Consider the following 115,343-nt stretch of genomic DNA (forward strand, 5'->3'; position numbering starts at 1 on the left):
ACCCAAACACAGTGTCCACATACTGATCAAATTGCACCGCGCCAGGTGTCTCGTCCACCGATTGACCGGGCAGCAGCACATCGAGGCTGCCATCGAGCAGCGGATACATCGCCCCGCAAACCGCACCGGCCAGCAGGTGTGTATACTGCTCAGGATAGCGCCCTTTAAACAAATCGCCCAATGCCTGCTGCGCCATCGTCTGCAGCCGGTGGAACGCACTTAGAATATACGGTTCCAGCGTCGGGTACTCTTTGGAGAGCGCCACCAGCGTGCGCAACTTCCGCAGATACTCCGCGGTGAGCCGCATTTTCATCAACTGGTACAACACATCCAGCGGCGAAGAATGCTCCGGCAGCTCGTCGAGCAACGCCAGCACTTCATCGTCGTCATGAGTGGTCTCCACGGCCATCACCACCGCTTCCTCCTTGCAGGAGTAGTGGTTCGCAAACGTCCGCCGCGAGTATCCGGCGCGCTGCACCACATCCTCCACGACAAAACCGTCCAACCCCCGCTCCAACGCCAGCTCAAATGCCGCACTCGCCAACGCCTGCGCGGTCGCTTCCCGTTTGATGATCCGCAAACTGTTTTTGTTCATCGTCCAACGCAACCGCCTTTCTTGCTCTACAGTACCATTTCGTTGCCCATTGTGCAATTATGCCCTTTGGGAAAAAAGATGAGCATTCTATGTCTTTTGACAATACAAATAAATATTAATATAATAAAACCAACCCATAGAGAGGAGGCCGACCCAAAATGGCAAACGATTTCTTCGATCTCGACGTTCAAGTTCACGCAGCAACAGCGCAGGAAGCGAACTCCTTGCAGATCCTGACCCAGACCTGCACCCTCAAGCTGACCGCTTGTGGAGAATGCAACTAAAGCAACCGAAAAAGCCAACTTCCCCCTGCAGAGGAAGTTGGCTTTTTTCATATAACTGTTTTTTTCACAATCGGAATCCAAGCCTCACAGCGGTAGTCTTCCGCCTGCGCATCTCCCGGCAGGTACACTTCGAGCTCAGGCAACCCGGCGTGCTCAAATTCGGTAGCCGGAAACCAGAGCTTGTAGATGTTGCGCAATCCATTCTGAATCGCCTCCGGAATCGGCCCCGCGCACGGAAAGACCGCCCACGTGGAAGCGGGTATCGTCTGCAAAAACAATACATCTGCCAAAGCAGCAGCATCTGCCTCCCTGGCGATCATGTATGTGAATTCTTCCTCGAAGTTCATCGTAATGCCCAGCAAAGGCGTATCGGTCTCCAAAGCGCTCAACTTGGCAAACGTGCCGTCCCCCCGGCTTGCTCCCCAGAACCACTGTCGGGTACGTCCCTCACTGCCGCACGAGAGCTGGGCAGATGTTCCGACGACGGTGAAGGCGTCTCTTTCCACGATGCGATACTCCACTTCCCCGTCGCCAAGCGTGTGCGGCTCAAACGATACACGCGGGAACGCTTTGATCGCAACGCCCGGTTTCCGGGCTTCCGACGGAGACACGCCGTGGAGCTTACGGAACGCCTTACAAAAAGCTTCCGGAGATTCATAGCCATATTTGAACGCGACATCGACCACTTTCACGGAGGAACCGGCCAATTCTTGCGCAGCTAACGTCAATTTTCGCTTCCGCACATATTCCCCCAGCGTGATCCCGGACCAGATATGAAACATCCGCTGAAAATGAAAGGGCGAAGAATACACCGCCTTCGCGATCGTCTCCACAGGAAGCGATGCTTCCAGATTGCTTTCGATAAACTCCAGCGCGTCCTCCAGCCGTTTTTGCCAATCCATGCCGCATCACCTCACTGTCATTGTACAACAAAGCAGGAAAAGACAGGATCGCTTCCTTCCCCGTTGCTACAATGTGATCACACAGAAGCAATCACAGACGAGAGGTGACGGGGATGAAAAAATGGCTGTTATCAGTCGGGATTTTGTGCGTGGCTGCTGCACTCCTTGCAGGATGTCAGAACAGCGCCGAAACCCCTGGGGCAGAGAAAAAACTGATCGAACCGACCAGCCCGGAGTGGCTCTACACGCATGGCCCTTGGAAAAAAGTCAACGAGCCAGGCTGGGGCGACGTGATGAAAGGCTGGCTGACCAGCACCGACCGTGCGCAAGTTGGCAGACGCGCCAAGATCGAAACGGACAGTCCTTTCGCCATTCTCAAACAGCGTGCGATCGGAGGCACCGTCACCATTTTCGTCGACGGCAAGCCGGTCGTCGAACAAGTCATGAGCAGCGAGACCGAAGAAATCCCGATCTACAGCGACCAGACCGGATGGCACCAGCTGGAATTTGTTTTCTCCAACCATAGCGAAATCGACGGTCTCTACATCAGCCAAGATGCCAAGGTTCGTCAGCCTGAGCAGAACAAAAAGAAACTGGCCGTGATCGGTCACAGCTACATCGATGGAACCGGCTCCAGCAATCGAGGCCTAACGTCGCTGGCACCCGTTTTGGGAGATCTCCTCGGCGTGGAGAGCATCAATCAAGGAATCGGCCGAACGGACGTCGACGTGTCCGTCCCGCCCAGCGCCAAAAACAGCGGGCTGGATCGGGTACAAACGGATATCATTCAACTGAAGCCCGACTATGTTCTTTCCGTCTACGGTTTTAACGCCCGGGGCATGACGCCCGAACAATTTCAGAACGACTATGTTACTTTTTTGAAAACGATCCAAGATGCGCTGCCATCTACCCCTGTTTTTGCAAGCGGCCTGATCTCTGTGCCCGCCTTATCCGCAGAATCGGAGGCGACATTCAATGCAGCGATCAAGCATGCATGCACCAGCGTTTCCACTTGCACATTCATTGACCTGTCAGGCAAATGGAACCAGAATAACTACAGCCAATACCTGTCCAGCGACGGCGTTCACCCAAATGATGCGGGGTATCGTTTCCTCGCAGAAGAGTACGCAAACGTGATGTCCGGGATGATCAAACAGTAAGCTCCGCAAAAAAGCTGAACCTCAATCCTGAGGTTCAGCTTTTTTTAGATCACCTTATTCGCCAAAGAGATCATCGAGATCGATCTCCTCCGACTCAAACAATTGCACTTGTGACAAGCGCAGGTCCGGGTCGGCCGCCATCTGGCTCAACACATGCTGCACTTGCTGCAAGAACTGCTGCACCGTCTCCGCCCGGAAGCGCAGCGGATGATATTGCGTACTGAACGTCAACACCCCATTGCGCTCGATCATCTCAATGTGCAGATCGAACTGCACGGTCGGATCGTCTGCCATGCCGGCAAACAAGTCTTGTTGGTCGGCCAGCAGTTTCTCCAGCGGATACACGCGCACTTGGATGCCAGCGTCCAGTTCCCAGACGCCGCTGTGTGCGTTCTGCCCGACAAAGACCACCGAGTACGGCATGACATTGCCGCCGCGCAAAGTTCGCAGCTCATTGAGGACATAATCGAACGGATAGTCCTGGTTCGCGTACGCGCCAAGCGCCGATTTTGTCACGCGTTCCAACGCCTGCGCCAGACTCGGATTGTCGGTCAGGTCGGTCCGCATCACCACCGGGTTGACCAACAGCCCCATCAGCCCGTCGAGATCGGGGTGCGTTCGGGCCGACAAAGGGGCGCAGAGCGTGATGTCCGTCTCGCCGGAGACCAGCGCCATCCAAATCTTCACACCGGTCATCACCGTCAAATACAGCGTGTTGCCCTGTGCGCGTGACAGCTCCTTCAAGCGTTCCGTTAACGCCGCATCGAGCTGCAGGTGCACGAAGGAAGCAGCTTCAGGTTCAGCCGGCGGTGTCGCGAAGTCGGCCGGCAATTGCGGCGCCGAGACGTCACCCGCCAACTGCTGAAGCCAGTACTCTTTTTGCGCATCGAGTTCACCGGAAGCCAGGCGTTTGTTCTGCCAGTCCGCGTAGTCGACATATTGCAGAGCCGGCGGCAATTGCGGCAGGTCTGCCCCTTGCGACAACGCCTGATAATAAGTGCGCAAGTCATTCATAAACACGCCGGCGGTCCACCCGTCATACGCGATCTGATAGACGCTGAAGATCATCATGTGCTGCTGTTCTGCGAGCGCAAACAAGTTCATGCGGAACAACGGCCCCGCGCTCAGATCATACGGCGTCTGCGTATCCGCCGCTGCAAACTCAGCCAGCGCCGCCCACTGCGCCTGCTCGCTGCGACCGGTCAGATCATGGAACTTGCAAGGAATCGCCATGTCTTCGTGCACGATCTGATACGGAACACCGTTGCGCTCCTCATACGTCGTGCGCATGACGCCATGCCGCGCGACCACAGCGGCAAACGCAGCGGCGAACGATTGGCGGCACAACGGCCCTTCGATCAGATAAGGCAACGAAAAACCATACGCGTGCTTGGTGTCAAACTGATACTGGAACCACAACCGCTGCTGTGCGTTCGACAACTCATACGCCTCTTGCTGCGGCAGACGCGGAATGCCCTGTTCGACACCTTTGTCCGCTTGGCTCTGCTCCTGTTCGACGCGCTTCGCCAGCCCGCCGATCGTCGGCTCCTCGAAGAACACGCGCAACGGCAACCGCGTTTCAAACTCGCGGTTGATGCGCGAGATGATGCGGGTCGCATGGAGCGAGTGCCCGCCGAGATGGAAGAAACTATCGCCCGCGCCGACTTTTTCAATACCCAAGATCTCCTGCCAGACCACGGCGATCTGCTGCTCAACCGCAGTCGACGGCTCGATAAAGTCGGTTTGCAGATCCGGCCGGTCATCACCCGGGTCGGGCAACTGCTTGCGGTCGATCTTGCCGCTGATCGTGGTCGGCATGTTTTCCAGCTCAAGGAAGCGCCACGGCACCATGTATTCAGGCAAACGCTCGCCAAGATACGCACGCAGCGCTTCTGCTGTCGTCCGCTCCCCGTCGCGCAGCACATAATAGGCGGCCAGACGATAGCCGTCCGGACGCTTAAACGCGACCACCGCACAGATCTGCAGCACGGAGTGTGTCGCCAAGACCGCTTCAATCTCCGCCAGTTCCACACGCTGTCCCCGCACCTTGACCTGATCATCGCGGCGTCCGAGGAACATGATGCAGCCGTCCTTGCGCAAATACCCGCGATCCCCCGTCTTATACATCCGCTCCCCTGGGAAAAACGGGTCGGGCACAAAAGCTTCCTTCGTGCGCTCCGGATTGTTCAGATAATCACGCGCCAAACCAATCCCAGCCAGATAGAGGTCTCCGGCCACACCGACCGGCACCGGCTGCAGATGCTCGTCCAGCACGTAGCAGCGGTTGTTATCGATCGGCCGTCCCACCGATACGATCTCCGCCTCGTACGCATCCTCCTCCGTGCAGGTATGGATCGTCGAGTCGATCGACACCTCGGTCGCGCCCCACGTGTTGTGCAAGTTGCAGCCAATACGCGCTTGGAAATTGCGCACCAAGTCGGAACGCAACGCTTCACCGCTCGAGCCGACATGGCGCAGGCACTGCAACCGTTCGCGATCCTCCGGCGTCACCGCGTCGACGAACAAAGCCAGCATGCTCGGCACAAACGTGATAAAAGCGACTTGGTAGTGAATCGCCGCATCGAGAATCGCCCGCGGGTCTTTGTGCAGACCCGGCTCCAGCAACGCGATGCGCGCCCCCACCATCAGCGGCCAATAAAACTCGCACGCCGCATCGTCAAACGTCAGCGTGGTCTTCTGCAGCACCGTTTCATGCGCTTCCAACTGGTAGGCGCGCTGCATCCAGATCATGCGGTTGACCCAGCCCTGATGCGTGCTCGACACACCTTTCGGCTTGCCGGTCGAGCCGGACGTATAGTAGATCGACACCAGATGGTCGGGCGTCACATCCACGAACGGGGCTGTCGTCGGCCACGCTGCGAGCTGCTCCGCATCGCGGTCCATCAGCACATACGAGACGATCCCTTCCGGCAGCCTCGCAAGCAGGCTGCTATGCGCGACACAGACAGGAGCTTGTGCATCCTCCAGCACTTGGCCCAACCGTGCTGTCGGCGCATCCGTATCGAGCGGCAAATAAGCGCCGCCCGCTTTCAAGATCCCGATCAACGCCACCACCATGTCGAGCGAACGATCCAAACAGAGCCCCACCGGCACATCCGGCCCGACACCAAGCGCACGCAGTTGATGCGCCAATTGGTTCGCCCGCGCTTCCAACTGCGCGTACGTCATCTCCTCTTCGCCATATACTGCCGCCACCCGCTCGGGCGTTCGCGCCGCCTGCTCTTCAAACAACTGGTGCAAACAAACGGGAGGCACCTCAATCGCCGTGTCGTTCCACTCGAACACCACCTGCTGGTGCTCCGCTTCGCTCAACAGCGGCAAAGTGGCAATCGACCGCTCCGGATTGGCGACCGCAGCAGACAGCAGATTTTCAAAATGTTGAGCCATCCGTACAATGGTTGATTCGTCAAACAGATCGGTATTGTACTCAAACTTCGCAACCAACCCGCGCTCCTCATGGGAGATCCAGAGCGTCAGGTCGGTCTTCGCCGTCTTGTTGTCGATCACATACTGAGACAGTTCCAGCCCTGGCATTTCCCGTCCCTTTGTAAAATCCCGCTCCGAGAGAAACATCACCTGAAACACCGGCGAGTAACTGGGGTCGCGATCCTGCAGCACTTCCTCCACCAATTTATCAAAAGGCAACTCGCCGTTCGCATAAGAAGGGCGGGCGCTGTGATCGACATGCGCCAACAAGTCCCGGAACGACATCTCTCCCGACAATTGCGTCCGCAGCGCCACCGTGTTCACAAAACAGCCGATCACGCCATGCGTGTCCTCATGGTTGCGCCCGGCCACCGGTGAGCCGACCACAATGTCTTGCTGACCGGTATAGCGGTACAGCAAAACGTTATACGCAGCAAGCAGCGCAGTGTTCATCGTCACGCCCGCTTCTTCACGCAAAGACTTCACACGCTCGACCAGCTCAGCAGGCAACACATGCGAATAGCGCACCCCGTCAAACGTCTGCACCGCCGGGCGCGGCCGGTCGGTCGGCAATTTCAAGAACGGCGGAGCACCTTCGAGATGCTGTTTCCAAAAATCCAGCTGTTCCTTGATGACATCGCCTTCCAGCAACTCATTGTGCCACACAGCATAGTCGGGATATTGAATCGGCAGTTCTGCCAGCTGCGGCTCCTGCCCGGTTGCAAATGCGGAATAGAGCGCACACAGCTCCTTGCAAAACACGTTCAAAGACCAGCCGTCAAAGATGATGTGATGAATAATCGAGGCCAGTACATGATCCTGGTCTGCCACCTTAAACAGAGTAAAAGAAAACAGCGGGCCTGCGCTAAGATCGAACGGCCGACGCGCGACCTCGGTCGCCAGCTTCTCAAGCTGTAACTCGCGCTCCGCTTCCGGCACAGCACTCAGGTCGACGATCGACAGCTCTGGCCGAAGTTCAGGAGCGATCACCTGCACAGGCACCCCTTCCACCGACTGATACGTGGCACGCAACATGTCGTGACGCTGTACGATCACCTCGAGGCTCTGCTGAAGCGCCGCAAGATCCAACTCCCCCCGAAAACGCATCGAACGAAACGTGTTATACATCGGATGGCCCGGTTGTAACTGGTCAATAAACCACATGCGGTGCTGGATCGAAGACAACGTGCTAGTATCGCGATCTTCCCTCTGTCGAATGCTCTGTTCCTTCTGCAACTGGCTCATTGGTTACCTCCCATGCTGTGCTCTTCAAGTTGTGTATTATTTGTATTCGTTTATCGCTGCGCGAATTATTTCACCGTAACGTCTATGCATTTATAATTTGACACCCGGTTCTTGTTTCCTGTTCAAGCAATCACAAAAAAGCCGCCCAATTCCTCACAGGGAATTCAAGCGGCTACGAACCTACAACCAATGCTAACACCTGACATATTTGCGTTTGAAACCAATCCTTCCCCGATCTAGATCCTTTTGAATTTGCTCAGCAGGGAGCAAGATCATGCTTTTCTTCTTGCCCCGCTTGACTTCAACCTGGCCGACTGCCTTTGCGGTTTCCACCGCCTGATCATGGAGCGGCACATAAGAAATCCCGACTGTGTAGATAAAATTACTCATTGAGGCCTTCGCTCGTTCCGGAGCATCGTGAATCATCCGTTCCGCCTGATGAAGTAAACCGGCCAACTTGCTTACGCTAAATTCAGCATCCGGGCGATTGCCCAACAGCCAGCAATAGCAGCTCCAGCCCGCCGACATTCTAAGCTCTTCACCGCTGGCAATCCATTTATCAGCAACATCTTGCGCAATATCAGTTTCAGCCAAAGTGACTGCCACTACAAAATCGGACAGCATATAAAAATAAGCCGCATCCATCCAACGCTCAAAATCCGCCTCCGTCATTGCCATCGGGTCGGCAATGACGCCGGCAAAATACATCGCATCATAGTTCCCGGTGGCGTAAAGCTGTTCGGCCAAAGGTTGATTTTTCTTGATTTTCTTAGCAAGCGGCTTCATCTCGCCAGTAGCCACGCCAAAAAGCGGCTCATGTGCACCATTGCCCAAATACATCTTTTTCAATCGTTCCTTGCCGAGCGCTTCCAGTTCCTGCATCACCGTTTCAAAATCCATCGTTCTGCACCCCCTTTCTTTATCATCATACCCAATTCTCCTAAGCCGTGTACTGTCTAGGAAGAGGCGCCTGCGCCGTCCACCGATTTTGCGGACAGTCCGGATCGCCACCTCTCTCCCTAGAGAATCGTAACTTTTGACAAATCAGCCCCGAGACCTTTGAGCGCAGCATAGGTCAACTTATCCATCATCGCTCCGTCAAAGCAGATCGTTTTGATGATGCGATAATATCTCCCGGTCAAGGTAAACGTCGCACGGAAAGATACATTTTTGAGAATCGCGCCCCGAAAACTAACATCATTCAGTGCCGCATTGTCAAAATTGACTCCGATAAAGGTCTGCCCGTCAAAACATTGGCCTCCCAGGTCGGATTTCTTGAAATCAACACCGTTAAAGATACACCTTTCAAAAGTTGTTTTGCGCAGATCGGTCATAGTCAGATTCACGTCGGTCAGTTTTGCATCGATGAATTTCGCCCCGGCAAGTGCGGACATGCTGAAGTTGGTGCGAACCAGGATGGATTTCGTAAAGCTCGCATTGGCAAGGTCATTGGTGGACAGAATGCAGTCGGTCAGGTTGGTGCCGTCGAAACAGGCATCCCGCACGTCACTGGCAGCAAACGTGCTGCCGGTCAGGTCTGCATTCGTGAAGTCGGAGCCTCGCAACGCGCTTGCTTTAAATTTCCCATTGTGCGCGATAACGCCCACAAAGTCGCTCTTCGGCAGGTTGCTCGCGCTTAAGTTGACCCCGACTTGCCGTTCCAGCGAGCGGGAGAGGTTTGCCACCTCTTGAATCGTTTGCTCAATGTCGCCGATGCTGTCCACGGTCATCGCAAAAGCGGTTGCCTCGTCCTTGCCCTCCGCTTGGAGTTCGCGGAACCGCTCCTGCAAATCGGAGTGCAGGTCGGTCTTTAACTCGTCGACGCTTTTCAACCCATCGTATGGTGCGAAAACGCCGTTCAGATAGTTCGTCAGTTTCTCACTCATCGGATCAAGTCCCCTTTATAGTAAGTTTTCAAGCACGCGCTTTGCGTACTCCCAGTTGCTGATGTTGCGGACGTACGTAGCCTTGCCCTTCTCGGTAATCCGAAAGTACTTGCGCCGTCCGCCCTGAGATTCGTCGCCCCAATACCACTCGATATCGCCGTCCGCTTCAAGCCGTCGGACACTGGAGTACATCGTGGCTTCTTTTAATTCATAGTCACCACCCGAGCGCTCGGCAATCAGCTTGACGATCTCATAGCCGTAACGGTCTGCTTCGGACAAAAGCCGTAATATCATCGTATCCGTATGTCCCCGCAGCAGGTCGGATGTGATTTTGTTATCGTTCATAGGATCACCTTCACCTCCATAATGCCATTGTACGTCACACTACCATGACAGTCAAGGTAGTGTTTTCAGTATGATACTTTGTTTGAAATTGAAGAGAGGTTGGATTCGTAAGAATCCAACCTCTTTTCCTTTCTTTAGGAACCAATGGGGCACCTCTTTTCAAGAAAGTGGTTCGAAGCAGTTTTCCTGCAAGAGCAAAATTACCACTCGATTCGTTCTCCATCTCGGAAGAATCCTCCGTTCGGCCCTTCCGGCCCAATCGTCACCAGCCAAAGGATCGACTCGGCCGCTTCCTTGGGCATTCTCGGAGCAGAGGGTCCTCCCATCTCTGTACGAACCCATCCCGGGTCGACCGCGTTGATTTTGATATCTCCCCTGACTTCTGCGGCGGCCAATTGCGTCAATCCGTTCAAAGCAAGTTTTGACACCTTATAGGCACCTGCGCCCCGCTCCGACATTTCGCGCATCGATCCCCATTCCGAAGAGATATTGATCACGCGCCCATAGCCGTGCTTTTCCATGAGCGGAACCACGGAACGCAGCACGTGATACGGGCCGAAGAAGTTCGTTGCCATCGTTCTCTCCACAAGTGCGGGCTCCATCGTCAAAAGTGTTTCCTGTTCATCCAAATAAACCCCGGCATTATTGATCAACACGTCAACTCTTCCAAACCGCTCCTCGACTGTCCTCACGGCTTGACGAATGCTCTCCGGATCGTTGACGTCCATCCCCACAACCTCAACTTCTAGACCGGACTCCTTCAGTTTTTGCGCAGCTTCCTGACCCTTCGCCACGTCCCGACTGGTCAAGATGACTTGAAAGCCCTCCACAGCCAATTGTTTGACCAGCTCATATCCAATTCCCCGATTCCCGCCGGTGACCAGCGCAACTCGTTTTTCCTGTGTCATGTGTATCCTCCGTTACTTGCCGCGTCATGGCAATGGTTATTGTAATCTTACAAGTTGGAGTCTACTCCAAGTCAACTATAACAAAGCCACGCATAGCTAACAAAAAAGCATCAACTCAGGAGAGTTAATGCTTAAAAACATGCAAAAGGGCCAGGAATATTTCACCTGGCCATACATGTTTGCCATATGGCATTCGCCCGACGGGCTAAATCATTTCTTGAACTTAGCTTAGCACGCTTCAGAAGTCCTCGTCAATTACTGCGAATGGTGGTCATACTTCAATGAAATCGCTTAAATCTGTGCAATCTCCACTGCGCCAGTCCCCACATGGATGCCCCCAGAACTAGACATTGAATCACAACATTCTGCAACTCCGTCACAGGTACGATGGTTTTATTAAAAAGGAACACATTAAACAGCTGAGTCAATGATCCTCCCGTCAAAACTTGACTGCTAGTATAGACGCCCACGGCCGCGAGCGACCAACTTGAATTCGCAAATAGGACCATGGCCAAGAAGCCAAACCCAACGAAAAAAAGGACTGTACACCATGTTGTACCGCCAGCGGCCAAAGAAGTTCTTCTTCCGATGCCTGATCCAGCACCGACAGGATTATGATCACTGTTACCAAGTACACCAGAAGGAAACAACCCAGACGGAGAATCCCTATCTCCCATTTTCCCAAAGGAAAACTGAACAACGTCTCACTCTAAGCGCGGTACTCAAAAACACTTCGTTCCCCCTGGGTTCACGCTTCCCAAGAAATATTACCGTACCGTCAAAACTCCAAGCCGGGATGCGTACTCATAGGCTTGGCGTATTTTAGTTCTGAGATTTTATTTCAGTCCAAATGATCTTGTCTGCCCCAGATTCAGATGACATGTAAGAAATTGACGTTCCTTTCAGTTGGGCCAGAGGTTCATCAACTGAAATAAAGGTTCTAATACAAATGTTGTGGTGAGGCGCGCGAGGCAATATCTAGGTCTGTGAGTCAGGAAATTTACCCTAACGAAAGTGGACACAAGTTGGGTGGACTGTATAGGATTGTATGATTCATAATTTGCGGTACGTTAATTGAACGAGAATAACATTTTGCAACACTTGTATGCATTTATCTATTTTGTTATTATTGTTATTAGATCTATTCAATGATATTCAGGAGGTGATAAGAAGATGGCAGTTAAACATACTCCAACGGGAATTGTACATAGTGGAGCAAAAGGTGGCACTACTGGCTGTGGGTTTAATACCAATGAGCACCCAAGCCACTGGGTTGAAAGTTACTCCCAGATTACCTGTGACAAAAACGGTTGCAAAAACTAGCCATTACTTAGCAAGATCCTGTTCACTCACTATGGGGACAGGATCTTGTCATTTGAGCCGTGAAAACGCTTGCCTGACTTTCAGTCTTAGAAAGGCTCTTCGCAAAATCAACTAGATCTTGACCGCGCAAAACTGGTGATGCCTCGATCGGTTTTGCCATCATATTCCCTCTCCAAATACTCCTTCCGTCCACTGCGTCCCCCTTCCAAACAAGTGGTAAAAACCAGAAAAAGTTTAACGCAACGGCTAGTCTTTGTATAGAATCAATTGTTCGTGTGTTTTGTCACCAATGTATGTGACAATCTTCTTCTTAAAATTGACTTTACAGGTACCAGTAGAACCGACAAGAGTCGCCTCTGCTGGTTTATTTTATTTTTAAGAACTCCCTGTAACCCCATCGTCACGAGGTGAAAATTCATGTTCCAAAAGTCCGAAGAAGAGGCTGACTAACAGATGAAGAAAGTGCCGGCATTTACACCGCGTATCGTCCAAGTTGCTTTTGAAAACTCAGCAGCGGAAGATCCCTATACGTTTTTCGAAGAAGGGCTGCTCTACCATCCACATCTGGTGATCACCCGATATGAAAAGCAGTTGCAAACAGATACCGTCACCTTCATGATTTGGCGTGTTGTCCAATGCCCCGCATCAGAGTACTTCACGCGTGAGAAGACGTTTTCTCAAGACATGCTGTTTAAGGATTCAGAGGATTTACTCTTGGATATGGTTCACCTCACCGTCGCTGATTTTCTGAACAAGTACCTCGTTCAAACGAAAATGACCTGAATTCGGATATACCCGAGCTCAGGTCATTGTCTCGATCGCGTGACAATCTTCTTCTCAATATTGACTTTACAGGCACCCGCAGAACTGACAGAAAGCACCCCTAGTATCAATACTAGGGGTGCAAGCTTCACAATGGCTACTTATTTTTCCAGCCAAGGACAGCCACCGAGAAGTACGATTTTCCAAGGAGCGCCTTCCTTCTCTTGAATCAGATGAACAGCATAGCGGTTCAATCCGTTTCGCATGTCGGTACTTTCCGGTGACAATGTGCCGCGCAGCTGAAAATTCATTTCTAAGTAAATCACTTTTCTCGCAAAGGCACCGTCTGTTTCTCCTTCAACAGGAGCGATCTCGGTGATGTCTGCTGCTCGTACGAATTCGCTGGCGATTACCTCTACTAGCACGTTGCGAGTTGGCTCATTTTTATACTTTGGATAGATATAGCCGCTCAACAGTTCGACCGCTTCATCGTACTTCTGCTCACCGCGTAACTTGAAAAATCGCCAAGCTACTTCTTCGGGGCCGCTGTCGGGCGGCGTTGTGAGGATTTGCAGGCCGTTTTTTGACAGATACAATTGGCCGTCCGTTCCCATTTTCATACCGGCAGGCGCTGATGTGGGCGGCGTGGTGGGGGAAGATGGATTGGAAGGTGGAGCAGGGACTGCTTCTGGTTGCTCTTGTTGTCCTTCAGCCGGAGAAAACTCGCCAGCTTCTCCACAACCAGTTATCAGAATGATGACGAGAGCAAGAACGAAGAAACGACCGGCAGCAGCACTGACCTTGCGAAAAAATAGAGTCATCATCAGAAGCCCCTTAAAAAGTAATGGAAATTTTAATTCTGAATGAAAATTTGGGTCGCAGCTTGACGACCTCCATATGAAGAGTACCATTTCTTGATGATATCACCATACCACATTCCGTTCAGGGCATCCTGATAGGTTCCGTTTTGCGACATCAAACTGCCGGGAGAGTTATTTGAAATAACTAAAACACCGATCCATTTATAACACGTAAAAATACCATTCGTCAACAAAGGTAAAACTGGATCGTATTGTTATTTGATGCGAAACTAAAGTGGGACGAAACTGTCCATTGTCAATCATCGTTCAAACGAAAGTGACCTGATTCGGATACACCCGAGCTCAGGTCATTGTTTGTTCGTGAATCTAAAACATATACAATCGAATAAAAGTAATCTATAATTATTAAAACGGTTACTTCCCATCATGCTAACAGCATTCATAGACAAACTACAGACGGAGGTAGGTCTGATGTCTACACTTGAAAATACAGCGGTCACCGATGCAGGAAAAATCCCATTGGGCAGACGCATTGGAGAACTCATCAATGAACAAGGCGATGCCAACTCCATCCGCAAATTCGCCGATCAAATCGGCCTCAATCGCGAAACCCTTCGCAAGATGGTCACCGAAGGCCGCCATATCGCCCCTTCCGAATTGAGACAGATCGCCGAAGGGCTGCAGATGCCGGTTGAGCGGATCAAACAGATTGATACGGAGAAGACAGAGCGCGAGTTGAAGTCACTGTTCCATGCGAAGAAAAGAACAAAAGTGATGCTCATGCGTACGCTTGAGTTGGCACGCTACTTGGTCAGCGTTGCAAAAGGTGTGACGGAGCGATGCCAGAGTATCAACTACCTCGGCCAGGCTCAGTACTTGCTGGAACAATACGACGAAGCTCACGAAAACTGGTTGCGCGCTCTCGATCTCGCGAAAGAAATTCTAATGGAATACGGAGAAACCAGTCTGCTGCACCATGTGACCAAGAACTTAATGGCTACATACACTCTCCGTCGAGAGTACAGCAACATTGAGGAACTGTTGCAAGTTGTGGAAAGTGTATTTTCAACCAACCCGAGCGCCATGGGCTTGGCTTGCTATACCCGGATGAAGATGCATGAGGTGCGAGGGAATCATGAGCGGGCAAAGAAGTATGCCTACGCAGCTCTCGAATACTACAAACAAACTTACGACAACGAGCAGATCGGTCGTGCAATTGTCAACGTTGCACATTTTGAGTTTGCCTCAAAGAATTATGAGGAGGCAGACAAATTGTTACGTGACTCTCTACCACTATTAGAGCCGTTCGACTACTCCTTTATTTTTGCTGTCAATGAACTTGTAAAAGTAATGATAAAACGCGGGAAACACTCTGCTGCCAAAGCGATGATTGAAGAGCATTTTGAGTTGGCAAAACAATATCACGATTTTTATGGTCGTCTCCAAATATCAAACACTGTAGCAACAAGGAATCCCCACTTTGCAGAAAAGACGCTGAACGACACAACAGTAAGTGCATCAGTTCGACAACTTGCTTGCAAGTGTTTGATCAGCTATTACAGCTCAATTGATGACGCAGAATCAGTGTTAAGATATTATAAGATGGAGCGCATCTACTCAAATAGAGACAGCGAATATTTTAACTGGGAGGCGTAGTGATTGAAAAAGCAATTGGCAACAGGATTATTAGTTGTGGCGGTAGGATTTGCTTTCTTGTTCACAGCGGTCGAGAAAAATCAAACAATCGTTGCGGATACAATCCCCCCAATCCCGTTTAGTGTCGTCAACGGTCTGTAATGAACATTTTCCCTCGCCATTTATGGCGAGGCTTTTTTTTCCAAAAGAATGTAACCATCTTCTTCTCAACATTGACCGTACAGAAACCAGCAGAACCGACAAGAATCGGCTCTGCTGGTTTATTTTATTTTCAGGAGATTCCTATCGTCCTATCGTTACGAGGTGAAAGTCCATGCCTTCGCCATTCGGGACTTGCACCTTATAGACAGAACACATGAATAACCCCATGACATCATCATGGGGTCTTACAGCGTGCTGCCCGACTTGCCCAAAAGCTTAAACATATTGCGTTTTGACATCTCGACACCAGGCTGGTCAAACGGATTCACCCCTAGCAGGTATCCACTCAGTGCGCACGCTTTTTCAAAAAAATAGAACAGGTGTCCAACATGTTGTGCATCCAGTCTCGGAATTCGGAGCACCAGATTGGGCACATCGCCTTCAGTATGAGCTTGTAAGGCACCAAAAAACGCTTGTTCATTCACAAAGTTAAGCGTTTTCCCGGCCAAATAATTGAGTTCATCCGGATCGCCAGCCAACTCCGGCAATTCCACGTTACAGTGTGCATCCTCCACCCAAAGTATCGTCTCAAACAAATGACGCGGACCTTGCTGAACGTATTGACCTATCGAATGCAGATCGGTCGTAAACTGCACAGAGGCGGGAAAAATCCCCTTCCCATCCTTTCCTTCACTTTCCCCAAACAACTGCTTCCACCATTCTGCAAACAGCGCCATGCCCGGTTCATACGATACCAAAATCTCGATTAGTTTGCCTTGGTTTAGCAATTTGTTGCGAGCGACCGCATACTGATAGCAAATGTTTTGAGTTAGATCGCAGGTACTGTATTGATCACGTGCATCCCTGGCGCCACGCAACATGCTTTGAATATCAATTCCTGCCACCGCCATCGGCAACAGCCCGACAGGCGTGAGTACAGAGTAGCGTCCGGCGACATCTTCCGGTATGTCAAATGTCCGATAATCACCCGCCTCGGAGATCCGGCGCAAATTTCCTTTAGACCGGTCTGTCGTTGCAATGATTCGGCGTGCTGTTTCCTTTGCACCATACTTGTTGTGCATCCAACCCAGTACGATACGAAAGGCGATCGCCGTCTCAGTTGTCGTCCCTGACTTGGAAATCACATTGACGATGACGTCCCTGTCTTCTAGAATCGACAAAAGGCCCTTTATATAGGAAGCGGACAGATTTTGACCCAAAAAATATATCTCTGGACCGTTTCTTTGCTCAGGTGGCAATTGGTTGCGAAACGGGTGAGTAAGCATCTCAATCCCCGCTCGTCCCCCCGCATAAGACCCTCCAATACCAATGACGAGCAGTACGTCTGCCTTTCCTCGGATGTATGCAGCCGCCCCAAGCAGTTCTTCTGCCAGTTCGCCGCTCTCTGCAGGAGGATCGATCCACCCGAGAAACCCATGTCCCGCACTGCCACCGTTTTGATGAAGATAATCGTGTGCTTGTTGAACCTGCTCCAGAATACTTTCATCGAATCGCAAATCGATTGCCGTTGCTTCAAGTCTAATTTTTGACACCGACCCCTCTTTTGAAACCTTATGCTGCTGGTTTTACAATACAACTACCTCTTCTATACCAAGACGATTCCGAAGTTCTTGATCAAATTCTTTCGAACGGAAGGTTTCGACTAACAACTCCATCGCTCTGCTGCGCTCTTGGGCTGGAAACACCTCGAACACACAACGGCCATGTCCTCCCAACACCGATTCGATCTGTCGAACTGCATGCGGCGTCCCGGTATAAAGGTACATCAACCGCGAAAAAATATCCGCTGTAAATTGACAGACGTGTCCATGCCGGGCACTGTGTTCATCGTGCTTCAGGTGCATCATTGAACAGAAGCAGGTGCCTTCCTGCGGAATGAAATGATAGTGACCGTTCTGCAGTTCCTTCACCTCAATTGGGTATTGGTACGCTGTTTCCCCCAACAGCCGTAAAAGATTGTCATACGTCCTTGGCATCTCATCCGACACACGCAGCACTGCAGGCCAGTAGCTCGCAACAAGGCAAGAGGACCAGAGATCGTAGATATCGGTTCGGGTGAACAGGTCAGATTCCACAGGGAAATTAAATTCATCGTACCAACCGTAATCGGTTGTCGAGTCTACGACACCGTCGTCCACACAGGTCTGAAACAAAGGCGCCCCCGGTGTTGGATAAAATGGGTTCGGAGTGCCGAAATGCATATCCGCTTTAATCAAGCTCACGATATCGTAGACCATTTCCTCGAGGGTTTCATCCGGAAAGCCGATAATGAGCGAAGTCCCCATCTTCAAACCATGGCTCTTAAACCAATCCAATGCGTTTTTGACACTCTTGATCGAAGTGAACGTCTTGCCCAAGAGCTTGAGACGGTTTGGATTCGTCGTCTCCAAACCGAAGAACAAGTCCTTGACCCCGGCTTTTGCCATTTTATCCACAATATTCTGATTCATCTTGATAATTGTCATTCCATTAGGCAAACGGAACTCAATATCCAGATTCCGCTCGATGATCAGATCACAGATACGCTCCGCACGGGACATATCGAATGAGAAGTTATCGTCCTCGAAGTGAAAGCTTCGGACGTTATGTTCCCTAATGTACCATTCAATTTCGTCCAGTACACATTCCGGATTTCGAGCACGGTGCTTTTTGCCAACCGTAGCGTGCACGGTACAAAATGAACAAGAGAACGGGCATCCTCGGGAAGTCAAAATTATCGTTCGACCATTATATTTGGAAAAATCGAGCAAATCAGCTGCCGGCCGCGGGAGGGAATCGAGGTCGGTCACCCACTGAGGTCTTAGGTCACAGTACAGCGGATATTCTCCACCGCGCGTCGAATAACCGGTAAGATGAGCGGCCGCTTCTTCCTCCGTCATGCGAAACGCCACACCTTGCATCCCCAGCGGTCTCTGACCGGCCTCCAGATGACGCAGCAGCTCTGCAAATGATCTCTCCCCTTCTCCCAGAACCACATAATCTACTGCCGGTTCTGCCAGCACATGATCGTAGGCAATCGTCGCATGAGACCCACCGACCACAACTTTCACGTTGGGATCGATCCGTTTCGCAAGCCGCGCCATCTCATAGCTCGTTTCATAAAACGGAGTGTGCATATTTGCAATCCCAATCACATCGGGATTGACCCGGCGAATCTCTGCTTCAATCCGCTCCCAAGTCGCTCCCCAGTGAATGACATGGCGCCAGGAAGGATGGCGATCCACTTTTTCGCGCTGAATCGGCGATAAGTCCTCATATGGGATGACATGATTGTCCTCGTAATAGGAAAGTGAATCAAAGAGGCTGACTTGGTGTCCCGCCTCACGCGCTGATGAGGCCAAATAGGCAAGACCAATCGGAATATGTCTTCCGATTTCATGATAAAATGCCCAATTCGGGGGTTTTATCAATAATATGTTGAGACCCATCTACCATTCCCCCTCATAAGATCGATGTCGGCAGTCTTCTGTCTGTCGTTTGCGCCGTCCCTGTGTTTGCTAATCGGTACAACTGCACATGTTTTTCCACGATGGACTCGATTTCGTATTCTTCTAATACTTCAAGAGCTTTGCGGCTCATCGCTTCTGCTTGTTCAGGGTGTTGTAAAATCCAATTCGCACCTTCCACCAGCCCGTCGAGGTCTCCATATTCGACAAGCCAACCGGATTTCCGGTGTTCAATAATGTTGGGAATACCGCCGACCGCAAATGCCAGCACCGGAACTTGCATCGAGACCGATTCCAATACGGTACCGCCCAATTCTTCGTGCAGGGACGGAACGACTACCATCTTGGCCATTTTCATAGCCACTGGAATTTTTTCATGCGAGATAAATCCCGTTATCGAGAAGGAATTCTCCAATCCCGCATCCTGTACGCGCTTTCGTAATTTCTTGCTGTGGTTGCCATCACCGCAAATTAGAAAATGAAACTCCCCTTCGCCTTGTTCCTGCAGACGCTTCGCCAAATCAACGAAGTGAAACCAGCCTTTTTCATGGGCCACTCGCCCTACGAACAAAATGATATTTTTGTCAAGCGGCACCTTGTATTGTTCATGAAACTCTTCGATCGCTTTGGAAGTGACAAAAGATTGCAAAGTTTTTGGGTCCACTGCGTCACTAATTACCGAAATCCGGGAAGGCGGGAGCACATTCTCCTGCAAATAAGCTGTCCGGACTCTTGGGGTCAAGGTGATCACATGCTGGGCTCGTCTCAGACATACTTTTTCCAATTTAATAATCAGCGGATGTAACCATCCGTCCAATCGGCTCATCGGATGGTAGGTGGCCAAGCGGCTGCAATGGATGGTGAACACCAAAGGTACTCGCAATAGTTTCGAAGCCACCACGCCAACAACCAGCGGGGTCAGGACACCACTGCAATGAGAGTGTAAAAGATCCCATTTCCGTTGACCGGTGGTGTACAATTTTATTATTTTCAGAATTGTACCAATTCCCCAGTATTGATTAAGACCCACCGTCCCGCGAATCTCAGACTTGATCGGCAACATCGGAAGCCCAGCTCCAAATACCTCCAGCCTGTCATGATACCTCCAGTGTTTTGGCACGTTTGGCAATCCCAAGGTCATCACCGTTTGCTCCACCGGATGCGACAACATCGATTCTGAAAGCTGGGAAATCTGAACTTGCATCCCGCCGATTGGGTCGAAACGAATCGGCCATCCTTCATCAGCCAATTGAGGATAGTAGTAATGAGGGGTTAGCCTCAAGACACGAAACGAAGATTCGTGTCTTGAGGATTTCACCACGCTTTTTTTGGATCCGAACATTTTATTCCATATTGTAGTTAACATTGGGACCTCTCCTCATTCGTCTAGTACAAGTTCGTTATCCGGGAACCGGTAACGGCAGTCGAACGCCCTCGCTTGTTTCACGCGCTGCAGGAGCGGTAACACCACATTGGCATGTTGCGGCTCATGTTCCTGACGCTTCAATCGCTGCAGTACCTCCGGATGTAGGCGCATCCGGTTCTCAATCATGTCGGCCACCGGAGTCCCCCACGGTGTTTCGCTTACATACTCTTTCACCCATTGATCCAAGCGATAGGCAATCGCGCACTTGCGCAGGATGTACGATTCTGGAGATTTCGTTCGCAAGTGATTGTGAAGGCGCTCCTGCAGCCACTGCTGATGCTGCGCTTGTTCCATAACCAGGTACGGCTGAGTCTTCTCTAAAAGCGTGAGCATTTCCGGGTATCGTCTGAGATTGCTGTCCTGCAGAAGCAGCGCTGCATAATCACGACGCGCCAGAAGATGCCGTGCCAATGCACGTTCCCAAGCTGTGAAGGAACCGTCGCGCATCAACAGATCTTGGAACACTTCCTCAGGATGACGCAGTACGAGAATCAAAGCATCCAATTCCTTTTTCCAAAAAGCATCATTTGCAACACGGTGGCGAAGCTTCTGCTCCATCTCGCGATACGAAGCATTCCACACCTCGCAGATCGGCATCATAAAGTCATGCTGCAAGCTTAACGCCGTGATCACAATCGTCATCCGGTTCGAGAGCAAGGGCAAGTAGAACTCATGCTGGTCGATTTGCTTTCGGTATTCCACCAACAACGGGAAAATCTCCTGGTACATCGGTTCGTTCGCCATGTCATGCTCCAGATGAGATAGGCGTGCATTATCGACCTTGGAAAATTCATAGGTGCTGTCCATAAGGGTTTGCACAATACGGAAAGCATCAAAGCATTCCGCTTGGTCAAACAATTGACCTTCTTGCGGGTAAACGAAGATCTTGATGCCGAAATCGCCGACAAACTCATATATCTCGGAAGTAAAACGGAATTTTGGATACCATTTATTGCATCCTTGCAGCAACTGCTGCATCGAGATCAGACGGGCGATATGGAACTTGTCGTGCCCTTTTTCCTCACCGCGCGGCGCTTCCGTAAAGTAGAACTGGCAACCTGTCACCGATAGGAGCGCAGCCGATTTATGAATGGTCAATCCCAACTCCATCTGCAGGAAATTATGACGGAGTTTGAAGATCGGATTCAACTGCTCACAGAAACTGTTCGTCGCCGCAAAGACCTGCATCGGGTAGCCTTCAACAAAGAATGGATACAACTTCGTCTTGAAGAAGATCGAGCCTTGATGAATCGTATTGTGCAACTGGTGAATGTTAATCGACTTGTCCGGGAAGTTGTTGATCCTGTTGAACCAGATGCCGTCATACCCATACCCCAAGAACATTCCCCTGTTTTCTTCAGCATAGAGATTCTCCATATGCCGATTCACGTATCGTTCATAACGTCGGTAGAACTCGGTCTTCATTTCCGCAGTAAACTCGAGCATCGCTTCATACCATCTCCGCAACGTGTCCATATACGCCAGGTAGAAATCACCTTTATTTGCGGCCAATGCCTTGGCGTACACTTTTGCGATGAGGTCGAACAAGTCGATAAAATCATCGAGCAGGTTCGCAAATACATTATGCAGTGATTTTCGGACAAAATCCGGTAAGTTGGATCGTTTCGTCTGGTTAAAGAGGAAACGCAGCCCCTGATGAATGCGATCGGCCTGCAACTTCGCTTCACGAGCCGTCTGCAAATCTCCGCTGGAAGAGAGCTTCTCGATCATATCATGATCGATCTCCGACAGCTTGAGCTCCATTAATATTTGATACAGGGGAGTCAACAACGTTCGCAATGCGTCATCTTGCTTCAAAAAGTTCGGCAAGAAATCTGCCCCACCATATTGACACAATGCCTTCAAAAAGCACGCTTCTTCCAGCGAACCTCCGCTCCCCAGTGCATAAATATACTGGCGGTATTTGTGGAGCAGAGTCGGGTCTGTGAACTGACTTTCCTTTAGCAAGTCATCCACTTCTTTGTAGACTTCTCCCCCCCGCAATGCAGTCCCCAAATAGAGGAAAACTGTATCCGGATCGAGTGATGTTTGGGAGCGATAGCCAAACGTTTCATAAAACGCCCACGGTCGATCGTTGACGAGTTTTCTCTGCTTATAATCGTGGCAGAAGGTGAAATACCCGCTCCTAATGTAACAAACTAGCGAAGAATAGCGTTTCAGCGAATGACTCTCTTCCAAATGCCGCACTCCATCGTGATCCAGCAGAATGCGTTCCCAAAGAAGCTCGCTAATTTCCTTGCGCAATTGCTCGGCATACGCAGTTTTCTGCTCCTCAAGTCGTGCAGCCAGTTCAAGTCCAAGCCGCTCCCCAAGGTTGTCCGCTTCCCGAAGGCCCTGTACATATCCTCTCAATACCCAGCCAAGAGCTGAGCCTGCGACCATGGTTGAGCCGTCCGATGAGACTTCGATTTCAGCCTCTTGTTGGAGGTGGAACAAAAGCGTGCGCAGCAGTTGTACACGAAATTTCGTTTCAATTTCCGAATAGCAGTGCGTACTGATGTACCGACAGATCGTACGCGGGAGAACGAAGTACGGCTCCTGTTTCACAAGATCCGCCAAACGCTCTACTTGTTCGCCAAGTAGTTGAACCAGATCCTGGTAAGCATGCTCGCCAAGTTCCGGCCTGTATGTCTCCAGTTGCTCTAGCAGCCCCGCCACTCCATTTCTGCCATACAGCACATCGCTCGCTTGCATGATGTTGCTGTACCTTGAAGTTTGGTTGGCTTGGATAGACACCTTCTCCTCCAAGACGACACTTGAACGACGGAACAAAGGAGGGTACGTTATCCGCCCTTCACACAGCACCAGTTTCTTTAACTGTGCTGCTTCCTGATGATGCAACAGCATTCCTTTTTGCAGGTCGGACACGAATTTTGGTTGCAGCGAGTTTGCTTTGACGATTCTGTCATACACCTCACGGCTCACCTGCAGGACAGGAACGCCTACGCGGGTGAACATTATGGCCGCATGATCGAGACCGGTTCCGCTTTTCACGACCACACAAGCCAATTCCTGCTTTTCCGCTTGCGTCAATTTGGTAAACTGCTCCCACGCTTCATCTAAGGAAGGGGACATGTGCAAATATCCATGCGATGCAGCGTAGCCTTCAATTAGTACATTGCCTTCAAAGACGGTCAGCGGCAACAGAAGTCCCTCGTCGACACCCACATAGGAGAGCGGCTTCGTCAGAGTAGTGTCCACCAACGGGCGAGCTTGGACGATTTTCAAAGCATCGCTTGTTCCCCGAACATCGACCGTTTTTTCACTCGTGTTAACTAAAATCACCTTGTCGTCGACAACCATGTACGTGCTAGAAGCGAACTCTTCCCCGGAAACCGCGTTGCCGACACCTAACACACAGGTCACTACCGGATAGTCGGCACCCCCTTGGCGCTCTTTGGAGAATCCTACAATCGATACGGGATATTCGCCATCAAACACCCATTCGGTGTCCATCGGCCGACCATAAGATTCCTCGACGACTTTGATTTTCTTGACCATGTATTTCAACACATCAACTGGAAGCAACGGAGCGTATATACGAGCTTTTTGATCCATGATTTGTTTGTCTACACGTTGGCCGATCATCTCTTGAATCAAAATGGACACGAACGCCTCATCAGGCCGTTTCGGTATCCACTCCCACCGTTCATAGATTCTAAAACTCTGCAAGTCCGAATCGCTCGTCCGGACCATGACGCTTTCTTCCTTTTTCTCGAGGAGCTCCACTTCATTCGAGTGCAAATCTAAGTTCCGATCGGTTTTGTAAAACCTTACGCCAGCCTGAACATAGAACTGTGCAAGGCCCTCCTCTACTGCGAGCGCAAACGTTTCATCCTGGAAGCGGTAGAACGCTGCCACTCCTTTCGCTGCGCGTGCGTCGAGTTTCTCATGTTCAATCATCAACTGCTTGTACGACTTGACTGCGAAGAAACTCGCTGCCACTTTTGCCATCGCATCCAACGTTTCCGCCGGATGTACAGCAACCAAGCTTTCATACCCGCCTGCATTGGAGTACTCGTCGGAGTCTTCGTTGCCGGAACTTCTAACCACTAACAGCCGTTCGCCAAACTGTTGTTGAATCGTATCAATCAGTTCAGACCGGTGCTGAAGTAACCATCTGTGAAACTCGGTTTGAACTGTTTTTTGCAGATAGTTTCGTACCTTGACATCAAAATGAAGCAACAGATTTCCTTCGACCACTTCATAGCGCAAGTCTGTTAAAAAGGTCTGGATTTTTTCCCAGACTGCGGGTTGAGCGGACAAATATTCTTGAAACAAAGTCGACGGTACAAAATAACTTTTCGGAACATGTGCGTTTAGCCCGGGAATCGTACTCATGAGGATTGTGTTATTGATCTTGTTGCCATAGATTCGTTCGTCAATTGCCACGAGTAGAACTCCTTTCCAAGTCAAAGATCTGATTTTGACAAAGGTCCACATGATGGATCAGCGTTTCGATCTGGTCTTGAAGGTCTTTTGCAGGCGGAACATCCTCTTCATCGAGACCCGTACAGTTGATAAACGCAAGCACTAGATTCATGCTCAACAGATACGGCAATGCCGCAAGTTCTGCGTCCTGCAGCGGAGCGATCTCTTCATATCCTCGGACGATCTTTTTGATTTTCTCTACGTTCAATTCGTTTGCGATTCGCGGTTGAGAATGCTCCGTATCCCACATAATACCAGATGAAATGGAACAAGCCCATGCGAGGTCTGTCAAGCGATATCCCCAGCGAGCATCATCCAGATCTACGATCAGGACGCGGCCATCCGGCAGCCGCACGCAATTGTTCACATGTGCGTCTCCATGCAGAAATTGTTGGGGCAGTTTTTCCCATTCGACTGTCGAGTCCGCTCTTTCCAAACGGTCCACGATTTTCTCGATCCACTTCTCCCCATCCAGCCCCAGACCGGCATACCCTTTTCTCAAAAAAGGCACAGAAAAGCGTTTGATCATATTGAGGCGTTCTGCATGGTAGACATTTCGGCTTTCCGGAAACGACCAATTCCCGCGGTTCACGTCGAACCGTTTTGCCGCTTCCCCAAACTGTGCGATCACCTTGCCCAGGTCATACAAGTCGGTCCAGTCATTTGGCGACAGATGGGTGCCGTTATGCCAGTCCTGCACCTCAAAGTCCCGTCCGGCCGCATTGTTGAAGCTGTACGACTCGTCTTGTGTAAGATGAAGTTTGGTAACCGGCCCGCCTTGTGTAAATACATGGTGGTGAAGGGCCCGATGGAACGGTGCCTCTGCATGACTTTGATAATACGGTCGTTCTTTCAAGAAGATCAACCGTTCATCGTCCGTTTCTAGAACCCAGCGGTAGGAAGACCCCCAACGCCCCAACGCCTGCACGAACCGCTTCGGGGTGAGGTCATAAAACGTAGCAATCTGCTCACAAATCAGCTTCTGATCGACCTCTTCCTGATTCTTCATCTTCCACCATTCTGCACGATCTCTTCCATAAAATATAGTGCCCGATGGAACATCGCGATTGAGTTTAAGCACCCATTCGATCCACTCAGCGACTTCCTCAGGAGTTTGAGGAGCATCAGGTCCCCCCATCTCCGTTTTCATCCAGCCAGGGTCGATTCCATACACACGGATTGCGGTGTCCTGCAATTCAGCACCTAAATTGACGGTTAGCGCGTTAACCGCAACTTTCGTCATTCTATAGACGGTGAAAAGCCCGTCCATCGTGTTGCAGTCTGTAAGATCGCTTGTCAGATTGAGGATGCGGCCAGCTTGCGAACGCCGTAACAACGGCAACAAATACTGGGTGATTCGAACCAAACCGATCTGGTTCGTTTGCACCATGACCTGCAGTATATCTTCGGTGATCTCTTCAAACTTGCCGTCGTCCGAATGACTAAAGACCCCGGCATTATTCACCAAAATATCTAAACGTCCGTATTGCTCTTCGATTATCTTGGCAACCTCTGCTGCATCCTCACGCTTTGTGAGATCAAGACGAAGAACGGTGGCCTTGGCGCCTTGTTCCTCGATATGTTTTTTTAGTTGAGCTGCCAATTCGGGGTTACGGCAGGCCAACAGGATGACTGCCGCTTCTTTTGCAAGACGAAGAGAAAGCATTCTGCCCAATCCGCGATTGGCCCCTGTGATCAAAACAATTTTACCTTGAAGCATGGAGCGGCCCCCTCATACATATTGACAGGCCCATTGTTCGGCCTTGATCAGAAATTGTTCTTGCCGCTTTCCGAATTCTTCTGGAGTGCTATGTGCCCGCGCAGAAATAATCTCCTTGAGTTCTTCTCCCAACTCGTACGTTTGCAACATCGTTTCTTCCGATAAATAATCGGTCTTCATTACAACTGAATATCCGGAGAAGTCGTTCCAGTCGCGCAAGATCCAATTCTTCTCTACCCCTTCAAAATAAAGCGGCGTTCCCAGATAGGGAGTGATGAACGAAAGGTTGTACTCGTCTTCCTTAAGTTCCATGTCGAGAATCAGCTTCAACGTCTTGAAAATTGACATTGGGGTCTCGACGGGAAGACCGATCAAGAACAGATAGGCTACATGCAAGTCGAGCTCTCTGGTCCACGCCTGGAACTCCATCAACTTTTCCAGATTAAGTCCTCGTTTGGCCTGCTTAGCCATCACTTCCTCATCACCGGATTCAACTCCGACTTCCAGCCCCACGCACCCCGACTTCTTCATCAGTTCCAGCAGCTCGAAGCTCAGACGGTCTATCCGGGTTTCGCACCACCAATCGATCACGAGATCTTCGGCGATCAAAGCTTCGCAGAATTCACGAATGCGATTCTGATCATATGTGAACAGCGGATCCCGGAAAATGACGCCTGTAATCCCCAACCGTTTGATTTGCCACATCTCTTGGATCATTCGCGCAACGGAGTGCATGCGGACTTTTTTGCCCTCGGCCAACGGATACGGGCAATAGTACCCGCACGGATGCGGGCATCCGTAACTGGAATGGAACGTGGCAATGTTTCGGATCGGGGTCTTTCGGAACAGCGGGAAGCAATAATGTTTCGCATCGATCAGGTCACGAGCCGGAATCGGCAATGTGTCGACTTCTTGAATCCGCTCCGTTTCCGTCATCGTCAATTCATCCGCTTCATTAAGATAGGCCACATTTCGCAAACGCTCCCCCTGCACAATCTGGAAGAAATCCAGAATTGAATCCGGGAAGATCACCGCATCTGCTCCGGATTTACGCAACGCATCCTCGACGACATCAGGATAGGTGATGTTCGAACGAATGAATACTTTCATCGCAGGCCGCACTTCTTTGCCGATCGATGCAAGACGGCAATCGCTCTCCAAGGTCGGGAGCGAAATCACTTGCAGGAACGCGTCGCCGGAACTATTTTCTACCCATTCCCGAAACGAAGCTTCCTCATACGGAATCACCTGATAATCGCGCACTTCCACATCATGCCCCGACTCCCGTATCAGACTCGCAAAAGCGAGCAGTTCAATCGGAGGAAACTGGATCAATTCCCCGCTGTCTTGTTCCACCTTGAACAAGTCCCCATACCCTCCCGAATAGGAGCGCATGACATGATAGCCTTGTGGGGAAGGCGGATTGCATAAAAGAAACTTCATATTCTCTCCCACCTTTCCTTATTTTACAAATTGGAGTTTCATGCCTTTTCGATATTCCATCGTACCGCCGATCTCGTATTCCAAACGCTCAGCGAGAGTCTTTTGACTCAGGTTCGGCTTGTCCCCGGTATAGAAGGAATTCGGGAAACGTTCTTTCAATGCATAAAACGCCTCAGTGACTCGTTCGATCGCAAAATCGATATCCGCTTTGGTGTGGCTGTAGCTGATCAATTGGTAGTCATAACGAGAGAGTACGACACCTCGCTTAAGCGATTCCAGAATCCAAGCATCGTACAACTCAGTGTCATCGAAAATGATATGGAAGATCGTGGGATACTTCATCATTTCAAACACAACACCAGCTTCGTTGAACAGGTCATGCAACTGATCATAGAAATACTGACCGACTTCCCACATCTGCTTGAGTGCATCTTGCTTTTCAAACACTTCAATCGTTTTCAGCGCGGCAACCATCGGGCCGATTTCCGCATCAAACGTACTCCAGAAGTGATTTTTGCGCGCTCCATCCACCATGATCTCCTTAGGGCCGCAGACCGCGGAGATCGCGTAACCGTTGGCAAGGCCTTTAGAAAAAGTCGCCATGTCAGGGATGACACCGGAGAACTTTTGGAAGCCGCCAAGTTCGTAGCGGAACCCACTGGCCACTTCATCAAAGATCAACAAGATGCCGTGTTTCTTTGTGATTTCACGCAGTTCATGGAAGTATTCCATCGGGAAGAAACTCGGTTCCGGCGTGATAAAAACGCAGGCTACATTGTCTTTGTGCTTTTCGATCAATTCTTCCAATTTGTCCAAGCTGTATTCAAAATTTAGGTGATGCTCATCCGGAATTCGAAAATCCGGGAACATGCTGAGCTGCCAATCATGCCAGCCATGGTATCCGCAAGTCAGAACGATTTCGCGGTTCGTATGGGTTTTTGCCAAGCGCATCGCCACCGTTGTTGCACAAGAGCCGGTCTTGTGGAAGCTTACATGTTCAGCACACGGTACATGCTCAACCAACTTGCGGGCCAATTCCACTCGCGGCTTCGAGAACTTAGTGATAAACACGTTCCCGTTTTCAGACAAGTACTCGGCTACAGCCTTATCTACCTCATCGTAGCAATAGCCCAAGATGATCGCACCGGTTGCGCCTGTGAAATCAAGATACTTGTTTCCCTCCATGTCCCATACGTAGGCCCCTTTTCCCTTTTCAAAAAGAACCGGATACAGGGAGTCAAGGTCCTTACGCATCGTCCCGGTATATTGAGCTCCGTATTCCAAAAACTTTTCAGATTTACTCGTCATGCTCGATCACTCCATTTGGTTTAATAGTTGCGCAGAACCACTTTCATATCACGACAAAACAGGTTACGGAAACGCTTTCCATGTAGCTCTTCGACCTTGGCCTGAATCACATCCTTTGTTAATCCTTCCAGCAAAGGATGGCGATAGGCGGGAAACTCCTCCGGATAATCTACCTCGTTGGTCACAGCCAGATATTCAAGTGTCAATCCGGACTGTTCAAACGCTCTCAGATAATCTTCATAATGGCGCCGGTTGATCCAGTCACTGAGGTATACATGCTGAATGATCGCTTGAACTAATTCCGGTTCCAAGGCTGATTCCAAAATTTCCGACAATTCCTCTGGCGAAAAAATCAAATGATACCAGTGCGGGAGGATCGTCTTCTCCCAGAAGTTATAGCTGCAATCATTGTGCACGATGTCCAGATGATGACCGTCCGGCGCCGACCAGATCGGTCCAAAGTGGCTGAAAATCACACCGTTCGGCTTGAGCAGCCGCTTGAGTTCAGCCAACGTTTCTTCCAGATCTGAAATGTGCTCGAAAGCGTTGCAGGAAAACACGTAATCAAACGAGTTGTTCGGGTATGGCACGCTGGAGGCAATCCCCTGAATCCCTTGATAAATCCCCTGATCGATCGCTTCATTAACCGGGTCCACCATCACCCAGAGCGCAGGTTTTTCTTGCGCAACCCGTTCCCACGGGATGGAGCCCCCGACCTCCAAAACGTTCCGTCCCGCTACGGGAAAGGTATCGACGAACTCTTGAAATACAGTGAGTTCATCCACTGCTACTGCCGAAAACATAAATGTACCTCCTTATGATTTAACAGGTTGACGCGGGTATACCAGACGTTGTGTCCAATCAATTCGTGCTTGTACTGACAAACAATCACTGGCACCATCCATCTGGCCCCACGCGGTCAGAAATCGACGTTCTGGGGAAACTTCCATGCCGATCAGGCCGGCAAAGCGCTCGATCAAAATGGACAGCACCCGATCTAAGCTGGTTTGCACCTCCTGATACACCGCCTCCGTAAACGCCAGCGACGGTGTCTGGTTATCCCCCGCATAGAAGATAATTCCTTCCCAGACGGCCGCTTCGTAAAACGCAGTCGACAGTTCATCGCTGCCGAATACGAATTGAAACAGGTTGCCCATTCCGTTGACTTCAATCGGCAGTCCACTTTCGGCCAAACGGCCTCTCAAGCCTTGCAAAAACTTGTCACCGCGCTCCCGAATTATTTGATACCCCTCCTTTGCCTTGAGTTTGTCCAAAGTAGCCAAAGCAGCGACGACGGAGGAAGATTCATAGTACGTGGTATACGTGAAGCCTTCAGCCGCTCTCATCAATGAGCGGTCGCCGACGACACACGATACGCGTCTGCCGTTGGACAAGCCTTTTGAGTACACATACAAATCGGCGTTCAGTCCAAACTGTTGAACGGATGGCCCGATCCCGTATCGATAGCCCTGTTTCACATCATCGACGACGATCAGGAGCCCGTGTTGACGGCACAAGTCAAACAGCACGATATACGTCTCTTTTTGCAAATACACATAATCCGGGGACAGGATCAGCCCGCCGAGCTTCTCCCCGTAACGTGCGATGCACGTCTCCAGCAATTCTGGGGTGAAGAAAACATCGATAACACCGTGTTCATTCGGTTCCAAAAGTCCGTTGGACGGTTGCCACATCGGGTCCCAACCGTGATATCCACTGCTGGCAAGCAGCTGTTTGGAAGTTGCCTGCTTCACAATCGAGGCAGCTGCCCGAACAGCATCCGTTCCTGTCGAAAAGAAAGCCACCTGATTTTCTGGTCCCGGGGACTCTGCTGCGATCCGCTCCGCCAACTCCACGATCTTCTCGCTCGGGCCAGTCAGCACGTTTTGGTTTGACTCTGCAAAAGACTGCAAAGCCGAGTTGACATCTGCGTCGTTGTGCCCCAGCAGAACAGACCCTTTTCCGTTATTAAAATCAACGTATCTCGTCCCATCCACATCGTAGAGGTATGCGCCTTCCGCAGAGGCAAAAATAATGTTGTCCGCTGCTGCCGGGATCAGCGGGCACCAGACACGACTGGCTATCGATTTCGACAAACGCTGATTCAAATCTAGGGAACGTTGAAATCTCATCACTTACACCTCTCAAGAAACTCTGTATATTCCGCATTTCCAATCGTAATCGACCCAATGTGTCCATTCCTTGACCCACCGATTAACGGAAGCCGCAGCTCATCATCTGCAACCCGAATCAGTTGATCCAATTCCTGCAACGATCTGGCTGCATCAAAGGCAACCACCCCGTCTAATCCACACCGCTTCAATTCGCGTAACAATGGTGCTGTCTCTTCCCGCCAAGGCGTATATCCCAGAGCGCACAAACCAGCATCGGTATGAGCTGCTTTCAGGAGTACCTGAGGGTCACGGCTCTGTTCGGCAACCAGACCCGCAGAAATTTGACCGTCCGGAAAGTACACAAGGAGCGGATAAGCGCTTCCCTGCCAATCAAATTCCATTTCCAAAGCTGGAAGTACGGTCAGCCCTCCCCCGCTATCTTTTGCGATGAGCGGCCAGAGCGCAGGTGCTTTTTCCTTCGCCATCACACAGTATGCCCAGCGCAAATTGCCTCGCTCTTGCAATGTGCGCATTTCAATCTTTTTTTGCTTTATCGATTCTTCCGTCAGCTTCACGTAAAGATCTGCAATCCCCATGCAATACTCAAATTCATCCTCCGGAAAAAAGAATCTTGATTGCATGGCGAACTCATTCCCAACGTCACAACTGTGAATTAAATTTTTCATAATTCCGCGTTCTTCGCATGCATAGGCAGCACGAATTTCTTGTTTCAAGAAATACAATGCTTCACTCGCACGGAAGCCTCTAAGCAGATACGCATTGACCGGGCCAGATGTCATGTACATAAAGTACTGTGGAGAATTTTTGGCAAATACAGCCTCGACATCTCGCTGCGATAACCTGCTTTGCTTTGAGGAACAGACGGTCAGCCCATATTTCTCAAGCAAACTTTCAAATTGCAACTCGACTTGCAGTTCCATTCCATCCGGCTTGATAACAGCGACCGTGTACTCGATTTCCACCATATCCAACACTTCCCAATTAGGTATGTGTAAAGTATTATACTGAACCGAAGTAATACACGCAACGATATTTTAGAAATTTCATTAAACTATCCTAATCAACAATATTGATTTATGTCCAATTATTCGGAAAACACTTATTGACAATTATTAACTGCCTGATATATAACTGTATACGTAAACTACACACCTTACCCGAGAGGAGGTGCAACAACGATGGCATTGGAAATGATGGTAAACAAAAAGGTAGTAAAGAAGAAATAATGCAATCGTTTGTTCCAAATTGCCCCGGGGAGATTTTCTCCAGGGGCAATCTTCATTTTCAGAGTACATTTGATGAGGAGGAGCCAACATGGACACCATTCGGGAATTCATCCTGCACAGTTGTAAAATCACTTACACAAAACATGACGTAGAGCAAGCCTGCAACTTGCTCCCGAATATTTCATTTGATGATCTCTTCCCACGACTTCGCAAGATTAAGACGATTTATGTATTCTATAAATTCCTTCAGGAAATGCGTAAAACGGCCCCCGCTGCTCTACATGATAAGATCGATGAATTCCTTAACGCTCTTGATGAGAAACACCGTGGGGAACAAGCAGTCCTTGCGAAAAAGCAACTGATGGAGAGCAGTTTCCGCGAGGTGGTTGCACTCGCAACTTCCTTGGGTGTCCCCGTGCTTGCCGTCAAAGGTTGCTGCATGCCGTTCTTGCTCCCCGACTATCGTTTGCGTGAACAAAACGACATCGACATCGTCGTTCCGGACTTGCCGCACATGTGGAAGCTGGCTGCAGGCCTCTCCAGTCTTGGGCATAGAGTCGCAGAAGACGAGAGCCCTTGGTTGCAGTTCTTCGAACACGAGGGGTCAACCGTCATCGGTGCACACTTAACCTTGATCAGAGAAATTGACATCGATATTCATACTCACAGCATGACGTTTGCACAAGCGGAAATTTTACAGACTCCAATCTGGCAGCGGGCACGCTTGGTTGAACTTGAGGATGCCGGCCATTTCTATTTGCCGACACCTGAAGATACTTTCTTATTTGCCTTGGCACATACGTATAACCACGGATATTTCACAATCAAAGACCTTAACGATGCCTATATGCTGTTGTCACAATACCAAAACGAATTCGATTGGGACTATGTCCTGGAGCAGGCACAACGAAACTGCCTTGAAAAAGGGCTGGCCGATCTCGCCCGTTATTTATCGGATTATTATCAGTACCAAATCGGTGTCGCTCTCTCGACTCAACCTCAAGGACTTCAATTGATCGCCTTAGACGAAGTTGACGACTACTTTTTCTATCATCACGAGCTCGATCTCGCCAAGCAGCGCAATGACCTGCAACGCGGCTTGCTGATGATTGCGAAACGTCAAGAGATTTTAAACAGAATGCTCGTTTTGGCCGACGAATCTAAAGAAGCAGAACATGAATTGTTACAGGAACAACTGGAAGGTCGACATCTCTGCGAAGGGTTACAATTGGGCGACCCGATCTTGTTTACCGAAGTTGGCAAGTTTGAAGGTGCCAACGAATCCGCCCCCCAACCTTTCCCTGCGTATGACTGGTGGAAGCAATTTGATCAGCATATTCTCCAAATCGCAGAAGACACATACGTATTGCCCACCCAAGCGAACGGTGAACTGTTGATTACACCGAGCGGTTATTATTCAACGAGCAAGACAATGATTTTCACAGAAGTACAATTTGAGGCTTTGGAAGCTAAAGTTTTGGAGATTCATGCGGCCCTTTTGACTCATCAGTCCACAGGAGAGGATGTGTAGAATGAAATGAACGTTCGATGCTATCCAAATCCTGGTTCCAAGACGGTCAATCTCCTGCTCTGGCTCCCTGTTGGAGCCTTTCAAGACCCCTCTGACATGCGCGGGCTCTCCCATGTAGCCGAGCACTTATTTTTCACACGCCAAGTGGAACTGGCCGGGCAGACCATCGTTCCGATGACGGCTGTGGAGGGCGTAGGTGGACAAGTCGATGCAGCTACTTACAGAGAAATGACTCGCTATCAAATGCGCGTACATCATGGCACATGGAAGCAGGATCTGAAATTACTCCTTCAACTGTTCCGTAATTCCCACGTCGATCCCCATTGTGTGGAAGTGGAGAAGCAGAGCATCCGCAGTGAATTGCTTGAATACAGCGAGTACCCGGATGTCTGGGCGAACGTCCTGTCTGAGCAAGGGCTCTTCGGCGCAAACAATCCCTACTCCGCATTTATCGGCGGAGAACCGGATGACTTGGAAGCGATCACAGCGTCCGCCGTCTCTCAGTTCTGGAACACGATCGACCCGGATCGATTGCTGCTGCAAGTGATGGGCGACGTTACGCGAGAAGAAGTACTTGCCGTCATTCAAGAGGTGTTGCAGGATTCTGCATTTGCAGAGTCCAACCTTTATGTGCCAATCGTGATCGATCCGCCTGTTTGTCAGTTTGGAATCGTACACCAGCCTTCTGAAAATGAATTGACCACCTTGGGTCTTAGCATTCCGATGCCCGGAACGTTCGATCCTGACTTCCCGGTGGCCAAGGTATTGAAGGAACTCCTCGCCGGTACCAGTACCTCCCGTCTCTACGCTTCCTTACGCCAACGCCATCGCATGATCTATGTAATCGAAGGCTCCTATGAGCCGACGACAGGATACGGAGTGCTGAACTTGGTAACCACTTTCGAAGAGAAAAACACATCGAAGGTGCTGGAACTGGTCTTTTCTGAGTTAAATCAGATTCTGCACGATGGCTTCACAGCACAAGAACTCCAAGGGATCAAAAAGTATCTGGAGTTAAAACATCACCTGATGTTAGACTCTGCCAACGATTATATGAAGTGGCTTGGGCGCATGATCATGCAAGGGAAGGATGTAGCAGTTGAAGCCTTTCTGGAGCAAATTTCGGCGGTAACCTTGGATCAAGTAAACGAACTGTATAGAACTTGCTACGGGTCCTGTCATTTGGGAATCGGGCTTATTGGCGGAAATGACGATCACCGTGATGAAATCGAGCGCCTGTATCAAGTTCTGAATCAAACTCCATAGAAAAGAGCCGTGGGTTGAGTTGACACAACCACGGCTCTTTTTTTGAATTCAGCTCTAGGGAATGCTGACCATTTCGTTCTGGTTATTCATCACTTGTGCGGTAAACAGTCGTTTGTATACGGTGTTTCCCTTCATTAATTCATCATGGGTGCCCTGCTCAACGACACGTCCATTTTCCATGACATAGATGATGTCTGCATTGACGATGGTGGACAGTCGATGTGCGATCATGATGGTCGTACGCCCGGCGCGGTGCAAGTCCAGCATCTTTTGGATAAAGTACTCCGTTTCTGTATCCAGCGCCGAAGTCGCTTCATCCAAGATGAGGATCTCCGGGTCTTTCAACAGCGCTCTGGCAATGGCCAGCCGTTGCCTCTGACCTCCGGACAGCGTCATCCCTCGCTCGCCGATCACCGTATCCAAACCGTTGGGCAGGTCGCGGATTAAGTCATCGACCCGCGTCATCTCCAAAACTTTTTGCAAATGGTGATCCGACACCTCGCTCAGTCCTAATATCAAGTTGGTTCGAATCGTCTCGGGGAAGAAGTATGGCTCTTGCGGTACAACAGACAATCGGTTCAACCATTCGGATCGCTTGATACTGTCCAGTTCCACTTGGTTGACGCGGATCGTTCCTTCATCAGGGACTTGCAAGCGCAACATCAATTGAGCAATTGTCGATTTACCGCTGCCACTGGAGCCCACGAGGGCAACCTTGCGACCGCGGGGAATCCTTAGATTCACCTGTCGCAATACCGGTTTGGTATCCTCTTCATACGTGAATGTGACTTGCTCAAAGCACACCTCATCGATCGGGACTGGCAACGCCTCCTGCCCTTCCGCCTCAGGTTCCAAATCCAAAACTTCACGCACGCGTTCGAAAAGCGCTTTGCGATTGTAGAGTTGGATTACGATATCAAACAACTGCTGGTAATTGGTGACCAACTGGAACGAAAATTGATACATGATGACAAAGACCCCCAACGAGATCTGTTCATGCATCGCTGCGTAAGCACCGTATCCGATCACCGCAATATTCGTGCCCCATTTGAGAGGTTCACTGATAAAAGAAATCTTGTTTTGAAGTTTCCCTTCTTGCATCACGACCTTGAAATACTTTTCAAACAGGCCGTTATAGATAGCGCTTTCCCATGACCTTCTGTGGTAAGCGACCACTTCCCGGGTCGAAGCGATCCCCTCTTCTATGTGCACCAGCAACTCTGTCTTGCGATCTTGTACCTCACGGGAGATCACCTTCGTTTTTAGCCCCATCTTCTTGCTTGCCACATAATAAGAAATGCTGAGCCAAAGCACTATCACCAGCAACACCGGACTGATATACCCAATGATCAGAGTCAGACTTACAGCGGTTACCAGCGATTGTATTGCTTTGGGGATTTGGGCTGCCAGCACATCTGCGATCAGCAACGCGTCATTGTTAAAATAGTGGACGTACTTGGTCGTTTGTTTTTTACGATATTCTGAAAACGGTATGCTTTGCAGCGTATACAATAATTTTTCCTGAATTCGAGCAATTAGAATTAGTTCGTTGCGCTGCATGACATAGGGAGAAAGCGTGTACAGAACCGCGTAACTAATAAATGCGGCCGCAAATAAACTTACCACCTTGAACAGTTGATCATATTGACCTTTTATTAACACATCGTCGATCAGCCACTTTTGCAACCCGGTCGTAGCTAAATTGGTTCCGGCCTCTAACATCAGCAATAAGAACGACAACAGGAAGGCGCCTTTCATATTCTTGATCAAATTCAGAATCCAAGCTGATGTTTTCAAGCGATCACCTCTGCATCTTCATGAATGCCGGATACCATTTGATAAAAATGACCTTGCTGTTCCATCAGGTCCTCAAAATTCCCCATCTCCAAGTTCTTCCCTTGGCCGACAAAGACGATGTTGTCATAGTCGCGGATCGTGGAAAGCCGATGGGCGATGGCAATGACAGTTCTTCCTGCAAACAATCGATCAAGAGCTTCCTTGACCTTGCTTTCACTGATATTATCAAGAGCGGAAGTCGCTTCATCGAGTACGACGATGGACGGATTTTTGATAAACAGGCGCGCAATTGAGATCCGTTGTTTCTGACCGCCCGACAGTTTGAAGCCTCGTTCACCGATGTGTGTGTCATAGCCATGTTCCAACTTCATAATAAATTCATGGCAGTTGGCTGCTTTCGCCGCTTCAATCACTTCTTCCTCCGTAGCTTCCGGGTTGCCAAAGCGAATGTTTTCCTTAATGCTTGTGTTGAACAGATAGGTCTCTTGGAACACAAATCCGATCGCGTTGCGCAACTGAGCAAACGACAATTTCTGAAGCGGCACCCCGTCCAGATACACTTCGCCGGCCGTCGGATCATAAAAACGCCCGATCAGCTTCAGCAACGTCGTTTTCCCCTCACCGCTTTTCCCAACCAAAGCTACACGCTCGCCAACGCGAATCCGCATATCGAACCCTTTCAAGATCGGTTGGCGGTCAGAATAGCCGAAATGAACGTTCGAGAATATAATTTCACCTCGAATGCTTTCGAGTTCGATCGGAACAATCGGCTCGACCACTTCCGGTTTTTGATAAATAAACTGATGCAGCGGCTCAATTTGGTAAATCAGCAGTTGCTGCTCCGTAACTGCTGTTACAATTGCGGTTAAGATATGCATCCCCGCGAAGTAATACAAGATAAAGGCAACGAACTCACCGGTGCTTAAATCGTTATGCTGCACAAGATAAGCGCCATACAGGAAGATTCCGATCGCACCCAGATAATAGGAAAGACGCCGAAATGTACCTCTCAGCCAAGCGAACAACACGTACTTCATGTAGGTGCTCCGGAAGAAGCGGTGCGCTGCATGCAGACGCTCCATTTCCCACTGTTCGCTGGCAAACGCACGAATTTCAGGCATCGCGGCCAAACTCTCATAAATTTTTTGGTTTAACTCTCGCAAACCCTGACTTGAGTTTCTCCCAAACGTTGCTGCTTTGCGTTCAAACCACGGCCCAAACAGATAGTAAATAAGAAAACAAGGAATGACAAATAAAGTGAGTTTTAAGCTAATCTGCATCATGAAAATAAAAGAAACCACAGCGAACACCGTTTGCTCAATCATCACCGGCAAATATTGGCGATAGATTTGCTGAACAGCCGTCATCTGCGTATTCATAAAGGACAAAATCTCTCCAACTGCGTTTCTTTCGAAGTAGGAGACCCCTAAGTTACGCAGATGTTGAAAGGTCAAATGTTGCGAATCGCTGGAGGCCCGTTCGATCACTTGCCGCTGCAAGAGATTGCGGACCGCTTTGACCGCAACGATCACCACGACCAACCCGGCAATTATAAACAGAATTTCCCACAGGCCCGCAAAGTCGCGTTCAATTAATACAACATCGATGATATGCTGAATGAACTTTGGAATCGCCAACTCGCTCAATGTTGCGATCAACCCGAAGGCGATGACCCCGAACAACTTCCGTTTGTACGGCATTAGAAACGAAATCGTCCACCAATACACCTTCCAAAACCTCAGAATGGATTCTTTCCCTTTCACCAAATATCAACCCCAATCATACTTCGCTCATGCCGTAACTATTCTTCCAGTGTGTGTAAATTCCTACTTACGATTCCGATCTATTTCTAAGAATCGTTTGCATTCGTGCACAGATGATAACCCCTCTAGAGGATGCTTCGTACTCCATAGAGGGGCTATGGTTGTTTCCGTTCCCATATTAAATTGCAGATCTGCCGCTTTCCACTTCCTGCGCAACTTTGTGGAATGCCGAGACAATCAGATCGATATGATCACGGCTGGACAACAAGACAGCATGGTGGAAAATGATGCATTCCAACTCAGCACTTTGCGATACCGGAAGTTCCAGAGAGCGCCAGTACGATTCATCTTTGGCAATTGCCGGGTCAAACCGTTTCAATGTCCACGGGCAGAACAATTTGCTTTTGTGAATCGGCGGGTATGGCGGATGCAAGGAGAAGTTCCCCATCATCAACTCATTCCGAAGTTTTTCACAGAACACCTCGGCCTCGATGTCGTTGTAGTACGCACGATCGAATCTAACGGCGTACCCATAGTACGTTTGTTTCTCGACCAGTTCATAGCGCTTCATGATTTTGAGACCCGGTATTTTGGCTAACTGCTTATCCAAATATCGGGCATTCGCTTCACGCAAGGCATTTTGGGAGTCGAGCAGCTCCAGTTGTCCAAGCAGGATAGCGGCGTGGAACTCGGACATGCAGAAGTTTTTGCCTTGCACTTCGCCTTTTGCGACAAGTTGCATATCCCCATAGTGCAGGTTGTGACCGCTCACTATCATCCGGGAATCAGCCCGCAATTGCTCCATGCGTGCAAAGAGAACAGGGTCATTGGTAATCGCAGCACCGCCTTCTCCCGAAGTGAGCACTTTACCTTGTTGCATGCTGAAGCAGCCGATATGGCCGATCGCACCGGCCTTCTTTCCATTCCAGACGGAACCATGACTTTGGGCGCTGTCTTCAATTACGTACAAGTTGTACTTTTCTGCGATTCGCATGATCTCATCCATGTTGGCCATACAGCCGTATAGATGTACAGGGATGATCGCCTTCGTTTTATCCGTTATCGCCGCTTCGATCTTGATCGGGTCGATACAGTAGGTGTCCGGCTCCACATCAACCAACACGGGTAACGCGTTGACATTAAGCACTGAAGTAGCCGTTGCTAACCAAGTGAGGGCCGGCACGATCACTTCATCACCGTGACCGACGCCGCACGCTTCGAGTGCGATTACGAGAGCGGCCGATCCTCCTGTTGTCGGGACACAATATTTGACCTGGTTATATTCGGCAAATGCTTGCGCAAACTTCTGCTCCATCGACTCCTGACCGGTCCAATACCCGCTGATTGCCCAGCGCTTGTTCTCAAACACCTGCAGCAGATTAGTAATTGCTGACTGTTCGAATTGTGGCCATTCCGGCCACTTCAGTTCATTTTTTACTGCTGATTTCATAAGTCCCCCCCTGTCTATTGTAATAACCAACATCCCAAAACCGTTCAAGAAAGCGGTCCTGCTCAAAATCTGCAATAATCAGGCTATACCGATGCAGCATAGCATGAATGTTTTCTTCGTGTTGAAACAACGCCGCAATTTGGCTCTTATACTGGCAGACTGCCTCGATTTTAGCGTTCAGAAACTCAGTGATGTCCACCCGCTGTCCTGACAGCCCAATGGAAAGGTCTGCAATCCGTTTCGATACTTGTGCAGGGTTCACACAGTATGGAAACTCCTCATAATACCGTACACGATATCCTTGTAGCCGCAAGCGTTCACCTGCCAGAAACGCAATTTGGTGGTCCACATGATTGCCGACACCCAATGGGAAGAAGAACAGCGTTTCACGGTCACCAAACATAGGTATGCGATCGCAAATTGCCCCCACCAACTGTTGATCATCCGGATGCACGTCTGCAAACAGCGCCGTTTCCACAGAATAATAAGCAGGCGTACCACGGAAAATGGCATCCAAATAATCGAGATTCTGGTGATCTACACCCAAAGCCCCCAACGCTGCAATGTCTTCAGCCAGTCTTGTCTCATACCATCGAACCGGATCACACAAAGACACGGTGTCAACTCCTAAGTCCTCCTGGAGATACTGTGCAGCCACCGCACTTAGTTCCTTGATCTCCTCAGGCTTCCCAGCAAATAAATTTAATACTAAACAGGACATCTGTTGTTGTACTAACGAACAGATCGTTCCGGCCAGAGACAATACTGCATCGTCTAGATGTGGAGAAATGATAATAACTTGATAACGGGTGGTCATGAATGCCGCCTCCCGTGCTTAGATTAAAATTCCTTGAAGCTGCTCTTTGAGTACATCAAAAATGATCTCATCGTCAACCAACGTGATGTAAGAATTGCTTTCAATGTTTACATGACCTAAACCGTTGAGCAATACGAAACCGCTCTTGTCTGGATGTGAGGACCGGTAGCCTTTTTTATTGTCGTTCTTGATATAATATTTGATTGTTTCAAATAATTCCGGATCCGGATTGATGCGGACGCCGATCCGTTCGAGTAGTTCGATATGTACATCGACTTCCTCTTGCGTTAACAAACCTAAGCGCTGGCTGATCTTTGCCGCAGAGCTCATCCCAAAGGCCACACATTCACCATGTCGGTACTCGCCTTTACAAGCCAGTTCCAGCGCATGGCCGATCGTATGACCATATTCCAAAGCCAGTCCTTCATGACGTTCATACGGGTCGTTGCACATGACGCTTGTTTTAGCTTCTATACAGAAATCAATGAATTCTTCATACTGCTCTGTCGTATAAACGTTGTCCTCACGCAAGATCTTAATAAATCGTCCGATTTGATCCGGCTTGATTGCAAGTAAGTTTTTGACCAATTCGCACAACCCGGATTGAATATCGCGAATCGGCAGCGATTTAAGATATTTAATTTCGGAATAGACAAACAGAGGTTCGTAAAATTGCCCCATCAGGTTTTTGCCGCGATTCATGTTCACTGCTTGTTTGAGTGAGAGCACCGAATCAGAAGCGGCCATGAGCGTGGTCGGAATGTGAATCAGTGGCAACCCGCGGAACAGCAGACAAGCAACCATCCCCGCTACGTTCCCGGTCAAACCGCCGCCCACGGCAATGATGCCCGTCTTGCGGTTAGCCCCGGATTCAATCACATCATCAGCAAGTTTCGCTACAGTCGTCAAATCTTTGTGTTTTTCACCGGCAGGAAAACGTAAGACATGCGTATTAAAAGCCGATCGCAAACTGTTTTCTACATCACATACGATGCTCTCCGGCACTTGGTCATCTGCGATGATCACAAGTTGCTCCAATCTCGCTAAGGATGGGATACTTACGATATCTTGCAGTATATGTTCCCCGTAGTAAAAGTCATACTTATATTCGCCAAATTGCACTTCTGATACTCTCATCTTTTATTCCCTCCAGATATGATGGCGTTGATCTTCAATCACTCAATAACCAAAATTACAAATAATAGTATATCTATTATGTCTCTTCCTTTAGATTCTTGCAAATATGATTTAGGCAGACTCCAGTATTCTCCCATAAATAACCCAGCACTTCTCATCCTCATCCAAATTTCCTCTATTTTATATTTCGATTTTCCTCAATTTATGTTCTGGGTAATCGTTCTTTAAATTCTCCGCTTTTTAAGCGAACACTGGAATCTCTTATCGAATCTCCGTCACAACGCAATCTTACAACTTAGAGTTGACTCAGACTCTAAGTCAACCGTTAAGCCCCTATTGATGTTCATCCAACTCTCCGAGACTTTCCTCGCCGCTTGGTGGATGCCTTCCGGATCGTCGACGTCCATCTGCACTACCGAAACTTCGAGTTCCAATTCACTCTTTACAAATTCGTGCAAAGGTACTTGCAGTTTTCTAGCAATATGATGAAGGAACTCAATGGAAGCGGTAATTTTATTCCGTTCCCTTTTCGATGCGCAGACTTCGATTAATTCGGAGTGAAAAAACCCTTGGAGTGAAATTGACTTCGAAGATGGTACAACAGTTAGACCGATCCGCTTTAAATAAAGCGACTGTCCCTAATGTTGCTGGATAAAAAAGTTCTTTCGTCAACAAACCTGCGCGAGTGAACAAACGCAATATTCCGACAAAAAAATTATGAATTTCATTCTCATTTACAATTCCCAATCTACCGATTGACTTACCCAGAAAGCCCTCTCAATCTCGAATTTCTCAATCGTTCGGGAAACGTTCAACTCCTCAGAAGCCTTCACAGTACGTGCAAGATGCACGACCTGCTTCCACACCGAACTGACACAAGGAAATCGGTTGTATGACGATCAGAGTTTGAGTGGAGTTGTCCATCTGGTGCCAGATGTTCTTCTCTTCCGCTATGTTCACCGTTGCCTCTCTATGTAAAAGGTACTGTTCCCGGATGTCAATCACTTCATCTGCCCATTCTAGCAGATAGAAGTAGTCTCGCTCCTAGTCGGAAAGCAACTCATAGATACGACCTGTCTTATTACTTTGACCCGTTGCACGCGTCCAATCGAAGGCACGCCTGAATGGTAAGCCAAGGCTAATAATGAACTCCCTCTCCTTAACCTCTATCTTCCTTTATGTACCGGGCGATTTTATCTTCGGTCCAACCTTGAGATCGCTTCGAAAAGAAGCCGCCCTCCTAATAAAGACTGTATATCAAGATTATTACATGCTACACAGTTAAAATTTTTGTCACTAGGAATCTGTCATTTTGATTTACGTTAATAATTCAAGACTCATAATGTTAACTTTTTTATTAGTGGAGTTGGTTTTATATGGCAAGATAAACTCATTCAATTTTTGTTTCGCATATTCGAAAATGATCACTACGGGTAATTCGTTATAATAATAGTTGTATTTAGAAGGAACCTTATGTGCCAGAACTTTTCAGTCGGTAAGCCCCCGACTAATGAGCAGTTAAAAAATGCTGCAAGTAACAGAATCAGTTGGAATACTCGCCTTGACGCAGTTGAAGAATCAGGAAAATGGAAATGTCGTCAATCAATATTTATTTTGTGGCGTCGTATGATGAGTGATCATGTGTACAAAGTTAAACATAGGGCATTTCTCAAACTTCAAGCTTTTGGAGAGCAGGTCAAGTTACCCAAAAAGAAAAAAGGTAACTTGATCTCAGGGATCAACCAAAAGCTGGATGCAATCAAGAATTCATTCCCCAGTGGACATTCATTTAAAGATTTTAAAACTGAATACCAGAAGAAGAGATCTGTTCGAGTATGATACTTACGAGGGGAAAAAGGAGCTAAAATTCGACAATTGGTTAGAAAATGTGTGGAAGACTATTCCTTCCAAATGAAAAAACGAGGGCTCATCAAGAGTCTTCGTTTTTCATTTGACAGTGTCGGTATTTTCCGATTGCTCCTGATTCATTTCGAAATCTTACTATGCAATATATATCAACGATCCATAGACAAAAAAAGACTGCGCACCGATATATCAAACAGCACACAGTCAAAATGAAAGAACATTTTTGTCACTATACATTTGTAGCCTAGCTGTGTGTTTTTCCTACTCCACCGTCACCGACTTTGCCAGATTCCGCGGATTATCCACATCATTCCCGCGTACCACCGACGCATAATACGCCAGCAACTGCAACGGAATAACCGAAATCACCGGCGACAGGAACGGGTTCACGCGCGGGATGGCGATCACCTGATCGACCGACTTCTTGATCTCCTCATCGCCCTCGAATGCCACTGCCAGCACGAACGCATCGCGTGCTTTCACTTCCTTAATGTTCGACAGGGTCTTATCATACAACTGCTCTTGCGTCACAACCGCGATCACCGGAATATCCTCCACGATCAACGCCAGGGTACCGTGCTTCAGTTCGCCTGCAGCATAAGCTTCCGCATGCATGTAGGAGATCTCTTTCAGCTTCAACGACCCTTCCATCGAAACGGCATAGTCCATGCCGCGGCCAATGAAGAACGCGTGCTCTTTCTCCGCCCAGTTCTTCGCAAACGCCTCAATCGACGGCGCGGTCTGCAGCGCCATATCAGCCAGCTCCGGGAGCTGCTTCAGGCCGCTCAAGATGTTCGGGATCTCCGAAACGTGCGCTGCGTTGCGCTCTTGCGCAAGCCATGCTGCGAAGAGGTACAGGGAGATGAGCTGGGTGGTGTACGCTTTGGTCGAGGCGACGGAGATTTCCGGGCCAGCCCAGGTGAAGATGACATCGTCCGCTTCACGCGCAGCAGACGAACCTACGACGTTAGTGATCGCCAGCACGCGCACGCCTTGCTCTTTCGCTTCACGCAGCGCTGCCATCGTGTCAGCCGTTTCGCCGGACTGGGTGATGACGATGATCAACGTATTCTCCGACACGATCGGCTCACGGTAGCGGTATTCAGACGCGACTTCGCAGTCAACCGGAATGCGGGTCAGGCGCTCGATCGCCTGCTTACCCACCATACCTGCGTGCCAGGACGTACCGCACGCGACGATGTGGATGCGGTCGATCTTCTCTGCATAACCAGCCGGCCATGCGATCTCATCAAATACAACTTTCTGCCCGTCTTCGGAAATACGGCCGGTCAGGGTGTCGCGGATTGCGCGCGGCTGCTCATGGATTTCTTTCAGCATGAAGTGCTCGTAACCGCCTTTTTCAGCGGCGCTTGCCGACCAGGTCACTTCGTAGACTTCTTTGGTCGTCGGGTTGCCTTCGAGGTCGAAGGTTTCCACTTTATCGGCAGTCAGAACGGCCATTTCGCCGTCATCCAAAATGTAAACGTTGCGGGTGTACTCGAGAATTGCCGGGATGTCGGACGCGATGAAGTTCTCGCCTTCGCCAAGACCTACGATCAGCGGGGACTGTTTGCGAACTGCGATCAGTTTGCCCGGCTCGTGCTTGGTCATGATGCCCAGCGCGTACGCACCGTGGATGCGCTTCGCAACAGCCAGAACAGTGTCAAAAAGGTCACCCGTCCACATATCGTCGAGCAGGTGAGCAACTACTTCTGTATCCGTCTCAGACAGGAACGTATGGCCTTTCGCGGTCAATTCGTCGCGTAGCTGCATGTAGTTCTCGATGATGCCGTTGTGCACGATGGTGAAGTTGCCTTGGTTGTCCTGATGCGGATGCGCGTTGGCATCAGACGGACGGCCGTGTGTCGCCCAACGGGTGTGGCCGATGCCTTGGGAGCCGTGGATGCGGTCCGGGCCGTCGACCAGTTCTGCGAGGTTGGCCAGACGGCCAACCGACTTTTTCAGTTCAACGCCGCCGTTGTCAAAAATCGCGATGCCCGCGGAGTCATAACCGCGATATTCCAGCTTCGAAAGGCCGTGCAACAGTACGTCTTGCGCTTGCTTATTCCCGATATAACCAACGATTCCACACATGTATGAAAATCCTCCTCAGTTGTGGGACAGATCACTGTTTGCAGCAGATTGCAGCCGAATGCAGTTTAAAAACAATAGGAAATCAGGCTTATGAAAACGGTTCATAAGCGTCAGATTGCACGATAAATACAACTACAAACAGTTTGTCCTGTTTTTTGTAAAACTCTCAGTTGTAGCCAAAGCGTCTCTTGTCCCGTCAGTCACCTGCCGGATTTCGAAAAACGCTCTTTCGGTGCGGCTATACACCGGGAGGCATCCGCCGATGTTCGATACTCCTCCACCTCGTCAACTGGATCGCTGTTTCCGTCCGTGCGTCCAGTTCAGGCGCTTTTGAAAAAACTGTTTTTGAAAAAGTGAATCCGGTCTTGCCGTAAAACTCAACTCTCATCTCTCGCCGCGCATCACCTCCTATAAAGAATTATATGCACGAACCCGCAAAAGGGTGGTTAGGTGTGCACCTGAAGATGGTACACACCCTGCCCTTTTTACAACCGTTCTATTTCTCGCCTTGTTCCTGGCGCACGACATCTGCAATTTCGTTCACATAGCGGCGCAGGGACTCCTCTTCCGGACCTTCCGCCATCACGCGGATCAGCGGTTCTGTACCGGACGGACGCACCAGCACGCGGCCGTCAGCGCCGAGGATCTCTTCGACGCGCTGGATCGCCGCTGCGATGTTCGCATTGTCTTTCCAGCCGTCTTTCGTCGCCACGCGCACGTTGACCATGATCTGCGGGAAGCTCTGCATGATCGAACGCAGTTCGCTCATCGGCTTCTGCGCTTCGACCATGATGTCGGTCAGGTGCAGCGCCGTAAGCAACCCGTCGCCGGTCGTGTTGTGCTGGAGCATGATGATGTGGCCGGACTGCTCGCCGCCGAGGACGTAGCCGTCTGCCTTCATCGCTTCCATCACGTAGCGGTCGCCGACAGCAGTCTTGACCACGTTGATGTCCTGTTCGCGCATCGCCTTCAGGAAGCCGATGTTCGACATCACCGTCGCTACCACCGTGTTGCCGGCCAGCTCGCCGCGATCTTTCAGCGCTTTAGCAAGAACCGCCATCACGTAGTCGCCGTCGACGATGTTGCCGAGCTCATCGACTGCGATCAGGCGGTCAGCATCGCCGTCAAAGGACAGGCCAATCGCCGCCTTGTGCTCCAGCACCGCCTCGCGCACCACTTCCGGATGCGTCGAGCCGCAGCCAACGTTGATGTTGGTGCCGGTCGGCTCGGAGAAGATCGCAACGACCTCCGCACCAAGCGAACGGAACACGCCGGCCGCTACGAAGGACGCTGCGCCGTTGCCGCAGTCCAGCACGACCTTCACGCCGTCAAAACGGTTGCGGATCGAGGACTTCTGGTATTCGGTGAATAAAACGCCCGCATCTACTTCTTCGTAGACCCGGCCAACTTTTTCGCCCGTCGGACGGGGCAGTTCATCGACAGCCGCATCGAGCAGGCGCTCAAATTCCGCCTCCTGCGCGTCGGTCAGCTTGTAACCGTCGCCGCCGAAGAATTTGATGCCGTTGTCCGGCACCGGGTTGTGCGATGCGGAGATCATCACGCCTGCATCCGCTTCCAACGAGCGGGTCAGGTACGCCACGCCAGGCGTGGGGATGATGCCAAGGCGCACGACATCGACGCCGACCGAGGTGATGCCTGCGATCAGCGCTGCTTCTAACATATCGCCCGAGATGCGGGTGTCTTTGCCCACCGCGATCTTGGCGCGTTCTTTATCAATGCCTTGTGTCAGGACGTGCGCTCCGGCACGGCCGAGCTTATATGCCAATTCAGGGGTCAGTTCGAGGTTGGCTACACCGCGAACTCCGTCAGTTCCAAAATATTGCGCCACGAAATAATAGCTCCTTCACTGAGAAAATGGTACTCACTCTCAATCCATTTATTTTCACACAGAACGGCGTTCTGCACAATACCTATCTTTTGCCTGTTCCTAGTGTCTCTGAATGTATGAACTTTCAACCTCTTATATGACGAACGAGCCTATGGTTTGGTTGCACCTTCTCCGAAAAAAAGCGCCGGAAGGACCAATAAAGGCTCCGGCGCTTGCACTATTTTTGAATCTCCAGCTTCATCGTCGCCGGGGTCACTTCCAGCGTCTTGACGAAATTCGGCGTGTTGACCTGCACCCGCATCTCGCTTTCGCCGCCCGGCTGGTTGGTCAGGTCGAGGAAAGCGTTGATGTCCTGCGCCGTCAGCGCGTCGAGCTTGTTCTTTGCCCCTTCGACGGTGACAGAGACGCGGTTGGAGGTGCCGAGGATGTTGTAGCTCTCCCCTTCTTTCAAGCCGGTCACTTTGACTTCGATATCGTCAAACGTCCGCTTGGCGGCAGCGACCACCACCACTTCGACTTGCACTTCGGCCGGCTGCACATCGGTCACACCTTCGACCTCGGCCAGCTTGAGCGTCAGTTTTGTCGTCTTGTTCATCCCGGCCAAATCGATCACCGGCGCCGGATAGGAGTCGATCTCGGCCAGCGCGTCCGCCGTTCCGAAAATCGTCACCGTGCCCGACTGTTTGACCTCCTGCACCGCAAAGCCCGGCGCGAGGTCGCCTTTAAACTGCAAGCGCAATGGCACCGACTTGGACGGCTTGACGATCGGGATGTTCACTTCCGCCCGGTCGCGGGAGAGGCGCACGCCTTCCACCGGGTCGCCATCCTTGTTCACCGCCTTCAAAGGCACCGAGGTCTGAATCGCTTCTTTCGCTTCATCCAGCGAGATCGTGGCGATCACCTGATCGACGCTGTTCAAGGCCGACTTGGCCCCGGTGACGATCACCGTCTTCGGCGAGAGCAGCGCTTCGCCTGCCACCATGCCTTCGCCTGGCTTGCCTTCCATCCGCAGCTCGACCGGGAACTCGCGGTTCTCCACCGCCTCCAGCTCGATCTGCACCGAAGCGCTTTCGATCGACACGCCCGCCGGCGCCCCGTGCACATAGACGGGCACCTCGTGCACGCCAACGCCCAGCTTCGAAGCATCGGCGACCGCCTTGATCGCGTCGCCTTGCGCCACAGCGTTCATGATGTCGAGGTAGGAGCCCCGCAAGGTCAAAGTGACTTTCGGAGTTTTGACCAGGTAATAATTTTGCTCGTCGTACAGCACAACCACATTTTTCTCCAACTGCTGCTGCGGCTGTGCGGTCAGACCGGACTGGGTGCCGGTGTCCTCCGACTGATGCACGATCATCCAGAGCAGGATCGCCAGCACCGCCGACAGAATCTTGACCACTGTGTTGTTGCGCAAAAACCGATCCATCATCTACGACCCCGCCTTTCTGCCAAACAGCGAAAAGCCGCTTTGCTTCGCCGGCGCCAGATGGGTGGTCAAAAGCTCGCGGAACGACTGCTCATCGAGGTTGCGCGTGATCTCACCGTGCACGGCGACCGACACCGTGCCGGTCTCCTCCGACACGATCACCACCAAGGCGTCCGATACCTCGGTGATCCCGATCCCTGCGCGGTGGCGCGTGCCCAGTTCCTTGGAGATCCGCGTCGAGTCGGACAGAGGCAGGAAACACGATGCTGCCACGACCCGGTTGCCGCGCATCATCACCGCTCCGTCATGCAGCGGCGTGTTCGGGATGAAAATGTTGATCAAGAGCTCCGACGACACGACCGCGCCGATCGGAATCCCCGACTCAAAATAGTCGCTCAAGCCCGTCTCGCGCTCGATGACGACCAGTGCGCCGATCTTGTTTTTCGAGAGCACCTGCGTTGCCTTGGTCACTTCGGAGATCATCTTCGGAATGTCCTCCTCCTCGAGCACCGCCGTCGAGCTCCAGGAGAAAAACTTGCCGCGCCCGAGCTGCTCCAGACCGCGGCGCAGCTCCGGCTGGAACACGACCGGTATCGCAAACAGACCGATCGTCAAAATCTTATCCAACAGCCAGTTCAGCGCATTGAGCTGCAGCGCGCTGCTCACCCCGGTTGCCAAGAGGATCACCACGATCCCTTTGAGCAGTTGCACTGCCCGTGTGCCGCGAATGAGCAGGATCATCTTGTACAGCACAAAGGCAACAATCAGGATGTCCAGCACATCAAACAGGCTGAACCCGCCAATCAGTTGTGAAAAGGTATTTTGCAAAGGGGCCACCTACTGCCTTTCAAAATCTCATTGCTTACTATGTCCGTTCCCATGCCAAACATTGCATGCATAATCTATTCTATTTCATTCGCTAGAGGGGTAGTATCTCCTTTTCAAGGTTTCGAAAAATTGTCATGCCCCCACAGCCTTTTCTGCTGCTGCGAATCTACTAATAGAAACAAAAAAACAGCCCCTGAAAAGAGGCTGTTCTGCGTTTACGAGATGACTTTGGCTTGATGCGCGAGCAGGTCGTCCTGCAGCTGCTGCTGCGAGAACCGGAAGACCGGGCCGCGCAGGATGATCAGAAGCGGTATGATCGATAATGAGACCGCGGTAACAAAAGCTGTTGCAGAGCCGAAGAAACCGGTGATCGAACCGAGCATCGAAGTGGAAAGCGGGAACGTGATCAGGATCATCGTGCGCATCGCGCCATTGACCCGGCCCAGCATTTCGTTAGGCACCGATTCTTGGATCAGCACCGTGTAGGCGATATGCAGCATCATGCCGCCGATCGACCCGGTAAACAGTGCAATCGGCGCAATCCACGACACGGGCAGCAGGAACATCGCCACCCCGATGTTGTTGATCAACAGCGCCAGGAACATCATCTTGCCTTTGGCGAGCCATTTGAATTTCTGCGGCACAAACGTGCCGACCAGCATGCCGAGTCCGTTGACCATCAGCACGAAGGAAATGTAATTGTCAGGCTTCGTCAGCTCGTGTTTAAGATGGAACAGCACCACCGTCAAAATGCCGCTGTCCGCAAAGTTGGACAGCCCCATCACCAAGGCGATGGACACGAGAATGCGGCTGTCGAGGATAAAGCGCAGCCCGTTTTTCGTATCGATCAGCACCTGTCTGGCCGAGCGCACCCCGCCCAGATTTTCATGCGGGATCCGGCTCCACAAACAGAGCAGAATCGGTGCAAAGTATGTCAGCGAATTGATCACGAGCAAGGTCGGATATTCCAGTGAAGCGATCAAAAACCCGGCCAGCAGCGGCCCGAGAATCGTGGTCGCCGTAAAGCAGGACGAGAGCCCTGCGCTTGCTTCCAGCTTGCGGTCGGGAAACATCGCCGGCACCGCCGCGAACTCGGCGGAGCGCAAAAAGATCTGCCCGATCGACAGCATGGTGCCAAGGATGTACAGCATCCACACTTGCAACAGGTCTGTGAAATACAACGCCGGGATCAGCGAGCAGCACACCGCTTGAAAGCTTAGCGCGCTGAAGATCACCGTCCGCCTGGACAGCCTGTCGACCAGCGCCCCGGCAAATAAGGATAAAAGCACCTGTGGCAGCGCTTCACAGACGGCCATCACGCTCATGTTCAGCGCGGAGTGTGTCATGCTGTAGACCATCAGCGGCAACACCAGAAAATACATCTGGTTGCCGAGGTTGTTCACAACGCTCCCCGTCGCGTAGAACAGGAACCGCGGCGTCCTCCAGATACTGGTAGCCATAAGTACCCACCTACTTTTTCAGTTTTCTTTCGTTCTGTATCCCCAGAGTCCCCTATTACACAATTGTAAACTGGCTAAATTGTCTTTCAAATATACCCAAACAAGTAAAACCGATATTAAGCCGGTCACTTCTTGCATTTAAAATTATACAATAGAAGTGTCGAGCCTGTCACCTGATTTTCCCCTGGGTTATGAATAAACCTACTTCTTTAATTATAAGTACGATCTGAACTATTAGACTTCCTTCCTAAGAAATCTTGAAGAAAAAATAAAACCCCTCCTCCCAAGTTGTTGGGAAGAGGGGTTTTCGCGTCACTTGCCGTCGCCGGTCAGTTCGCGAAACAGATCTTTCAGATAGTAGCTGACTTTCTCCAAGGCTTCGTCCACTTCCGCTACTTCGCCGGAAATGTCCGCTCCGGCCACGCGGGCGAGATGGACTTGGCCGTTGAGCGCTGTCACGTTGCCGTTGACTTTGCCGCGCACTTCGATGTCGCCGTTTTGGATGACGAGATCGCCGTTGTATTCACTGCCTTCGGGCACGATCACTTTGCCGTCCGTGACGATCAGCCCGTCGGTGTGGTCAGCTTGCAAGGCGAACTCTTCCGGCGTTGCCCACGATGCGCCAAGCCCAAACACGAGCAGGACAGCCGCTGCGATCCCGCTGTATTTCATGAACGGGACGCGCCAGTTACGGCGCGGCGGCGCGATGTGCTCGAGCTTGCCGAGCACGTTTTCCGTAATGCCGGGCGGGGCTTTGTGCCAGTCGGCGCCTTCGAGGCTTTGGATCGCCGAGCCCAGCTCTGTGAAGTGGGCGAGGCAGTGCTCGCAGGCGGCGAGGTGTGCTTCAAATTCGGTACGCTCGGCTGCGCTCATTTCTTCATCCAGATACTGATGAAGCCGTTCTTCACTATTCTCATGGCAGCTCACGAATGAGCACCTCCCTATTGCATCGGCCGGAGACCGGCACGCAGCGCTTCGCGTCCGCGATGGATGCGTGTTTTGACCGTCGAAACCGGCACCTCGAGTATTTCACTGATCTCCTGCAGAGACAGGTCATGCAAATATTTAAGAATCACGGCTGTGCGGTAGTTGTCGGGCAGCGCCTCGATCGCGTCCTGCACCTCTTGGCGCGCCTCGTTGCGCACCGCTGCCTGCTCCGGCGTGTCGCCGGGCGACTTCAGCCGCGAATACATGTCGCCTCCTTCGATCCCGTCCACTTCGGCATCAAGCGAGTAGTCCGCCTTTTTCTTGCGGATGCGGTCGATGCACAGATTGGTGGCGATGCGGTAGATCCAAGTCGAAAACTTGTGATTCGCATTGTACTTGTTCAAGTTCGCATACGCCCGCAAAAACGCCTCTTGTGCGATGTCCTCCGCTTCCTGCGGATTGCCGAGCATGCGGTAGCCCAGGTTGTACAACTTGTCTTTGTACAGCTCGACCAGTTCCGCAAATGCGAGGCGGTCGCCTTTTTGAGCCCGTTTCACGATACGCTGTTCAATCAGTTCCATTACGTTCCTCCGCCGTGTTTAGTTCCGGCTGTCTGTACATACGAACTCGCGCCGAAAAAGTTTCATGATCTTTTTTCATTTCCCTGTCTGCTAAATAATTCCTGCCAATGCATGTGGAAAATGTCGAAATCAGGCAGAAAGTATACTTATCAAGTTAGAAGGTACTTCAAGTGATTGCTAGAATTATTTAAAACATAAAACAGGAGGTGATCTATGAGTATTCGAAAATTCATAATCCCAATCACACTTTTATTACTTGTGGCGGTGCTTTCTATGGGGTACACGTCATTCCGAGTATATAAAAACAATGAAGGAATTACCCTTTCAGAAGCATTTCACTTGGGTTTCGAACGGGCCAAGGCTTGGGATTCGAACGCACAGTTGGTTGATTTAGCAAGCGTGGATGACTGGCAAGGCGGAAGCAAAGGAAAAGACGGAAAAAGAAGACATTGGAACTTTATTTTTTGCGTACCCGGCAAGCCCCAGTCACTGATCTTAACGCTGCATGATCAGGAGTTCGTCTACTCGAAGCCAGGTCACGACACGTTTACGGAGTTCATCACAGAGGCTGAACTGCAAATCGACAGCCCCGCTGCTTTAAAGGCAGCCCCAAAAAAGCAACTGCAACCCAAGGTGCAAGGCGAGTCAGAAGGATACCACTTTATCCTTCTAAAGCACAAGGGAAAAAGCATGATCATAGTCGATGGCCAAGACTCAGGAAGCAACACGAAAAAGCTATACATTGATTCAGCGTCTGGTCGGATCATCGAACTTTAAAATCGAGAGGAGAATCGATATGAAATGTAACGGCGTATACCGGTGATTCTGGAAAATTGACCTATTACGGAACATCCCCCATCGCCCATTACACCGTGGCTGTACATCCTAAGACGTGTGGGAGCCCGACTTCAAAAACGATCTGGCCGCAAAATACAATCATTGAGCTCGATCAACCTGTCTACATCAAAGATGTTGGATATCGCTCAACATTTCGTGTGGAAGATATGGGGGATATATACTGCAATCACGGTTTGACCGACTATTTCATCGACATCTTTTACGGAACGACCAACCAATACAACAAAAATCGAGCATTAGAGATGTGGCAAACAAGAGGCTACACAGCTACTTATTGATGTCGGGGTAATTCTCTGTGTTCGTAATTCACAACTTTCCCTCCAGATGTATCGATGTGTATCGTTAAGGTATCGAGTCCTTCTGGAGGGTTGTGCGCCCCGATAAAGGTTTTTATTTGTACCCGTACTTTATAGTTGAAGCTTTGCTCGGGGTCCTTCTGAATGTCGAGGATTTTTGCATCAAACAAACCGTATTGCCGAACTTCCCCGTAGTACTGTTTTGTTGCCTCTGAGATGTAGGGGTTTAAGGAAGTCAGCAACACTTCCTGACAAGGTTCTTCTTTAGGATGATCATATTCAGAAAGCGCTTGTTGTGGAACAAAGATACCTGTCAGATGACAGACAAACAGAAGTACGGCTATTTTCCGCTTCATCAAATTAACCTTCCTTCATGTAGAATCGTACATTTGAAGGTAGGTTTTGCAAAAACTTTTCAGCTAATCCAGAAAAAGCCCCTTTGAGTTAATCAAAGGGGCTTTGGTATAAATCAATTTATTTCACAGCTTCTTTTTCACGCAGGCCGCGGATCAGCACTTCGGCGACTTCCGGGCGGGTGAACTCGACGGGGAGGCTTTCTCCGGCGCGGAGCTTGGCGCGGACTTTGGTGCCGGACAGCGTGAGGTGGTCTTCTTTGCCGTGCGGGCAGGTCTTGGTCGAGGCCATCGAGCCGCACTTGGTGCAGAAGAAGCTGTGCTCGAAGGTCAGCGGCAGGATGCCGAGCTCTTCGGCGGTAAAGTTGCGGAAGATCTCCTGCGCGTCATAGGTGCCGTAGTAGTCGCCGACACCGGCATGGTCGCGGCCGACGATGAAATGCGTGCAGCCAAAGTTCTTGCGCACCATCGCGTGGAAGATCGCTTCCCGCGGGCCGGCATAGCGCATCGCCGCCGGGAACACGCCAAAGGCGACGCGCTTCTCTGGGTAGTAATTTTTCAGGAGCACCTGGTAGCTCTCCATGCGCACATCGGCCGGGATGTCGTCCGATTTGGTTTCGCCTACCAGCGGGTTCAGGAACAGGCCGTCGACGATTTCCAAGGCGCATTTTTGGATATATTCATGGGCGCGGTGCACCGGGTTGCGCGTTTGGAAGCCGACGACGCTGCGCCAGCCTTTTTCTGCGAACAGGGCGCGGGTTTCTTGCGGATCGAAACGGAACTCTTGGAAATCATGGTCCGACTTCTTCTCGATCAGCCAAACCGGTCCGGCGAGGTAGACGTTCGGGCGGGCAAACAGCTTTGCCACGCCCGGGTGCGCCGCGTCGGTGGTGCGGTAGACCATTTCGGCTTCACGGGCTTTGTCGGGGATGAATTTCTCGGTGACTTCCAGCGTTCCGTACGTCACCCCGTCCTCACCGACCAGCGCCACGATTTCGCCAAGCGCAATCGTTTCTGCTGTTTCTTGAGTGACCGGCAATGTGATCGGCAAACTCCAGACGGTGCCATCGGCCAGGCGCATCGTTTCGACGACGGAAGCATAGTCCGCCTGGCCCATAAAACCGGTAAGCGGCGAAAACGCACCATTTGCAATCAGTTCCAAATCGGACAGCGCAAACGCGTCCAGCGCGACTTTTTTCGCGCTTTCGGCGATCTTTTGCTGCTCTGCGCGCTGCTCACCTGTCAGCACGCGGTTGATCAATGTTCCGCCGTGTGGCGCAATCAGTCCATTCACTCGTACAGACCTCCCAGACGTTATTGAACGCATCAGTTTGAACTCCATCAATTAAACAGCATCTTGAATCCGGACAGGAAAATCATCAAAAACAGGCAGGAGCGCACGGCAACCTCCGGGATTTTCAGCGACATGCGGCTGCCGAGCAGAATGCCCGGGATCGAACCGATCAGCAAGGAGCCGACGAGCGGCAGGTTGACGTTGCCGATGGCCAGATGGGCCAGCCCGGCGACGCCGGTGACCAGCACGGCCTGCACGATGTCGGTGCCGACCAGCCGCGACGCCGCGACCGGGTAGATCAGCAGCAGGAAGGCCATGAACAACGTGCCGGAGCCAACCGAGGTCATACCGACGATAAAGCCGCCGATCAGTCCGAGCGTGATCATCTTGCGCTTATCCGCCTTGATCGGTTCGGCGTTATCCGCCGCATGTTTCTGCTTTTTGAACATGCGGAAGACCATCACGAACGCGATCAAAAGGTAGGTGAAGCCAAGCATGCGCCCGACGATCCCTTCCACGCTGTCCATATACAGGCTCTGCAGGTACAAGATCGTCATCGAGCCGAGAAAAGCGCCGGGCACGCTCCCGATCGAGAGCAACTTGACGACTTTCCAGTCGACCGTCTTTTGACGCCAGTGCTGATACCCGCCAAAGATCTTGGTGATCGACGCGTAGAGCAGGTCGGTGCCTACCGCCACGGTCGGCGCCACCCCGAACAGAAAGATCATCATCGGGGTCATGATCAGACCCCCGCCCATCCCCGTCAACCCAATTAACAATCCGACGACGAAACCGCCCAACGATACTTCCCAACTCATTCAACTACCTCCTGTCGCAAGGCAAAAACGCAAGGATGTTAAGCGTCGACGGGGTGAGAGATGTCTCATGCTGCGTCTCGTGCGCTTATTGGTGCAACCCGCACTCCGTCTTCTCATGTCCTGCCCAGCGTCCTGCGCGCGGGTCTTCGCCCGGCTTGACCGCACGGGTGCAATGGATGCAGCCGATGGACGGATATCCTTGGTCATGCATTTTGTTGTACGGCACTTCATGGGCCGCGATGTAATCCCAGACTTGTTTGTCCGTCCACATGACGATCGGGTTGAACTTGACGAGGTTGAACTTGGTGTCGAGCTCGACCACGCCTGAGTTGGCACGGGTCGGCGACTGCTCGCGGCGAATCCCGGTGATCCAAGCGTCCAGTTCGCCAAGCGCGCGCTGCAGCGGCTCAACTTTGCGGATGCCGCAGCAGCCGTTCGGGTCGCTTTTCCAGAGTTCTGCGCCGCGCTGTTCGGACTGCTCTTCCAACGTCAGGAGCGGGGAGTATTTGATCAGGTTGGCCTTGTATTTTTCAAGGATGCGGTCACGCACCTCATACGTTTCTTCAAAGAGGAGATCCGTATCGAGATAGAAAATCTTCGCGTCCGGCTTGATTTTGACGATCATGTCGACGATCGCCACGTCTTCCGCGCCAAAGCTGCAGGCAAACGAGATGTTTTCCACCTTGTCAAAAGCCAGCTTCAAGATCTCTTCCGGGCTTTTGTTCAGGAACTCTTCATTCAAACGTGCTACTTCTTCTGCGGACAAAACAAACGACTTTGTGCTCATCCTCTACACTCTCCTCCTGCATTTTCGATGAATAACAAACCCTTATCCTCCGAATAAGGATTCCTTATATCAGAGACAAAAAAAGCAGTCCCCTCTGCATCGAGATGACGTATGCCTAACTCCAACCCTGTTTTAAGATATACATGACTAGGGCGAAGCGTTCCCAAATCGGGCAATCGTCTAATTCCTTATTTACAACTCGGATTAAGGGTATTTGCTAAAAGAAGTATAAACCCTCTCCCATATTCCGTCAATAAAAAAAGCACCCATTCCGGGTGCTTTTCTGGTGATTGCGATTACATGACCGATTCGCCGAGCAAGGAGCAGACCAAGTCGACGGCGGTGCGGGCGGTGATGTTGTGCTCGTCGAGGATCGGGTTGACTTCGACGAGGTCGCAGGAGACGACTTTGCCCGATTGGTAGAGCATCTCCATCGCGAGGTGGCCTTCGCGGTAGGTGACGCCGCCGAGCACCGGGGTGCCGACGCCCGGGCACATGTCCGGGTCGATCGAGTCGAGGTCGAGCGACAGGTGGATGCCTTCGGTGCCTTCGGAAGCGATGCGGATCGCTTCTTCCATCACTTTGGCGATCCCGATCTTGTCGATCTCATGCATCGTGAAGCAGGTGATGCCGTGCTGTTTGATCAGTTGGCGCTCTTCCGGGTCGATCGAACGCGCGCCGACGATGACGACGTTCTCCGGGCGCAGTTTCGGCGCGAAACCGGCGATGTTGACCAGCTTTTCGTTGCCAAGGCCGATGCAAGTCGCCAGCGGCATGCCGTGGATGTTGCCCGACGGGGTGGTGTCTTCGGTGTTCATGTCGCCGTGCGCGTCAAACCAGATCACGCCAAGCTTCTTGACATGCTGCGCCACACCGGCGATCGAACCGATCGAGATCGAGTGGTCGCCGCCGAGGATGATCGGGAAATGCCCTTGCCCCATCGTGTCGCTCACCTTGGAGGCGAGATCTTCGGAAACTTGTGCCACTTCCGGCAGGTACTTCAGCTTTTCATTGTCGATCCCATGCGTCTCTGCGGTCGGCACATTGATGTTGCCTTGGTCTTTCACGGTCAATCCGAGGCGCTCGATGCGCTCTTTCACGCTGGCGTAGCGGATCGCGTACGGACCCATGTCGACGCCGCGGCGGCCTTGGCCGAGGTCCATCGGGACGCCGATGATGCTTACCGTCTTTTTCATCTATGTGGTCCTCCTTTTCAGCATCTTGCTGGTATGTAGAACAGGCTTATTATGTCCTTTTTATCATACCATATTTTTCTGCGCTCAAATCGACGAGACCCGTCCGGCCTGCGCCCATCTGCTGCAGACGCTCCACTTCCTGCTCGCGGCAGGTGAAGAGGAAGATCTGGCGGTTGTCCGCTTCTTCGAGCAGCACATCATACACCGCATCGAGACGCCCGTCGTCGTAGCGGCGGAACGGCTCGTCGAGCAGCAAGGGCAGTTGTTCCCCGCCGGGGATCATCCAGCCGGAAAGCGCAAAGCCCAACGCAAAGGTGATCTGGTCCATCGTGCCCGCAGACAAGGAGGACAGCTCCACCGTGTAGCCGGAGTCGGGCGAGATGGTGGTGATCGCCTCTTCGCGGTCAAGATATACTTCCTGATAGCGCCCGCCGGTGATCCGCGAAGTCACATCGGACAGCCCGCCGGCAAAACGCGGCGCGATCGCCTGATAAAGCTCTTCTTTCACTTCGCTCCACAGCTCTTGCGCGATGCTCAGTGCTTCGCGCTCTTCGGTGATGCTCTTCAAGGCTTCTTCTGCCCGCTCCATTTCCAGCAAAAGGTCGGCCGGGGAGGATGCTCCCTCCTGCAGCGTTTCGTAGCGGGTGCTGGCGGCGGCGTAGGTGGACTTTTTCTCCAGCAAAACGCGCTCCGCTGTCCGCCACGACTCGTACCAGCGCTCCACTTCTTCACTGCTCACCGACTCCTGCATCAAAAGCGACGGCGGTGCTGGCTGGATGCCAAGTTTTTCGGCGATCTCGACGTAGCGCTGGAGGTCTTTGTCGAGCAGTTGCAGTTCGTGCTGCAAGTCTGCCTGTTCGCGCTCCCAGACCAGCCCCTGCTCTTTGCGGCGGCGGGACTCTTCGAAGCGCGCTTCCCATGTTTCGATCTCGCGGCGCAACGCTTCGTTATCGAAGGACGCCGCCTGCGACTCTTCGCCGCCGATGACGCGCAAAACGCGGCGGGCGATGATGTCGCGCTCGGAGTTGGCGCGGTTGTATTCGCCTTGGAGCCATTGGAACTGCTTGTCGTACAAGGAGACCTGATGGCGCGCTTTGAGCAGGTCGTTCCACTTTTGGCGGAACTGGCGCGGGGTGTCGACACCAAAGTCGGCGAGCTGTTGCTGCAGGGACGCTTCGAGACGCTCCTGCTCGGCCGACATCGCTTCCTGTTCGAGCTCGGCGCTTTTCTGCTGCTGCTTCCACGCTTCGATCTCCGCCGTCAGCTTGCCTGCGGAAAAATAGGAGAAAGCGGCGAAAAACAAGGCGAGGAGCAGCAAGATGCCCAGGTAGAGCTGCCAGAAGGTCAGCGGGACGGCGATCACAGCGGCGATGGCGCCAAGCATCAGATTGCGTTTGGCTGTGGCGAGACGCGCTTCGAGCCCGGACAGTTCGGCCTCGTCTCGCGGGAGGGTGCCCTGCTCGTTGTGCTGCTCGTACCATTCTAAGCGGCTCGCTGTCTGCTCCAGCTGGGTGAGTTTGCTTTCGTCCATCGTTTTGTATTGTGCAGCGTAGGCGGCCGCTTCCCGGGACTCGTCTTCGAGCACTTGCAGGCGCTTTTGGTAGGAGTCGGTCTCCTGCTTAGCCGTGACGAGCCGCTGGAAGTCTTGCTGGACGTCGCGGAATGCTTCTTCGTTGAGACCAAGCGGCGCGAGCGCGGCGTTGGCTGCTACCGCTTCTTCGAGCTGCAGCAACCGTCCGGCCAGTTCGCCGCGGCGGGCTTCCTGCACGTTGAGGAACAGGGAGAGCTTGTCGCCGAGCTCGCGGCGCAGGCGCTGCTCGTCATGGACCGCTTCCTGCCACTCGGCCGCTTCGCCTTCTGCGTTCAGGCGGGCGTCGCGCTGGGAAGTTTCTTGGCTGAGCGCGTCTTGGTAGGCTTTTTTCAACTCGTCGCGCTGTTTGATCGCCAAGCCAAGCGGCTTGGTGCCGGCCCGTTCGGTGCCGATCGCATCGAGGCGCTTGGCGATCGCTTCTTCCGCATCGCGGATGCGTGACTGCTCGGGGATCATCAGCTCTTCGGCAGCGCCGCCTTGGGAGTGGCGCACGCTTTCCCGCAGCCATGATGCCCGCTCGCGCTCATCGACCGGGCCGATGCAGAGCGTGTTGACAAAAAGTTCGCGGTCCGCGCCGGTCAGCTCTTTGGCGAAGGCGAGCTCTTTGTTGGAATCGACCGCAAACCGCTTGGTGACTTCTTCGCCGGTGTCCTGGCGGTAGACGCGCACCCATTCGTCTTCTTTGCGCAGGGAGCGCTCGATGCGGTAGGTGACGCCGTCCTGCTCAACCCAGAGGATGCCGCCGTAGGGGCTGCCTTGCCAAGGGCGGTATTTGGCTTCTTCTTCTAAATAGACGGCACGCTTGCGGCCCGGCTTTTTCATGCCGTAGAGCATGGCGACGAGGAACTGCTGCAGGGTGGATTTGCCCGCTTCGTTTTGGCCGTAGATGATGTTCAGGCCTTGGTCGAAGGAGAAGCTGACCCCGCTGTAGCGGCCGAAGCCGTCGATCTGTGCTTTGAGGATTCTCATGCATTCACCACCTTGCCGCGTTCGTAGGCGAGCAGGCCAAGCTGCAAGGCCCGCTCGAGGGTGCGGCGTTTTGCTTCGTCCGTTTCGTTGTCGAGCCGTTCGCGGAGCCGGGCCACGTACCTGCCTTGGGCAGAGTGGGCAGCAAATGCGTCGCCGTCGATGTCGGGATGGGTGGCATCGGTGAGGCGCAGGTGGTACGCCGTGCCTTGGAGGCGCTCCAGCAGGTCGTCGCGGTCGAGGATCAGGCTGGGGTCGAGCGCGCCGGAGAGCGTGATTTCGAGCAGGTCGCGGCCTTTGGACTCGGCAGGCACCGCTCCGTTCACTTTTTCGACGATGTCAAAAAGGGACTGGGCGCCGCTGATGTCGACGTCGAGAAGGCGGTACGCTCGTTGTGCTAAGGGCAGCCATTCGACGCGTGCGCCGCCGCGGGTGACTTCGAGCAGGAAGGCGCCGTGTTCGCCGGGCTCGTCGTAGCCGAGCGGTTCGAGGGAACCGGAGTAGGCTGCTTGCATCAGACCCGCTTCGTCGAGCAGGACGTTCGCTTGGTGGTAATGGCCAAATGCGGCGTAGTCGGCGCCGATGTTGCGCACGTCTACGGCGGTGATCGGCAGGTACGGGGTGCCTTCAGGCGCTTCGAAGGAACCGTGGATCATCACGATATGCAAGCCTCCGTCTTGGGGGACTTGGTAGTTTTGGAAGGGATTTTCGCGGAGCCATCTGGCTCCATAACCGTAGCCGTGTACGGTCAAATTGTAAGTTTCAAATGTTACAGCCCCAACTTCCGGGCCGAAGATATGCACATTGTCGGACCACTCCCCATAGGAATACGGGCCGCCCGCTTGCAGACAGTCATGGTTGCCCGGCGTGATCAGCACGGGCCGGTTGAGCCCGGCGAGCAATTGGCGCACTTCCACCACTTCCGCTTCCGACACCCACTCCGCTTCGAAGAGATCGCCGGTGAGCAGCAAAATTTCTGCTTTCTGCTCGACGACCGCCTCGACCAGCTTGCGGAAGGTGCCGAGCAGTTCGCGCCGTCTTTTGCGCGCCTTTTCGACCGGAAAACCACTCCCGGAAAACGGCGTGCCAAGGTGCAGATCTCCTGCTTGCATGATTCGAACCACTTCGCGCATCGTCCAAGCTCCTTTCGTAATGTCTCTTCTATATGTCTTCTCACTCGCAGGTTCGTTTTCCTGTAGGGCAGGGCTAACAGGCGCAAAAATGTGGTAAGATAGATGGAAGATTGGCATTGCAGGAAAGGATGTGGCAGGCGTGACAGATTCGAACAGCACCAACTTGGATCCATTGTTAGAGGTGGAGCCGATTAACGATATCGATCTGCTTTTGCTGTCGTGGGCACAGATGGAAGCGATTGAACTGATCGTGGCGGATGAGGAAGCGGCTGAGGCGAAGACAGATCTGGTGGCTTTGCTGATGACCGATTACGGAGTGACAGATATCCGGTTGATCGAGCGTACATATGAGTATTATGAGGTTGGGTATCGGCAAGGCGGAGAGGAACTAACGATGCGCTTTGAGACGGTGGAAGTGGAGAGCATTTACGATCTGTAGGGTTTGAGGTTGATCGGGAAAGGGGTGCAGGATGGGAAGAGGGTTGAAGCGCGGGCTGTATATTGGACTGATCGCGTCGGTAGTGGTCGCGGTGTATGTGTGGTTTAAGTATCGGCCGGACGGGGTGGCGAGCTATGCGGAGCACTTATCGAATTCGCTTTTTCAGATTGGATTGTTGCTGCTGATTATTGGCGTGGTGATCTTCTCGCGGCTGTTTTCGTTTAGACGCCGTTATAATCTGCCGGCGATTATTCCGAAGGGCAAGACGCCGGAGGATGTGGCGGAGTTGAAGGCGGAGGATGAGGAGAGGAACGAACGGGATAAGCTCGAACTCGCTGAGAGAGGCCGCGATGCTACTTTTTTGGTGGCGGCTGGGGTGGCGATTTTGGTTTCGATATTGTTGACTTTGGATCAGATGTTGTAAAAGAAGAAGACGCTGCCCTGGGGGCAGCGTTTTTTTGTCGTTTATGGAGGCTGGGTGGTCGGGTCCGGGCGGGACATGCTCCGGGTTCACGTTTCATCTGTACCCCTTGATTGAGTAAAACCTTTTTAGAGGAAGGGTAAAGATTCAAAGATCACCACTTCCGCATATCCCGCCCTCCCCCGAGGGGCCTTTGATGCTTTAGGTACAAAAAGATTTTTCAAGCCCTTCAAGCCCTTAGCCTTTCAAGATCTATGAAGGCTTACTTGTATTGCTTTAGAATGGCGTCAGCCAAGAATAGATCGAGTTCGGTGTCGATATCAAATGATCGTTCGCTGGGCATCACGTGCGCGATAGCGCCTTCTGCTAGGAAACTTTTGGTCTCTTTTAACCACTGCGTTTCCGCCACGTAGACGGCTCCGTTTAAGGCGAACGCCTTAGGGAGGTCTTGGCGGCGGGTGACGAGGGGTTGTTGGATGAGGGGCTGCAGGCGGTTGTTGGCTTGCAGGGTGTACATCCAGTACGGGCTTTTGGATGGCTCGGTGACGGTGACACAACAGGGCGCTTTGGCGCTTAGCATCTGCTCGATGGTGGCGTCGATATCGGCGGATGTGCGCAGCGGCGATGTGGGCTGGAGCAGGACGACGTAGTCGTAGTCCGGTTGCTGCTCCAGCGCATGCAGGATCGGGTCGATGCCCGGCGTATCATCTGCGGCCAGCTCTGCGGGGCGGACGAATGGCACGTCGCAACCCCAGGTCTGGGCTGTTTGGATGATCTCGTCATCTTCGGATGACAGGATCACGCGGTCGACGTATTTGGACTTTGTCGCCGCCTCGATCGACCAGGCGATCAGCGGCTTGCCTGCAAGCTCGCGGATGTTTTTGCGCGGGACACCTTTGGAACCGCCTCGGGCGGGGATCACCGCGAGCACTCGCTTAGTCCCGATCATGGAACACCTCGGCGAACTCGCCGTTGGCACGCTCGTAGTCGGCCATCTGGCCGATGTCCATCCAGTACTCGCGGATCGGGAAGACGCTCGTTTCACTTTTTCGTTGGATCAGCTGATCGAACAGGCTCGGCATGTCGTAGAACTCGTCTTGGGGGATCAGGTCGATACACTCCGGCTCGAGGACGTAGATTCCCGCGTTGACGAAGAAATGCTCGACCGGCTTCTCGACGATCCCCATCAGACGATGCTTGTCCGTTTTGACCACACCATACGGGATCTGGAAATCATACTCGCGCACACACATCGTTCCCGTCGCACCATGCTCTTGGTGGAAATCGAGCAGCTGCTGGAAGTTGACTTTGGTCAGCAGATCCCCGTTCATCACGAAGAAGGTCTCTTCGGGACGCTCCGGCAAGAGCGACAAGGCTCCGGCGGTGCCCATGCGCTTTTCTTCGTGGACGTAGCGGATCTCGACGCCGAAGCGCGAACCGTCGCCAAAATAGTCGCGGATCATCTCTGCTTTGTAATTGACGGAGAGATAGAATTTGTGGAACCCGTACTCGATGAAATTCTGCATGATCGTCTCGAGCAGCGGCTTGGTGCCGACTTTGAGCAGCGGCTTTGGCGTATCGTTGGTCAGCGGCGCCAGCCGCGTCCCGAGTCCGCCCGCCATCAGGACGACCCAGTTGTCTTTTTGGTTGGAACGCAGGATGTCGGCCAGCACTTGCACCCCAATGACCAGACCGTCGCGGTCGATGATCGGGATCTGTTGCAGTCGGCGCAGCTTCATCGTCGCCAAAATGGTCTCTTGCGTATCTTGCGAGGACGCGGTGATCGGCGACGTGTTCATGATCTCCGAGACGGGACGGTCCAGCCCCACACCTCGCAAGATCCCGCGCCGCACGTCACCGTCGGTCACCGTGCCGAGCAGTCGCCCGTCTCCATCTGTGATCAGTGCGATCTGCAAAGCCCCTTGGTCGATCGTCTCGATCGCCCGCAGGATGGAAGCGGACGGGGGTATCAGTATCTGTTTCCAGTTTTTCATGTCTTCCTCTCCCTTTGCTCCCGTTTAGATCAGGTCTTCTTCTTTGTACTCGCGCTCGGCGATCTGCCCCAGCACATCCCAGAACAAGAGCGGTGATTTCCCCAGACCCGGACGCTTGACGGTCACGTTCTCCTCGGTGAAAAGCTCGCCTTTGGCAATCGGTTTGGCCGCTACCAGGCTCTTGCGCGCCACCGGCTTGTTTTTCAACTCGGACGCCACCGGTGCTTTTACTGCTATCCCCAGCGCTGCTTCGATCTGGCGGATGCCGTCGACCATCGCTTTTAATTCGTCAGGCTCCAGCGACGCTTGATGGTCCGGTCCCGGCAAGCTGCGGTCGAGGGTGAAATGCTTCTCGATCAGCACCGCCCCGCGCGCCACCGCACCGATCGGCACGGCGATGCCCGGCGTATGGTCGGAATACCCGACCGGAAGCTGGAACGCCTGTCCCATCGCATCCATCGCCCGCAGGTTGACATCTCCGTACGGCGTCGGATACTCGGTCGTGCAATGCAGCAGGGTTACTTTTTCCTGCAGCATGCGCTGACCCGCTTCGGACGCATACGCCGCTTGGAATCCCTCGACGGAAGGCTCTTCCCCGCCGAGGTAGCCGTATGCCAGCACCCCGAGCGCCGTCTCGACTTCGCCGAGCGTGCTCATGCCGGTCGAGACGATGATCGGCTTGCCTGTGCGCGCCATCTTCAGGAGCAGCGGCGCGTTGGTGATCTCCCCGGACGGCGCTTTCAGACGCGGCAGGTCGAACGTACCCGCCAGCAGGTCAACGCTGTCCAGATCGAACGGCGTGGACAAAAATTGGATTCCGCGCCGCCCGCAATGCTCGATCAGCACGCGATGCGCCGCTTCGTCGAGCTCTAATTTTTTGATCATCTCAAACTGCGACTCTTGGGCACCTGTCGTCTCTTTTTGATACTCCGCTTTCTCGGCCGTTTTGGAGACGAGTTTCTCGGTCTTGAAGGTTTGGAACTTGACCGCATCCGCTCCGGCTTCGACCGCCGCGTCGATCAGTTGCTTGGCGAGGTCGAGCGAGCCGTTGTGGTTGACGCCCGCTTCGGCGATGATGTACGTTCTGCTCATGGTCAGCCGATCTCCTTTAACAGCATGAACGCTTCTGCCGCATGTGCCCCGCAGGCCGCGCCGCGCAGGGAAGCTAATGCAAGGATCGCCTGTTCGCTGCGCGGGAAGGGGAACGCGCCGAGCTCGCTTTTGAAGATGCGCATGATCTCCATCTTGTGTTCGAGGAACTCCGAGATGTCGGTAAACACATTCGGGCGGAACCCGTTGTTGTCCGGATTGATGCCAAAATCGGTCTCGGACAGCGTCTCATACGCCAAGATGCGTTTCACCGACGGATAGCGGAACCATTTGGTGCAGGACACAGCTGCGTCAAAAACGGCTTTGTGGTCGGTATGCACGTCGCCCGGGTACGGGACGTACACCACGTCCGGCTGCACAGCATTGATCACGCGCCCGATGCGCTGCACGATGTCGCCGATCGGCAAGGTGTCGAGCTGCGCAGTCGGGAAGTTCAGCTTGTGCAGGGTCTCGAATCCATAAAGATTGCCCACCGTCAAAATCTCCGCATCACGCTCTGCCACCCGCTCCGCCGTAAATCCGGCGCTTTCGGAAATGCCGGTCACGATCAGCCAGTGAATCTCGTCTCCTTGTGCCTTGTGCTTGAGCAATGCGCCGCCGCAGCCGAGCGTTTCATCATCCGGGTGCGGGGCGATAACCAGTATCTTTTTCATCAGTAGGTGATGTCCTTTATCAAAAGATTTTCGTTGATGTCCACCGTGGCGATCAGATCGGCGATACGCTGCGAACTGCGCCCGTCGCCGTATGGATTCGAGCAAGCTGCCACTGTGGCACGGTAGGTCTCATCGAACAGCGCCCGGTGCACAGCCGCACAGATCTGCTCCATATCATGCGGCACAAACTGCACGTTTTCCGCATGCAGCCGCCCTTTTTGGCGGTTGCCGACGTTGATCACCGGCAGCTTTAACAAGGGCGCTTCCAGGATGCCGGCGCTGGAGTTGCCCAGCATGCAGCCCGCCTTGCGCATGATGTTGATGAACTCGAGGCGCGGGATGTTTTTCGCTGCAAACAGGTTAGGCAGATGCTGATACTCCTGAATCGCTTTGATCATCTGCTGGCCGCCCGCATCGGTGTTCGGATAGGAAAGCACCGTTTTGATGCCCAGGCGCTGCACCGCTTCCATCGTCTGTTTCATTTGAAAATACGCCTCGTCGATCTCCGTCGAGATGACATGCTGAATCACCAGGATCAGCGGTTCGCCGGCTTGGATCTCAAAGCCCAGCCGCTCCGACAGTTCCGCATCGGTCAGCTCCGGCACTTGCAAGATGCGGTCGAGGCCCGGATTTCCTGTATTGTGCACGCGGAAGTCCTGCTCCCCAAGGCGGCGAATGCGCTCGGCGCTCTCCTCGTTGGTCGCACAATGCAGATGGGCGAGCTTCGTCACCGCATGGCGCACCTGATCGTCCACATTGCCGACCACGCGGTCGCCGCCGGCGATATGCACGACCGGGATGTTCAGATACGCGCCGACCAGCGCTGTCGTCATCGACTCCTCGCGGTCGCCCAGCACGAGCAGAAAGTCGGGACGCACGCGCGTGACCGTCTGCACCATGCCCTGCAGTTGAATGGCGAGCCCTTTGACCCGCGCCGTATCGGAATCCGCATTGAGCAGGCTCTCGATCTCGTCGGCGATTTTAAATCCATCCCGGCGAATCTCCTCCACCGTGTACCCATAGGCATCTGCCAGATGTGCCCCGGTCACGATCAGTTCCAGCTCCAAATCCGGGTGGTCGTCGATCGCCCGAAAGACGGACGACATGATGTCGTACTCCGAACGGATTCCTGTCACGCCAAGCACTTTACGCTTCTTGTGCACCTTGCTTCCTCCTTTGCATGCCCTTCACCAAAACAAAATGATAGCCCGCGTTTTTCGCCAACTCTTCATCCATCGCCCGGTCGCCGAAAAAGACGACCCGCTGCGGAGCGATCCCTCGCGAGGTCAAGGCGAGCTTGCTCAGAATCGCCGGGTTTGGCTTATGAAAACCTGCCCCGTGGTCGCCCGACACGCCCACATTTTCTGCATCGAACCAGCGACCCAGCCCCAACGCCCGAAACTTGGCCCATTGCAGCCCGCTCTGTCCGTCGGTGAGCAAAAACAGCCCGTAGCGCTGTGCAAACAGATCGAGTAGCACCGAGACCCGACCGCTCAGTTCCAACTGCGGCTCGTACCCGCGAAACAGACGCAGGCACTCCGCAATCAACGTGCCGCGCTCTCCTTCTTCCACACCGCGCGCCTGCAGCACCTCATCAAAGATGCGGTTGTACGAGCTTCCTTTTTCCAGCCAGCGGTGCAGCATTTGGCGATAGACGCTTTCTGTGTCATCCGGAGCCAGCAGGGCTGCGATCGGCCGATAGACCTGGCGGATAAAATCAAACTCGTCGTACAGCGTGCCATCCATGTCAAACCCGACCGCCTCGATCTCGTCCCAGTTAATTCCTGGGTATAAAGACTTCAGCATAATACCGTTTCATCTCCATCCCGTCCTGTACTGGTTGGGGCTCAGGCAAGGGCTGACCTTCGACAAAATGGTCGACGGCAAGCCCGATCCAATTCTCCGTCGCCGCAAAGCCCAGCGCCATGCCGCCTGCGATGCGCGTGTTGATTTCGATAAAGCGCACCGACTCATCGGACGCAAGGAAGCACTGCATGTTGACCGGCCCTTGGAACGGGAAGGACGCACAGATCTGCTCCACCCAGGCGATGATGCCCGGATGCAGGTCAACCACGCCGCCTGTCGATTTTCCTTCTTTGACTCCAAGTCGGCGGCGCGGGACGATGTAATGCGGCTTGTGGTCACGTCCGCAAAAGACGTCGATCGTATACTCCACGCCCTCGGCGAGCTCCTGGGAGATCATGCCGTCCATGTCCACCGCCTGCGTCTCCACGCGCACCCCGACCGCACCGCGTCCCAGACGGGGCTTGACCAGCGGGTAGAGCTGCTCTAACGATGCTTCCGGCGTCGGAATGCCCGCTGCTTTGAAAGCGAGGTACGTCAGCCACTTGTCTTGGAACGTCTTGACCACCTGCTCGTCCGACAAAAGGACATGCACGCCCCGCTTTGCAAAATACGCTTTGCGCTCCGCCCATCCGAGCAGCGTATCGTCGAGGGAAGGAATGACCACATCCACCGCATGGTCACGCAGCAGACCCTCGATCTGCTCCCACAAGAGCGGGTCGCTTTTTCTCGGCATCAAAATAAAATCATCTGCTAAAAACCGGCCAAAACAATTCGCATCAATATCGGACGCCACTGCGGCATGTCCGGCTTCCCGGATCGAGGAGATCAGGTAGCCGGAGGTCATGCTGCCGGATGCTTCGGTAAGGATTTTTTTCATGACCGCTTACTCGATCACGAAATACGAGCGGTACGGGGAGAGCGGCGTACGCTTCAAACGGACTTGATCCAGGCCAAATGCTTCTTTTAGAGCAACCGTCTCGCCCGGATAATGCTGGCAGTTCAATTGATCAAAGCCGATGATGCTCCCTTTGGTCAAATGCGGTTTGATCAGTTCCAGGCATTTTTTGGTGGGCTCATAGATATCAAAGTCGAAGAAGGCAAACGCGATGATCGTCTCCGGACGCTCTTTCAGGTACTGTTCCAGCGTCTTCGTTGCATCGCCTTGCACCAGTTCATATTTCTTGATGTGAGAAAGCGGGCTTTCCTGCTCATGGTAGTCGAGCACCGCTTCGAGATAGTCTTTGTATCCTTCGGTCACGGCCAGTGCGCCTTTGGCGACCGCCTGGTCGGTGCCGTCTTTTTCATGAACAGACGGAAAGCCTTCAAACGTGTCGAACCCGACGATGCGGCGCGTATGGTTAAACGGCTCGTAGATGCCGCGCAGGGATTCGAACAAAGCCAGATTTTGCCCCCAGCGAACGCCAAACTCCATGATGATCCCATTGACGTCAATGATCTGTTTGTAGATATGATCCATAAACAGCATATTGGACAGCACTTGGCGACGGGTGTAAAGAGCCGTGTTATTCAACAGTTCCGCTTGGGGGATCGGACTGGCTTGCAGCAATTCGTGCAGTTCCCCTCGTTTCTCCAGTTCGGATTGCGAAGATTGGGATTTGACTTTATAAGCATCCAAAGACATTGAGTATTCCTCCAGATCATCAAGTAGTGTTACAGGTTGGAGCTGCTGGGGATATTGAACGTGCGCCGCTCCAGACTCTCCGCTGTGCGCAAGTCCATTTTCGGACAATGCGCGAACATCGGCAGTTTGTGCATCCCGGTCCAGAACGGCCGGGTCATGATGCCAACTTCATTGGTGACAGCTAAGATCTCATCTCGCATGGCAGCCTGCGCTTCATCCAGCACGACCGCATTCAGCCAGTAGTTGCTTGTTGCAAAATCCGGCTCGGTGAAAAACGTAAGGCCTGGCAGGTCTTGCAGTGCTTCCTGATAACGCTTCGCGAGCGCCCGCTTCTGCTGCAAAAAGCCGGGCAACTGCTCCAACTGCGCGCAGCCGAGCGCCGCGTTTAAGTTGGGCAGGCGGTAGTTGTAACCGATCGCATCGTGGTGATACTCCCACTTGTGCGGCACCTTCGCCGTTGTGGTCAGGTGTTTGGCACGCTTGGCCAGCTCAGGGTCGTTCGTTAAGATCGCACCGCCGCCGCCGGTGGTGATGACTTTGTTGCCGTTGAACGACAACGCGGCGATGCGGCCAAATCCGCCGGTATGCTTGCCTTTGTAGTACGAGCCAAGCGATTCGGCAGCATCTTCGACCAGCTCCAGCTTGTACCGCTCACACAGGTCGACAAGCGGGTCAAGATCGACCGGGTGCCCAAACGTGTGCATCGGCACGACCGCTTTGATCCGCCGCCCGGTCTGCTTGTTGTAGCAGCCGTCTGCGCGCACGTCAGCGATCTCCGCCAGATAGGCGTCCAATTTGTGCGGGTCGAGCCCCAGCGCCCGCTCTTCGCTGTCCACAAAATGGGGAATCGCGCCGCAATACGACACTGCGTTTGCCGTCGCGATGAAGGTCAGCGTTGGCATCAGCACTTCGTCGCCCGCTTCCACGCCAAGAAGGAGCAGGGAGATGTGCAGGGCAGCCGTCCCGTTGACGACGGCAACCGCATGGCTGACCCCGGTGAACTCCGCTAGTCTTACTTCAAATAAATCTACATACTTGCCGACCGACGATACCCAGCCGGTGTCGAGACATTCTTTGACATAGTCCCATTCATGGCCTTGAAAATTTGGCTCGTGCAAAGCGATAAACGAGCGGTCTTCGGGCAGCACCGACCGCAATTTTTCGATAAGAAGAGGGATCATCATATATTGTAGATATCGGCTTTGTAGCCTTTAAGGTGGTCAGGATTGGTGAACCATTCGGCCGTCTCCAAGAGGCCTCGCTTGAAGCCTTCGCGGTCTCCGTATTTCGGCTCCCAGCCGAGCAGTTCTTTTGCTTTCGCGTTGGCTGCCCAGAGGCGCTCGACTTCGCTTTTTTCCGGACGCAGGCGTGCCGCTTCCGTCTCGATCTCCACTTTTGCGCCCATCACTTCGGCGATCAGCTCCACCGTCTCGCCGATCGAGATCTCGTAGTTGCTGCCGATGTTGATCACTTCGCCAACCGACTTGTCCGACTCGGCGACGGCGATAAACCCTTCGACCGTGTCTTTCACATAGTTGAAATCGCGGGTCGGGTGCAAGGAGCCGAGCTTCAGCGTGCGCTTGCCGTTGGCGATCTGGGTGATGACGGTTGGGATGATCGCACGGGCCGACTGGCGCGGGCCGTACGTGTTGAACGGGCGGATGATCGCGACCGGCGTGTCAAAGGAGCTGTAGAACGACATCGCCATCTGGTCGGCCCCGATCTTGCTCGCCGAATATGGCGACTGCCCTTGCAGCGGATGCTCCTCGGTGATCGGGACAAATCGCGCTGTGCCGTACACTTCGGACGTCGAGGTGTGGACAACTTTCTGTACGCCCAGTTCGCGGGCGGCCTGCACGATGTTCAGCGTGCCTTTGACGTTGGTGTCCACATAGGTGTCCGGCGAGTGATAAGAGTACGGAATGGCGATCAGCGCCGCGAGATGCAAGACGACATCGCAGCCTTTCATCGCTTCTTTCACCCCGTACGGGTCGCGGATATCACCCGCAAAAACATCGAGATGTTGCCGAATCTCTTTAGGAGAGTGGTCAAGCCAGCCCCACGAATTAAACGAGTTGTAGTAAACAAACGCCCGCACATCATGACCGCGCCGCACCAGCTCTTCGGTGAGGTGGGAGCCGATAAAACCGTCCGCTCCGGTCACCAGAATCTTTTTGTTTTTCAAATCCACCGCTCATCCATCCTCATCGTCTCGTTTTTCCACAAGCAATCCACAAATACTCCACAGTTACCCACGCTTATCCACAGAGTTATGCACATATCCACGGTACTTTTCCACATTACTCACAAGTCTGTCGGATATTATTTCTTTTTATCGAAAAACATCGGTCCGCTGACGTTCTCATACGGGGAGGAATAGGCATTGGACGCTTCACGCATTTGATCGCCCATCGACAACTCCTGGTATAAGAGCTGCCGTTTTTGCAAAAGTTGCCGATTCGTCTGTTGATTCAGCTCATAACCCCGCTTCATCAAGCTCTGAATCTCCAACTCTTCCGCTTTATTTTGCGGCTGCCCCTTCCCTTCCTCCTCTAAGAGCAAATAATCGGAGATCAGATCTTGGCGCTCTGTAAACAATGTTGCCAAGCGATCATCATCACCCGCCTGAAGCGCTGCTTGAATCTGCAGCGTCGTCTCCAGGATGCGCTGCGCCGCTTCCAATCGGGTCATCAGCACAGCCCCCTTACGCCTGGTCGCCAGTACGGCCTGTTTGAGTGCGGACGACTTGTGCGGCACCGTTAAACGCTTCGTGCAATTCGCTTAGGTGACCGTATACTTCTTCCAGAATCTCTTTTTCCTTTTTCAGGTTGGCTTCGATCAACCGCTGGTTGAGGTAGTTATAGATAGAAAGCAGGTTCTCTGCGACTTCACCGCCTTGGCCGCGATCGAGGGTAATGATCAGTTCATTGATAATGTTTTGAACCCGAATATTTTTCTCGTTCGCCACGGCAAAGTTGCGTTGCTCGATTCCAAGCATTGCTTCTTTGCAAAAGCGCATCGCCCCTTCAAATAACATCAGCAACAGGCGTTCCGGAGTGGCAGTCTGCACAGCTTGGTTTTGATATTTCTGGTATGGGTTGTTCATCATCACACAGTCGCTCCCTGTTTGGTTTCTTGCTGAACGCGCTCAAGCGCCACTTCGACGTGAGAGTTGATCTCATGAGCTGCTTGCAGCATCCCGGTGTACAATAAATCCGCATTGGCGGTGACGCGCATTGCTTTTGCCTGATCCGTTTCGTTCGCCGGCGCTTTGGACAGCTTGCCTTGTGTCAGGACCAGCAACAAGTGCTGCATTGTCAAATCAAGCCATTGTTTTTCGTTCAAACGCTTTAGATTCTGGTCGATACGGTCCAGTGCGGCATTTGCGGCTGCGACTTTGCCCGGGCGAAGGCGCTTCACTTTGTACAAGTCGCGCAGTTCCACGTTTTTACGCAGTGCGACTCGGCAGATCCTCTTGATCTGGTGCAAAGTGCGGTGCATGGTGTGCAAGACGTTGAGCGCAGGTTCCAGATCGTCCCCTGGGGGTTGGGCAGCTTCATCGATGATGCCGTCAATGTCGAAACTGTTCACGCAATATCGGTCGAGCGTCTCGCGCAACGTGCTGATCTCTGTGCCTTGAATCTTCGCTCCGCCTTCAGTGGCATCGATATACGTTCTGATCTTCCCCATCGCTTCGATCCGATCTTCAAAATAACGGCGAAACTTGTCCAATTGTGGATCTGTGAGGACAGGCTGGCCGTCGACCCCTTCCACGAACAACATCTTGCTTTTCGGGTCGTACTCTTTTTTCATGTCTTCAAACATCGTGCCAGGCGCATACGCCTGCCCGCCTGGATAGCCCAAATCCTGTCCGATAAAAATGACCGGGTCTGCTCCGGCGAGACATGCCGTTTCAAATGCCAAAGTTGCAACCGAACCGGAGTAGTTGAGGACACCGCGCGGTTCAAGATGCTGGGTTGCTTCGCGAATGATCGGATCAAACACGTTGGAGGAAAAGCTTCGTTCTCCATACTCCTCCACAATCTTGTGGTGTACCGGCGGCAGGAAGACGAGCGGTACTCCTTCCGGACGCACCCCGGTAAAATGCTTGTAGTTCTTTTCGGTACCGTCCAACGCGAAGATCAAGTCTGGCTTGATGCCGCGCTGTTGTAGTACGCGATAAGCCGTATCAACACATAGAATCGCAGCTTTTCCTTTGACTTCATGCAACAAGTCCACGTTTTTCGCCAACGAGGGGCCTGCCGAAACGATGATCGCCGGACGTCCGGCAAACTTGCCGGCCAAACGATTAACACCGGGATTTTTCAAAATCCGATTCAAATTGTACATCATGTTGCGCGGCCACTCTTTTTGGAAGTGCAAAATCGTGTTGTGGTCGATCCGCACGTCTTTGGCGCTAAGCGCAGTCTCTTTCGCGAACGAGGTAAGATACTCCGGGAACAAGCGGCGGTATGCCTGCCATTCCAGCCATCCTGCGTTAAACATGTTCTTGCCGATAAACTGGGACGCTTCCCTCGCAGCTTGGCGAAAATCGCCGCCGACAAGCAGATGCACATGATGATCGGTCAGAAGATCGGACAGATCAACCGCTTCCATCGCCGCTTGGAAGATCTGCCAGGACGGTTCGACGATAAACAAAGGCAAGTCTGCGCCCAGCAGGTCACGCAAAGCGCGCAGATGATACCCGAGGCCCAGCCCGACGACGATAAAAGCGCTCTGCTCCTCCTTCTTCTCGGCTTTTTGTGCAGTTGCCCAGCGCTCCGCTTCCACGATCGGCTGATAACGGGAGTAGAGCGGGCTGCTCTGACCCTCGATTTCCACTACGATGTTCGCTGCACCCGATTTGGTCGGCTCAATGCGAACGGAATGCTCTTGCTCTTGCTGCATCTTGATCGTCGTATACTGCTCAAACAGGATGCGGCGTATCGCCAGCGCCTGTTCGTTCGCTTCTAAAAACAGGCTCATCTTACGACCCCTTTCTCATCGTGTCGAGCAGTCTTTTCAATTCTTGCATCCGCTCCATCGCCTTTGACAGCGTTTCCGCAACTTCATACTCCAACAGGTCGGCGACGTCGGTCAGATTCTTCTGTTCCATCGCAGCTCCTAAATCGGCGAGTTGCCCTTGATAGGTGCCATGCAGTTGCAGCAGCTCGACGCTGCCTTTTTGCGCCAACCATGCCCCGAGTCCTCCGAGGCAGGAGTTGATCCACTCCAGCCCTTCGACCGCTTCGACGAACAAGGTGTGCGCGTCTTCGTCACGGCCTTCCTGAAACAGTCTTGAAACGCTGATCAGTCCTTGCTTCAGCTTCGGCAGATAGTCGAACGCCGTGTTCGCCAATCCTTCTGCGAACTCAACCATCGGCTGGGACGAAATAACCGCTTGTGTGATCTCGTCATGAGCAATATCTCCCAAGCTGTCCGGCAGCACTTCCACGCCGTTGATGGAGATGCCAATGATGATTCTCTCTTCTTCATTCAGGCGTTGCATCGCCTGCTCATAGACCGCCAAGAAGGTGCCTGTATCGTGTTCCGTTTCCACTCCGTCCAGATACAGGCGGAGTTTTTGTCCCGTTGCCATTTGGTAATATCCCCCTTTGGGTCCTCTTCGTACAGCGACCAGCTTGTCTCGTTGCAAATCACTCATCTGCTCTCGCACATAAGATGGCGTAATGTTCAAGATCTCGCTGATCGTTTGCGAGTTGAGTGGATGTGCGTACGAGGAGCGACGCTGACGCAATACTTGCAGAATGCTTTCTTGAATCGCAGTTCGCACAGCCATGACCACCTTTGTATACACTAGTCGACATTTACCAGTAAACAAGAGGGGCTTCGTAAAAGCCCCAGCTGTCATCTTTACTGAGTACCCATCCGTGCTTGCATAAAGCTCGCCGAAGCATTGCTTTGCTGGAGCATCATTTCCATGGAGGTAAACTGCGCTTCCAGCGTTTTGCGGCGCATGCCCAGTCTTCTGTTGAACGCTTCCATCGTATCGGTGAACGACTTAATCTGCGTGTCCATCAGATTCATGCGGCTGGGCAACAAGCCCTTCGGTGCAGACGTGACCCCGTATGTTGTGGTCGTCGTATCGGTCAGCATGAACAGCTTGTTGTACATCATCCCGGCGAGGCCATTGCCAGTTCCGCTGTCTTTCTCATCAAGTTTGTCATTGCCATCGCTGTCGACGAAAAACACTTTCATCACTTCGCTCGGGTTCTGCGTCATCGCCTCACGCAGTTTCGTGCTGTTGAGCGTCAATTTCCCGGCGACGCCGTTGTCAGCCTTATCCACTTCAATGCCGATCGAGTTCAGCGTCTTGAACATGGAACTGCTGGTAAACTGCTTACCCGTGATCTCGCGCAGCGTAGACTGAATGTTATACAGCGCGGAATCGCCGCGCAACAGCCCTTTGCTCATAAACGTATCGGTAGTCGCACCAGCCACCGGCTGCTCGTTCATCCGCGCATTGATCAATTCGGTCGTGTCGTTATACGCGGTAATGAAATCTCGAATCACCTTTTCGGAAGCTTCAAAATCCTCGGTGACGTTAAGAGAAGTCGTCGGTTCCCCCGATTTGAGCAGCGTGAGATCGACACCCATAATCACATCGGTGAGTCCCGTGTTTTTCGTACGTTCCACGTTGACTCCGTTGACACTGAATTTCGAGTTTTGACCGGCCGTAGCCGCCGTAAAGTTGCCCGATGCATCGGTCATGCCCAGTTTGCCAGTCTGGAAAATACCGCTGGCGTCATTCAATACCTGAACCGTTCGGCCGGCGCCCGTCTCTGTGGAATTTAAGATCAGCGTGTTGTCGACCACCGTTGCTTTGATCTTCATCGCTTTCGCATCGGCGCTGTCTTCCAGTGCGGAGTTGATCTTCGTCGCAATGTCGGTCAGACGGTCGGTCGCAACAATCGTGATGTCTTTCGATGTCTGCGAGGTACTGCCATCACCCGTCTGGATCTTGAAGGTACCCGACCAGCCGAGTTCCTTTGTGGTCGGATTGGCAAACGTCGTGATGCTGCCCGAACGGGATGTCCAAGCAGACGCGAGTTGCGTCACGTCGATGTTGTACGTGCCGGTGACGATCTTGTCGGCATTTGCCATCTTTGCGGTGACGACCTTGTCATCCGAAGAAGCCATTTTTTTCGCGAGCAGTTTTTGCGGGTCAGAAAGCGCCGAGACAGCTGTCTTCAGTTTGAGCAAAGAAGCGTTTATTTCCTGGTACAGCCCTTTGCGCAGTTCCGTTTTCTTTTGCTGTTGCTGCATTTTCACGAGCGGCTGCGATTCGATCATCATTAGTTTGTCGACCAGGGTCTTCGAGTCCATTCCCGAAACCAAACCGCCTAAACCGCCAAGCCCTGAAATACTCATCTCAAACACCTCCACAGCTTATTTCCTATAGAAAAGCTGGCTGGCAAATTGCCAGCCAGCTTGAGAATTTGCGAAACCGATTAGCGGAGCAGGGACAGAACGCCTTGCGGAGCTTGGTTTGCTTGTGCCAGCATCGAAGTGCCCGCTTGGGTGAGGATCTGATTCTTGGTGAACTTCACCATTTCAGAAGCCATATCCACGTCGCGGATACGAGATTCTGCTGCGGTCAGGTTCTCAGCCGAAGTTTGCAGGTTGTTGATGGTGTGCTCAAGGCGGTTTTGTACAGCACCCAGCTTGGAGCGCTCGTCGTTCACGGTGTTGATCGCGTCGTCAACCGCAGTGATGAAGTCGGAAGCTGCGCTTACTTGGGAAGCTGCGTTACCGGAAGCGATATTACCGATGCCAATGGAAGTGATACCTGCATTAAGTTGTTCCGCTTGCATGGAGTTAACGGTCAGTTGGATCGTTTGGCCTTGGTTTGCACCAATTTGGAAAGTCTTGGTGTTAAACGAGCCGTTCAGCAGTTTTTGACCGTTGAACTGGGTGGTCTCTGCGATGCGGTCAATTTCGGAACGCAGTTGGAGCAGTTCGTCCTTGATCTTCGAGCGATCTGCCTTGGTGTTGGTGTCGTTGACAGCCTGAACGCCAAGTTCACGCATACGCTGCAAGATGGAGTGCGTCTCGTTGAGCGCGCCTTCTGCCGTTTGGATCAGGGAGATACCATCTTGGGAGTTCTTTACAGCCATGTTCAGACCGGAGATCTGACCGCGCATCTTTTCGGAGATCGCGAGGCCCGCTGCATCGTCGCCCGCACGGTTGATGCGGTAGCCGGAAGACAGCTTCTCGAGGGATTTGGACAGGTTGTTGTTGTTCGCAGACAGTTTGTTTTGTGCAAACAGAGCGGACAGGTTGTTTTGAATACGCATGATTTCATCCTCCTTGATGAGTGCAAAAGTTAGGACAGCATCCGTGCCGTCCCTTCCTTATGGTTATCGGATAAAGGCACTCAAAACATAATTGGCATATCCGGTCATATTTCGTCCTTTTCCGCCACCAGCATCTATTATCTAGCTCAATCTACAAAATAGAACTAATTTCGTTTAACATAAAAAAACGACCAGTCATATGACCGGTCGTTTTACCCGAATTAACGGAGCAGAGACAGAACGCCTTGCGGAGCTTGGTTCGCTTGCGCCAGCATCGAGGTGCCTGCTTGGGTGAGGATCTGGTTCTTGGTGAACTTCACCATTTCAGAAGCCATATCCACGTCGCGGATACGGGATTCTGCTGCGGTCAGGTTCTCAGCCGAAGTTTGCAGGTTGTTGATGGTGTGCTCAAGGCGGTTTTGTACAGCACCCAGCTTGGAGCGCTCGTTGTTTACTTTTTCAATCGCGTTGTCAACTGCAGAAATCAAGTTAGAGGAAGCCGTTACTTGGTTACCTGCAGAACCTGCTGCGATGGAACCGATGGCAGCTGCGGTGATCGAGCCAGACAGGGAAGATGCCTGCATGTCGTTGATCGACAAGGAGATCGTTTGTCCTTGGTTTGCGCCAATTTGGAAGGTCTTGGCGGAGAAGGAACCGTCGAGCAGCTTTTGACCATTGAATTGAGTGGTCGAAGCAATGCGGTCGAGTTCGGACTTCAGCTGAGTCAGCTCGTCCTTGATCTTCGAGCGGTCACCAGTGGTGTTGGTGTCGTTGACCGATTGAACGGACAACTCACGCATACGCTGCAAGATGGAGTGCGACTCGTTGAGCGCGCCCTCTGCCGTTTGGATCAGGGAGATGCCGTCTTGGGAGTTCTTCACAGCCATGTTCAGACCGGAGATCTGGCCGCGCATCTTTTCGGAGATCGCGAGACCTGCTGCATCGTCGCCCGCACGGTTGATGCGGTAGCCGGAAGACAGCTTCTCGAGGGATTTGGACAGGTTGTTGTTGTTCGCTTGCAGTTTGTTTTGTGCAAACAGAGCGGACAGGTTGTTTTGAATACGCATTGATTTCATCCTCCTTGATGAGTGCAAAAGTTAGGACAGCATCCGTGCCGTCCTCTCCTTATTCGTTATCGGTCACCGCAAGGGAAATGTAAACGGGATTTTAGCTCATATTCCGCCTTCATTAGATATTATTGTCTATTATCTAGCTCAATCTAGCTGATATAACTATGTTTGCATCTATAAAAAAAAGACCGGCCATATGGCCGGTCTTTTACCCAAATTAACGGAGCAGGGACAGAACGCCTTGCGGAGCTTGGTTCGCTTGCGCCAGCATCGAGGTGCCCGCTTGGGTGAGGATCTGGTTCTTGGTGAACTTCACCATTTCAGAAGCCATATCCACGTCGCGGATACGGGATTCTGCTGCGGTCAGGTTCTCAGCCGAAGTTTGCAGGTTGTTGATGGTGTGCTCAAGACGGTTTTGTACTGCGCCCAGCTTGGAACGCTCGTTGTTAACCGTTTCGATCGCATCGTCAACAAACGTGATCAGATTGGAAGAAGCCGCAACCTGAGACGCATTGGTCCCGGCAGTTGCAATCTTGTCGATGTTCGCTTGGGTCAGGCTTACGTTGAGCGCAGAAGTGTTCATGGAGTTGACGGTCAACGACATGGTTTGACCAGCGTTCGCACCGATTTGGAAGGTCTTAGCGGAGAAGGAGCCATCGAGCAGCTTCTGACCGTTAAACTGGGTGGTATCAGCGATGCGGTCCAGTTCGGACTTCAGCTGTTGCAGTTCGTCCTTGATCTTCGAACGGTCACCAGTGGTGTTGGTGTCGTTGACCGACTGAACAGCCAGCTCGCGCATACGCTGCAGGATGGAGTGCGACTCGTTGAGCGCGCCTTCAGCCGTTTGGATCAGGGAGACGCCGTCTTGGGAGTTCTTCACACCCATGTTCAGACCGGAGATCTGACCGCGCATTTTTTCGGAGATCGCGAGACCTGCTGCATCGTCGCCCGCACGGTTGATGCGGTAGCCGGAAGACAGCTTCTCGAGGGACTTGGACAGGTTGTTGTTGTTCGCTTGCAGTTTGTTTTGTGCAAACAGAGCGGACAGGTTGTTTTGAATACGCATTGATTTCATCCTCCTTGATGAGTTGAGAAAGTTTAGGACAGCATCCGTGCCGTCCCTTCTCAATCGTTATCGGAAGATATGCGCGTTGAATGAACTGCCGAAATCGGCAACTTCGGCTCTTTATGCATACTTATCAGAAGTTACCTCTTATTTTCTTATCTACAAGACTGTTTTTCTAGCATTCGCTACTTTTGTTTAGGCAGCGCTTTTAAAAGCGAGTTCAACTGACTGCGCTCCGTCTTCTGAATCGCAGCTTGACGGTTTAGTTCCTGTATCTCGGCGTAGACTTCCTGGCGATGCACTTTGACTTGCTTAGGCGCTTCGATGCCCAATCGAATTTGATCGCCCTTTACTTCAACCACCGTCACGATCACATCATCACCGATCCGGATGCTCTCGCCTACCTTGCGTGACAATACCAGCATGCTCCTGCCTCCTATTCGCCTGCAAACAGAGGAACGCGCGACTCGTAGCGCCCCTTTGCATCGATGATCTGACAAGCCTTGGCGTTCTGCTTGTTCATCACAATGGGCGCTTTCAGGTTGACGCGGATGTCCTGCAGGTGCTCCGCCAGCGTCGCGACGACAAGCACTTGGGCATCCGCTTCGTCGGTCAGCCCAATTGCGTTCAGGTCTTCCAAGCTTGCTTCCAAGCGGTACTCGTGGAAAAATGCTTCCGGGTCAAGCAGGACGAGCGACAATTCTCCGCCTTTCTCTTCGAGCACATAAAATGGACCTTCGTCGACACGCTCGATCGTGCAGGTCCGAATCGATTCAAACCCAGGGATTCCCTCCGGGAACTCAATCGTGGTTTTCATGCTGGCCAAGCTCTCCATAACTTTCTTTCCCCCTGTGAAAAAACACCCGAGTCTAGACCCGGGTGTCGTATAAGTTGCCTTTCAAAGTAAACTCAAGGTCGGGATACTGCACCATCTGGCCGGTGACCGTCCCCCATTCGTGCTCGGTGTTCACCGACCACTGTTTATAGTTTACACGCACATGACCCGGCGTAAACTCCGCCTGTTGCGGGGTGATGTCCACGTTGATCTTGGGCGGCGAGACCGGCTTGATGCCGACCGATACTTCACCTTGCTGCAAACGCTGATCGGCTAGATGCCCAACGCGGGTGCCCTTGTCGTAACGGGACAATTGATTGCCTTCGCTGACGATGCGGCTGACACCTTCCAGCCACGCCTGCTGACCTTTCGCTGCGGCATCCCCCGATAGCTGCAGCACCGGCTTATAGCCGATGTCTGCACGCATCTGCGACGTGTCGATATCGATCTTGACCTGCGCCGACCTCAGAATTTCCAACTTCGGATCTTGAATCTCCAGATCGAGCGGAGCCCGTTCGGGCTGCATGTCCATCTTCGGCGGCTTGATGTTGATCTCATGCCGCGCGGGAATGGAGCGAAACTCTAAACGCACCATCTGTCGTCACCTCTAGCGCAGGAAGTCGATCAGGCTCGGCTGGATGATGCTCGCGCCTGTATTTAGCGAAGCGCGGTACACGTCTTCGGCGATCTTGAACTGCGTGATCGTTTCCGCCAAGTCAGTGTCTTCTACTTTTGTCTGCAGAGTCTGCAAATTGAGGTCGATATCGGTCAAACGGTTCTCCGCCAGTTCCAGACGGTTCATGCGGGCGCCGACTCCGGCGCGGACTTCCAGAATCTCGCTGATCCGGTCAGTTACCTGCGTGAGCCCATTCTGAACACCAGCCTGATTGTCGGTCAACAGAGCATTGCGCAAATTTTTAAGCGCGGCAAACACGTTGTCCGGGTCGGTATTGGCGCCAAAAGCGTCCTGCCCCAGCGTGTTCACTTCAAGCATCGTGCCCGGCCCGATCTCATAGCGGATCACGCCGCCGTTGGGCTGCGCGGTCTCCGCGTTCGCTTCGTTATACGGCTGGACATCGGTCAACATGCCGTTGAAGACATACGCCCCATTGAACTGCGAGTTGCCAATCGAGACCATCTGCTTGTAGAGCTGATCCACTTCGTCGGCGATCGCTTTCTTCGCCGACACGTCCTGCGTATCGTTCGCCCCGGCCACCGCCAGTTCGCGTGCGCGCTGCATGACCTGAGTCGCCTGGTCGAGCATTTTATCGGTGTACTGCACCCAGGAGTTGGCCGAGTCCACATTTTTCATGAACTGGTCGTTTTGCGCCAACTCGCTGCGGTAGCGCAGCGCGTAGGAAGTGCCAACCGGATCGTCGGACGGGGTGTGGATCTTCTTCGACGTCGCGAGGTCGCGCTGCCACTTTTCCATGCGGGTCAGGTTGTTTTGAACGTTGCTGATCAGCTTCTGGGTCATCATTTGTCCGGTGATGCGCATGTTTGAAGTCCTCCTTTCCTATCTGCTGTCTATTAACGGCCTACGAGGCCCATGCGGTTGATGACGACGTCGAGCGCTTCGTCCATCGTGGTCAAGGCGCGGGCGGCTGCCGCGTATGCTTTTTGGAACATCATCATGTTCGCCATCTCTTCGTCGAGCGACACGCCGCTGACCGACATGCGGCGGCCGTCGATCTGACGGGCGATGACATCCGCATTGTTCTGGTTGTTCTGCGCGGTCTGCGACTTGACGCCAACTTCGGAGACGATCCCGCGGAAGTAGCCTTCGATCGTCGTGTTGATCGTACCGCTTGCGTCGTTAAAGGTGATGATCGCGCTGCCAAATGAGGACATCATGATCGCCAGCGAGTTGTCGCCTTGCACGACACGGTCGGTCGAGCCGTCGTTGTACATGCTCATCGACGACGCGATGTTCGCCGGGTTGGTCAGCATGTCCGGGTTGAGCTTGATGTTGCCGGCGTTGATCGTGGTGCCGTCGCCGACGAAGAATTCCTTGCCGGTCTCCAGCGGAGAGTTCATCGTGTAGCCGAGCTCATGCAGGCCGTTCAAGCCGCCGACGAGAATCTCCGTGCCCTTGGGCAGCACGATGCCCGCGTTATAGACGGTGCCGTCCGCGCCGCGCACCGACACGCCGTTCGGGACGGTGTAGTCGTTGGGCAGCTTCATTTTCACATCGCCTGTCGCCAGCGTCTGGGCGAGCAGGTCGAGCTGGTTTTTGTAGTTCGCAACGTCGGTGTTGCGCGCGTCGATCAGGCCTTTCAGTTCACCGCCTGCGACGACCGGAGCGGTCTCGTTGAGCGGGGTGAGCACGTTGGCTCCGTCGATCACCACGTTGCCGCCGATGGTCAGTGAATAGGTGTCATTTTGATCGGTGACTTTGACGTCGACGAGCTTGGAGATCTGGTCGACGAGCAGGTCGCGCTGGTCGAGCAGGTCGTTTGGCACATCGCCGAGCACGCTCAGCTCTTTGATCCGGCCGTTGATCGACTGGATCTCTCCGAGCTTGGCGTTGACCGACTTGACCTTGATCTGGATGCTTTCGGTGATGTCCGCATTGAGCTCCGTCAACTGCTGCGACTGGTGGTTGAACGCTTCCGCCACGGCGACGGCGCGCTGGGCCACGATCTTGCGGGCTGCGATCGCCGCGTCCGGGGTCGACGTTTTGGACAGGTCTTGGAACGACGTCCACAGTTGGTTGATGACGGTGCGGATGCCGGAGTCGGACGGCTCGTTGATGATCGCTTCGACCTTGGCGAGGATGTCCGCGCGGGACGTCCATTCGCCGAGCGTCTTGTTCTCGTTGCGGAACTGCGAGTCGAGGAACTGCTCGCGGACGCGGTAGATCTGGGTGATCTCAACGCCGGTGCCGATCTGGCCCGGGCCGACCGATTTGTTCATGTTTGGGTATTCGAGCGACGGTGTCGCCACGCGGTTGACAGCTTGGCGGGAATAGCCGGCCGTGTTGGCGTTGGCGATGTTGTGCCCGGTCGTATTTAATGCGGCCTGCTCGGTGAACAAAGACCGCTTGGCAATTTCCAGTCCGAAAAAGGTAGATCGCATCGGATTGTCTCCTTACGCTTTGGAATCAAACATGCGGCGCGGGCTGCCATCTCCGTAGGGAGACGCGTCTTGGCGGCCGTATGTCGGGGTCATCATCGTGTTTTCCCCCGTCATCAGGTCGAGGGTGTTCTGGACGTACTGCAGGGACTGGCTGACCAGCTTTTTGTTCAGCTCATGCAGGTTCTGCACTTGACGCACCGTCCCTTGGAGCGCTTCGCCTGCTGCACGGATCTGCAGGCGGTGCACAGGTCCGGCGACGCTCTGGAGCTTGTCCAGCGTCCAGTCCGCACCGCGCGCATCGGCGCCCAATGCCGTTTCGAGGGCGGCGAGACGCTCCGCTTCCAGCTTTTGCGTCACCGCAACCGCCTTCAGCTCCTCCTGCACGAGGTCGGGCAATGCTTCGACCTGTCCGGAGATCAGCGCGTCGCGCTTCTGCTCCTGGACTTTCAACAGCTCCTGATACGCGGTCACCATCGACTTGATCACAGCCACAACAGGTGTCAGATCGTTCATGCTGCACTCCCTTTTATCTAAAATCACGTATTGAATCGCGAAAACCGTTTATCTCATGAAAGACTCGTAGAGCTTCTCCGCTACTTTTTGCAGGTCGACTTGGTAGGTGCCGTTTTGAATCGACTCCTTCACCGCTTCGAGGCGTTCCGCCCTGACAGCCGGGTCTTCGCCGCGCGACATTTCCAGCGCCAGGGGCGAGATCGTCACGCCGTCGCGCTGGCTGCCTGCCGCTGCTGCGCCTTTCTCTTCACGGGCGCGCTCAGCGTTTTGATAAGCCTGCAACCGGTAGATGCGAGCCGTATCGTTGATTTTCATCCTGCTTCACCTCACAAATAAAAAACCGACACAATGGATACCCCTTGTATCGGTCAAAAATCCGGTTTGGATAAGTATGTTCTCGCGCCATGACACAAGGTCAGATCATCAGACCTCGTGTATGCTCTTGCATGCTAGTTATTACGTCTATGGTAATAAGCACTTCTGTTCTGTTCGTTGTTTCGGTGCTCCGTCAGTTCCTGCCTGGTCTGCTCAAACCCTTTGGTCAGGCGGTCTTTGCACGGTTTGCAATACTTCCCTTCCAGCGTTGGGGCTCCGCAGCTTTCACAAGGGTAGTGCAGTTCCGGATGGTCCGAGGTCGAAATGCGTCCGTCGCGAATCCATTTGATGATCAGCGAAACGGGCGTCTCCGTGGAATCGCTGAGTTCATAGATCGTGGAACGGCGGTGTTCCCGCAAGTAATCGCGCACGGCGTAAAACTGGCGCTCCTCTTCCATTCGACACTGTTGACAAACCTCAAAGTGCATCTGTTGATTATACAATCTGCCACAGCTCTTACAGTTGGCAAGTCCCATTGTTAGCTACCCTCCCTCACCCATTACACATTTATTATAGCAAACACGATTGACAGGTTCCATAATCTTATTTTCCTTGTAAGAGCAGAACCGCATTGTGTCCGCCAAAACCAAGGGACTGGGTGAGGGCGAGGCTTACGTTTTGGCTGCGCGCATCGTTGGGCACATAGTCGAGGTCGCAGTCCGGGTCTGCTTCGCTGTAGTTGATCGTCGGCGGCAGGAAGCTGTGTTCCATCGCCAGAAGACAGGCAATCGTCTCAACCGCACCCGCTGCGCCGAGCAGATGGCCGGTCATCGACTTGGTGGAGGAGACGGGAATGCGGTATGCTGCGTTGCCCAATGCTTGGTGGAGCGCCCAAGTTTCCCATTTGTCATTCAGCTTCGTTGACGTGCCGTGCGCGTTGATGTAGTCGAGTTCCTCGGGCGCGAGACGCGCTTCCTGCAAAGCCAGTCGGATCGCCGTCCGCAGCCCTTCGCCCGTCGGCACGGTGATGTGCGAGGCGTCGTCCGTCTGCGCGTACCCGATGATCTCGGCGAGCGGAGAGGCTCCTCTGGCGCGGGCGTGGTCGTAGCTTTCGAGGATCAGTACCCCCGCCCCTTCGCCCATCACGTATCCGTCGCGCCTGGCATCAAACGGCCGGCACGCGGCGGCCGGATCGTCCCAGCGCTCGCTCATCGCTTTCGACGAGCAGACCCCGGCAAAAGAAGTGGGTGTAAAAGGAGCCTCCGCGCCGCCCGCGATCATCACATCGCAGACGCCTTCCGAGATCAGCCGTGCCGCTTCGCCGATCGCAATCGTGCCGGATGCGCAGGCGGCGGAGATGGTGCCGACATGTCCGGCTGCTCCGGCCAGTTGGGCGATGCTGTGGCTGAGCGCACCGCTGCCCCAGACGGGGAAGAGCAGTTGCAGCAGCCCCGGATGCTCCGCTTGCAGACGCGCAGCGCCTTTTCTGCGCAGCAGTTCGCAGGCGAGTTCAAGCTCGCGCACGACGCCGCGCGAAGTGCCGAGCAGGACGCCAAGGCGGCTTTTGTCAAAAGTCTCCCCGGCCAGGCCCGACTCTCGCCACGCCTCCTGAAAAGCCAACGCGGCGAACTGGACAAAGCGGGGCGCACGCGGCGCGAGACCTGCGACGGGCGACAGCGGGACGGCCACTTCGCCGCCGCCTTTTGTCGGGAGCCGCGTTGTATCGAGCTGCTGCAAGAGGCGGATGCCGCTCTGCCCCTTTTGTAACGCCTCCGCAAAGACCGGCACCCCGATGCCAAACGGGGTCACCGCTCCCTTCCCTGTGATCACGACGCGCCGCTGTTTGTTCATGCTGCTCCCGGCTCCTTCCTCACCATCCGTACTGTCTGTTGTCCCCGGCAAACACCTGCCCGGAAATCGTGCCTGCCCCCTCCGAGGTCAGCCAGGTGATCAGCCCGGCCGCTTCCTCCGGGGTCTGCATGCGCCCGAGGGGGATTTTTTGCAAAAGGCGCTCGGTCGCTTCCGCTGTCAGCTGTGCGGTCATCTTCGACTCGGTGACCGAAGGCGCGACGGCGTTGACGGTGATGCCGTACGGGAGCTCCTCCAGAGCGGCCGCTTTCGTCAAGCCGATCAAAGCGGCCTTGGTCGCCGCGTACGCCGACTGCTCGATGCGCCCGTGGATGCCTGCGTAGGACGTGATGTGAACGATGCGCCCGTAGCTTTGTTGGCGCATCGCGGGGAGGATCGCTTGCATCAGGGAAAAAGCCCCTTTGAGATTGACCGCTGACACTTCGTCAAAATCCTCCCCGGTCAGCTTCGACAACATCCGGTCGCGCGTGATCCCGGCGGCGTTGACCAGCACGTCGAGCCGCCCGTACTTCTCCAGCAGCATCCGCACCGCCGCGTCGAGAGCGGCTCTGTCCCGCACATCGAGCGCCACCGCATGGGCTGGAACTCCATACTTCGCCTGCAGTTCCTCCGCTTTTGCAAAAGCCGCCTCGGGCGCAGACACATACCCGATCACCGCGATGTCGCCCCGTGCGGCCAGTTGCTCCGCAACCGCGCTGCCGATCGCGCCCGAGCCGCCGGCGATCAGCGCCACCCGGCGCGTTTGCTGCTCAGACCTCGCTCCGTGCAGACCGGGCCGCCAGTTCCGCTGCCTCAGCGCGACCCGGCGCGACTCATGCTCAACTCCACGTCCGCGCATACCAGATCACCCCTTCTGCCACCAAGGTCGCGCCTTGCCAGACCTGGCCGCGCCGTTTGCCCATGCCCCTTTTTTCCCCGAGCACGGTCACTTCGGCCCGCAGCGGGCGATCTGCCGGCACCTCGGTTAAGAGACGCATCCCTTCGATCCCGGTCATCAGCGTCCGCTCCCCGCCCGGTCTGCCCGCAAGCACCGCCAGCGCCCCAGTCTGCGCCAAAAATTCCGCCGCGTACCATAGCGGCACCGTGTTGTCCTGTACCGCTTCCGACGGCAGATTGGAGATCGCCTCCGCCCGCTCCATCGGCAGGATCTCCACCACCTCCGCCACAAACAGAAAAGGAGCCCGGTGCGGCAGAATGCTTTTTACATCCACAATTGTTAACCTCCCGATACAATCAAGTAGACAATACCAGTCTATAGCAAAAAACCTCCCTGTTTCAAGGGAGGTTTTCGCGGTCAATGCTATCGCGCTGCTGTCAGCACATATACCGCACGCACGCCTGCGCTGTGCAGCTTTTTGGCGCAGGCGTTGACGGTGGCGCCGGTGGTGTAAACATCGTCGATCAGGCAGACGGTCATGCCGTCGAGATCGCTGCCGGCCGTTTTCGAGAGGGCGACCGAGTTTTCCATCGAGGCGAGGCGCATCGACCGTCCGCGCGAAACTTGCGAGCGGGACGAGCCTTGCCAGACCAGACCTGGCACGACAGGCAGGCCGATGCGTTCGCTCAGGCCTTGGGCGAGGCGCTCCGCCTGGTTGAAGCCGCGGGCGCGCTCTTTGTCGGCCGCCATCGGGACGGGCACGAGGCAGTCGATGTGCGTGTCGAAGAGGTGGGTGGCGTACGCTTCGGTCAGGCAGTCGACGAGCAGGGGGAGCAGTTCGAGTTGGCGCTCTTCCTTCAGCTTGAGGATCGCGTCTTTTAGACGGCCGTCATATGGCCCGAAGGACAGGGCGCGGTGGAAAAAGCGCTCTTTGCGCCATGAGCAGTCTGAGCAGATGTCCGGCTCTGGCATCTCGCGTCCGCAAATACGGCAAAAAGGCGGAATGCCCGCCCGCAATTGGACCGTGCAGGGGGCACATACCGCCTCATTGGCTTCGGCCAAAGGCTGCTCGCAGAGCAGGCACTGGGGCCGTTTGGGATACACGAGATTCAGGAGTCCGTTCCAGAATCCCTTTCCGCTCATTGCTGGTCGAAGATAAAGCCGAGCAGACCGGGTCCGACGTGCGTCCCGATGACCGGGCCGATCTGCGCGGTGGAGATGTCAGCTTCCGGGAACTGCTGTCTGAACTGCTCCGCCACTTCCGCCGCGTCGCTCGGGTTGTCGGTGTAGACGATCGCCATGGTGATGTGCTTGCCGGCGATCTGCTTTTCCTTGACCAGTTCGGCGATGCGGGCGAGCGACTTTTTGCGCGTGCGCACTTTTTCCAGCAGTTCAAGCTTGCCGTCCTCGACGTGCAGGATCGGTTTGACCTGCAGCAGGGAGCCGATCAACGCAGCCGCGCCGGAGACGCGTCCGCCGCGATGGAGGTGTTCGAGGGAGTCGACGATGAAGAAAGCTTTGATCGTTTCGACCATCTCGTTCAGTTTCGCGACGATCGTTTCCTTGTCATTGCCCGCTGCAATCATCTCGCAAGCGGTCAGCACGAGGCGTGCCTGTCCAAACGCGGTGATCTTGGAGTCGATGACGGTGATGTCACCTTCGACCATGCGCGAAGCCGTTTCCGCCGAGTGCGCGGTGCCGGACAGCTTGGAAGACAGGAAGATGCCGATGACGCTGTCGTGCGATTCCAGCAAGCGTTCATACGCCTGCACCATCTCGCCGACAGACGGCTGCGACGTGGTCGGCAGGTTCTTCTCCACCGCCAGACGTGCAAAAAACTGGTCGGACGTGATGTCCACGCCTTCCTTGTGGCTCTCCTGGCCAAAGTTGACCATCAAAGGCACCACCGTGATGCCGTATTTATGAATCGTGTCGGTCGGTAAATAGGCCGTACTGTCAGTAACGATCGCAATTTTGCTCATTATGTACCTCCTGAAAAAGTAGAGGGTAAATTCAGATATCTAATCTCTATTATATCTTAAATACTTCAACCATCCAAGTTGGTTTTGTGCTCAGCAAAAAAGAGCCGTCCCGCAGGCGGCTCTTATCTCGTTTCATCCCAAATCTCTTCGATTGTCTTCCCGTCGATGCGCCCTTTTAAAAAGAGCTCGGTCATCCTAATTCACCTCATACGCCAGCTGCAGCAGACCGCGCAGCTCGTCATCCAGCTCTTCCCGCTGCTCCAGCGTGAACTTGAACTTCATCCGTTCGTTAAAACCAAGCCCTTTCGACGACTCCAGACGGTCGGACGTCACGCCGTCGGGCAGGGCCACGCCGACGTGGAGCTTGCCTTTGTGCGGCTTGGCGACGGCGAATTGCTTTTTCTTGTAAAAGGGGATGTAGGTCTTGCACGGACGCGCCTCCACCCCTGCACCAATTGCTTCGATCTCCGCTTTTACAAAATCATACACGTCGCGAAGCGAGGCTGCCTCCGTCGAGGTGGTTGAGGATCAGGTAGGCGGTGCTTTGCCCGAGGCCGTACTCTTCTTTCAGCCACTTCAGGCGGCCTTTGCCTTCCGGAATGCCGTCGCGCTTTGCCTTCTCCAGCCACTGTTCCAAGGTGCGGCCGGTGCGCTTTTGCATGCTCTGGATCATTTTTTCTTCCATGTTGCGAACGGATGATGACATGCTCAAATCTCCTTTGTCTTCGGAAGCGTAATCGTAAACTCACTGCCCTCGCCCACAACGCTTGTCACCTCGACCTGCCCGTGATGGCTCTCCAGGATGTGCTTCACGATCGCCAACCCCAGCCCCGTGCCGCCCGAACGGCGCGCACGCGCTTTGTCGACGCGGTAGAAGCGCTCGAACAGGCGCGGGATGTCCTCCGCCGGAATCCCAACCCCGGTGTCGCGCACCTTCAGCACCACATCATCCTCTTGCTCCATCACCGACACGTCCACCCGGCCGCCCGACGGCGTGTAGGCGATCGCGTTGCCGAGCAGGTTGATCAGCACCTGCGCGATGCGGTCGGAGTCGCCCTCCAGCTGCAGATGCGCAGGAGGCAGCTCCGTCTCCAAAGTCAGCCCCAGACTCTCCGCCTGATGCCGGTACTTCTCCACCGTTCGCTTGACCAGCGCGGTCAGATCGAACGGCTCGAAATGAAACACCGTATGCCCCGACTCGATCTTCGACAGCTCCAACAGGTCGGTGACCAGCCGTTTCAGCCGTTCCGACTCGTCATAGATGATCTGCAAAAACTGCCGCGTGATCACCGGGTCGTTTAATGCGCCGTCGAGCAGCGTCTCGGAAAAACCTTTCACCGCCGTGATCGGCGTGCGCAGCTCATGCGACACGTTGGCGACAAACTCGCTGCGCATCCGCTCCAACTGCCGCCACTCCGACACGTCATGCATCAGCACCACCGCGCCGGCGATCCGCCCGTTGTTCGATGAGACCGGCGTGATGTGCACTTCCACCGTCCGCTCGACGGGGCGGTGCAGCGTGATCTCCTTTTTCTGCGCTGTCCCGACGAGGATCGCTTCGTCGATCATCGCCGACAAGCCAAAGTTGTAGCCCGCTTCCCAGTGCCACTTTTGCAAAAGTTCTTCCGCTTTGTAGCCGATCATCCACTCGATCGCCTGGTTGACCAGCGTGACGCGGCCGGAGCGGTCGACGACGATGACGCCGGAGACGAGATGTTTCAAGATCCCTTCCAGCTTGCCCTTCTGTTGCGTCAAATCCTCGATCTGATCGGACAATCGCGCGGCCATCGCGTTGATCGAGTCGGCCATCACGCGCAGCTCATCGCGTCCGCGCTGGTGAATCCGCTCGTCAAACGCCCCTTCGGCGATCTTGCGCGTCGAACTGGTGATCGCTTCGATGGGTGCTGCGATCCCGTGGGCGAAGCGCAGCCCAAACAAGCTCGCCACCGCCGCCACGATCAACAGGGACATGCCGATGCGTCCCCACAGCGCCTGCAGCGTCTCATGCGCGCCTTTCATCGGCACGGCCATCCGCAACACGGCGATCGGGCCGTGGTCGCCGTACACCGGCACCGCCATGTGCATCACATTGTAGGTCGAATACGGCACTTTGCGCACATGCATGCCGACGCTGCCTTCCACCGCCGAAGCGATCTCCGGGTAGTCGAGCTGATTCTTGCGCGTGTCGGCATCCCCCAAGGTGTCGAGCATGACATCGCCCTGCAGATCGAGCAACGTCACCCGCGACGACACCGCCATGCCGGTCTGGCGGAGCATTTCGTGCACGTCTTCCTTTTGGCCCTGCGTGTCATATTCCGCCAGCATCGGGGACACCCACGTCGCCAAGAGAGACGTCTCTTCTTTTAATTGCGTTTGCAGATTGTCCATGTACAGCTTCTCGATAAATTGCAGCATGTATACCCCGAAAATCGACAGGGCGAGCACGATCAGCAGCATGTACGTGACGACAATCCGCCAGCGGATGCCCCGAATCATCTATTCACCCCGGACGAGCTTGTAGCCGACTCCCCGCACCGTTTTGATAAATTCCGGCTGTTTCGGGTCGCGTTCTAATTTGTCGCGCAGGTGCGAGATGTGCACATCGACGATGCGCGTATCGCCGGCAAACTCATAGCCCCAGACTTTGTCGAGCAGATGGTCGCGGCTCATCACGCGGCCCATATGTTTGGCGAGGTAGTGCAGCAGCTCGAACTCGCGCGGCGTCAGATCGACTTTTTCCCCGCGCACGGAGACTTCGTAGCGGTTGATGTCGACGACCACTTCGCCGCAGCGGAACACGCCTTCTTCGCCCGAATTGTCTTCGCTCATCCGGCGCAAGACCGCCTTCACCCGCGCCACCAGCTCGCGCGGCGAAAAAGGCTTGGTCACATAATCGTCCGCGCCCATCTCCAGGCCGAGAATGCGGTCGACCTCGTCATCTTTGGCGGTCAGCATGATGATCGGCGTGGTGATGCCGTCTTTGCGCAGGCGCTGGCAGAGCTCCATCCCGCCGATGCCCGGCAGCATCAGGTCGAGCACCATCAGGTCAGGGCGCGGCGTCGTCGCCATGATCTCCATCGCCCGCGTTCCCGAGTCGGCCGTCAGCACCTCAAAGCCTGCCTGCTGCAAGTTGTACTCCACCAGTTTCGAAATCGATTCTTCATCATCTACGACCAGCACTCGCGTCATCCCAAGACACCTCCGACAAAATAGTTACTTTGCTTCCCGTTCCCGTATCCGCTCCGCCAGCCGCGTATACCGCCGCTGTCCGTCCTGGCTGCGCACGGCGGTCTGCAGGGCCGGTTTCGTCCCGACCAGCACGACCAGCTTTTTCGCCCGCGTCACGCCTGTGTAGATCAGGTTGCGCTGCAGCATCACGCGGTGCTGCATCACGACCGGCAGGATCACGCACGGGTATTCGCTCCCCTGGCTCTTGTGCACCGTCACCGCATAGGCCAGCGACAGTTCATCGAGCTCGGTGAGCGCGTAGGTGATGTGGCGCGGCTCTTTGTCATCCGGATAGACGACGGTCAGCTCGCCCTCTTCCGCATCGAGCGCCGCCACGCGTCCCACGTCGCCGTTAAAGACCTCTTTGGTGTAATTATTCTTCGTCTGCATCACTTTATCCCCAACGCGCAAAATCCGTCCGCTGTGCGTCAGTTCCGGCTTCTCAGCCCCCGCCGGGTTGAGCGCCGTCTGCAGCGCTTCATTAAGTGCCTCGACGCCGACCGACCCGCGCCGCATCGGCACCAGCACCTGGATGTCCTCGACCGGGTCGCCTTTGATAAACCCAGGCAAACGCCGGGCCGCCAGATCGAGCACCAAGCTCAGCAATGCGTCCGGCCGCCCTTCTTCGATAAAAAAGAAATCGCCGTCCTTTGCCACTTCCGGCAGCAGCCCATGGTTGATGCGGTGGGCGTTTTTGACGATCAGGCTCTCCTGCGCCTGCCGGAAGATCGTCTCCAGCCGCACCACCGTCACTTCGCCCGACTCGATCAGATCCTGCAAGACACGACCTGCGCCCACGCTGGGCAACTGGTCGATATCGCCGCACAACACCAGCCGCGCGCCCGAAGGCAAGGCACGGAGGAGCTGGAAAAAGAGCAGTTGGTCGATCATCGAGGCTTCGTCGATGATAAACACCGCCCCTTCCAGCGGATTCTCCTCATCGCGCTGGAAACGCAAACCTTCGCCTTCGACCATCGCGTATTCCAGCAAGCGGTGCAGCGTCTTCGCTTCCACGCCGGTGCTTTCGGTCATCCGCTTGGCGGCACGCCCCGTCGGCGCGGCCAAAGTTGGCGTCACGCCTTGACGTTCCAACGCGGCGATCATCGCTTTGACCGTCGTCGTCTTCCCTGTGCCCGGCCCGCCGGTGATGATCACCAGCCGTTCGCGCAGCACCGCCGCCACCGCCTGCCGCTGCAAAGGGGCGAGCTCCATGCCCTGCTCCGCTTCGATCTCCGTGATCAGCCGTTCCTCATCCTGCACTTCGCCCTCTTCCATCGCGATCTGCACCGCGCCGTTCATCAGCGTCCGGATCTTCTCCGCCGACTTCAGTTCGGCAAAATAGAACCCGGTCAGATAGACCAGCCGTTGTGCGCCGGCCGAGTCCGCTTTTTCCACGATCACGCCGCCGGAACGCTCTTCCGCCAACGCCTGCAGCATCGCCGGAAGCGCATCGCGTGTTGCACTGCCCAGCAGCGCTTCCGCCTTGGCAAACAGTTCGCGCTCCGGCAAAAAGACATGGCCTTCATCCGCCCCTTGGCGCAGCACATGTTTCAGCGCAGCACGCAAACGTCCCGGCGACTCGGGCGGCAACCCGAGCTGCAAGGCCAGCTTGTCGGCCGTCTTGAAGCCGATGCCATGCACCTCATCGACGAGGCGATACGGATTGGAGCGCAATACGTCCAGCGCCTCATTGCCGTAGCGCTTGTAGATCTTCGCCGCGATGCTTGGCGTGATCCCGCGCGAGCTCAGGTAGACCATCACCGACTGCACGCCCATCTGTTCGCGCAGCCCTTGGGCGATGCCTTCCGCCTTTTTCTGCCCGATGCCTTCGATCTCCAACAGCCGCTCCGGCTCCGTCTCGATCACTTGCAGCGTGGCCGTGCCAAACTCCTCGACCAGCTTTTTCGCCGTCTTGGGGCCGAGGCCTTTGATCATCCCGGAGCTGAGGAATTTTAAAATCGCATCCGGCGTGACGGGCAGCACCCGCTCGAACTCGTCGAACAAGAGCTGCAAACCCCACTTTTCATGGCGGCTCCACGTGCCCGTCACCCGAATGTTGTCGCCTTCCTGCGGCCCGATCAACGTGCCGACGATGACGGCGCTGTCTTTCTTGCCCGTCTGCAGCGTGGCGACCGTATAGCCGTTGTCATCATTGTGAAACGTGATCTTTTTCAAAACGCCTTCCAGCGTCACACGTTCATTCGGGAGCAAGCCCATTCCCAAACACCTTCTCTCCGTCCCTAGCCTCTCCAAAAGAGATTCGCGACAGAACAGCCCGTGTCCTGCTCCTTAGTGGTTAAGCTCTTGACGAACGCCGGTGATCATATAGATCACCCATTCGCCGATGTTGGTGGCGTGGTCGGCGATACGCTCCAGCATGCGGCAGACCATCAGGAGCAGGATCGCCTGGTGCACATTCGCCGGGTCGGCCCCCATCAGCTCTTCCAGTTCGAGGAAGATCTGCTTGAACAGGGCATCGACCGCGTCGTCTTTTTTCGCCAGTGAGCGGGCGATCTCCAAGTCTTTTTTGACATAGGAGTTCAAAGCGTCGCGCAGCATGTCTTTGGTCATGTCGGCCATGCGCGGCGTGTCGACGAGCGGCTTGAGCAGCTTCTCGCCCTGCAGGCGGATCGTCGTTTTCGCGATGTCCACCGCGTGGTCGCCGATGCGCTCAAGGTCGGTGACGATCTTCATCGCCGTGCCGATCACGCGCAGGTCGGACGCCATCGGCTGCTGCAAGGCCAGCAGGCGCAGGCAGGACGACTCGATCTCCACCATCAGCTCATTGACTTTGTCGTCACCCGCGACCACTTGGCGGGCGATCGTTTCGTCGAGCTGGGCCAGCGATTTGACGGCGAGGAAGATCGCCTCTTCGACCATCACGCCCATCTTCAACAGGTCGCGCTGCAGTTCTTCAAGCGATTGGTGAAACCCTTTTCTGGTATCCATATTCCTCCGCCTCCTTCATTAACCGAAACGTCCGGTGATGTAGTCTTCCGTGCGCTTGTCGCCCGGATTGGTGAACAGCCCATCGGTCACGCCATGCTCGACCATCACGCCGTTCAGGAAAAATGCGGTCGTGTCGGAGATGCGTGCCGCCTGCTGCATGTTGTGTGTGACGATGATGATCGTGTATTTGTTTTTCAGCTCTTGGGTCAGCTCTTCGACTTTCAACGTGGAGATCGGGTCGAGCGCCGAAGTTGGTTCGTCCATCAGCAGCACTTTCGGCTCGACGGCGAGCAGGCGGGCGATGCACAAACGCTGCTGCTGGCCGCCGGAAAGTCCCAGCGCCGACTTGTGCAGGCGGTCTTTCGCTTCCTCCCACAAGGCGGCTTGCTGCAAAGAGCGCTCGACGATCACGTCGAGGTCTTTTTTGCGGCGGATGCCATGGATGCGCGGGCCGTAAGCGATGTTGTCGTAGATCGACATCGGGAATGGATTGGGGCGCTGGAAGACCATGCCGACGTTTTTGCGCAGGTTGACCACATCGGTGTCCCCGCCGTAGATGTTGTCGCCGTCAACGAGGACTTCCCCGGTGATTTTGACGCCCGGAATCAGGTCGTTCATGCGGTTCAAGGTGCGGAGCAAGGTCGATTTCCCACAGCCGGACGGGCCGATAAACGCGGTGATCGAGCCTTCTGGCACGGACAGGTTGATATCATAGAGCGCTTGGTTGTCGCCGTAAAACAGGTCGACACCTTGCACGCGGATTTTCTCTTCGGTCGCGACAGCAGTTGCAGTTTTCACAGAAGTTCCTCCCCCTTTTGGACGATCTTATTTCCCGGATGCTTTGCGCTGCAGGTAACGGCTGGGCAGCGCGATCAGCAGGTTCATCAAGAGCACGACGATGACGAGCAGAGCGGCGGTGCCTTCCGCGATCTCCATCGCATCCGGCACAAGCGCTTCCGAGCGGATGTACCAGAGCTGCACCGACAAGGTGGCGCCCGAAGCCATCAGATCGAAGTCGGGCGCAAACCGCGACACCGACACGCCCGCCGTAAAGATCAAGATCGCCGATTCGCCCAGCGCCCGGCCGGCGACCAGCGTAATCCCGGTGACCAGACCTGGCAAAGACGTCGGAATCAGCACTTTGCGGATCATCTGCCATTTGGTTGAGCCCAGCGCCAGACTTGCCTCGCGGTAGGAGTCAGGCACGGCGCGCAGTGTCTCTTCGGTGACGCGCACCAGCACCGGCAGATTGAGCAGCGCCAAGGTCAGCGCACCGCCAAGAATCGTAAAGCCGAGGCCAAAATAGGTGACGAACAACAGCGCCCCAAACAGACCAAAGACGATCGACGGCACCGAAGCGAGCATTTCAGTGGACAGGCGCACCATGTCGGTGAACCAATTTTTCTTCGCGTACTCCGCGAGCCAGATGCCCGCCCCGATGCCAAACGGCAGCGAGAACAGCAGGGACAGAATCAGAATGTAAAACGAGTTGAACAGCATCGGGCCAACCCCGCCGCCCGCTTTCACATCTTCCGGTTCGCCAAAAATAAAATCGGGCGTCAAATGCGGCACCCCGGCCGACAGGATGTACCAGAGAAACCAAGCGAGCACGCCAAGGATCAAAAACCCGACGGCCCAGAAAAATCCGGTGGCCAGCTTGTCTGTCAGTTTGGTGTTCATCTAAGCGTCCCTCCTGCGTGCAACGATGCGAATGACGAGAATCAAAGACAGAGAGACGAGCAGCAGAATCAGCGACATCAGGAACAGGGAATTGTTGACCGTCGTGCCAAAGATCGACGCCATCTCTTTGACGATCTGCGTCGTCAGCACAGAGGTCGGCTCGCCGAGCCCTTTCGGCAGCACCGGCGCGTTGCCGATCACCATCTGCACCGCCATCGCTTCGCCGATCGCGCGGCCCATCCCGAGGATGACCCCGGTCAGGATGCCCGGCAGCGCAGCCGGGAGCAGCACTTTGCGGATCGTCTGCCAGCGCGTCGCGCCCAAGGCATACGATGCTTCTTCCAGCGCGCGCGGCAAGCTGCGCAGCGCGTCTTCCGATACGGAGAGGATCGTCGGCAGAATCATGATCGCCAAGATCACCGCCGCCGGTCCCACGCCAAAGCCCGGCTCGCCCGGAAACGTCTTGGCAAACCACGGCACAAAGATCAACAGACCGATCAAGCCGTAGACAACGGACGGAATCCCGACAAACAGATCGGCGGCCGGACGCATGATCTCGCGCATCCAGTTCGGCGCGATCTTCGCCATAAACACCGCGCCGCCAACGGCGACCGGCACCGCGAGGAGCAGCGCGAGGCCGGTGACGAGAAACGAGCCGAGAATGAATCCGGCCGCGCCGTACTCGCCTTCCGACGGCGTCCAGTTCGTGCTGAAGAAAAACTCCGCAATCCCCGCCTGCGGATCGGCAAACGTCTGCAGCCCCTGCTTGCCGACAAAAAGAATGATGCCAAAGATGATCAGTGACACAAAGACGGCGCTGCCGACAAACAGCCAATGCATCATGCGGTCGGTTCGGCGGCGCATCGCGTTCAAAGCACCTGCCGTTTCTTTTGCTGCTGTCATGTTGTTCCCCCCACCTTGCTGTACTTTCTGTAAGTTATAAGTTTACTGAATATTTGTTACGATTTTACATTTAGGTCATAACACAGGGGCAGGGACGGGCCTGCGCGCCGTCCCTCCCCATTTGCCAATCGGGTGTGTTAGTTTTTCAGTTGAGAGATCGGAATGAACTTCAGCGCTTCAACTTCATTGCTTTGGAACTCATCAGACAGGATGTAGTCGAGGAACGCCTGGCTGACTTTGTCCGGCGTGCCTTTGGTGTACATGTGCTCGACGGAGAACAGCTTCCAAGTGCCGTTGGCGATGTTTTCCGGCTTGTATTCCACACCGTCCAGCTTCAGGACTTGGATTTTGTCGTCCGCGTACGGCGCATCCATGTAGCCGATCGAGCCGGTCGTTTGTTCAACCGAAGTCTTCAGCGCGCCGGTCGAGTCTTGCACCACTGCGTCTTTTGCGAAGTCTTTGCCTTTCGGGATCAGCGCCGACTTGATGTACTTGCGAGAACCGGACGATTCGGCGCGGCCGATGATCGTGATCTCTTGGTCTTTGCCGCCCACTTCTTTCCAGTTTTTCACTTCGCCGGTCAGGATCTTCGCCGCTTCTTCGGAGGTGAGGTCATCGACCGCCACGTCTTTGTTGGTGACCAGCACGAACGGCGCGATCGCCACTTGGTGGTCGACGAGGCCTTTGTCCGCATATTCGGAGCCAGCTTCCACGTCGGAGTTGCCGATATTGACAGCGCCTTCTGCGACTTGCTTCAGACCGGTGCCCGACCCGCCTGCCGCAACGTCGATCGTGACGCCGGGATGTTTGTCTTGGAATTGGGATGCCGCGTGCTTCACGAGCGGCAGCAGTGCCGAAGAGCCGGATGCTGTGATTTTGCCGGTGAGTTCTTCCTGCTTTGGAGCGTTCGAATCGCCGGTGGCATTTTGGTTTTGGTTCGCTTCCTCTTTCCCGCAGCCGACCATCAAACCAGCAGTCATCGTTGCGATCAAACCGAAAGTCATCGCCTTTTTCGACACAGTTGCAAACACTTGAAAATCCCCCTTCAGGAGTCCGATGTTTTGGTTGGTGTTGCTTACAGTTCTTATCCTACCAGCGCAAGGTAAATCTAGTTCGGACTCTGCGTAAAGGGTTTGTAAATTCGAATCAGGGCATCCCGCCGCGCGGGAGCAGGAAATGCAAAAGGACCGGCAAGGCCCCAACGGCCCCGCCGATCACAAAAATTCCGATGCTCGCCTGCCGGTTACCGTCCCGCCGCACTTTGCTCCCGTACGAGATGGTGTAGTAGCCGGCGTACAACGCGAGCACGATGAACATCCACGACATCTGTATCCTCCCTTTCGCGGCCGTTACGGCTTGAGCGGCGGCCGCAGCTGTTTCCCGAATTCCCGCAGTTTGACTTGAAAGTCCACCGTGACATTCGCTTCCGGAAAGCGTTCCATCCAGTGGTATTGCTGAAATTCGGCCAGCGTCAGAAAACGCGGCCGGGCCGACAGTTCCCACATGAACGGGTCGCCTTTGTATTTCGTCTGCATCTTCTTCACCAGTTTCCTCGATTTCGTCTCCAACTGGTGTTCGAGCGATGCCCGCAGCAACTCCTGTTTGCTGAAGTTCTCCGAATAGTTCTCAAAGCTTGGGATCGACATGATATCCACATTGACCGGCACGGTGACCTTGACGACCGGCCGCTCGCCTTTTACATCGACTTTGATGTGCGTCCGCCCCGGATGCAGCAGCCTGGCCGCGATGCGGTAGTTGGGGTGGAGCGGGTCTTTGTAGGTGACGAGCATTTCGTCCGCCTTTGATTTCGAGCGCATGACCAGCGAGAATCGCGTCTCTTCCCCATTCAGCGCGCCGATCATCTTGCCGTTCTTAAAGACGGCCGACCCGATCATCTGCGTGACGTTCCCGCCTTTCTCATCGATCTCCCCCGGCAGATACTCGTCCTCTTGCCCTTTTTCCGGGTGCCGGTATTCTCTCGTTGTGCAGTAGATGGCCAGAAACAGGCCGTTTTTGCTCTCCGTGCGCTGAAAAAACCGATTGACGGTGGAGAGCGGCACCAGCCCGGTGTCCTGCCAGCGGTCGACCATAAAGTCAAAAAACTTGTGCGGGCGCGTCTCCAGCTTCGGCGAATTGGAGCGGATGAACTCGGCTGCCGGCTCCCGCGAGACGAGGATGTTCATCTCCCGCCGCATCTCCCGCTCCCGCAGCGTGGCGCCGATGATGCTGAAAAATTTTTCGCTTTTGGCCAACTTTTCGCCGATGATCAGCACTTTCGTGTGCGAGAAGGACAGTTTTCTGGGGATCGACGCGTTCGCCAAGTCCCGTCCGGTCAGAAAGTCGGGCGCCGTAAACGTGATGATGTCAGAAGCCGGCTCTTGCGACTGATTGGCCTGGTCGGAAGAGCCGACCTGCGGATTGGCGATTTGATAGGTGATGCTCACGTCGTTGCCTTCCGCCTGGTCGAGGCCCATCACGACAACAAACGCCCGCTCTTCGATCTCCATGCGGCTGCCGCATCCGGACAGCACGCCAGCAAGCACCAGCAGCAAGGCGAGGTGACGGAAGATGTGCGTGGTCATGAGGCTTCACCTTCTCCTTTCTGTCGGACCTTGGTCAAAATCCACAGGATGCAGGGCAGGAGGATCAGCAACGGCCAACTCGTGTGCACCACATAGTTGTCCCAATAGATCAGCGCGTTTTCCAGCGAGTTTTTCGGAATCATGCCGATGGTGATCGACAACACGGTGATCGGCAGCAGCAGCGGCCGCCAGCCTGCTTCATGGCGCAGCACCTGCGACAAAAAGTGGGCGTTCACATAGAGCAGAAACGCCAACTTCAAAAGGGTCGCCACAATCCAAAAGGCCAGAAACACCGCCTCCATGTTGGTAAAATACCGGCCGAGCGAGACGTAGCGGGTCAACTGCTGAAAGGGATAGTTCATCATCTCGACCGAAGGGATGTCATAAAGCACGATGTAGAGCGAGAAAAAGAGCATCAATTCGACCACAACAAATCCGGTGGCCAAATAGGCGCCTTTGCGAAACGCGCGCTCGCTGCCAGCCATCGGCAACAACATAATGAACATCATCAACTCCCCGTACAAAGACGAGTGAAACACCGACTGTTTGACAAGATCCCAACCGCCCGGTCCGAGGATCGGGAACAGCCGCTGCCACTGCGTATCTTCCAGCGACAGCAGAAACAGCACCAGCACGGCCGCTTTGATATAAGGCAGCGTGATCCAAGAGGTGCGGCCGATCCGCTCGATGCCGCCGCGGGCGACGAACAGCACGCCGACAAAGATCGCCAGATAGATCACGATCAGCGAGATGCTCGGGAAAAACATCGTCTCGATGATGTCCGCATACATCCGTCCAGTAAACGAAAGATTGGCCATCATGAACGCCAAGACGACAAGCGAGATCAAAAAGGCAAGATACTTCCCGGTCAAGACGCGCAGGATCTCATACAGCCCTTTGCCAGGAAACTTCCCCATCACCGACAACAAGATCAGCATGCACGGCCCAAGGAGCAAAATCGAGAGGAGCGGCAACATCCAGGTGGAGTTTTGCGCCGCTTTAAAAACGAGCGTAGGCGTGGAATCGCTGATTTTACCGCCGACCACGAGGACGATCATCGCATACAGCCCCCGCGCCCCAAGATCGCCTTTCGCCTGCTTGTTCAACGTTCTGCTCCTCCTTTCGGTTTTGTCGCGCGCTCCGTTTCCTGCGGTTCGTTCATGAACGGACGCAGCCACTGCTTCCAGACCGGCGGACGGAAGATTGTATCTTTCGACGAACGGGTGTAAGGGGCCAGCGGACCCAGGAAAGGCACCTCAAACGAGCGCAGCGTCACCATGTAACTGATGATGATCGTCAGCGCGATCATCATGCCCAGAAACCCCATCAGCGAGGCGGCAAACAAGAAGATGAACCGGCTGAGCCGCACCATGCCATTGAGCGACTGATCCGGGACGGTAAACGAGGACAGCGCGGTGATCGCGGTGACGATGACCAGAATCGGCGACACGATGTTGGCGTCGACGGCAGCCTGTCCGAGGATCAAGGCGCCGACAATCCCGATCGTCGGACCGATCGTCGAGGGAATGCGCACGCCCGCCTCGCGCAGCAATTCGAACGCGACCTCCATGATCATCACCTCGATGATCGCCGGAAACGGGACGCGCTCGCGGGTCGCCGCGATCGCCAGCAGCAGGTCGGTCGGCAGCATTTCGACGTGGTAGTTGGTGATCGCGATATATAGGCCTGGCGTAAGCGTGGCGATGAAGATGCCGATCAGTCGCATCAGCCGCATAAAGACGCCAAGCGGCCACCGCTGGTACATGTCTTCCGCCGAATGAAACAGCGCCCAAAATGTCACCGGGGCGATCAATGCGCTTGGCGAACTGTCCATCAGCATGACGACGTGGCCTTCCTGCAGAAAGGCGGCGGCCCGGTCCGGGCGCTCCGTATATAAGCAAGTCGGCACCAGCGAATAGGATCGCTCCTCGATCATCTGCTCCAGCGTCGCCAGGTTCATCACCTGGTCGTTCTCAATGTTCGCGAGCCGCCGTTTGACCTCTTTGACCAGTTGCGGGTCGGCGATATCGTTCAGATACATCACGCTTACCTCCGTAAGCGACTGTTGCCCGATTGAGATCGACTCGGTCACCAGGTGTTCGTTGCGCAGTTGTTTGCGAATCAGCGAGATATTGACCGCTCCCGATTCGATGAAACTTTCGCTTGGCCCCTTGATGACGTTTTCATTTTGCGCGCGGTCGACCGAACGGTGTTCAAATCCAGTGCTGTCCACCGCGATCCCGCCACGTTCCCCGTGCACGAACAAAATCGTATTGCCTCTTACTATCTCATCCCGCATCTCCGGCAGCGCGGTGACCCGCCGCACGCCCGACACCGACTCTAAACGATGGTACAGTTGCTCGGTCAACTTGCGGCGCGCGGAGAATCCTTGCTTCTCCATCAGCAGCGGGACAAGCGTGCTGTCCACAAACGCCTGATCAGCCATGCCTCTCAGGTACATCATGCATACTTCAGAATTCACATCCGGCAGTTGGGCATATCGCACCGCCAAATCTTGGTTTTGCGGGTATGAGAACATGTCCTTCAACTGCTTCTCCATCGCCCATCCCCCTTACCAAACCAATGCATTCCAATAAGATACCCAACTTTATGAAAATCAACCAACACCCGCCAACATAAAAAAGCGCCTTGCCCCGCGATGGGACAAAGCGCTTGTGTTTTCTCTGCTTGTTAATTGGCCAGCAGCTGTTCGGCCGCGGGCAGGTTGTGCAGCAGTTCTTCAAACTCCGGCGCCGGCAAGGGACGCGAGATCAGGTAGCCCTGCATCTCGTCACAGCCGCGCTCGCGCAGCATCTGCTGCTGCATTTCCGTCTCGACGCCTTCTGCGATCACCTTGAGCTTGAGCGAGTGGGCCATGGCGATGATCGCCGTGGGAATCGCCACATCATGGTGCTCTTCCGTCATGTCGCGGACAAAAGACTGGTCGATCTTGAGCGTCTGGATCGGGAACTTCTTCAGATAGTTCAAAGACGAATACCCGGTGCCAAAATCGTCGATCGAGATCCCGATGCCATAATCATTGATCTCGTGCATCGTCGCGATCGCCCGCTCCACGTTGTTCATCGTGATGCTCTCCGTGATCTCCAGGTTTAGGTACTGCGGCGCAAGGCCGGTCTCCTGCAGGATCTTCTTGATCATCGCGACGAGGTTCGGCTGCCCGAACTGGCAGGCGGAGAGGTTGACCGACACGCAGACCGGCGGGAACCCGGCATCCTGCCACGCCTTGTTCTGGCGGCAGGCGGTGCGCAGCACCCACTCGCCGATCGGGATGATCAGCTTGGTCTCTTCGGCCAGCGGAATGAACTCTGCCGGCGAGACCAGACCGCGCTCCGGATGCTTCCAGCGGATCAAGGCCTCCATGCCGGTGATGCGCCCGGTCATCAGGCACACCTGCGGCTGGTAGGCGAGGAAGAACTCCTCCCGCTCCAAACCTTTGCGCAGATCGCCGGCCAGCACCAAACGCTCTGCCGCACGGGCGTTCATCGCCGCATCGTACAGCTGGTACTGGTTGCGCCCGGCGTTTTTCGCGTGATACATCGCCATCTCCGCGTTGCGGTACAAAGTCTGAGCATCATGGCCGTCCTCGGGGAACCGCGAGATGCCAAGCGACAGGTTGATAAACAGCTCCTGATCTTCGACGTGCAACTTGTCTTTCATCGCCGCAAAAATCCGCTCCGCTGTCAGCGCCGCCTGATCGGAAATCGACGAATCCTGTTCCAGAATCAGCGCAAATTCGTCCCCGCCCAAACGGTACAGACGCATCCCGGCGGTCAGTTGCTTCGTGATGCGGTTCGTCACCGCCATCAGCACCTTGTCGCCAAACGTATGGCCAAGCGAGTCGTTAAACATCTTGAAATCATCCAGATCGAAAAACAACACAGCCCCGCGCGCGCCTTTTGCCTGTGCCGTTTCGATCGAAGCGGCCAGATGTTCCATGAACAGCACGCGGCCCGGAATCCCGGTCAGATTGTCGGTGGTCAGCTGAAGATAAAACTTATCGGACAACTCCCGCTCATGCTGCAGGCGCTCCTGCACATTGCGGTAGATCTGCACGAGCAGATAGAACGAGTAGGCGGTCGTCACCACACAGGTCAGACCGATCAACCCAACGGTCGCTTCCAACTCACGGAAGACCGGGCCTTCAAAATACTTAATGATCAGTGCAAACAGTGAAATCACCAGCATATAGCCATTGGCAACATACATTTTCATACGGAGCCGGTCGGTCACCACATCAAAATCGGTGAACAGATTGCGGATCATCATCATCGTCAAGAGCAGCGCATTGATCACCAATGCGCGAAGGATCACAACTTCCAGATTCGGCTGCGGTCCCCAAGACCAGCCGAACAACGCGGCGGCGCGTGCCATTTCCAGCAGCCATAGCCCCGCCATTACACACCCTATTGAGAGCACAGCGCCGATTCCGATGCGAAACACCGATCGGCCGACCCTCGTTTGCTTCCCAAACACCCGGCCACCTCCAGCCCCCATTGCCTATTCCCTTGCGCAAGATTAACGCTTCATCTACACAAATTTGATAGTTTACAGAATCTTTGACACTACCATTATAGTAAAAAACGCGACGAAATACCAGTAGGGCTTTTACACCTCGTTAATATTAATTATTTTCCTATCAAATCGATTTCGAAAAAAAGCGGGCAGAAGCTTATTTCGCTTCTGCCTGGCATCGTGCGGGCGTATGGCAAACCGACATGAAGGAACGATGAACCTTTTGTAAAGCCTGCATCAAACAGAACTTGCTGCATATACTACAGTACGGACGACATCACCAGTGTTGCGAGTGACTTTTTCATTACATGACCTCCTTCTTTTTAAATATCGACTCCTTCCACCCGGAAGGAGTCCTTTTTTGGGCACAAAAAAAGCCCACGACCCACAACAAGCCAGAACATGCAAAGAAGCCCTCTACGAGTTGGGGACTCGTAAAGGGCTCCTTTGTGTGGGGGGTAGGGGGATTACAAAAAGGGTAAATGAGTTATGCTACCCGATGAGTCACTGCTGATAAAAAAATCCACCTTCGGTGGGTTGCCGAGGCGGATACTTTGCAGACTGTGGGGTAACAGTCCGCGACCGTATCAATCAGCAACCTGGCAATCATGGTCAGCTTAGGGAGAGCTGACGTTAGACCCATGGCTTTGCGTCGCCGCTTTTCAGCGGGTTTGCCTTTATTGATTGACTCATCTTATGGCTTTATTATATGCTCGGGGCTACCCGTGAGTACATAGGTCTAAAGTCCCGTTTTGAAATCAAACGGTTTCATCGCTCCAAAAAGCCGCCAAGGTGGGCACCACTTCCAAGGGCGAGACTTTGCCGCGCAAGTCGAACACGCAATGCACGCTGCGCCCCTTGCTCCCGAACACGGCGGGCAGCGCCTGGGCCGGATCGTCCGACTCCGCGCGGACGAGTCTTACCGTGCCGCGCTTCTGGGCGATCGACTCCACGATCTTTGCCGTCTCGTCCCGAGACCCGCAGTCGACGACGACCACATCGAGCTCGCGTCCGCAAAACGGTTCGGCTGTCGTCAGCGTCCGGAGGATGCCTTCGATGTAAGAGGCCCCCTCCCGCACGACCAGGATTGCTGTCACCGGCACTCCCCGCCGGTTTTTCTGCGCCAAAAATCGCACAGCGTTCCACAGCGCCACAAAGATGCCATACAATGCAAATCCCCAAATGAAAAGAGCGAGCACTCTTGACACCTCCTTACAGGGTTGTAGTGTCAATATATGCCGCTCCATTCGCCCACGTGCTTTTTGCCTACAATTTCACCCAGCAGCGTTTTGCCGCGGTGATCACCGCTTGCGTGCGGTCATCGACCGACAGTTTGCCGAGGATGGAAGAGACGTGATTTTTCACCGTCTTCTCCGAGATGAACAGGGTCTCGCCGATCGTGCGGTTGCTTTTGCCTTCCGCCATCAGCTTCAAGATCTCCATCTCACGCTGGGTCAGGATGTCCTGCCACTCCGAAGACAGCTCCGGCTCGCCCTGCTCGAAATCGCCGTCATAGACCTGGTTGGACAGGCGCTTGAACTCGTCGAGCAGCTTGGTGGTCACCTGCGGATGGATAAACGAAGAGCCGCCCGCCACCTGGCGCACAGCATCGACCAAAACATCCGATTCCACATCTTTCAGCAGATAGCCGTTCGCGCCGGCACGGATCGTTTCGAAGATATACGCTTCATCATCGTGAATCGACAAGATCAGGATGCGAACGTCCTGATCGGCCTCCTTGATCAGGCGGGTTGCTTCCACGCCGGTGCGCTTGGGCATGTTGATGTCCATCAGCACGACCTGCGGCTTGATCTCGAGCACGAGCCCGACCGCCGCTTCTCCGTCGCTGCATTCGCCGACGATCTCCATATCATCCTCTAATTCAAAAATGCGACGCAGCCCTTGGCGAAACAGTGTGTGGTCATCCGCCAAAAACAGTTTGATCTTCTGTTGCTCCATGACGATCGCCTCCCTCATTCCGTGATCGGTAACGTGATGTGTACGCGGGTTCCTTTGTTCGGAACGGATCTGATCTCCACCTTGCCGTCGAGCAGCTGGATGCGCTCCTGCATTCCGATCAGGCCAAAATGCCCGTCTTCGCGGCTCTGCATCGCTTCCTCCACAGCAAACCCTACGCCATCATCATCTATAAGCACTGCGATTTGCTTCTCGGTCAGTTCCAATTTGACATTGGTCACCTTGGCCTTGGCGTGTTTCCAAATGTTGTTCAGCGCCTCCTGCACGGTGCGGAACACCGCCACTTCCAGCGCGGAATTGAAACGCCGCTCGCGCCCATACACTTTCAGCTCGGTGATCACGCGATGCTTGTCCTGAAAATCGGCAAGATAGCGGCGCAGCGTCGGCACGAGGCCCAAGTCGTCGAGCGCCATCGGGCGCAGGTCGAAAATGATCTGGCGCACTTCCGACAAAGACGCGCGCACCATCTCTTTTAACTCGCGCAGTTCCCCGCGCACCTTTTCCACATCGCGGTCGAGCATCCGCTCGCAGATTTCGGCGCGCAGCACGACGTTGGCCATCATCTGCGCCGGCCCGTCGTGTATCTCGCGGGCGACGCGCTTGCGCTCCTCTTCCTGCGCCTGGATGACGCGCATGCCGAGATACTGGCGCTGTTCAGCATTTTTCAGTGCGGTGCCGAGGTTCTGCAGATCTCCGGACAGGTAGGAAAACGCGATCGACAGCTGTGTGACCAGCGCTTCCGCCTTGGCGATGGTCGCTTCCAAGTTGCGCAGCCGGCGGTCCAGGTCGTCGCGGCGGGCGCGCAGCGCTTCTTCCCGCTCGCGGGTGACGAGCAGTTGCGCCTGCAGGACGTGCGCCGCATCATATGCTTCCTTAATCGTCGTTTCTGTATATTTTGCAAAGTCCTGGCTGACCTCCACCAGCTTGCGGCGGGCGAGGCGGTATTGCGCCTCGAGGCGGTCAACCTCCTGTATCGTTTCTTGCACTTGTCTTTGCACGACCGCAGATTCGTCGCGCAGAGCCTGATGTTCCTTGCGCGCGCTCTCGGCGATCTCAAAGACCTGATGCTTCCCTTCCTCGATGGCCAGCAGGGTGCCCTGGATGGCCTTGTCGAGAATCTTGGTGTCAATTTCATTCGCCAACGCAGGCAACCCCCTCGAACTTGCTTCAAAGCGGTGATCTATAATAACTTCCATGTGAACTTTTATATTCCTGCTATAACAAAGAAAAGGGGGGCGCAGTTGGGTAGGACTGCGCCCCCAGTGCAATGGGGTAAGGGTGATATATCATAGGTTACGATGATGGGGCCGATTTTATGGGGGAGAAAACAAAAAGATTGCAAAAAACATTTTGAAGTATACTCAATCGACTTCTTCCGTTATTTAGGCTGTAAGTTTCGACAAATTCCAACTTATTTTTCTCTAATAACGTAAAATAACTATCAAAACAGAAGAAAACAAATGCGAATCCTCGCGCGAGACGCGCCACCGCTCGCCCGATGCCACTCTGTCTTTTGATTATAAATTACCACCTTGATACGATAAATCTAAAGATTCCATCCGTGCTAAATATGGATTAAGGAGGCAACCCTCATGAATAACTCCTCATTGGGAGAACGTATAAAAAAAGCCCGCAAAGAATCGGAGATGACGCAAAACGATCTCGCGCGGGGTATTGTCACCTCGAGCATGATCTGTCAGATTGAAAACGGCAAAGCATATCCTTCTTATAAAGTGCTGGCTGCTCTCGCCGATCGCCTGTCCCGCCCGATCGAATATTTCGTTTCCGATACGGAGACCAATGTACGCCAGCGCTCTTCGTTTACCCTCGCCAAAGCGCTGATGGCTTCCGGCTCCTATGCGAAAGCGTATTCATTGCTGAAGAGCATGCAAGATTTTGGACAAGGCGAAGCGGATGACTTCCACATGACGCTGGCGAAATGCTGCCAGGAGATGGGCAAATACGAAGAAGCGATCGACATGCTGGACAAACTGTTGACCGACACGCATGGCGATCTCAACCAGGCGTTTGCGATCTACCTCCGCCTCGGCGAAGTGGCCGAGCATTCCGGCCAATACCAGCTCGCCCTCTATCATTGGAAAAAAGCGTACGAGATGCTCGACCGCATCACAGCCGATCCGTTCGACCGCGCACAGCTGCTGACTTCGATCGGCAATACGTATCACCGCCTCGGCGTTTACGAAGAAGCGGTAGTGTATTTGCAGCAGGCGTTTGAAGAGCGCAAGGAAAATGTCTCGCTGGAAGATCTCGGGCGGATGTTCCTCACCTTGTCGCTGACCTATCTTGATTCGAACAACTTTGACCAGGCGACGTTGTTCTCCGACCGCGCCTCTGCGATTTTCAAAAGCTTAAATCACCTCGACCTCGCGACCGAAGTCAAGCGCTCGCTCGCTGTCCTGCTGGCGAAACAGCATGGCAAGATCGACGAAGCGCTGGCGATTCTCGATGAGTGCACCGAGCGTTATATGAAGCAGGAAGACCGTTACAACATCGGCCTGACCCAGCTCGAGACCGCCTTCGTCCTGCAGATGGCCGGCGAGACGGGCACGGCGGTCAGCTTGGTCCGCGAATCGCTGGAGCTGATCTCCGGGGACGATCTGGAACTGGCGCGGGCGCACCGTCTGTTGGCCGACCTGTACCGGGCGCAGCGGGACTTGAAAGACGCGATCCATCATCTCTCGCAATCGCTCAACCTCTATCAGAAACACGGCCATTCGGTCGGCATGATGGAAGCGATGAATCTTTCGGTGTCTCTGTACCAGGAATGGGAGCAGTTCCGCCAAACTACGTTTGAAGAATTGATCACAGCTTAAAATACGTCTGAACAAAAGCCGAGAATTTGTCTCGGCTTTTTTTAATCCGAGTAAAAAAGTGTGGTATACTTAGTGTATACAAAAAACTGAATAAAGGGAGTGGGGAGACATGGAGAACAATCTGCAAATGAACTTCCAGCCGGTGAGCCATTCGAAACCGTCATTGGCGAAGATCCTAAAGCGTGTGATTTTTATTATCTTAGGGGCTTCGCTGGTGTCGGTCGGTCTGGAGATCTTCTTGGTTCCTAATAATATCATCGACGGCGGGATCGTCGGGATCTCGATCATCGCGGCCCATCTGTCCGGGTGGAGCATCGGTCTTTTCTTGCTGCTGTTAAACTTGCCGTTTCTGATCCTCGGGTACAAGCAGATCGGGAAGACGTTCGCCTTATCGACGCTGCTTGGCGTCGTGGTGATGTCGATCGGCACGACCCTCTTGCATCCGGTGCAGGTACTGACCGAAGATCCGCTGTTGGCGTCTGTGTTTGGCGGGGTCATTCTCGGGATTGGCGTGGGGATGGTCATCCGTTACGGCGGGTCGCTGGACGGGACGGAGATCGTGGCGATTTTGTTCAATAAGAAAACACCGTTTTCGGTCGGCGAGATCGTGATGTTCTGCAACTTCTTCATCCTCGGCAGTGCGGGGTTTGTGTTTGGCTGGGATCATGCGATGTATTCGCTGATCGCGTACTATATTGCCTTTAAGATGATCGATTTGACGATTGAAGGGTTCCAGGAGTCCAAGTCGATCTGGATCATCTCCGAGAAGCACCGTCAGATCGGGGATATGCTGTTGGCGCGTCTGGGCCGCGGCGTTACGTATTTGAACGGGGAAGGCGGTTACTCGGGGGATGAGAAAAAGGTCATCTTCTGCGTCGTGACACGTCTGGAAGAAGCGAAGTTGAAGCTGATCGTAGAAGAGATCGACGAGCATGCGTTCCTCGCCATCGGTTCGATTGCCGAAGTGCGCGGCGGACGTTTCAAAAAGCGCGACATCCACTAGGAGGTCCACCTATGAAAAAGACCTGCCGAATCTGCAAAGGACGCGGCAAGATCACCACCCATATGCCCCTTCCGATGACGGTCATCTGCAGCCGCTGCGCAGGCACCGGCGCCGTCACCCTGCCCGACCACATCGCCCGCAAACTTCAGGCGAGACGGGAGCAGAAGAAGCTCCAAGAAGGCGAGCAGTAAGAAGGTTGGCAGTATGCGTTTCAATCTCAAAGCCGTGTGTACACATATTGTGTACACACGGCTTTTTCAATAAACAAAAAAGGCACGCTGTCACACCCCGTGGGGTGTGCAGTGTGCCTTCTACTTATACTACAGACCAGCACCTTGGCGGAGGGTATCTGCCTTATCGGTACGCTCCCACGGGAGGTCGATGTCGGTGCGGCCGAAGTGGCCGTATGCTGCGGTTTGACGGTAGATCGGACGGCGCAGGTCGAGCTCACGGATGATGCCTGCCGGACGCAGGTCAAAGTTCGCTTCGACCAGCTCGACGATCTTCTCGTCTGCTACTTTGCCGGTGCCGAAGGTGTCAACCATAACCGATACCGGACGGGCAACGCCGATCGCGTACGCCAGCTGCACTTCTGCTTTGTCTGCCAGACCCGCTGCAACGATGTTCTTCGCCACATAACGAGCTGCATACGCCGCGGAACGGTCAACTTTCGTCGGATCCTTGCCGGAGAACGCGCCGCCGCCGTGGCGAGCGTAACCGCCGTAGGTGTCGACGATGATCTTGCGGCCGGTCAGACCCGCATCGCCTTGCGGACCGCCGATAACGAAACGGCCGGTCGGGTTGATGAAGTACTTGGTTGCATCGTTTACGTACTCGGTCGGCATGACCGGCACGATCACGTGCTCATGCAGGTCTTTCTTGATCTGCTCCAAAGTTACCTCTTCCGCATGCTGCGTGGAGATGACGATGGTGTCGATACGAACCGGCTTGTCGCCTTCATACTCGACCGTTACTTGCGTCTTGCCGTCCGGACGCAGGTACGGCAGGGTGCCGTTCTTGCGGACTTCAGACAGGCGGCGCGCCAGCTTGTGCGCCAAGGAGATCGGCAGCGGCATCAGCTCTTCCGTCTCGTTGACCGCAAAGCCAAACATCAGGCCCTGGTCGCCTGCGCCGATCGCTTCGATCTCAGCGTCAGACATTTGGCCTTCACGCGCTTCCAGCGCCTGGTCAACGCCCAGCGCAATGTCAGCAGACTGCTCGTCGATGGAGGTCAGGACTGCGCAAGTCTCGGCGTCAAAACCATACTTCGCACGGGTATAGCCGATATCGCGGATCGTCTCGCGGACGATCTTCGGGATGTCTACGTAGGTAGAAGTGGTGATCTCGCCTGCTACCAGCACAAGACCGGTGGTGACAGACGTTTCGCATGCCACGCGCGCGTTCGGGTCTTTTGCAAAGATCGCGTCGAGCACGGAGTCGGAGATTTGGTCGCAAATCTTATCCGGATGGCCCTCGGTAACAGACTCCGAGGTAAACAGGTAACGCTTAGCCATAATACTGTACCTCCCCATTATGTATTGGACTCCCAAGCCAAAGCTGTTATGGAATCTCCTAGGATGTTCACTTTTCAAAGAAACAAGCACATATTACTGCATTTCATAGTGTGTGTCAATGATTTCTGCTTGATACATCCTAAGAAAAAAGCTCCGGTGCCACCGGAGCCCTTAATAAGTTATGAAGTTTTTGTTGAAATATTAACCAAGGTTGTTGTTCGAACCCGGTTCTTGACCGGACATCATCGCTTGCGAGTACGCGACCATCTTGCGCACCATGTGACCGCCGACTGCGCCTGCGTCACGGGTGGTGATGTTGCCCCAATAGTCCTCACTGCCTTGGAAAACCGGAAGACCCATCTCCGTTGCAATCTCGTACTTCATGTCATCGAGCGCTTTGTGAGCTTGTGGGATCAGTTGGCCTTTGTTTTTGCGTCCGCTGCCAAGTGCCATCGGAACATGCACCTCCAAGGAAGATTTGAGCGACTCTAGCGTTTCGCCCGGTAAGTCTATTGTGTGCCCTTCCTTGGCTCTGTACCCTGCACAAAGGTTGTCAACGCTTCTAGTTTTTCATTTGAGAGACAATCTCTTGCAGACCTGCCGGATCTGCCTTCCAATAGGAGATCCCATACACTTCGAGGAACGTCCCCGGCACGGTGTGCGTGGTATATTGCGCCTCGTCGCCCTGCAGCGCCGTCGCCAGCTTGCCCATCTCGGAGATCGACATGTCGGTGCGCAGGGACTCGCTCATCTTGCGCAGCGAGTTCATCCAGTCCACCACGTTGGTCTCTTGTATTTTGCTCAAATACGCTTCCACAAACCGCTGCTGACGCTCCACCCGCGCAATGTCGCCCATCTCCTCGTGGCGGAACCTGACCGCTGTCAGCGCCTGCAGGCCGTTCAGGTGCTGTTTGCCCGGCTGCAGATGCACGTTGCCTTCCGGGTCATACAGCTCCTTGTCCACGTCAAACTCCACGCCGCCGATCGCGTCGATCGCCCGCTCGAAGCCTTGGAAATCGATCATCACATAGCGGTCGATCTCAAGGCTCGTCAGTTCCTCGACCGTCTGCTGAAGCCGGTCCATCCCGCCGATCGAATAGGCGGCGTTGATCTTCTCCACCCCGGTCGGCAGTTGCACCCGCGTATCGCGCGGAATGGACAGCAAAGTCGCCTGTTTCGCGCCCGGTTCCAGATGCGCCACGATCAAAGTGTCGGTGTTCATGCCCAGCCTGCGCTGTTCATCGGCCGACTCCGGGTCGCGGTCCATCCCGATCAATAACACGTTGACCGGCTCACCCTCGACCAGCGGCACGGTCGCCGCCGGGCGCGAGACCACTTTGCGCTCCAGAAAGAAGCCGTATCCGGCTAAGCCGGTCAAGCCCATCACGATCAGAAAAATTGCAAAGACCAGCAAAAAGC

Annotated in this window: 104 protein-coding genes, 1 pseudogene and 1 riboswitch (2 of these 106 cut by a window edge); of the genes and pseudogenes, 14 read left to right on the forward strand and 91 right to left on the reverse strand. The window is 53.9% G+C overall.

Annotation, left to right across the window (positions count from 1 at the left end):
* Positions 1-595: the 5' portion of a TetR/AcrR family transcriptional regulator gene (locus CBW65_RS04280; RefSeq protein ID WP_087455758.1), read on the reverse strand. 20 nt of this gene lie to the left of the window's left edge; 595 of the gene's 615 nt are visible here — the first part of the coding sequence; the start codon lies at positions 593-595; its stop codon lies off the left edge, out of view.
* Between the two features lie 158 nt (positions 596-753).
* Between CBW65_RS04280 and CBW65_RS24525 the strand changes: the two genes are divergently transcribed.
* A complete protein-coding gene (locus tag CBW65_RS24525) occupies positions 754-879 on the forward strand; it encodes an FDLD family class I lanthipeptide (protein WP_198299749.1) in 126 nt (41 codons plus the stop codon).
* A gap of 47 nt (positions 880-926) precedes the next feature.
* Here the strand turns inward: CBW65_RS24525 and CBW65_RS04285 are convergent, their stop codons facing one another.
* The gene (locus CBW65_RS04285; protein WP_087455759.1) at positions 927-1,781 is read right to left on the reverse strand and encodes an AraC family transcriptional regulator; all 855 of its coding nucleotides are present in this window, start codon (positions 1,779-1,781) and stop codon (positions 927-929) included.
* A 113-nt stretch (positions 1,782-1,894) separates the two neighbouring features.
* Here CBW65_RS04285 and CBW65_RS04290 point away from each other — a divergent pair, with 113 nt between their 5' ends.
* The gene (locus CBW65_RS04290) at positions 1,895-2,941 is read left to right on the forward strand and encodes an SGNH/GDSL hydrolase family protein (protein WP_087455760.1); all 1,047 of its coding nucleotides are present in this window, start codon (positions 1,895-1,897) and stop codon (positions 2,939-2,941) included.
* 54 nt (positions 2,942-2,995) lie between these two features.
* On the opposite strand, the gene CBW65_RS04295 is transcribed toward CBW65_RS04290, so the two are convergent.
* The 5 genes from CBW65_RS04295 to CBW65_RS04315 all read right to left on the reverse strand — a co-directional run bounded on the left by CBW65_RS04295 (position 2,996) and on the right by CBW65_RS04315 (position 10,772).
* Complete coding sequence (locus tag CBW65_RS04295; RefSeq protein ID WP_087455761.1) at positions 2,996-7,633, reverse strand: non-ribosomal peptide synthetase; 4,638 nt, start codon at positions 7,631-7,633, stop codon at positions 2,996-2,998.
* A gap of 192 nt (positions 7,634-7,825) precedes the next feature.
* Entirely contained in the window at positions 7,826-8,533 is a 708-nt protein-coding gene (locus tag CBW65_RS04300; protein ID WP_087455762.1) for a DNA alkylation repair protein, read from the reverse strand.
* 119 nt (positions 8,534-8,652) lie between these two features.
* A complete protein-coding gene (locus CBW65_RS04305; RefSeq protein ID WP_087455763.1) occupies positions 8,653-9,519 on the reverse strand; it encodes a pentapeptide repeat-containing protein in 867 nt (288 codons plus the stop codon).
* Between the two features lie 15 nt (positions 9,520-9,534).
* On the reverse strand, positions 9,535-9,864 hold the full coding sequence (locus CBW65_RS04310; protein WP_087455764.1) for a PadR family transcriptional regulator: 330 nt from the start codon (positions 9,862-9,864) through the stop codon (positions 9,535-9,537).
* Positions 9,865-10,064: 200 nt separating this feature from the next.
* Positions 10,065-10,772, reverse strand: a complete 708-nt coding sequence (locus CBW65_RS04315) for an SDR family oxidoreductase (RefSeq protein ID WP_087455765.1) — start codon at positions 10,770-10,772, stop codon at positions 10,065-10,067.
* A gap of 1,776 nt (positions 10,773-12,548) precedes the next feature.
* Between CBW65_RS04315 and CBW65_RS04325 the strand changes: the two genes are divergently transcribed.
* Complete coding sequence (locus CBW65_RS04325; protein WP_087455767.1) at positions 12,549-12,878, forward strand: hypothetical protein; 330 nt, start codon at positions 12,549-12,551, stop codon at positions 12,876-12,878.
* Between the two features lie 140 nt (positions 12,879-13,018).
* Here CBW65_RS04325 and CBW65_RS04330 read toward each other — a convergent pair whose 3' ends face one another.
* Positions 13,019-13,681 carry a hypothetical protein gene (locus tag CBW65_RS04330; protein WP_157721764.1) on the reverse strand — a complete coding sequence of 221 codons (663 nt, stop codon included), beginning with the start codon at positions 13,679-13,681 and terminating at the stop codon, positions 13,019-13,021.
* 468 nt (positions 13,682-14,149) lie between these two features.
* Here CBW65_RS04330 and CBW65_RS04335 point away from each other — a divergent pair, with 468 nt between their 5' ends.
* Positions 14,150-15,334, forward strand: coding sequence for a helix-turn-helix transcriptional regulator (locus CBW65_RS04335; RefSeq protein WP_087455769.1), 1,185 nt, complete (start codon positions 14,150-14,152; stop codon positions 15,332-15,334).
* A 3-nt stretch (positions 15,335-15,337) separates the two neighbouring features.
* Positions 15,338-15,475, forward strand: a complete 138-nt coding sequence (locus tag CBW65_RS24075; RefSeq protein ID WP_157721765.1) for a hypothetical protein — start codon at positions 15,338-15,340, stop codon at positions 15,473-15,475.
* A 245-nt stretch (positions 15,476-15,720) separates the two neighbouring features.
* On the opposite strand, the gene CBW65_RS04340 is transcribed toward CBW65_RS24075, so the two are convergent.
* The 10 genes from CBW65_RS04340 to CBW65_RS04385 are packed head-to-tail and all read right to left on the reverse strand — an operon-like array spanning position 15,721 to position 32,391.
* Positions 15,721-17,028: a glucose-6-phosphate isomerase gene (locus CBW65_RS04340; RefSeq protein WP_087455770.1), complete on the reverse strand. Its 1,308-nt coding sequence runs from the start codon at positions 17,026-17,028 to the stop codon at positions 15,721-15,723.
* Between the two features lie 33 nt (positions 17,029-17,061).
* Positions 17,062-18,924: a B12-binding domain-containing radical SAM protein gene (locus tag CBW65_RS04345; protein WP_087455771.1), complete on the reverse strand. Its 1,863-nt coding sequence runs from the start codon at positions 18,922-18,924 to the stop codon at positions 17,062-17,064.
* A gap of 13 nt (positions 18,925-18,937) precedes the next feature.
* Positions 18,938-20,308 (reverse strand): glycosyltransferase family 4 protein, encoded by a 1,371-nt coding sequence (locus CBW65_RS04350; RefSeq protein WP_087455772.1) that lies wholly within the window; start codon positions 20,306-20,308, stop codon positions 18,938-18,940.
* A gap of 12 nt (positions 20,309-20,320) precedes the next feature.
* A complete protein-coding gene (locus CBW65_RS04355) occupies positions 20,321-24,781 on the reverse strand; it encodes a PEP/pyruvate-binding domain-containing protein (protein ID WP_157721766.1) in 4,461 nt (1,486 codons plus the stop codon).
* Positions 24,771-26,540, reverse strand: a complete 1,770-nt coding sequence (locus tag CBW65_RS04360) for an SDR family NAD(P)-dependent oxidoreductase (RefSeq protein ID WP_087455774.1) — start codon at positions 26,538-26,540, stop codon at positions 24,771-24,773. The genes CBW65_RS04355 and CBW65_RS04360 overlap by 11 nt, the downstream gene beginning before the upstream one ends.
* A 12-nt stretch (positions 26,541-26,552) precedes the next feature.
* Positions 26,553-27,983, reverse strand: coding sequence for a B12-binding domain-containing radical SAM protein (locus CBW65_RS04365; protein WP_087455775.1), 1,431 nt, complete (start codon positions 27,981-27,983; stop codon positions 26,553-26,555).
* A gap of 18 nt (positions 27,984-28,001) precedes the next feature.
* Positions 28,002-29,291, reverse strand: a complete 1,290-nt coding sequence (locus CBW65_RS04370) for an aminotransferase class III-fold pyridoxal phosphate-dependent enzyme (protein WP_087455776.1) — start codon at positions 29,289-29,291, stop codon at positions 28,002-28,004.
* Positions 29,292-29,311: 20 nt separating this feature from the next.
* Positions 29,312-30,094: a class I SAM-dependent methyltransferase gene (locus tag CBW65_RS04375; RefSeq protein WP_087455777.1), complete on the reverse strand. Its 783-nt coding sequence runs from the start codon at positions 30,092-30,094 to the stop codon at positions 29,312-29,314.
* 12 nt (positions 30,095-30,106) lie between these two features.
* Positions 30,107-31,423, reverse strand: a complete 1,317-nt coding sequence (locus CBW65_RS04380) for an aminotransferase class III-fold pyridoxal phosphate-dependent enzyme (RefSeq protein ID WP_087455778.1) — start codon at positions 31,421-31,423, stop codon at positions 30,107-30,109.
* Positions 31,423-32,391, reverse strand: coding sequence for a nucleoside-diphosphate kinase (locus tag CBW65_RS04385; RefSeq protein ID WP_087455779.1), 969 nt, complete (start codon positions 32,389-32,391; stop codon positions 31,423-31,425). The genes CBW65_RS04380 and CBW65_RS04385 overlap by 1 nt, the downstream gene beginning before the upstream one ends.
* A gap of 349 nt (positions 32,392-32,740) precedes the next feature.
* Between CBW65_RS04385 and CBW65_RS04390 the strand changes: the two genes are divergently transcribed.
* Positions 32,741-34,183 carry a nucleotidyltransferase family protein gene (locus CBW65_RS04390; protein ID WP_087455780.1) on the forward strand — a complete coding sequence of 481 codons (1,443 nt, stop codon included), beginning with the start codon at positions 32,741-32,743 and terminating at the stop codon, positions 34,181-34,183.
* A gap of 6 nt (positions 34,184-34,189) precedes the next feature.
* Positions 34,190-35,449, forward strand: coding sequence for a M16 family metallopeptidase (locus CBW65_RS04395; protein ID WP_087455781.1), 1,260 nt, complete (start codon positions 34,190-34,192; stop codon positions 35,447-35,449).
* A gap of 54 nt (positions 35,450-35,503) precedes the next feature.
* Here the strand turns inward: CBW65_RS04395 and CBW65_RS04400 are convergent, their stop codons facing one another.
* The 6 genes from CBW65_RS04400 to CBW65_RS25305 form a co-directional block, all read right to left on the reverse strand.
* Positions 35,504-37,246 carry an ABC transporter ATP-binding protein gene (locus CBW65_RS04400; protein ID WP_087455782.1) on the reverse strand — a complete coding sequence of 581 codons (1,743 nt, stop codon included), beginning with the start codon at positions 37,244-37,246 and terminating at the stop codon, positions 35,504-35,506.
* On the reverse strand, positions 37,243-39,009 hold the full coding sequence (locus tag CBW65_RS04405) for an ABC transporter ATP-binding protein (protein WP_157721767.1): 1,767 nt from the start codon (positions 39,007-39,009) through the stop codon (positions 37,243-37,245). The genes CBW65_RS04400 and CBW65_RS04405 overlap by 4 nt, the downstream gene beginning before the upstream one ends.
* A 178-nt stretch (positions 39,010-39,187) precedes the next feature.
* A complete protein-coding gene (locus CBW65_RS04410) occupies positions 39,188-40,459 on the reverse strand; it encodes a DegT/DnrJ/EryC1/StrS family aminotransferase (protein ID WP_087455784.1) in 1,272 nt (423 codons plus the stop codon).
* A complete protein-coding gene (locus CBW65_RS04415; protein WP_087455785.1) occupies positions 40,437-41,276 on the reverse strand; it encodes a PIG-L deacetylase family protein in 840 nt (279 codons plus the stop codon). The genes CBW65_RS04410 and CBW65_RS04415 overlap by 23 nt, the downstream gene beginning before the upstream one ends.
* Positions 41,277-41,294: 18 nt before the next feature.
* Positions 41,295-42,413, reverse strand: a complete 1,119-nt coding sequence (locus CBW65_RS04420) for a 2-deoxy-scyllo-inosose synthase (RefSeq protein WP_087455786.1) — start codon at positions 42,411-42,413, stop codon at positions 41,295-41,297.
* Positions 42,414-43,147: 734 nt separating this feature from the next.
* Positions 43,148-43,279 (reverse strand): TnsA endonuclease N-terminal domain-containing protein, encoded by a 132-nt coding sequence (locus tag CBW65_RS25305; RefSeq protein ID WP_087455787.1) that lies wholly within the window; start codon positions 43,277-43,279, stop codon positions 43,148-43,150.
* Between the two features lie 607 nt (positions 43,280-43,886).
* Between CBW65_RS25305 and CBW65_RS04435 the strand changes: the two genes are divergently transcribed.
* The gene (locus CBW65_RS04435) at positions 43,887-44,252 is read left to right on the forward strand and encodes a HEAT repeat domain-containing protein (RefSeq protein WP_232463442.1); all 366 of its coding nucleotides are present in this window, start codon (positions 43,887-43,889) and stop codon (positions 44,250-44,252) included.
* 288 nt (positions 44,253-44,540) lie between these two features.
* On the opposite strand, the gene glmS is transcribed toward CBW65_RS04435, so the two are convergent.
* From glmS to sigW, 7 genes are all read right to left on the reverse strand, one after another.
* Positions 44,541-46,373, reverse strand: coding sequence for a glutamine--fructose-6-phosphate transaminase (isomerizing) (gene glmS, locus CBW65_RS04440; RefSeq protein WP_087455788.1), 1,833 nt, complete (start codon positions 46,371-46,373; stop codon positions 44,541-44,543).
* 496 nt (positions 46,374-46,869) lie between these two features.
* Entirely contained in the window at positions 46,870-48,222 is a 1,353-nt protein-coding gene (gene glmM / locus CBW65_RS04445; RefSeq protein ID WP_087455789.1) for a phosphoglucosamine mutase, read from the reverse strand.
* Positions 48,223-48,439: 217 nt separating this feature from the next.
* A complete protein-coding gene (locus CBW65_RS04450) occupies positions 48,440-49,648 on the reverse strand; it encodes a CdaR family protein (protein WP_087455790.1) in 1,209 nt (402 codons plus the stop codon).
* Positions 49,649-50,473 (reverse strand): diadenylate cyclase CdaA, encoded by an 825-nt coding sequence (gene cdaA / locus CBW65_RS04455; protein WP_269768003.1) that lies wholly within the window; start codon positions 50,471-50,473, stop codon positions 49,649-49,651.
* A gap of 215 nt (positions 50,474-50,688) precedes the next feature.
* On the reverse strand, positions 50,689-51,933 hold the full coding sequence (locus CBW65_RS04460; RefSeq protein ID WP_087455791.1) for an MFS transporter: 1,245 nt from the start codon (positions 51,931-51,933) through the stop codon (positions 50,689-50,691).
* 312 nt (positions 51,934-52,245) lie between these two features.
* On the reverse strand, positions 52,246-52,860 hold the full coding sequence (locus CBW65_RS04465) for a zf-HC2 domain-containing protein (RefSeq protein WP_087455792.1): 615 nt from the start codon (positions 52,858-52,860) through the stop codon (positions 52,246-52,248).
* A 14-nt stretch (positions 52,861-52,874) separates the two neighbouring features.
* Positions 52,875-53,441, reverse strand: a complete 567-nt coding sequence (sigW, locus tag CBW65_RS04470) for an RNA polymerase sigma factor SigW (RefSeq protein ID WP_087455793.1) — start codon at positions 53,439-53,441, stop codon at positions 52,875-52,877.
* A 213-nt stretch (positions 53,442-53,654) separates the two neighbouring features.
* On the opposite strand from sigW, the gene CBW65_RS04475 reads away from it, so the two are divergent.
* Positions 53,655-54,218, forward strand: a complete 564-nt coding sequence (locus tag CBW65_RS04475) for a hypothetical protein (protein WP_087455794.1) — start codon at positions 53,655-53,657, stop codon at positions 54,216-54,218.
* A 352-nt stretch (positions 54,219-54,570) separates the two neighbouring features.
* Here the strand turns inward: CBW65_RS04475 and CBW65_RS04480 are convergent, their stop codons facing one another.
* From CBW65_RS04480 to CBW65_RS04510, 7 genes are all read right to left on the reverse strand, one after another.
* A complete protein-coding gene (locus CBW65_RS04480; protein ID WP_087455795.1) occupies positions 54,571-54,951 on the reverse strand; it encodes a DUF3888 domain-containing protein in 381 nt (126 codons plus the stop codon).
* A gap of 118 nt (positions 54,952-55,069) precedes the next feature.
* Positions 55,070-56,242 carry a sulfate adenylyltransferase gene (gene sat, locus CBW65_RS04485; RefSeq protein WP_087455796.1) on the reverse strand — a complete coding sequence of 391 codons (1,173 nt, stop codon included), beginning with the start codon at positions 56,240-56,242 and terminating at the stop codon, positions 55,070-55,072.
* Positions 56,243-56,289: 47 nt separating this feature from the next.
* On the reverse strand, positions 56,290-57,060 hold the full coding sequence (locus CBW65_RS04490; protein WP_087455797.1) for a sulfite exporter TauE/SafE family protein: 771 nt from the start codon (positions 57,058-57,060) through the stop codon (positions 56,290-56,292).
* A gap of 85 nt (positions 57,061-57,145) precedes the next feature.
* Positions 57,146-57,847, reverse strand: coding sequence for a phosphoadenylyl-sulfate reductase (locus CBW65_RS04495; protein WP_087455798.1), 702 nt, complete (start codon positions 57,845-57,847; stop codon positions 57,146-57,148).
* 296 nt (positions 57,848-58,143) lie between these two features.
* Positions 58,144-59,043: an arginase gene (gene rocF, locus CBW65_RS04500; RefSeq protein WP_087455799.1), complete on the reverse strand. Its 900-nt coding sequence runs from the start codon at positions 59,041-59,043 to the stop codon at positions 58,144-58,146.
* Positions 59,044-59,092: 49 nt separating this feature from the next.
* Positions 59,093-61,603 (reverse strand): ATP-binding protein, encoded by a 2,511-nt coding sequence (locus CBW65_RS04505; RefSeq protein WP_087455800.1) that lies wholly within the window; start codon positions 61,601-61,603, stop codon positions 59,093-59,095.
* Positions 61,600-62,733, reverse strand: a complete 1,134-nt coding sequence (locus CBW65_RS04510; protein WP_157721769.1) for a metallophosphoesterase family protein — start codon at positions 62,731-62,733, stop codon at positions 61,600-61,602. Before CBW65_RS04510 ends, CBW65_RS04505 begins: the two co-directional genes overlap by 4 nt.
* A gap of 139 nt (positions 62,734-62,872) precedes the next feature.
* Between CBW65_RS04510 and CBW65_RS04515 the strand changes: the two genes are divergently transcribed.
* On the forward strand, positions 62,873-63,172 hold the full coding sequence (locus CBW65_RS04515) for a hypothetical protein (protein ID WP_087455802.1): 300 nt from the start codon (positions 62,873-62,875) through the stop codon (positions 63,170-63,172).
* A 43-nt stretch (positions 63,173-63,215) separates the two neighbouring features.
* Positions 63,216-63,596 carry a DUF3899 domain-containing protein gene (locus CBW65_RS04520; protein WP_157721770.1) on the forward strand — a complete coding sequence of 127 codons (381 nt, stop codon included), beginning with the start codon at positions 63,216-63,218 and terminating at the stop codon, positions 63,594-63,596.
* A gap of 259 nt (positions 63,597-63,855) precedes the next feature.
* Here CBW65_RS04520 and CBW65_RS04525 read toward each other — a convergent pair whose 3' ends face one another.
* The 50 genes and pseudogenes from CBW65_RS04525 to CBW65_RS04765 form a co-directional block, all read right to left on the reverse strand.
* On the reverse strand, positions 63,856-64,542 hold the full coding sequence (locus tag CBW65_RS04525; RefSeq protein ID WP_087455804.1) for an acylneuraminate cytidylyltransferase family protein: 687 nt from the start codon (positions 64,540-64,542) through the stop codon (positions 63,856-63,858).
* The gene (locus tag CBW65_RS04530) at positions 64,529-65,587 is read right to left on the reverse strand and encodes a nucleotidyltransferase family protein (protein ID WP_087455805.1); all 1,059 of its coding nucleotides are present in this window, start codon (positions 65,585-65,587) and stop codon (positions 64,529-64,531) included. The genes CBW65_RS04525 and CBW65_RS04530 overlap by 14 nt, the downstream gene beginning before the upstream one ends.
* A 24-nt stretch (positions 65,588-65,611) precedes the next feature.
* Positions 65,612-66,679, reverse strand: coding sequence for an N-acetylneuraminate synthase (gene neuB / locus CBW65_RS04535; RefSeq protein ID WP_087455806.1), 1,068 nt, complete (start codon positions 66,677-66,679; stop codon positions 65,612-65,614).
* Positions 66,680-66,681: 2 nt separating this feature from the next.
* Positions 66,682-67,350 (reverse strand): PIG-L deacetylase family protein, encoded by a 669-nt coding sequence (locus CBW65_RS04540; RefSeq protein ID WP_087455807.1) that lies wholly within the window; start codon positions 67,348-67,350, stop codon positions 66,682-66,684.
* A complete protein-coding gene (gene neuC, locus CBW65_RS04545; protein ID WP_232463443.1) occupies positions 67,350-68,513 on the reverse strand; it encodes a UDP-N-acetylglucosamine 2-epimerase in 1,164 nt (387 codons plus the stop codon). Before neuC ends, CBW65_RS04540 begins: the two co-directional genes overlap by 1 nt.
* Positions 68,497-69,156 (reverse strand): HAD family hydrolase, encoded by a 660-nt coding sequence (locus CBW65_RS04550; protein ID WP_087455808.1) that lies wholly within the window; start codon positions 69,154-69,156, stop codon positions 68,497-68,499. The genes neuC and CBW65_RS04550 overlap by 17 nt, the downstream gene beginning before the upstream one ends.
* The gene (locus CBW65_RS04555; RefSeq protein ID WP_087455809.1) at positions 69,128-70,033 is read right to left on the reverse strand and encodes an ATP-grasp domain-containing protein; all 906 of its coding nucleotides are present in this window, start codon (positions 70,031-70,033) and stop codon (positions 69,128-69,130) included. Before CBW65_RS04555 ends, CBW65_RS04550 begins: the two co-directional genes overlap by 29 nt.
* Before the next feature lie 6 nt (positions 70,034-70,039).
* A complete protein-coding gene (locus CBW65_RS04560) occupies positions 70,040-70,798 on the reverse strand; it encodes a class I SAM-dependent methyltransferase (protein WP_087455810.1) in 759 nt (252 codons plus the stop codon).
* A gap of 29 nt (positions 70,799-70,827) precedes the next feature.
* Positions 70,828-71,982 (reverse strand): LegC family aminotransferase, encoded by a 1,155-nt coding sequence (locus CBW65_RS04565; protein WP_087455811.1) that lies wholly within the window; start codon positions 71,980-71,982, stop codon positions 70,828-70,830.
* Positions 71,979-72,989, reverse strand: coding sequence for an NAD-dependent 4,6-dehydratase LegB (locus CBW65_RS04570; RefSeq protein ID WP_087455812.1), 1,011 nt, complete (start codon positions 72,987-72,989; stop codon positions 71,979-71,981). Before CBW65_RS04570 ends, CBW65_RS04565 begins: the two co-directional genes overlap by 4 nt.
* A 131-nt stretch (positions 72,990-73,120) precedes the next feature.
* Complete coding sequence (locus CBW65_RS04575) at positions 73,121-73,489, reverse strand: flagellar protein FliT (RefSeq protein WP_087455813.1); 369 nt, start codon at positions 73,487-73,489, stop codon at positions 73,121-73,123.
* A gap of 13 nt (positions 73,490-73,502) precedes the next feature.
* Positions 73,503-73,907 carry a flagellar export chaperone FliS gene (gene fliS, locus CBW65_RS04580; RefSeq protein ID WP_232463444.1) on the reverse strand — a complete coding sequence of 135 codons (405 nt, stop codon included), beginning with the start codon at positions 73,905-73,907 and terminating at the stop codon, positions 73,503-73,505.
* Complete coding sequence (locus CBW65_RS04585) at positions 73,907-75,784, reverse strand: motility associated factor glycosyltransferase family protein (RefSeq protein ID WP_087455815.1); 1,878 nt, start codon at positions 75,782-75,784, stop codon at positions 73,907-73,909. Before CBW65_RS04585 ends, fliS begins: the two co-directional genes overlap by 1 nt.
* 1 nt (position 75,785) lies before the next feature.
* Positions 75,786-76,397: a DUF8042 domain-containing protein gene (locus CBW65_RS04590; RefSeq protein ID WP_232463445.1), complete on the reverse strand. Its 612-nt coding sequence runs from the start codon at positions 76,395-76,397 to the stop codon at positions 75,786-75,788.
* 15 nt (positions 76,398-76,412) lie between these two features.
* Positions 76,413-76,670, reverse strand: a pseudogene (locus tag CBW65_RS25310) (hypothetical protein); the annotation flags it as partial.
* A 2-nt stretch (positions 76,671-76,672) separates the two neighbouring features.
* Entirely contained in the window at positions 76,673-78,190 is a 1,518-nt protein-coding gene (gene fliD / locus CBW65_RS04595; protein ID WP_087455817.1) for a flagellar filament capping protein FliD, read from the reverse strand.
* An 80-nt stretch (positions 78,191-78,270) separates the two neighbouring features.
* Complete coding sequence (hag, locus tag CBW65_RS04600) at positions 78,271-79,116, reverse strand: flagellin Hag (protein ID WP_087455818.1); 846 nt, start codon at positions 79,114-79,116, stop codon at positions 78,271-78,273.
* Between the two features lie 221 nt (positions 79,117-79,337).
* Positions 79,338-80,183, reverse strand: a complete 846-nt coding sequence (locus tag CBW65_RS04605; protein ID WP_087455819.1) for a flagellin N-terminal helical domain-containing protein — start codon at positions 80,181-80,183, stop codon at positions 79,338-79,340.
* A 220-nt stretch (positions 80,184-80,403) separates the two neighbouring features.
* Complete coding sequence (locus tag CBW65_RS04610) at positions 80,404-81,252, reverse strand: flagellin N-terminal helical domain-containing protein (RefSeq protein WP_087455820.1); 849 nt, start codon at positions 81,250-81,252, stop codon at positions 80,404-80,406.
* A 185-nt stretch (positions 81,253-81,437) separates the two neighbouring features.
* Positions 81,438-81,677, reverse strand: coding sequence for a carbon storage regulator CsrA (gene csrA, locus CBW65_RS04615; RefSeq protein ID WP_087455821.1), 240 nt, complete (start codon positions 81,675-81,677; stop codon positions 81,438-81,440).
* A gap of 11 nt (positions 81,678-81,688) precedes the next feature.
* Positions 81,689-82,069: a flagellar assembly protein FliW gene (fliW, locus tag CBW65_RS04620; RefSeq protein ID WP_157721771.1), complete on the reverse strand. Its 381-nt coding sequence runs from the start codon at positions 82,067-82,069 to the stop codon at positions 81,689-81,691.
* A 52-nt stretch (positions 82,070-82,121) separates the two neighbouring features.
* Positions 82,122-82,682 (reverse strand): DUF6470 family protein, encoded by a 561-nt coding sequence (locus tag CBW65_RS04625; RefSeq protein ID WP_087455823.1) that lies wholly within the window; start codon positions 82,680-82,682, stop codon positions 82,122-82,124.
* Positions 82,683-82,694: 12 nt separating this feature from the next.
* Positions 82,695-83,585: a flagellar hook-associated protein FlgL gene (gene flgL, locus CBW65_RS04630; protein WP_087455824.1), complete on the reverse strand. Its 891-nt coding sequence runs from the start codon at positions 83,583-83,585 to the stop codon at positions 82,695-82,697.
* A gap of 32 nt (positions 83,586-83,617) precedes the next feature.
* On the reverse strand, positions 83,618-85,165 hold the full coding sequence (gene flgK / locus CBW65_RS04635; RefSeq protein ID WP_087455825.1) for a flagellar hook-associated protein FlgK: 1,548 nt from the start codon (positions 85,163-85,165) through the stop codon (positions 83,618-83,620).
* Between the two features lie 12 nt (positions 85,166-85,177).
* On the reverse strand, positions 85,178-85,678 hold the full coding sequence (locus CBW65_RS04640) for a flagellar protein FlgN (protein ID WP_087455826.1): 501 nt from the start codon (positions 85,676-85,678) through the stop codon (positions 85,178-85,180).
* Between the two features lie 48 nt (positions 85,679-85,726).
* Positions 85,727-85,993: a flagellar biosynthesis anti-sigma factor FlgM gene (gene flgM / locus CBW65_RS04645; protein WP_087455827.1), complete on the reverse strand. Its 267-nt coding sequence runs from the start codon at positions 85,991-85,993 to the stop codon at positions 85,727-85,729.
* A 134-nt stretch (positions 85,994-86,127) separates the two neighbouring features.
* On the reverse strand, positions 86,128-86,451 hold the full coding sequence (locus CBW65_RS04650; protein WP_087455828.1) for a hypothetical protein: 324 nt from the start codon (positions 86,449-86,451) through the stop codon (positions 86,128-86,130).
* A 145-nt stretch (positions 86,452-86,596) separates the two neighbouring features.
* Complete coding sequence (locus CBW65_RS04655; RefSeq protein ID WP_087455829.1) at positions 86,597-87,844, reverse strand: beta-ketoacyl-[acyl-carrier-protein] synthase family protein; 1,248 nt, start codon at positions 87,842-87,844, stop codon at positions 86,597-86,599.
* A gap of 19 nt (positions 87,845-87,863) precedes the next feature.
* Entirely contained in the window at positions 87,864-88,700 is an 837-nt protein-coding gene (locus CBW65_RS04660) for an SDR family NAD(P)-dependent oxidoreductase (RefSeq protein WP_087455830.1), read from the reverse strand.
* On the reverse strand, positions 88,681-89,073 hold the full coding sequence (locus CBW65_RS04665; RefSeq protein ID WP_087455831.1) for a 3-hydroxyacyl-ACP dehydratase FabZ family protein: 393 nt from the start codon (positions 89,071-89,073) through the stop codon (positions 88,681-88,683). The genes CBW65_RS04660 and CBW65_RS04665 overlap by 20 nt, the downstream gene beginning before the upstream one ends.
* Positions 89,074-89,162: 89 nt before the next feature.
* A complete protein-coding gene (locus CBW65_RS04670; RefSeq protein WP_157721772.1) occupies positions 89,163-89,843 on the reverse strand; it encodes a ComFC family protein in 681 nt (226 codons plus the stop codon).
* Between the two features lie 35 nt (positions 89,844-89,878).
* Positions 89,879-90,721 carry a DegV family protein gene (locus CBW65_RS04675; protein WP_087455833.1) on the reverse strand — a complete coding sequence of 281 codons (843 nt, stop codon included), beginning with the start codon at positions 90,719-90,721 and terminating at the stop codon, positions 89,879-89,881.
* A 195-nt stretch (positions 90,722-90,916) separates the two neighbouring features.
* Positions 90,917-91,210 (reverse strand): DUF5655 domain-containing protein, encoded by a 294-nt coding sequence (locus CBW65_RS04680; RefSeq protein ID WP_087455834.1) that lies wholly within the window; start codon positions 91,208-91,210, stop codon positions 90,917-90,919.
* Entirely contained in the window at positions 91,203-91,427 is a 225-nt protein-coding gene (locus CBW65_RS04685) for a DUF4287 domain-containing protein (protein ID WP_087455835.1), read from the reverse strand. Before CBW65_RS04685 ends, CBW65_RS04680 begins: the two co-directional genes overlap by 8 nt.
* A gap of 2 nt (positions 91,428-91,429) precedes the next feature.
* A complete protein-coding gene (gene pnpS / locus CBW65_RS04690; protein WP_087455836.1) occupies positions 91,430-93,217 on the reverse strand; it encodes a two-component system histidine kinase PnpS in 1,788 nt (595 codons plus the stop codon).
* The gene (locus CBW65_RS04695; RefSeq protein WP_087455837.1) at positions 93,218-93,910 is read right to left on the reverse strand and encodes a response regulator transcription factor; all 693 of its coding nucleotides are present in this window, start codon (positions 93,908-93,910) and stop codon (positions 93,218-93,220) included.
* 24 nt (positions 93,911-93,934) lie between these two features.
* A complete protein-coding gene (gene recD2, locus CBW65_RS04700; protein WP_087455838.1) occupies positions 93,935-96,166 on the reverse strand; it encodes an SF1B family DNA helicase RecD2 in 2,232 nt (743 codons plus the stop codon).
* Positions 96,167-96,238: 72 nt separating this feature from the next.
* Positions 96,239-96,898, reverse strand: a complete 660-nt coding sequence (phoU, locus tag CBW65_RS04705; protein WP_087455839.1) for a phosphate signaling complex protein PhoU — start codon at positions 96,896-96,898, stop codon at positions 96,239-96,241.
* Between the two features lie 18 nt (positions 96,899-96,916).
* Positions 96,917-97,696, reverse strand: coding sequence for a phosphate ABC transporter ATP-binding protein PstB (gene pstB / locus CBW65_RS04710; protein ID WP_087455840.1), 780 nt, complete (start codon positions 97,694-97,696; stop codon positions 96,917-96,919).
* A 27-nt stretch (positions 97,697-97,723) separates the two neighbouring features.
* Positions 97,724-98,578, reverse strand: a complete 855-nt coding sequence (gene pstA / locus CBW65_RS04715) for a phosphate ABC transporter permease PstA (RefSeq protein ID WP_087455841.1) — start codon at positions 98,576-98,578, stop codon at positions 97,724-97,726.
* Positions 98,579-99,481, reverse strand: coding sequence for a phosphate ABC transporter permease subunit PstC (pstC, locus tag CBW65_RS04720; protein ID WP_087455842.1), 903 nt, complete (start codon positions 99,479-99,481; stop codon positions 98,579-98,581).
* A 137-nt stretch (positions 99,482-99,618) separates the two neighbouring features.
* Positions 99,619-100,512: a phosphate ABC transporter substrate-binding protein gene (locus CBW65_RS04725; protein WP_087455843.1), complete on the reverse strand. Its 894-nt coding sequence runs from the start codon at positions 100,510-100,512 to the stop codon at positions 99,619-99,621.
* 115 nt (positions 100,513-100,627) lie between these two features.
* A complete protein-coding gene (locus CBW65_RS04730) occupies positions 100,628-100,807 on the reverse strand; it encodes a hypothetical protein (protein WP_087455844.1) in 180 nt (59 codons plus the stop codon).
* A 23-nt stretch (positions 100,808-100,830) separates the two neighbouring features.
* On the reverse strand, positions 100,831-102,063 hold the full coding sequence (locus tag CBW65_RS04735) for a Ger(x)C family spore germination protein (protein WP_087455845.1): 1,233 nt from the start codon (positions 102,061-102,063) through the stop codon (positions 100,831-100,833).
* Complete coding sequence (locus CBW65_RS04740) at positions 102,060-103,169, reverse strand: GerAB/ArcD/ProY family transporter (protein ID WP_087455846.1); 1,110 nt, start codon at positions 103,167-103,169, stop codon at positions 102,060-102,062. Before CBW65_RS04740 ends, CBW65_RS04735 begins: the two co-directional genes overlap by 4 nt.
* Positions 103,166-104,623 carry a spore germination protein gene (locus CBW65_RS04745; RefSeq protein ID WP_087455847.1) on the reverse strand — a complete coding sequence of 486 codons (1,458 nt, stop codon included), beginning with the start codon at positions 104,621-104,623 and terminating at the stop codon, positions 103,166-103,168. The genes CBW65_RS04740 and CBW65_RS04745 overlap by 4 nt, the downstream gene beginning before the upstream one ends.
* Positions 104,624-104,754: 131 nt before the next feature.
* Positions 104,755-106,557 (reverse strand): putative bifunctional diguanylate cyclase/phosphodiesterase, encoded by a 1,803-nt coding sequence (locus tag CBW65_RS04750; RefSeq protein ID WP_198299750.1) that lies wholly within the window; start codon positions 106,555-106,557, stop codon positions 104,755-104,757.
* A gap of 629 nt (positions 106,558-107,186) precedes the next feature.
* Positions 107,187-107,282, reverse strand: a riboswitch (cyclic di-GMP riboswitch).
* Between the two features lie 72 nt (positions 107,283-107,354).
* Positions 107,355-107,795 (reverse strand): glycosyltransferase, encoded by a 441-nt coding sequence (locus tag CBW65_RS04755; protein ID WP_087455849.1) that lies wholly within the window; start codon positions 107,793-107,795, stop codon positions 107,355-107,357.
* A gap of 67 nt (positions 107,796-107,862) precedes the next feature.
* Entirely contained in the window at positions 107,863-108,555 is a 693-nt protein-coding gene (locus CBW65_RS04760; RefSeq protein ID WP_087455850.1) for a response regulator transcription factor, read from the reverse strand.
* 14 nt (positions 108,556-108,569) lie between these two features.
* On the reverse strand, positions 108,570-109,715 hold the full coding sequence (locus CBW65_RS04765) for a sensor histidine kinase (RefSeq protein WP_087455851.1): 1,146 nt from the start codon (positions 109,713-109,715) through the stop codon (positions 108,570-108,572).
* Positions 109,716-110,165: 450 nt separating this feature from the next.
* Here CBW65_RS04765 and CBW65_RS04770 point away from each other — a divergent pair, with 450 nt between their 5' ends.
* The 3 genes from CBW65_RS04770 to CBW65_RS04780 all read left to right on the forward strand — a co-directional run bounded on the left by CBW65_RS04770 (position 110,166) and on the right by CBW65_RS04780 (position 112,601).
* Positions 110,166-111,407, forward strand: a complete 1,242-nt coding sequence (locus tag CBW65_RS04770; RefSeq protein WP_087455852.1) for a helix-turn-helix domain-containing protein — start codon at positions 110,166-110,168, stop codon at positions 111,405-111,407.
* A 127-nt stretch (positions 111,408-111,534) separates the two neighbouring features.
* The gene (locus CBW65_RS04775) at positions 111,535-112,410 is read left to right on the forward strand and encodes a YitT family protein (RefSeq protein ID WP_408646550.1); all 876 of its coding nucleotides are present in this window, start codon (positions 111,535-111,537) and stop codon (positions 112,408-112,410) included.
* Between the two features lie 11 nt (positions 112,411-112,421).
* A complete protein-coding gene (locus CBW65_RS04780) occupies positions 112,422-112,601 on the forward strand; it encodes a hypothetical protein (protein ID WP_087455854.1) in 180 nt (59 codons plus the stop codon).
* A 129-nt stretch (positions 112,602-112,730) separates the two neighbouring features.
* Here CBW65_RS04780 and metK read toward each other — a convergent pair whose 3' ends face one another.
* The 3 genes from metK to CBW65_RS04795 all read right to left on the reverse strand — a co-directional run.
* Positions 112,731-113,927 carry a methionine adenosyltransferase gene (gene metK / locus CBW65_RS04785; protein WP_232463509.1) on the reverse strand — a complete coding sequence of 399 codons (1,197 nt, stop codon included), beginning with the start codon at positions 113,925-113,927 and terminating at the stop codon, positions 112,731-112,733.
* A 198-nt stretch (positions 113,928-114,125) separates the two neighbouring features.
* Entirely contained in the window at positions 114,126-114,377 is a 252-nt protein-coding gene (locus tag CBW65_RS04790; RefSeq protein ID WP_087455856.1) for an alpha/beta-type small acid-soluble spore protein, read from the reverse strand.
* Between the two features lie 109 nt (positions 114,378-114,486).
* Positions 114,487-115,343 carry the 3' portion of an LCP family protein gene (locus CBW65_RS04795; RefSeq protein WP_087455857.1) on the reverse strand. The gene runs 76 nt beyond the window's last position, so the window shows 857 of its 933 coding nt (coding positions 77-933); the start codon falls outside the window, past its right edge; it ends in the stop codon at positions 114,487-114,489.

It is taken from the genome of Tumebacillus avium, from assembly GCF_002162355.1.
GTDB classification, from domain to species: domain Bacteria; phylum Bacillota; class Bacilli; order Tumebacillales; family Tumebacillaceae; genus Tumebacillus_A; species Tumebacillus_A avium.

What these genes read in the sequence shown, in the direction of transcription:
- CBW65_RS04390 (WP_087455780.1), top strand. Translation starts at nt 32,741, where the DNA reads ATGGACACCATTCGGGAATTCATCCTGCACAGTTGTAAAATCACTTAC.
- CBW65_RS04410 (WP_087455784.1), bottom strand. Translation starts at nt 40,459, where the DNA reads ATGAAATCAGCAGTAAAAAATGAACTGAAGTGGCCGGAATGGCCACAA.
- CBW65_RS04625 (WP_087455823.1), bottom strand. Translation starts at nt 82,682, where the DNA reads ATGGTGCGTTTAGAGTTTCGCTCCATTCCCGCGCGGCATGAGATCAAC.
- fliS (WP_232463444.1), bottom strand. Translation starts at nt 73,907, where the DNA reads ATGATGAACAACCCATACCAGAAATATCAAAACCAAGCTGTGCAGACT.
- fliW (WP_157721771.1), bottom strand. Translation starts at nt 82,069, where the DNA reads ATGAAAACCACGATTGAGTTCCCGGAGGGAATCCCTGGGTTTGAATCG.
- CBW65_RS04555 (WP_087455809.1), bottom strand. Translation starts at nt 70,033, where the DNA reads ATGAAAAAAATCCTTACCGAAGCATCCGGCAGCATGACCTCCGGCTAC.
- CBW65_RS04525 (WP_087455804.1), bottom strand. Translation starts at nt 64,542, where the DNA reads ATGATCGGGACTAAGCGAGTGCTCGCGGTGATCCCCGCCCGAGGCGGT.
- CBW65_RS04770 (WP_087455852.1), top strand. Translation starts at nt 110,166, where the DNA reads ATGAATAACTCCTCATTGGGAGAACGTATAAAAAAAGCCCGCAAAGAA.
- CBW65_RS04775 (WP_408646550.1), top strand. Translation starts at nt 111,535, where the DNA reads ATGAACTTCCAGCCGGTGAGCCATTCGAAACCGTCATTGGCGAAGATC.
- pnpS (WP_087455836.1), bottom strand. Translation starts at nt 93,217, where the DNA reads ATGATTCGGGGCATCCGCTGGCGGATTGTCGTCACGTACATGCTGCTG.
- CBW65_RS04730 (WP_087455844.1), bottom strand. Translation starts at nt 100,807, where the DNA reads ATGTCGTGGATGTTCATCGTGCTCGCGTTGTACGCCGGCTACTACACC.
- CBW65_RS04310 (WP_087455764.1), bottom strand. Translation starts at nt 9,864, where the DNA reads ATGAACGATAACAAAATCACATCCGACCTGCTGCGGGGACATACGGAT.
- CBW65_RS04395 (WP_087455781.1), top strand. Translation starts at nt 34,190, where the DNA reads ATGAACGTTCGATGCTATCCAAATCCTGGTTCCAAGACGGTCAATCTC.
- CBW65_RS04345 (WP_087455771.1), bottom strand. Translation starts at nt 18,924, where the DNA reads ATGGGTCTCAACATATTATTGATAAAACCCCCGAATTGGGCATTTTAT.
- CBW65_RS24525 (WP_198299749.1), top strand. Translation starts at nt 754, where the DNA reads ATGGCAAACGATTTCTTCGATCTCGACGTTCAAGTTCACGCAGCAACA.
- CBW65_RS04350 (WP_087455772.1), bottom strand. Translation starts at nt 20,308, where the DNA reads ATGTTAACTACAATATGGAATAAAATGTTCGGATCCAAAAAAAGCGTG.
- flgL (WP_087455824.1), bottom strand. Translation starts at nt 83,585, where the DNA reads ATGCGCATCACCGGACAAATGATGACCCAGAAGCTGATCAGCAACGTT.
- CBW65_RS04590 (WP_232463445.1), bottom strand. Translation starts at nt 76,397, where the DNA reads ATGGCAACGGGACAAAAACTCCGCCTGTATCTGGACGGAGTGGAAACG.
- recD2 (WP_087455838.1), bottom strand. Translation starts at nt 96,166, where the DNA reads ATGGGCTTGCTCCCGAATGAACGTGTGACGCTGGAAGGCGTTTTGAAA.
- CBW65_RS04655 (WP_087455829.1), bottom strand. Translation starts at nt 87,844, where the DNA reads ATGAACAAACAGCGGCGCGTCGTGATCACAGGGAAGGGAGCGGTGACC.
- CBW65_RS04605 (WP_087455819.1), bottom strand. Translation starts at nt 80,183, where the DNA reads ATGCGTATTCAAAACAACCTGTCCGCTCTGTTTGCACAAAACAAACTG.
- sigW (WP_087455793.1), bottom strand. Translation starts at nt 53,441, where the DNA reads ATGGAACTGATTGAACAGCGTATCGTGAAACGGGCTCAAAAAGGCGAC.
- CBW65_RS04290 (WP_087455760.1), top strand. Translation starts at nt 1,895, where the DNA reads ATGAAAAAATGGCTGTTATCAGTCGGGATTTTGTGCGTGGCTGCTGCA.
- CBW65_RS04385 (WP_087455779.1), bottom strand. Translation starts at nt 32,391, where the DNA reads ATGGTGGAAATCGAGTACACGGTCGCTGTTATCAAGCCGGATGGAATG.
- CBW65_RS04285 (WP_087455759.1), bottom strand. Translation starts at nt 1,781, where the DNA reads ATGGATTGGCAAAAACGGCTGGAGGACGCGCTGGAGTTTATCGAAAGC.
- CBW65_RS04315 (WP_087455765.1), bottom strand. Translation starts at nt 10,772, where the DNA reads ATGACACAGGAAAAACGAGTTGCGCTGGTCACCGGCGGGAATCGGGGA.
- CBW65_RS04335 (WP_087455769.1), top strand. Translation starts at nt 14,150, where the DNA reads ATGTCTACACTTGAAAATACAGCGGTCACCGATGCAGGAAAAATCCCA.
- CBW65_RS04450 (WP_087455790.1), bottom strand. Translation starts at nt 49,648, where the DNA reads ATGATGGATCGGTTTTTGCGCAACAACACAGTGGTCAAGATTCTGTCG.
- CBW65_RS04370 (WP_087455776.1), bottom strand. Translation starts at nt 29,291, where the DNA reads ATGACGAGTAAATCTGAAAAGTTTTTGGAATACGGAGCTCAATATACC.
- CBW65_RS04495 (WP_087455798.1), bottom strand. Translation starts at nt 57,847, where the DNA reads ATGAGCACAAAGTCGTTTGTTTTGTCCGCAGAAGAAGTAGCACGTTTG.
- CBW65_RS04330 (WP_157721764.1), bottom strand. Translation starts at nt 13,681, where the DNA reads ATGATGACTCTATTTTTTCGCAAGGTCAGTGCTGCTGCCGGTCGTTTC.
- CBW65_RS04510 (WP_157721769.1), bottom strand. Translation starts at nt 62,733, where the DNA reads ATGCGCGAAGTGGTTCGAATCATGCAAGCAGGAGATCTGCACCTTGGC.
- glmS (WP_087455788.1), bottom strand. Translation starts at nt 46,373, where the DNA reads ATGTGTGGAATCGTTGGTTATATCGGGAATAAGCAAGCGCAAGACGTA.
- CBW65_RS04375 (WP_087455777.1), bottom strand. Translation starts at nt 30,094, where the DNA reads ATGTTTTCGGCAGTAGCAGTGGATGAACTCACTGTATTTCAAGAGTTC.
- CBW65_RS04415 (WP_087455785.1), bottom strand. Translation starts at nt 41,276, where the DNA reads ATGACCACCCGTTATCAAGTTATTATCATTTCTCCACATCTAGACGAT.
- CBW65_RS04305 (WP_087455763.1), bottom strand. Translation starts at nt 9,519, where the DNA reads ATGAGTGAGAAACTGACGAACTATCTGAACGGCGTTTTCGCACCATAC.
- CBW65_RS04790 (WP_087455856.1), bottom strand. Translation starts at nt 114,377, where the DNA reads ATGGCACTTGGCAGCGGACGCAAAAACAAAGGCCAACTGATCCCACAA.
- hag (WP_087455818.1), bottom strand. Translation starts at nt 79,116, where the DNA reads ATGCGTATTCAAAACAACCTGTCCGCTCTGTTTGCACAAAACAAACTG.
- CBW65_RS04460 (WP_087455791.1), bottom strand. Translation starts at nt 51,933, where the DNA reads ATGGCTACCAGTATCTGGAGGACGCCGCGGTTCCTGTTCTACGCGACG.
- pstA (WP_087455841.1), bottom strand. Translation starts at nt 98,578, where the DNA reads ATGAACACCAAACTGACAGACAAGCTGGCCACCGGATTTTTCTGGGCC.
- CBW65_RS04420 (WP_087455786.1), bottom strand. Translation starts at nt 42,413, where the DNA reads ATGAGAGTATCAGAAGTGCAATTTGGCGAATATAAGTATGACTTTTAC.
- CBW65_RS04560 (WP_087455810.1), bottom strand. Translation starts at nt 70,798, where the DNA reads ATGTCTTTGGATGCTTATAAAGTCAAATCCCAATCTTCGCAATCCGAA.
- neuB (WP_087455806.1), bottom strand. Translation starts at nt 66,679, where the DNA reads ATGAGCAGAACGTACATCATCGCCGAAGCGGGCGTCAACCACAACGGC.
- CBW65_RS04565 (WP_087455811.1), bottom strand. Translation starts at nt 71,982, where the DNA reads ATGATGATCCCTCTTCTTATCGAAAAATTGCGGTCGGTGCTGCCCGAA.
- CBW65_RS04380 (WP_087455778.1), bottom strand. Translation starts at nt 31,423, where the DNA reads ATGAGATTTCAACGTTCCCTAGATTTGAATCAGCGTTTGTCGAAATCG.
- CBW65_RS04360 (WP_087455774.1), bottom strand. Translation starts at nt 26,540, where the DNA reads ATGCTTCAAGGTAAAATTGTTTTGATCACAGGGGCCAATCGCGGATTG.
- CBW65_RS04660 (WP_087455830.1), bottom strand. Translation starts at nt 88,700, where the DNA reads ATGCGCGGACGTGGAGTTGAGCATGAGTCGCGCCGGGTCGCGCTGAGG.
- CBW65_RS04695 (WP_087455837.1), bottom strand. Translation starts at nt 93,910, where the DNA reads ATGACGCGAGTGCTGGTCGTAGATGATGAAGAATCGATTTCGAAACTG.
- CBW65_RS04365 (WP_087455775.1), bottom strand. Translation starts at nt 27,983, where the DNA reads ATGAAGTTTCTTTTATGCAATCCGCCTTCCCCACAAGGCTATCATGTC.
- flgK (WP_087455825.1), bottom strand. Translation starts at nt 85,165, where the DNA reads ATGCGATCTACCTTTTTCGGACTGGAAATTGCCAAGCGGTCTTTGTTC.
- CBW65_RS04640 (WP_087455826.1), bottom strand. Translation starts at nt 85,678, where the DNA reads ATGAACGATCTGACACCTGTTGTGGCTGTGATCAAGTCGATGGTGACC.
- CBW65_RS04675 (WP_087455833.1), bottom strand. Translation starts at nt 90,721, where the DNA reads ATGAGCAAAATTGCGATCGTTACTGACAGTACGGCCTATTTACCGACC.
- CBW65_RS04300 (WP_087455762.1), bottom strand. Translation starts at nt 8,533, where the DNA reads ATGGATTTTGAAACGGTGATGCAGGAACTGGAAGCGCTCGGCAAGGAA.
- CBW65_RS04650 (WP_087455828.1), bottom strand. Translation starts at nt 86,451, where the DNA reads ATGGAAGAGGAGCGCCAGTTTTACGCCGTGCGCGATTACTTGCGGGAA.
- CBW65_RS04585 (WP_087455815.1), bottom strand. Translation starts at nt 75,784, where the DNA reads ATGAGCCTGTTTTTAGAAGCGAACGAACAGGCGCTGGCGATACGCCGC.
- CBW65_RS04480 (WP_087455795.1), bottom strand. Translation starts at nt 54,951, where the DNA reads ATGAAGCGGAAAATAGCCGTACTTCTGTTTGTCTGTCATCTGACAGGT.
- CBW65_RS04325 (WP_087455767.1), top strand. Translation starts at nt 12,549, where the DNA reads ATGAAGAAAGTGCCGGCATTTACACCGCGTATCGTCCAAGTTGCTTTT.
- fliD (WP_087455817.1), bottom strand. Translation starts at nt 78,190, where the DNA reads ATGAGTATTTCAGGGCTTGGCGGTTTAGGCGGTTTGGTTTCGGGAATG.
- pstC (WP_087455842.1), bottom strand. Translation starts at nt 99,481, where the DNA reads ATGACAGCAGCAAAAGAAACGGCAGGTGCTTTGAACGCGATGCGCCGC.
- rocF (WP_087455799.1), bottom strand. Translation starts at nt 59,043, where the DNA reads ATGAAAAAGACGGTAAGCATCATCGGCGTCCCGATGGACCTCGGCCAA.
- CBW65_RS04760 (WP_087455850.1), bottom strand. Translation starts at nt 108,555, where the DNA reads ATGGAGCAACAGAAGATCAAACTGTTTTTGGCGGATGACCACACACTG.
- CBW65_RS04490 (WP_087455797.1), bottom strand. Translation starts at nt 57,060, where the DNA reads ATGAGTTGGGAAGTATCGTTGGGCGGTTTCGTCGTCGGATTGTTAATT.
- CBW65_RS04435 (WP_232463442.1), top strand. Translation starts at nt 43,887, where the DNA reads ATGTGCCAGAACTTTTCAGTCGGTAAGCCCCCGACTAATGAGCAGTTA.
- CBW65_RS04475 (WP_087455794.1), top strand. Translation starts at nt 53,655, where the DNA reads ATGAGTATTCGAAAATTCATAATCCCAATCACACTTTTATTACTTGTG.
- CBW65_RS04295 (WP_087455761.1), bottom strand. Translation starts at nt 7,633, where the DNA reads ATGAGCCAGTTGCAGAAGGAACAGAGCATTCGACAGAGGGAAGATCGC.
- CBW65_RS04685 (WP_087455835.1), bottom strand. Translation starts at nt 91,427, where the DNA reads ATGTCATCATCCGTTCGCAACATGGAAGAAAAAATGATCCAGAGCATG.
- CBW65_RS04540 (WP_087455807.1), bottom strand. Translation starts at nt 67,350, where the DNA reads ATGAAAAAGATACTGGTTATCGCCCCGCACCCGGATGATGAAACGCTC.
- CBW65_RS04735 (WP_087455845.1), bottom strand. Translation starts at nt 102,063, where the DNA reads ATGACCACGCACATCTTCCGTCACCTCGCCTTGCTGCTGGTGCTTGCT.
- CBW65_RS04575 (WP_087455813.1), bottom strand. Translation starts at nt 73,489, where the DNA reads ATGACCCGATTGGAAGCGGCGCAGCGCATCCTGGAGACGACGCTGCAG.
- CBW65_RS04610 (WP_087455820.1), bottom strand. Translation starts at nt 81,252, where the DNA reads ATGCGTATTCAAAACAACCTGTCCGCTCTGTTTGCACAAAACAAACTG.
- csrA (WP_087455821.1), bottom strand. Translation starts at nt 81,677, where the DNA reads ATGCTGGTATTGTCACGCAAGGTAGGCGAGAGCATCCGGATCGGTGAT.
- CBW65_RS04505 (WP_087455800.1), bottom strand. Translation starts at nt 61,603, where the DNA reads ATGAGAATCCTCAAAGCACAGATCGACGGCTTCGGCCGCTACAGCGGG.
- CBW65_RS04745 (WP_087455847.1), bottom strand. Translation starts at nt 104,623, where the DNA reads ATGGAGAAGCAGTTGAAGGACATGTTCTCATACCCGCAAAACCAAGAT.
- CBW65_RS04780 (WP_087455854.1), top strand. Translation starts at nt 112,422, where the DNA reads ATGAAAAAGACCTGCCGAATCTGCAAAGGACGCGGCAAGATCACCACC.
- CBW65_RS04530 (WP_087455805.1), bottom strand. Translation starts at nt 65,587, where the DNA reads ATGAAAAACTGGAAACAGATACTGATACCCCCGTCCGCTTCCATCCTG.
- flgM (WP_087455827.1), bottom strand. Translation starts at nt 85,993, where the DNA reads ATGAAAATCAACGATACGGCTCGCATCTACCGGTTGCAGGCTTATCAA.
- phoU (WP_087455839.1), bottom strand. Translation starts at nt 96,898, where the DNA reads ATGGATACCAGAAAAGGGTTTCACCAATCGCTTGAAGAACTGCAGCGC.
- CBW65_RS04550 (WP_087455808.1), bottom strand. Translation starts at nt 69,156, where the DNA reads ATGCTGAAGTCTTTATACCCAGGAATTAACTGGGACGAGATCGAGGCG.